The organism is Pseudomonas sp. ADAK21, from assembly GCF_012935735.1.
Lineage (GTDB): Bacteria > Pseudomonadota > Gammaproteobacteria > Pseudomonadales > Pseudomonadaceae > Aquipseudomonas > Aquipseudomonas proteolytica.
In genome coordinates this window covers 914,074-1,029,416 of the sequence record NZ_CP052857.1, presented here as the reverse complement: position 1 = coordinate 1,029,416, position 115,343 = coordinate 914,074, and the positions used below count along the sequence as shown (strand labels likewise).

General features: G+C 60.6%; 90 protein-coding genes, 3 tRNA genes, 3 rRNA genes and 1 pseudogene (2 of these 97 only partly in view). 61 read left to right on the top strand and 36 right to left on the bottom strand.

The genetic code is table 11. The annotated features are described in order from the left end of the window. The 4 genes in view from HKK57_RS04750 to HKK57_RS04735 are tightly spaced (at most 47 nt apart) and all read right to left on the bottom strand, a layout consistent with a single transcriptional unit that may run on beyond the window. Positions 1–532, bottom strand: partial view of an ABC transporter permease gene (locus HKK57_RS04750; protein WP_029300227.1) — the 5' portion only. 158 nt of this gene lie to the left of the window's left edge; 532 of the gene's 690 nt are visible here — the first part of the coding sequence; the start codon lies at positions 530–532; the stop codon falls past the left edge of the window. A gap of 12 nt (positions 533–544) precedes the next feature. Next, the gene (locus tag HKK57_RS04745; protein ID WP_029300229.1) at positions 545–1,258 is read right to left on the bottom strand and encodes an ABC transporter permease; all 714 of its coding nucleotides are present in this window, start codon (positions 1,256–1,258) and stop codon (positions 545–547) included. An 18-nt stretch (positions 1,259–1,276) separates the two neighbouring features. Next, positions 1,277–2,050 (bottom strand): transporter substrate-binding domain-containing protein, encoded by a 774-nt coding sequence (locus tag HKK57_RS04740; RefSeq protein WP_169389844.1) that lies wholly within the window; start codon positions 2,048–2,050, stop codon positions 1,277–1,279. 47 nt (positions 2,051–2,097) lie between these two features. Beyond that, positions 2,098–2,880 carry an ABC transporter ATP-binding protein gene (locus HKK57_RS04735; protein WP_029300232.1) on the bottom strand — a complete coding sequence of 261 codons (783 nt, stop codon included), beginning with the start codon at positions 2,878–2,880 and terminating at the stop codon, positions 2,098–2,100. Between the two features lie 305 nt (positions 2,881–3,185). Here HKK57_RS04735 and HKK57_RS04730 point away from each other — a divergent pair, with 305 nt between their 5' ends. From HKK57_RS04730 to HKK57_RS04720, 3 genes are all read left to right on the top strand, one after another. Continuing rightward, positions 3,186–4,070, top strand: a complete 885-nt coding sequence (locus tag HKK57_RS04730; RefSeq protein ID WP_029300234.1) for a LysR substrate-binding domain-containing protein — start codon at positions 3,186–3,188, stop codon at positions 4,068–4,070. A gap of 118 nt (positions 4,071–4,188) precedes the next feature. Next, positions 4,189–5,796, top strand: a complete 1,608-nt coding sequence (locus HKK57_RS04725) for a 5-guanidino-2-oxopentanoate decarboxylase (RefSeq protein ID WP_169389843.1) — start codon at positions 4,189–4,191, stop codon at positions 5,794–5,796. A gap of 165 nt (positions 5,797–5,961) precedes the next feature. Continuing rightward, a complete protein-coding gene (locus tag HKK57_RS04720; protein WP_169389842.1) occupies positions 5,962–7,995 on the top strand; it encodes a c-type cytochrome in 2,034 nt (677 codons plus the stop codon). A gap of 781 nt (positions 7,996–8,776) precedes the next feature. Here the strand turns inward: HKK57_RS04720 and HKK57_RS04715 are convergent. The 6 genes from HKK57_RS04715 to HKK57_RS04690 form a co-directional block, all read right to left on the bottom strand. Continuing rightward, positions 8,777–9,790, bottom strand: a complete 1,014-nt coding sequence (locus tag HKK57_RS04715; protein ID WP_029300239.1) for a diguanylate cyclase domain-containing protein — start codon at positions 9,788–9,790, stop codon at positions 8,777–8,779. A gap of 150 nt (positions 9,791–9,940) precedes the next feature. Further along, positions 9,941–11,860 (bottom strand): alkaline phosphatase D family protein, encoded by a 1,920-nt coding sequence (locus HKK57_RS04710; RefSeq protein ID WP_154907793.1) that lies wholly within the window; start codon positions 11,858–11,860, stop codon positions 9,941–9,943. A 98-nt stretch (positions 11,861–11,958) separates the two neighbouring features. Continuing rightward, positions 11,959–12,198: a hypothetical protein gene (locus tag HKK57_RS04705; protein ID WP_143007606.1), complete on the bottom strand. Its 240-nt coding sequence runs from the start codon at positions 12,196–12,198 to the stop codon at positions 11,959–11,961. Positions 12,199–12,311: 113 nt separating this feature from the next. Continuing rightward, positions 12,312–14,555 carry an ATP-binding protein gene (locus HKK57_RS04700; protein WP_169389841.1) on the bottom strand — a complete coding sequence of 748 codons (2,244 nt, stop codon included), beginning with the start codon at positions 14,553–14,555 and terminating at the stop codon, positions 12,312–12,314. Beyond that, positions 14,552–15,166 (bottom strand): biliverdin-producing heme oxygenase, encoded by a 615-nt coding sequence (locus tag HKK57_RS04695; protein WP_133715535.1) that lies wholly within the window; start codon positions 15,164–15,166, stop codon positions 14,552–14,554. The genes HKK57_RS04700 and HKK57_RS04695 overlap by 4 nt, the downstream gene beginning before the upstream one ends. 204 nt (positions 15,167–15,370) lie before the next feature. Next, complete coding sequence (locus HKK57_RS04690; RefSeq protein WP_029300246.1) at positions 15,371–15,748, bottom strand: response regulator; 378 nt, start codon at positions 15,746–15,748, stop codon at positions 15,371–15,373. A 192-nt stretch (positions 15,749–15,940) separates the two neighbouring features. Here HKK57_RS04690 and HKK57_RS04685 point away from each other — a divergent pair, with 192 nt between their 5' ends. Beyond that, positions 15,941–16,873 carry a hypothetical protein gene (locus HKK57_RS04685; RefSeq protein ID WP_169389840.1) on the top strand — a complete coding sequence of 311 codons (933 nt, stop codon included), beginning with the start codon at positions 15,941–15,943 and terminating at the stop codon, positions 16,871–16,873. 17 nt (positions 16,874–16,890) lie between these two features. On the opposite strand, the gene HKK57_RS04680 is transcribed toward HKK57_RS04685, so the two are convergent. Beyond that, positions 16,891–17,610, bottom strand: a complete 720-nt coding sequence (locus tag HKK57_RS04680; protein WP_070996880.1) for an SDR family NAD(P)-dependent oxidoreductase — start codon at positions 17,608–17,610, stop codon at positions 16,891–16,893. 177 nt (positions 17,611–17,787) lie between these two features. Here HKK57_RS04680 and HKK57_RS04675 point away from each other — a divergent pair, with 177 nt between their 5' ends. Together HKK57_RS04675 and HKK57_RS04670 are read left to right on the top strand one after the other, a co-directional pair. Beyond that, positions 17,788–18,348 carry a hypothetical protein gene (locus HKK57_RS04675; RefSeq protein ID WP_029300252.1) on the top strand — a complete coding sequence of 187 codons (561 nt, stop codon included), beginning with the start codon at positions 17,788–17,790 and terminating at the stop codon, positions 18,346–18,348. A gap of 53 nt (positions 18,349–18,401) precedes the next feature. Next, positions 18,402–18,785, top strand: coding sequence for a c-type cytochrome (locus HKK57_RS04670; RefSeq protein WP_029300254.1), 384 nt, complete (start codon positions 18,402–18,404; stop codon positions 18,783–18,785). 125 nt (positions 18,786–18,910) lie between these two features. Here the strand turns inward: HKK57_RS04670 and phnX are convergent, their stop codons facing one another. The 10 genes from phnX to HKK57_RS04620 all read right to left on the bottom strand — a co-directional run bounded on the left by phnX (position 18,911) and on the right by HKK57_RS04620 (position 28,952). Beyond that, positions 18,911–19,738: a phosphonoacetaldehyde hydrolase gene (phnX, locus tag HKK57_RS04665; RefSeq protein WP_169389839.1), complete on the bottom strand. Its 828-nt coding sequence runs from the start codon at positions 19,736–19,738 to the stop codon at positions 18,911–18,913. A gap of 82 nt (positions 19,739–19,820) precedes the next feature. Next, on the bottom strand, positions 19,821–20,693 hold the full coding sequence (locus HKK57_RS04660) for a LysR substrate-binding domain-containing protein (protein ID WP_029300257.1): 873 nt from the start codon (positions 20,691–20,693) through the stop codon (positions 19,821–19,823). A 23-nt stretch (positions 20,694–20,716) separates the two neighbouring features. Then, positions 20,717–22,012 carry an MFS transporter gene (locus tag HKK57_RS04655; protein ID WP_029300259.1) on the bottom strand — a complete coding sequence of 432 codons (1,296 nt, stop codon included), beginning with the start codon at positions 22,010–22,012 and terminating at the stop codon, positions 20,717–20,719. A 92-nt stretch (positions 22,013–22,104) separates the two neighbouring features. Beyond that, entirely contained in the window at positions 22,105–23,196 is a 1,092-nt protein-coding gene (psrA, locus tag HKK57_RS04650; protein ID WP_169389838.1) for an iron-containing alcohol dehydrogenase PsrA, read from the bottom strand. A gap of 288 nt (positions 23,197–23,484) precedes the next feature. Next, positions 23,485–25,287, bottom strand: a complete 1,803-nt coding sequence (locus tag HKK57_RS04645; RefSeq protein ID WP_154907808.1) for a B12-binding domain-containing radical SAM protein — start codon at positions 25,285–25,287, stop codon at positions 23,485–23,487. 26 nt (positions 25,288–25,313) lie between these two features. Continuing rightward, entirely contained in the window at positions 25,314–26,219 is a 906-nt protein-coding gene (yddG, locus tag HKK57_RS04640) for an aromatic amino acid exporter YddG (protein ID WP_169389837.1), read from the bottom strand. A gap of 101 nt (positions 26,220–26,320) precedes the next feature. Next, entirely contained in the window at positions 26,321–27,100 is a 780-nt protein-coding gene (locus tag HKK57_RS04635) for an AraC family transcriptional regulator (protein ID WP_070996893.1), read from the bottom strand. Positions 27,101–27,202: 102 nt separating this feature from the next. Further along, a complete protein-coding gene (locus HKK57_RS04630; RefSeq protein ID WP_029300265.1) occupies positions 27,203–27,574 on the bottom strand; it encodes a PH domain-containing protein in 372 nt (123 codons plus the stop codon). A gap of 29 nt (positions 27,575–27,603) precedes the next feature. Continuing rightward, on the bottom strand, positions 27,604–27,933 hold the full coding sequence (locus tag HKK57_RS04625; RefSeq protein WP_169389836.1) for a hypothetical protein: 330 nt from the start codon (positions 27,931–27,933) through the stop codon (positions 27,604–27,606). 149 nt (positions 27,934–28,082) lie between these two features. Beyond that, on the bottom strand, positions 28,083–28,952 hold the full coding sequence (locus HKK57_RS04620) for an AraC family transcriptional regulator (RefSeq protein ID WP_169389835.1): 870 nt from the start codon (positions 28,950–28,952) through the stop codon (positions 28,083–28,085). Between the two features lie 485 nt (positions 28,953–29,437). Between HKK57_RS04620 and HKK57_RS04615 the strand changes: the two genes are divergently transcribed. The 15 genes from HKK57_RS04615 to tcuB all read left to right on the top strand — a co-directional run bounded on the left by HKK57_RS04615 (position 29,438) and on the right by tcuB (position 47,012). Further along, positions 29,438–30,974, top strand: a 16S ribosomal RNA gene (locus HKK57_RS04615). Positions 30,975–31,056: 82 nt separating this feature from the next. Continuing rightward, positions 31,057–31,133 (top strand) — tRNA-Ile (locus HKK57_RS04610). A 30-nt stretch (positions 31,134–31,163) separates the two neighbouring features. Then, positions 31,164–31,239, top strand: a tRNA-Ala gene (locus HKK57_RS04605). 247 nt (positions 31,240–31,486) lie between these two features. Continuing rightward, positions 31,487–34,378, top strand: a 23S ribosomal RNA gene (locus tag HKK57_RS04600). A 164-nt stretch (positions 34,379–34,542) separates the two neighbouring features. After that, positions 34,543–34,658 (top strand): 5S ribosomal RNA (rrf, locus tag HKK57_RS04595). The 16S, 23S and 5S rRNA genes sit together here with 2 tRNA genes alongside, the layout of an rRNA operon. A 465-nt stretch (positions 34,659–35,123) precedes the next feature. Beyond that, positions 35,124–36,263 (top strand): transporter substrate-binding protein, encoded by a 1,140-nt coding sequence (locus HKK57_RS04590; protein ID WP_169389834.1) that lies wholly within the window; start codon positions 35,124–35,126, stop codon positions 36,261–36,263. Further along, on the top strand, positions 36,260–36,853 hold the full coding sequence (locus HKK57_RS04585) for an ANTAR domain-containing response regulator (RefSeq protein WP_029298625.1): 594 nt from the start codon (positions 36,260–36,262) through the stop codon (positions 36,851–36,853). Before HKK57_RS04590 ends, HKK57_RS04585 begins: the two co-directional genes overlap by 4 nt. Further along, positions 36,850–37,698 carry an ABC transporter permease gene (locus tag HKK57_RS04580; RefSeq protein WP_092233774.1) on the top strand — a complete coding sequence of 283 codons (849 nt, stop codon included), beginning with the start codon at positions 36,850–36,852 and terminating at the stop codon, positions 37,696–37,698. The genes HKK57_RS04585 and HKK57_RS04580 overlap by 4 nt, the downstream gene beginning before the upstream one ends. Continuing rightward, complete coding sequence (locus HKK57_RS04575; RefSeq protein WP_032867356.1) at positions 37,699–38,625, top strand: ABC transporter permease; 927 nt, start codon at positions 37,699–37,701, stop codon at positions 38,623–38,625. A 29-nt stretch (positions 38,626–38,654) separates the two neighbouring features. Continuing rightward, positions 38,655–40,274, top strand: a complete 1,620-nt coding sequence (locus HKK57_RS04570; RefSeq protein ID WP_169389833.1) for an ABC transporter substrate-binding protein — start codon at positions 38,655–38,657, stop codon at positions 40,272–40,274. 60 nt (positions 40,275–40,334) lie between these two features. Next, positions 40,335–41,282 (top strand): acetamidase/formamidase family protein, encoded by a 948-nt coding sequence (locus tag HKK57_RS04565; protein ID WP_029298617.1) that lies wholly within the window; start codon positions 40,335–40,337, stop codon positions 41,280–41,282. A gap of 55 nt (positions 41,283–41,337) precedes the next feature. Further along, entirely contained in the window at positions 41,338–43,083 is a 1,746-nt protein-coding gene (locus tag HKK57_RS04560) for an ABC transporter ATP-binding protein (protein ID WP_169389832.1), read from the top strand. 243 nt (positions 43,084–43,326) lie between these two features. Further along, a complete protein-coding gene (locus HKK57_RS04555) occupies positions 43,327–44,247 on the top strand; it encodes a LysR family transcriptional regulator (RefSeq protein ID WP_169389831.1) in 921 nt (306 codons plus the stop codon). A gap of 148 nt (positions 44,248–44,395) precedes the next feature. After that, positions 44,396–45,850, top strand: a complete 1,455-nt coding sequence (gene tcuA / locus HKK57_RS04550) for an FAD-dependent tricarballylate dehydrogenase TcuA (RefSeq protein WP_169389830.1) — start codon at positions 44,396–44,398, stop codon at positions 45,848–45,850. Then, positions 45,831–47,012, top strand: a complete 1,182-nt coding sequence (gene tcuB, locus HKK57_RS04545; protein ID WP_169389829.1) for a tricarballylate utilization 4Fe-4S protein TcuB — start codon at positions 45,831–45,833, stop codon at positions 47,010–47,012. Before tcuA ends, tcuB begins: the two co-directional genes overlap by 20 nt. 60 nt (positions 47,013–47,072) lie before the next feature. Here tcuB and HKK57_RS26875 read toward each other — a convergent pair. Further along, a pseudogene (locus HKK57_RS26875) lies at positions 47,073–47,213 on the bottom strand (LysR family transcriptional regulator); the annotation flags it as partial. 192 nt (positions 47,214–47,405) lie between these two features. Here HKK57_RS26875 and HKK57_RS04535 point away from each other — a divergent pair. Continuing rightward, on the top strand, positions 47,406–48,710 hold the full coding sequence (locus tag HKK57_RS04535) for a CitMHS family transporter (protein ID WP_169389828.1): 1,305 nt from the start codon (positions 47,406–47,408) through the stop codon (positions 48,708–48,710). Positions 48,711–48,946: 236 nt separating this feature from the next. Here the strand turns inward: HKK57_RS04535 and HKK57_RS04530 are convergent. Next, a tRNA-Leu gene (locus HKK57_RS04530) sits at positions 48,947–49,031 on the bottom strand. 108 nt (positions 49,032–49,139) lie between these two features. Here HKK57_RS04530 and queA point away from each other — a divergent pair. The 6 genes from queA (at position 49,140) to HKK57_RS04500 (ending at position 55,213) form a co-directional block, all read left to right on the top strand. Next, positions 49,140–50,189: a tRNA preQ1(34) S-adenosylmethionine ribosyltransferase-isomerase QueA gene (gene queA, locus HKK57_RS04525; protein WP_169389827.1), complete on the top strand. Its 1,050-nt coding sequence runs from the start codon at positions 49,140–49,142 to the stop codon at positions 50,187–50,189. 5 nt (positions 50,190–50,194) lie between these two features. Then, the gene (tgt, locus tag HKK57_RS04520; RefSeq protein ID WP_032858353.1) at positions 50,195–51,310 is read left to right on the top strand and encodes a tRNA guanosine(34) transglycosylase Tgt; all 1,116 of its coding nucleotides are present in this window, start codon (positions 50,195–50,197) and stop codon (positions 51,308–51,310) included. A 43-nt stretch (positions 51,311–51,353) separates the two neighbouring features. Then, on the top strand, positions 51,354–51,692 hold the full coding sequence (yajC, locus tag HKK57_RS04515) for a preprotein translocase subunit YajC (protein WP_003175975.1): 339 nt from the start codon (positions 51,354–51,356) through the stop codon (positions 51,690–51,692). 62 nt (positions 51,693–51,754) lie between these two features. Then, a complete protein-coding gene (gene secD / locus HKK57_RS04510; protein ID WP_029298580.1) occupies positions 51,755–53,623 on the top strand; it encodes a protein translocase subunit SecD in 1,869 nt (622 codons plus the stop codon). A 9-nt stretch (positions 53,624–53,632) separates the two neighbouring features. Then, complete coding sequence (secF, locus tag HKK57_RS04505) at positions 53,633–54,547, top strand: protein translocase subunit SecF (RefSeq protein WP_029298578.1); 915 nt, start codon at positions 53,633–53,635, stop codon at positions 54,545–54,547. Between the two features lie 123 nt (positions 54,548–54,670). Then, the gene (locus tag HKK57_RS04500; protein WP_029298576.1) at positions 54,671–55,213 is read left to right on the top strand and encodes a glycine zipper 2TM domain-containing protein; all 543 of its coding nucleotides are present in this window, start codon (positions 54,671–54,673) and stop codon (positions 55,211–55,213) included. A gap of 204 nt (positions 55,214–55,417) precedes the next feature. Here HKK57_RS04500 and suhB read toward each other — a convergent pair whose 3' ends face one another. Then, positions 55,418–56,233 carry a type III secretion system regulator SuhB gene (gene suhB / locus HKK57_RS04495; protein WP_003175971.1) on the bottom strand — a complete coding sequence of 272 codons (816 nt, stop codon included), beginning with the start codon at positions 56,231–56,233 and terminating at the stop codon, positions 55,418–55,420. Between the two features lie 145 nt (positions 56,234–56,378). Here suhB and trmJ point away from each other — a divergent pair, with 145 nt between their 5' ends. The 22 genes from trmJ to HKK57_RS04385 all read left to right on the top strand — a co-directional run bounded on the left by trmJ (position 56,379) and on the right by HKK57_RS04385 (position 75,414). Continuing rightward, positions 56,379–57,149, top strand: coding sequence for a tRNA (cytosine(32)/uridine(32)-2'-O)-methyltransferase TrmJ (gene trmJ / locus HKK57_RS04490; protein WP_070994736.1), 771 nt, complete (start codon positions 56,379–56,381; stop codon positions 57,147–57,149). Between the two features lie 2 nt (positions 57,150–57,151). Next, on the top strand, positions 57,152–57,934 hold the full coding sequence (cysE, locus tag HKK57_RS04485) for a serine O-acetyltransferase (protein ID WP_029298570.1): 783 nt from the start codon (positions 57,152–57,154) through the stop codon (positions 57,932–57,934). A gap of 305 nt (positions 57,935–58,239) precedes the next feature. Then, a complete protein-coding gene (gene iscR, locus HKK57_RS04480) occupies positions 58,240–58,731 on the top strand; it encodes a Fe-S cluster assembly transcriptional regulator IscR (protein ID WP_003210305.1) in 492 nt (163 codons plus the stop codon). A gap of 50 nt (positions 58,732–58,781) precedes the next feature. Beyond that, positions 58,782–59,996, top strand: a complete 1,215-nt coding sequence (locus tag HKK57_RS04475; RefSeq protein WP_169389826.1) for an IscS subfamily cysteine desulfurase — start codon at positions 58,782–58,784, stop codon at positions 59,994–59,996. Positions 59,997–60,095: 99 nt separating this feature from the next. Beyond that, on the top strand, positions 60,096–60,482 hold the full coding sequence (iscU, locus tag HKK57_RS04470) for a Fe-S cluster assembly scaffold IscU (protein ID WP_003443374.1): 387 nt from the start codon (positions 60,096–60,098) through the stop codon (positions 60,480–60,482). A 28-nt stretch (positions 60,483–60,510) separates the two neighbouring features. Further along, complete coding sequence (gene iscA / locus HKK57_RS04465; protein ID WP_010565230.1) at positions 60,511–60,834, top strand: iron-sulfur cluster assembly protein IscA; 324 nt, start codon at positions 60,511–60,513, stop codon at positions 60,832–60,834. An 8-nt stretch (positions 60,835–60,842) separates the two neighbouring features. Continuing rightward, the gene (hscB, locus tag HKK57_RS04460; protein ID WP_038446309.1) at positions 60,843–61,364 is read left to right on the top strand and encodes a co-chaperone HscB; all 522 of its coding nucleotides are present in this window, start codon (positions 60,843–60,845) and stop codon (positions 61,362–61,364) included. A 51-nt stretch (positions 61,365–61,415) separates the two neighbouring features. After that, complete coding sequence (hscA, locus tag HKK57_RS04455) at positions 61,416–63,278, top strand: Fe-S protein assembly chaperone HscA (protein WP_029298553.1); 1,863 nt, start codon at positions 61,416–61,418, stop codon at positions 63,276–63,278. A 3-nt stretch (positions 63,279–63,281) separates the two neighbouring features. Beyond that, positions 63,282–63,623: an ISC system 2Fe-2S type ferredoxin gene (gene fdx, locus HKK57_RS04450; RefSeq protein WP_029298551.1), complete on the top strand. Its 342-nt coding sequence runs from the start codon at positions 63,282–63,284 to the stop codon at positions 63,621–63,623. Positions 63,624–63,637: 14 nt separating this feature from the next. Further along, positions 63,638–63,838, top strand: coding sequence for a Fe-S cluster assembly protein IscX (iscX, locus tag HKK57_RS04445; RefSeq protein ID WP_029298549.1), 201 nt, complete (start codon positions 63,638–63,640; stop codon positions 63,836–63,838). Between the two features lie 91 nt (positions 63,839–63,929). After that, the gene (gene ndk, locus HKK57_RS04440) at positions 63,930–64,355 is read left to right on the top strand and encodes a nucleoside-diphosphate kinase (RefSeq protein ID WP_017846179.1); all 426 of its coding nucleotides are present in this window, start codon (positions 63,930–63,932) and stop codon (positions 64,353–64,355) included. 28 nt (positions 64,356–64,383) lie between these two features. Continuing rightward, positions 64,384–65,532 carry a 23S rRNA (adenine(2503)-C(2))-methyltransferase RlmN gene (gene rlmN / locus HKK57_RS04435; protein WP_029298546.1) on the top strand — a complete coding sequence of 383 codons (1,149 nt, stop codon included), beginning with the start codon at positions 64,384–64,386 and terminating at the stop codon, positions 65,530–65,532. Between the two features lie 12 nt (positions 65,533–65,544). Then, the gene (pilW, locus tag HKK57_RS04430; protein ID WP_029298544.1) at positions 65,545–66,303 is read left to right on the top strand and encodes a type IV pilus biogenesis/stability protein PilW; all 759 of its coding nucleotides are present in this window, start codon (positions 65,545–65,547) and stop codon (positions 66,301–66,303) included. Further along, positions 66,303–67,289 (top strand): RodZ domain-containing protein, encoded by a 987-nt coding sequence (locus HKK57_RS04425; protein WP_169389825.1) that lies wholly within the window; start codon positions 66,303–66,305, stop codon positions 67,287–67,289. Before pilW ends, HKK57_RS04425 begins: the two co-directional genes overlap by 1 nt. 2 nt (positions 67,290–67,291) lie before the next feature. Beyond that, entirely contained in the window at positions 67,292–68,401 is a 1,110-nt protein-coding gene (gene ispG / locus HKK57_RS04420) for a flavodoxin-dependent (E)-4-hydroxy-3-methylbut-2-enyl-diphosphate synthase (protein ID WP_029298540.1), read from the top strand. Positions 68,402–68,424: 23 nt separating this feature from the next. Beyond that, complete coding sequence (gene hisS / locus HKK57_RS04415) at positions 68,425–69,714, top strand: histidine--tRNA ligase (protein WP_029298538.1); 1,290 nt, start codon at positions 68,425–68,427, stop codon at positions 69,712–69,714. Positions 69,715–69,755: 41 nt separating this feature from the next. Then, positions 69,756–70,397: a YfgM family protein gene (locus HKK57_RS04410; RefSeq protein WP_029298536.1), complete on the top strand. Its 642-nt coding sequence runs from the start codon at positions 69,756–69,758 to the stop codon at positions 70,395–70,397. Beyond that, positions 70,390–71,541, top strand: a complete 1,152-nt coding sequence (bamB, locus tag HKK57_RS04405; RefSeq protein ID WP_029298534.1) for an outer membrane protein assembly factor BamB — start codon at positions 70,390–70,392, stop codon at positions 71,539–71,541. The genes HKK57_RS04410 and bamB overlap by 8 nt, the downstream gene beginning before the upstream one ends. A gap of 63 nt (positions 71,542–71,604) precedes the next feature. Next, positions 71,605–71,778 (top strand): hypothetical protein, encoded by a 174-nt coding sequence (locus HKK57_RS04400; RefSeq protein WP_158682871.1) that lies wholly within the window; start codon positions 71,605–71,607, stop codon positions 71,776–71,778. A gap of 21 nt (positions 71,779–71,799) precedes the next feature. Next, positions 71,800–73,269 (top strand): ribosome biogenesis GTPase Der, encoded by a 1,470-nt coding sequence (gene der, locus HKK57_RS04395; RefSeq protein ID WP_029298532.1) that lies wholly within the window; start codon positions 71,800–71,802, stop codon positions 73,267–73,269. Positions 73,270–73,486: 217 nt separating this feature from the next. Continuing rightward, positions 73,487–74,635: a pyridoxal phosphate-dependent aminotransferase gene (locus HKK57_RS04390; RefSeq protein WP_169389824.1), complete on the top strand. Its 1,149-nt coding sequence runs from the start codon at positions 73,487–73,489 to the stop codon at positions 74,633–74,635. Beyond that, entirely contained in the window at positions 74,623–75,414 is a 792-nt protein-coding gene (locus tag HKK57_RS04385) for an amidohydrolase (RefSeq protein WP_169389823.1), read from the top strand. Before HKK57_RS04390 ends, HKK57_RS04385 begins: the two co-directional genes overlap by 13 nt. A gap of 174 nt (positions 75,415–75,588) precedes the next feature. Here HKK57_RS04385 and leuA read toward each other — a convergent pair whose 3' ends face one another. From leuA to HKK57_RS04365, 4 genes are all read right to left on the bottom strand, one after another. Then, the gene (gene leuA / locus HKK57_RS04380; protein WP_029298525.1) at positions 75,589–77,268 is read right to left on the bottom strand and encodes a 2-isopropylmalate synthase; all 1,680 of its coding nucleotides are present in this window, start codon (positions 77,266–77,268) and stop codon (positions 75,589–75,591) included. 382 nt (positions 77,269–77,650) lie between these two features. Beyond that, entirely contained in the window at positions 77,651–78,472 is an 822-nt protein-coding gene (locus tag HKK57_RS04375) for a M23 family metallopeptidase (RefSeq protein WP_092233837.1), read from the bottom strand. Positions 78,473–78,475: 3 nt separating this feature from the next. Beyond that, entirely contained in the window at positions 78,476–79,855 is a 1,380-nt protein-coding gene (gene xseA, locus HKK57_RS04370; RefSeq protein WP_070994742.1) for an exodeoxyribonuclease VII large subunit, read from the bottom strand. 30 nt (positions 79,856–79,885) lie between these two features. Further along, entirely contained in the window at positions 79,886–80,776 is an 891-nt protein-coding gene (locus HKK57_RS04365; protein WP_169389822.1) for a LysR family transcriptional regulator, read from the bottom strand. A 99-nt stretch (positions 80,777–80,875) separates the two neighbouring features. Here HKK57_RS04365 and HKK57_RS04360 point away from each other — a divergent pair, with 99 nt between their 5' ends. The 4 genes from HKK57_RS04360 to guaA all read left to right on the top strand — a co-directional run bounded on the left by HKK57_RS04360 (position 80,876) and on the right by guaA (position 85,675). Beyond that, the gene (locus HKK57_RS04360) at positions 80,876–81,643 is read left to right on the top strand and encodes a sulfite exporter TauE/SafE family protein (RefSeq protein ID WP_070994744.1); all 768 of its coding nucleotides are present in this window, start codon (positions 80,876–80,878) and stop codon (positions 81,641–81,643) included. A 137-nt stretch (positions 81,644–81,780) separates the two neighbouring features. Then, a complete protein-coding gene (locus tag HKK57_RS04355) occupies positions 81,781–82,329 on the top strand; it encodes a sugar ABC transporter ATPase (RefSeq protein ID WP_104911681.1) in 549 nt (182 codons plus the stop codon). A gap of 217 nt (positions 82,330–82,546) precedes the next feature. Beyond that, the gene (gene guaB, locus HKK57_RS04350; protein WP_070994746.1) at positions 82,547–84,016 is read left to right on the top strand and encodes an IMP dehydrogenase; all 1,470 of its coding nucleotides are present in this window, start codon (positions 82,547–82,549) and stop codon (positions 84,014–84,016) included. 81 nt (positions 84,017–84,097) lie between these two features. Beyond that, complete coding sequence (guaA, locus tag HKK57_RS04345) at positions 84,098–85,675, top strand: glutamine-hydrolyzing GMP synthase (RefSeq protein ID WP_029298509.1); 1,578 nt, start codon at positions 84,098–84,100, stop codon at positions 85,673–85,675. A gap of 148 nt (positions 85,676–85,823) precedes the next feature. Here guaA and HKK57_RS04340 read toward each other — a convergent pair whose 3' ends face one another. The 3 genes from HKK57_RS04340 to treR all read right to left on the bottom strand — a co-directional run bounded on the left by HKK57_RS04340 (position 85,824) and on the right by treR (position 90,082). Next, on the bottom strand, positions 85,824–86,135 hold the full coding sequence (locus HKK57_RS04340) for a hypothetical protein (protein ID WP_169391175.1): 312 nt from the start codon (positions 86,133–86,135) through the stop codon (positions 85,824–85,826). Between the two features lie 117 nt (positions 86,136–86,252). Then, complete coding sequence (locus HKK57_RS04335; RefSeq protein ID WP_169389821.1) at positions 86,253–89,312, bottom strand: membrane-targeted effector domain-containing toxin; 3,060 nt, start codon at positions 89,310–89,312, stop codon at positions 86,253–86,255. A gap of 65 nt (positions 89,313–89,377) precedes the next feature. After that, positions 89,378–90,082, bottom strand: a complete 705-nt coding sequence (gene treR, locus HKK57_RS04330) for a trehalose operon repressor (protein ID WP_029298502.1) — start codon at positions 90,080–90,082, stop codon at positions 89,378–89,380. Between the two features lie 316 nt (positions 90,083–90,398). Between treR and treP the strand changes: the two genes are divergently transcribed. The 5 genes from treP (at position 90,399) to HKK57_RS04305 (ending at position 97,950) form a co-directional block, all read left to right on the top strand. Beyond that, positions 90,399–91,841, top strand: a complete 1,443-nt coding sequence (gene treP / locus HKK57_RS04325) for a PTS system trehalose-specific EIIBC component (protein WP_029298500.1) — start codon at positions 90,399–90,401, stop codon at positions 91,839–91,841. A 118-nt stretch (positions 91,842–91,959) separates the two neighbouring features. Further along, positions 91,960–93,606 carry an alpha,alpha-phosphotrehalase gene (gene treC, locus HKK57_RS04320; RefSeq protein ID WP_169389820.1) on the top strand — a complete coding sequence of 549 codons (1,647 nt, stop codon included), beginning with the start codon at positions 91,960–91,962 and terminating at the stop codon, positions 93,604–93,606. 150 nt (positions 93,607–93,756) lie between these two features. Further along, the gene (locus tag HKK57_RS04315; protein WP_029298493.1) at positions 93,757–94,977 is read left to right on the top strand and encodes a maltoporin; all 1,221 of its coding nucleotides are present in this window, start codon (positions 93,757–93,759) and stop codon (positions 94,975–94,977) included. A gap of 163 nt (positions 94,978–95,140) precedes the next feature. Next, entirely contained in the window at positions 95,141–97,663 is a 2,523-nt protein-coding gene (ptsP, locus tag HKK57_RS04310) for a phosphoenolpyruvate--protein phosphotransferase (RefSeq protein ID WP_169389819.1), read from the top strand. Between the two features lie 2 nt (positions 97,664–97,665). Then, positions 97,666–97,950 (top strand): PTS transporter subunit EIIB, encoded by a 285-nt coding sequence (locus HKK57_RS04305; RefSeq protein WP_133715836.1) that lies wholly within the window; start codon positions 97,666–97,668, stop codon positions 97,948–97,950. A gap of 138 nt (positions 97,951–98,088) precedes the next feature. Here HKK57_RS04305 and mltF read toward each other — a convergent pair whose 3' ends face one another. Continuing rightward, positions 98,089–99,549: a membrane-bound lytic murein transglycosylase MltF gene (gene mltF / locus HKK57_RS04300; protein ID WP_029298487.1), complete on the bottom strand. Its 1,461-nt coding sequence runs from the start codon at positions 99,547–99,549 to the stop codon at positions 98,089–98,091. Between the two features lie 287 nt (positions 99,550–99,836). Between mltF and purL the strand changes: the two genes are divergently transcribed. Both purL and HKK57_RS04290 read left to right on the top strand, forming a co-directional pair. Then, entirely contained in the window at positions 99,837–103,733 is a 3,897-nt protein-coding gene (gene purL / locus HKK57_RS04295) for a phosphoribosylformylglycinamidine synthase (RefSeq protein ID WP_070994753.1), read from the top strand. A gap of 4 nt (positions 103,734–103,737) precedes the next feature. Next, entirely contained in the window at positions 103,738–104,049 is a 312-nt protein-coding gene (locus HKK57_RS04290) for an NIF3 1 (protein ID WP_015885716.1), read from the top strand. A 339-nt stretch (positions 104,050–104,388) separates the two neighbouring features. Here HKK57_RS04290 and HKK57_RS04285 read toward each other — a convergent pair whose 3' ends face one another. The 4 genes from HKK57_RS04285 to HKK57_RS04270 all read right to left on the bottom strand — a co-directional run. Next, positions 104,389–110,064: a membrane-targeted effector domain-containing toxin gene (locus tag HKK57_RS04285; RefSeq protein ID WP_169389818.1), complete on the bottom strand. Its 5,676-nt coding sequence runs from the start codon at positions 110,062–110,064 to the stop codon at positions 104,389–104,391. 77 nt (positions 110,065–110,141) lie between these two features. Beyond that, a complete protein-coding gene (gene nagE, locus HKK57_RS04280; RefSeq protein WP_169389817.1) occupies positions 110,142–111,857 on the bottom strand; it encodes an N-acetylglucosamine-specific PTS transporter subunit IIBC in 1,716 nt (571 codons plus the stop codon). Between the two features lie 26 nt (positions 111,858–111,883). Further along, positions 111,884–114,397, bottom strand: coding sequence for a phosphoenolpyruvate--protein phosphotransferase (gene ptsP, locus HKK57_RS04275; protein WP_169389816.1), 2,514 nt, complete (start codon positions 114,395–114,397; stop codon positions 111,884–111,886). 37 nt (positions 114,398–114,434) lie between these two features. Continuing rightward, a protein-coding gene (locus HKK57_RS04270) for an SIS domain-containing protein (protein ID WP_169389815.1) crosses the window boundary here: on the bottom strand, positions 114,435–115,343 show its 3' portion. Its footprint extends 114 nt past the window's final position; 909 of the gene's 1,023 nt are visible here — the last part of the coding sequence; the start codon falls outside the window, past its right edge — the gene reads right to left on this strand; its stop codon occupies positions 114,435–114,437.

Sequence of the window (115,343 nt, the reverse complement as noted above, 5' to 3'; positions counted from 1 at the left end):
CCACGGTGGAAGCCAGCGCGGTGGCCTTGAGCAGTAGCACGGTCTCGCCCACCAATGTCGGCTTCACCAGCTCCAGCGCCCGCGGCAGCCAGACCCGGCGCAGCACCATCAGGCGCTTCATGCCAAAGGCCCGCGCCGCTTCCAGCTCGCCCCGTGGCACCGCACGCAGGGCGCCGCGCAACACTTCGCCGACATAGGCGCCGACACACAGGATCAGCGCCAGGGCCACGTACCAGAAACCTTCACGCAAGTACGGCCAGAGGAAGCTGCCGCGAATCAGCGGGTAGCTGGCAAACACGCTGCCTACGCCGTAATACAGGATGTAGATCTGCACCAGCAGCGGCGTGCCCCGGAATACCGCGGTGTAGGCGCGCAGCGGCGCACTGATCAGCGGGTTGGACGACAAGCGCCCCAACGCCACCAGCACCGCCAGCAAGAACCCGAACACCCCGGACAACGCCAGCAATTTCAGGGTGATGCCCAGGCCATGCAGCAGCTCGTTGCCAAAACTGTTGATCCATGAAAAATCCATCCACTGCGCTCCTTAGTGCTGCGGCATCCAGCGGTTGATCCGTCGCTCGAACACCCGGAAGGCGCCGTTGGAAATCAGGGTGATGATGAAATACACCGCTGCCACCGCCAGGTAGAACACCAGGTAATGTTTGGTGGAACCGGCCGCCTGCTTGCCCACCGAGAGCAGCTCGCTGTAGCCGACGATGCTGATCAGCGCGCTGTCCTTGACCAGCACCAGCCACAGGTTCGACAGGCCGGCCATGGCAAACGGCAGCATGCTGGGCAGCAACACCCGGCGTACCAGCAACCAGCGCTCGATACCAAAGGCCCGCGCTGCTTCCAATTGGCCGACGGGAATGGCCTGGATCGCGCCACGAATGATCTCCGCCGAATAGGCGCCCTGGACAATGCCCAGCACCAGCACGGCGGCGATAAAGCCATTGACCGTCACGCTGTCGCGGCCCATGGCGGCCATCGCCATGTTCAGCAGGTCGGTGCCGGCGTAATACAGCAGCAAAATCAGCAGCAACTCCGGCACCGCGCGGTACAGCGTGGTGTACAGGTTGGCCAGGCGCACCATCCAGCGTGGGCCCTTGAGCTTGATCATGGCCACCAGCAGGCCGATGCCCAGGCCCAGCACAAAGGCCCCGGCGGAAATCTGCAAGGTCACCACCGCCCCCTGGAGCAGGGCGTTGAGCCAGCCGTCGGCGACGAACAGCTGGGAGAGTTCGGACAAAGAAATCATGGCGCGTTCCGTTGGACGTTATTGCGCGGAAATATCGACGCTGAAATAGCGGCTGCGAATTTTGTCGTAGGTGCCGTCAGCCTTCAGCGCCGCCAGCGCGGTGTTGAGCTGCTCGCGCAGGTTGTCATCACCCTTGCGCACGGCGGCGCCGATGCCGGAGCCGAACAATGGATCCTTGGGCGCCAGGCCCTTGTCGGCCAGGCCGCTGCCAGCATCAGACTTGAGCATCGGCTCGATGGTCAGGGCGTCGGCCAGCATGACGTCGATCCGTCCGCTTTGCAGGTCGGCGGTCATGTCGTCCTGGGTGTTGTAGTAGCGCAGGGTCGAACTCTTGGCGTAGTAAGCCTTGAGATACGTGGCGTTGGACGTCGAGCCCTGTACGCCGATCAGCTTGCCCTTGAGGCCTTCGGGGGTGGTGACCAGCTCCAGGCTTTTGTCGGCGACCCACATGGCTGGGGTCTGGTAGTAAGGGGCGGTGAAGGCGATGACCTTTTCGCGTTCCTCGGTGATGCTCAGGGAGTTGAGGATCACGTCGATCTGGCTCGATTGCAGCGCCGGAATCAGGCCGTCCCAGGACACTTCCTTGAGCGGGCATTGGGCTTGCAGGCGTTCGCACAGGGCCTTGATCAGGTCCGGTTCGAAACCGCTCCAGGCGCCATTGCCGGCTTTTTCGGAGAACGGTGGGTACGGTTCCAGGGCGATGCCAAAGACAATTTTGTCGGCGGCAACGGCACTGTGGGAAAGCACGGCGAGCACGCAGCCGGCGGCGAGGGATTTCAGAGTGTTGTGCATGGCTTGACCCTTTCGAAGTTATTGTTTTGAAGGATGGAAGCGGCAGTTCAAACGCGATTGTCCTGGGCCATGACGAACTGGCGGCAACGCTCGCTGGTGGGGTTCTGGAAGACTTGCTGTGGCGTGCCTTCTTCTTCAACCAACCCTTGGTGCAAAAACATGACTTTGCTCGATACATCGCGGGCAAACGCCATTTCGTGGGTGACGAGGATCATGGTGCGGCCTTCTTCGGCGATGCCCTGGATCACCTTCAGTACTTCGCCGACCAACTCCGGGTCGAGGGCCGAGGTAGGTTCATCCATCAGCAATACGCGCGGGCGCATGGCCAGGGCGCGGGCGATGGCCACGCGTTGTTGCTGGCCACCGGAAAGGAAGGCGGGGAACGCATCGCGCTTGCTGGCCAGGCCGACTTTTTCCAGCAGGTGCTCGGCGTGGGCGATGGCGTCCTTGCGGTCTTCACCCAGCACATATACCGGGGCTTCGATGACATTTTCCAGCACGGTGCGGTGGGGCCACAGGTTGAAGCTCTGGAACACCATGCCCAGTTGCGTGCGCAGGCGAGCGACTTGATCCGGGTCGGCGATCAGCGGGTTGCCGGCGCGGTCCTTTTTCAGGCGCACTTCTTCGCCGTTGATGCGCAGGCTGCCGCTGCAAGGGATTTCCAGGAGGTTGATGCAACGCAGCAGGGTGCTTTTGCCCGAACCGCTGGAACCGATCAGCGACACCACATCGCCTTCGTTGGCGCGCAGGGAAATGCCTTTGAGAACATGGTGCGCAGCGTAGCTCTTGTGCAGAGCATCAATGGCGACCACTGGGGTGACTGGGTTCAAGGGTTTTCCCTCTTTATTTTTGTAAATTGATCAACCTGGACACCGCCCCCTGTGGGAGCTGGCTTGCCAGCGAAAAACGCAAGAACACCACGTTTATCCAGCCTGCCCATGTCATCGTTGACGACCAACGCCGGCAAGTTTGGGCGTGCCGTGCTGAAGGTCGAGAATAGCCACTGGCTATTTGAGGTCAATCGAGCATTTTTCCGTCGATCTTGAAATTTAATTCAACTGTCCGCTTTGCCGGTGGCTATGTCTGACGGCCGATTACGGCTATGGTGCGGGTATCTTTGAGCAGGTGAACATCCATGCGTTACCCTTCCATGACCGCCTTGCGGGCGCTGGACGCGGTGGCCCGGCTGGGCAGTGTGTCCGAGGCCGCTACTGAGCTGAACCTCACCCCCAGCGCCATCAGCCACCAGATCAAGAGCCTGGAACAAACCCTGGGCTTTGCCCTGACCGAGCGCACCGGGCGCAATATCCGCATCACCTGGCAAGGCGAGCGCTATGCCCGGGATATCCATGGGCTGCTGGCCAATATCCTCGAGGCTGGCCAGCGCTTTGATGGCCAGCAGGTCAGCGGGCGCCTGTGTATCAGCAGCCCGGCGGGCTTTGCCACCTATTGGCTGTGCACGCATATCGCCGACTTCCAGGCCCTTTATCCACAGGTCGAACTGCACCTGATTTCACCGCGCACCCCAGACGACACCAGCGACCACGGCGCCGACCTGTTTATCGCCTACGGCATGGGCGACTGGCCCAACCAGCATGTGCAGAAGATCGTTTCGCTGCGCTACTTCCCGGTGTGCAGCCCGCGCCTGGTCAACACCATGGGCGGCCTGAAGAACCCGGAGCACCTGGCCGGCGCACCTTTGCTGCATATGATCGACTACTCCGACTGGCGCGTCTGGCTGGCCGCCGCCGGGGCGCCGAATGTCGATGTGCAGCGCGGCATCGTGTTTGCCGATGCGCACTTTGTGCAGTCGGCGTGCATCGCCAGCCAGGGTATCGCCATGGGCGACAACCTGATCAGCGGTGAAGCCCTGGCCAGGGGCTTGCTGGTGCGACCGTTCGAGACCGAGATCGAGTCCAACCGTGGCTATTACCTGGTGGCCGATCACCAGAAAGTCGAACGACCGGTGGTGCAGGCGTTTGGCGAGTGGGTGAAGTCGCAGCTGGGCGGCGGGCTTTAACGCCAGGCAATCCGTGAATTTTTTTTGCCAATGGCCGGTAAATTTTTTGCTTGTCCGCCCTCGGGTCGCACCCTAAGGTCTGGCCAATCGACACAGAACAATAAGAAGGAAGTGAGCAATGACCACCTGCGCCCAGTCCCTGGTTCGCCTGCTGGAAGGTTATGGGGTAGATACCGTGTTCGGTATCCCCGGCGTGCATACCGTCGAGCTCTATCGCGGCCTGCACGGTAGCCGCCTGCGCCATGTCAGCCCGCGCCATGAACAGGGTGCCGGTTTTATGGCCGACGGCTACGCCCGCGCCAGTGGCAAGCCGGGCGTCTGTTTCATCATTACCGGCCCGGGCATGACCAATATTCTGACCGCCATGGGCCAGGCTTATGCCGACTCGGTGCCGATGCTGGTGATTTCCACCACCAACCGCCGCGAACATCTGCGCCTGGGCCACGGGCATCTGCACGAGTTGCCGGATCAGCGCGCGATGGTCGCGGGGGTGTGTGCGTTCAGCCACACGTTGCAATCGCCTGAGCAATTGCCCGAACTGCTGGCCCGCGCTTTCGCCGTGTTCAAATGTGCGCGCCCGCGCCCTGTGCACCTGGAAATCCCTCTGGATGTGCTGGACATGCCGGCCATCGACCTCAACCTGATGCCCCGCAGCCTGCCAGGCGCACCGGCCCCGGCGCCGGCCTCGTTGCGTGCGGCGTTGAATTTGCTCAACGACGCGCGCCGGCCGCTGATTCTCGCCGGCGGCGGTGCCCGTGATTGCGCCGAGGTGTTGCAGCAACTGGCCGAGCGCCTGCAAGCGCCGGTGGCCCTGACCACTAATGCCCGTGGCTTGCTGCCCATGAACCACCCCTTATTGCTGGACGGCGTGCAGTCATCCAAACATGGCCGCTCGCTGTTTGACGAAGCCGATGTGATCCTCGCCGTGGGCACGGAGCTTGGGGAAACCGACTACGACTTCTTCGGCCTTGGCCCACTGAAATTCAAGGCACCGCTGATCCGTCTGGATATCGACCCGATGCAAGTCATGGGCGTGCAACGGGCCCATGTCGGGCTGGTGGGCGATGCCCGCGAAGGGTTGCAGGCGCTGCTGGATGAGGTCCGCCCACCTGCCCCGAGCGGGCGTTGGGCACAGGACAGCGTGCAGCGGGTCAACCGTCTGGAGCGCGAGACATGGAATGCCAAGCAACAGGGGCTGCAAGGCTTGCTGGACCTGCTGCGCGACAGCCTGGTCGACCCATTGATCGTCGGCGATTCGACCCAGCCGGTGTATCAGGGCGCGGTGGGCTACCAGGCGCCGGCGGCCAACAGTTGGTTCAATGCTGGCACTGGCTACGGCACTCTCGGCTACGGGTTGCCGGCGGCTATCGGTGCCAAGCTGGCCAAGCCCGAGCGACCGGTGGTGGCGCTGGTGGGCGATGGCGGCCTGCAGTTTGCCAGCAACGAACTGATCGCAGCCCGGGAGGCAGGTATCGGCGTGATCCTGGTGGTGTGGAACAACCAGTGCTACGGCGAGATCCGCGACTATATGCAAGCCCGGGAAATCACCCCGCTGGGCGTGGATATCATGACCCCGGACTTTGCCGCGATGGCCCGCAGCTGCCATGTCGAGCACCACACGGCGGACACGCCACAGGCCTTGCACACGTTGTTGCAAGCCCTGGCCACCAGCCGCCAACCGGTGATGATCGAACTCGACGCTGCGCAATACCTGCAAAACGCTTGAACCTCCCCCGGCCCTGATCCATATCAACGGGCCACCCTCGAAAATCCGCTACAACAAACCGGGGCTTACAAAGCCCCGGTTGTCCGCCTGATGACCTCATAAAAACGAAGATAAACCTGTACCCAGGGGCCAACCCCCAGGCCAGGTTATTAAAGGAATAATGCGATGGCCCTTTCTCTGTCACGTTTGGCCTTGATGGGGGCGACGCTGTGTCTTGCGCTTCCCCTGCACGCCAACGAACCTGCCAAACCCGATACCGAGCTGATCGCCCAAGGCAAATACGTGGCCCAACTCGGTGACTGCATCGCCTGCCACACCGCCAAGCAAGGTCCACAGATGGCCGGCGGCCTGGAACTGAGCACGCCCATGGGCACCATCTATTCCAGCAACATCACCCCGGACCGCGAGACCGGCATCGGTCACTACAGCTTCGAACAGTTCGACCGCGTGATGCGTGAAGGTGTGACACCTGCTGGTATGAACCTGTACCCAGCCATGCCGTATCCGTCCTACGCGAAGATGAGCGAAGAGGACATGCGCGCCTTGTTCGCCTACCTGATGCATGAGGTCAAGCCGGTGAGCCAGGCCAACCTCGAAGCAGACATGGGGTTCCCGTTCAACCAGCGCTGGGGCCTGGCGTTGTGGAACTTCATGTTCCTCGACAAACAACCGTTCCAGCCCGCCCCGGCCCGGGATGCAGTGCTCAACCGCGGCGCCTATCTGGTCCAGGGCCTCGGCCACTGCGGCTCGTGCCATACCCCGCGGGGTATCGCCTTCCAGGAAAAAGCCATGAGCGACACCGGCAGCGGCGGCGAGCACTACCTGGGCGGGGAAACCGTCGAGCATTGGCGCGCCTTGAGTCTGCGCAACCTGTGGACGGTGGAAGACACCGTGCAACTGCTCAAGACCGGGCAGAACCGCTTTGCCACAGTGTCGGGCAACATGGTGGACGTGATCCGTCACAGTACCCAGCATTTCACGGACGCCGACCTGAAGGCCGTCGCGACGTATTTGAAATCCCTGCCACCGGGCAAGGACGACCTGCCGATGCCTGCGGTCGCCAAAGGTCCTGCCGAACTGCCCAAGGATTTGTTCACCAGCCGTGGCGGCCTGGGTTACATGCAGTTCTGCAGCGATTGCCACCGCAGCGACGGCGCCGGTGTGAAAGGGCTGTTCCCGGCATTGGCCGGCAACGCCGGCGTGGTTGCCAGCAACCCGACCTCGTTGCTGCACATTACCCTTACCGGTTGGGAAACCGCCGAGACCGCAGCCCATCCACGGGTCTACACCATGCCGGGCTTTGCGCGCCTGGGGAACAACGAAGTGGCGGAAATCCTCACCTTTGTGCGCACGCGCTGGGGTAACGAAGGCACGCCGATCAGTACCGCCCAGGTGAAGAAAATGCGTGACCAACTCAACCCGGTCAGCACCGACTCATCGGCGTTCGAAACCCCGCGCCTGGCCAATCTGCTGGCAGCTTCGAATGCCGACCAAGTGATACGCGGCATGCGCTTGCACCTGCAAACCAAGGAACTGCTGCCAGACAATGTCGGCAACTCGCTGAACTGCACCAGTTGCCATCTCAATGCCGGCACCGTGGCGGATGGTTCGCCGTTTGTGGGCGTGTCGGCCTTCTTCCCCAGCTACGCCCCGCGTGCTGGCAAGGTGGTGAGCCTGGAAGAACGCATCAACGGTTGCTTCCGCCGCTCGATGAATGGCAAACCGGTGCCGCCACAATCGGCGGACATGCAGGCGATGGTGGCGTACTTCGACTGGATGAAAAACAACACCAAGCCCGAGGACAAGGTGCCAGGCCGGGGTGTCGGCAAGATCGACCCGGCCATCAAGCCCGACCTTGCCAATGGCGAACAGGTCTACGCCAAGCAATGCGCGGTATGCCACGGCAATGACGGCGAAGGCCTGGTCCGAGCGGACGGCACTTTGGTGTACCCACCGTTGTGGGGCGATCAGTCGTTCAACATCGGTGCCGGCATGGCCCGCACTTACACCGCGGCGGCGTTCGTCAAACGCAACATGCCAATCGGCTTCCACGAAAAGTTCCCGTTGGGCCAGGGCGGCTTGTCGGACCAGGAAGCGGTGGACGTTGCCGCCTACTTCTCGCAAAAACCACGCCCGGACTTCCCGGATAAGGTCAAGGACTGGCCGAACGGCGGCAAGCCGGTGGATGCGCGTTACTAGCGCGGGGGTATTGGCAAAAAAACTGTGTCCTGTGGGGAATGGGGGCTGCTGCGCAGGAGGTCAGCTGTGGAGAGGGGGCTTGTCCCGCGTTGGGTGGCGAAGCCGCCCCGAAGCCTGTTTGCTCGGTGTGTCTGGCGTGGCTGGGGTGGGTTTGTTGGGGCTGCTGCGCAGCCCAGCGCGGGGCAAGCCCGCTTGCCACAACGGGCGCTCGGGCCGCAGTCGGCAGGCTGGCGCGGTAAATGTGGAGAGGGGGCTTGTCCCCCGTTGGGTGGCGAAGCCGCCCTAAAACCTGTTTGCTTGGTGTGTCAGGGGTAACTGGGGTGGGTTTGTTGGGGCTGCTGCGCAGCCCAGCGCGGGCAAGCCCGCTCGCCACAACAAGCCCGCTTGCCACAGCGGGTGCTCTGGCCGCAGTCGGCAGGCTGGCGCGGTAAATGTGGAGAGGGGGCTTGTCCCCCGGTGGGTGGCGAAGCCGCCCCAAAGCCTGTTTGCTCGGTGTGTCTGGCGTGGCTGGGGTGCTAATGTTGGGGCTGCTGCGCAGCCCAGCGCGGGGCAAGCCCTAATGCCGTTCAGTTAAGCGGATTCTGCTTTCTGTAGGAGCGAGCTTGCTCGCGAAGGACGTCAACGATAACGCGTGTTTGCTAGGTAAACGCGGCGCTCTCAAGTTCTTCGCGAGCAAGAACTAGGCGTCCCCCTCGCTCCTACAAAAAGGCTTAACTGAACGGCATTAGGGCAAGCCCGCTCGCCACAACAAGCCCGCTTGCCACAGGTATAGGCACAGTCCCTATTGTGAAACCCGGTCCTTGCCTGCTGCCTTGGACCGGTACAACGCCTGGTCCGCCCGAGCCATCAGGTTGGTGGGCGACTCGTGGTCGAGGCGTTGTACCACCCCCAGGCTCAAGGTCACTTTGAAATCACCCACAGGGGGGATGTCGAGGACTGCCTGGCGGATACGCTCGGCCAGTGCCATGGCGGTTTCCACGGTGCTCTTGGGCATGATCACCATAAACTCATCACCACCCCAGCGTGCCAGTAGATCGCCCTGGCGCACGCAATGCTCCAGGCGTTCGACTACCTGCAGCAGGGTGGCATCGCCCACGGCATGCCCGTGCTGGTCGTTGATCGGTTTGAAGTCATCGACATCCATGGCAATCACCGCCAACGGCAGGCGAAACCGCTGGGCGCGTTCGCATTCTTCCAGCAAGGCTTTTTCCAGGCGATAGCGGCTGGCGATACGGGTCAAGGTATCGCGCTCGGCCAGGGAGCGATTTTCGTCCAGTTGTAGCTGCAGTTGCTGGTTGACCCGCGACAGCTCACGGGTGCGTTCGGCCACCAGGGCTTCCAGGGATTGGTTGCGCCGCTCAAGTTGTTCCAGGGAGCGTTTGCGTTCGTGAATGCTGCGGTGTGCGCCGACCATACGCCACACCGAACCATCGGGATTGCGGGCGATCACGTAGCCACGGTCTTCGATCCATAGCCATGTGCCGTCTTTTTTTCGACAGCGGTACTCGACTTGATAGTGGGTGGCGCGGCTATTGATGTAGTCATCGAAGACTTTCATCACATGGGGGTAATCGTCGGGATGGATCACGCTTTCCCAGGTGAAGACGGTGTTTTCCAGGGAGTGGGGATTGTAGCCCAGCATTTCGTACCAGCCGGGGTTGCGGTAGACAAACCCGGTGTTGGCATTCCAGTCCCATATTCCATCGCTGACCAGTTCCATGATGGCATGGACCAGGTCGGCATTGACGTCGAAAAGCTCACCTTTCAACGGATCCTTATCGGATATATCGCCCATCTGCGCGCTCCCTGCGAGGGTGCTGGCTCACTATGGCCAGTCAGGTGTTAACGCCGATACTCCGTGGCTTGGCGTACTGTACAACGAGGCTTGCCTGCGTAGAAGAGGCCGCAAAACTATGGCTAAGTGCCATTGTTCGCGGCCTGCAGGCTATTGCGGCTCTACCATGCGCGTGGGCGGCGCACCGTTGGCATTGTGCTGGTAGATCGACTCAGGCTGGCCTTGTTCGTTGAAAAATACCTGGCCGATGCCGGCACTGTTCCACAGGCGCTCGCCGGCTTCGGCATGCTCCGGGATATACGGCACCACCTGCATGCGACGGCGACGGGTCAGCCAGTTCAGGGGCGAGCGCGGCGAGTACAGCCAGCGGTTGAGGCGGTCGAACCATTCCAGCAGGCGCGGCGGGAACTGGTTCTTGATGCCGCTGCTGGTGATCTGCCAGATATGCGGCCCGACATTACGATGGCGGATCAGCACCTTGTAGACGAACGAGTAGTGCACATCCCCCGACAGAATCACGTAGTTCCCCGGGGTACGCGAGTGGCGGAAGATATTCAGGATCACTTGCGCGGCGCCACGGTGGGCCATCCAGTTTTCGGCATCTACCAATAGCGGGTAGCCGCACCAACTGAAGATTTTCTGCACGGTTTCGATCAGTTTGACGCCGAAGATCGGCGCGGGCGAAACGATGATGGCCGACGGGTGGTCCAGCAGTTCCTGTTGCAATTCGCTCAAGGCTTCCCAGTCCAGCAGGCCGGACGGTTGCTTGAGGGTGAACTCACTGCGCCAGCGCCGCGTGCGGGTGTCGATGACCACCAGCGCCGGAGTGGTGGGTAGCACGTAGTGCCACTGCTGGAATTTCAGGAGTTCTTCCAGCAATTGGTCCTGGCTGGGGGCATGCAGATGATTGTCGTGGTCCTGGGCGGTGGCGGTCAGGGCCAGGGTTTTTTCCACGATTAGGGCGAAGGCATCGGGGTTGTTGCCCCAGCCCTGGCAAAGCATGTAGGCAAGCAGGGCGTTGCCGATGATGCGCTTGGAGAAGGGGTTGCCGTAGGCGGTCTGCTCCCACTGGGCGCTGAGGTTCCAGTCATCGGTAATGTCGTGATCATCGAAGATCATCAGGCATGGAACATGGGCGAACACCCGGGCCACGCCGGCCAGGCCATTGCGAAACTTATCCACAGGCACCTGTTCACGGGCGTAGCGTGCCCGTTCTTCCAGCGATAACCGCGTGGGAGGGTGCGGGGCGATCAGGCTCCAAGGGGTTGGCGACCAGGCCAGCAGGTACATCGCCATGACTTCGGCGAAAGTCACCAGGTGGTTGTCGGCGGTGCTGCTGGTGAAGATCGGTTTCTTCACGCCGCCAAAGAAGCGTTCGCGCAGGGTCTCGTTGCTCTCCAGCGCCGGTAACAGGTCGGCGCGATGGTAGTAGCTGGCGGGGTGGTCGTAGAGCCGGGTGCTGTCGTCCACCACTGCGCCATCGAGGTGTTCATCGAACAGGCCCAGGCGAGCAATCAGGCCATGAATGGCGCGCAGCATCGGCCCGGCGACATCGTCGGCATACACCTGGTCGCCGCTCATCATCAACAGGGCCGGGCGCTGGGCCAGGCTGCGATCTTCGGCCAACAGGCGGTCCGCGCAGAGCAGGCCTTCATCGGCGTAATGGTGGGGTTTGCGGCAAGAGCCGTGCAGCAACTGGCGGATACGGCTGTGCAGGATGAAATCCGGGGTCTGGGCATTGGCGTACAGCAGGTGCGGCGCCCACTCGGCGATGCCGCTTTGATCATCGGTCAGCAGGTCATAGCTGATGGGCACGTCCTGGGGCAGCGGCGTGTCCAGCGTTACATCGATCAGGTGGATAAACGCTGCGCGACCTACGGGGATCACCTGGCAGCGGCTGGCGTCGAGGTCGATATCCAGCGACTGTTGGCGCGCGTGCTGGGTGAACTGCAATCGCAGGGTCAGTGCCAGCGCACGACTGCCCACCAGCCACAACACCAGGCGCCCAGGTTCCAGACGACGCAACAGGGGGCCGGCGAGGACGGCGGGCAATGTGTCGGGTTGCAGCATGAAAAAATGGCTCTGTGCGAAGGATGACAGCGCAGGTTAGCGCAAGGGATGTCGGTGTTTTGTCAACGCGGCAGGTGCGGGGCCCCGGCCTGGATCATCTACAGCAGGTTCCCACGGCCGAGGCTGTCCAGCGTGCCGGTGCTCTTGCGGCGGTCGTTGGCCGAAAGGCGGTTGAAGTCATTGGCCGGGCCCGCGGCGAAGGGCTGGTCGTAGGAACGTTTGTTGCGCGTGAGGGCGGGTTCGTCCGAGTGTGCAGGGTACTGATGCAGGTGTACGAGGGGGGAAGTGATAGTGGCGATCATCGGTATCGTCTCGGTAAGAATGTCTGGCGCTGCCATGGCGACGCCAACGCTACCTAGCAGGCTGATAGTCGGGCTATAAACAACTCGCTTCCAAATATGAATGCGAAGATGGCGACGCTGTGGCAAACGGCTTGCCACAGCGCGCCCGATCAGAGGTGTGATTCTTTCGGCGCTTTTGGCACGGTAAAGCGGAACTCACTGCCACGTCCCAGCTCGCTTTGGGCCTCGATCCGGCCGCCGTGGGCCTTGACGATACCCTGGGTGATGTACAACCCCAGGCCGCTGCCCGTGGGATTGTTTTCGGTCAGGGTCCAATAGCGATCAAACACATGGGGCAACTGGTCAGGGGCAATGCCTTCACCGGAGTCACGCACTGAAAACACAATTTCCTCGTCATTGCTCATCGCCGAAATACCGATAATGCCCTGGCGTGGTGTGAATTTGATGGCGTTGCCGATCAGGTTCGACAGCACCTGGAACAGGCGCTCGGGGTCGGCGTTGATCTGCAGGCCGGGTTCGGCGTTGAACGACAGGTCCACGCCCTTTTCCAGGGCCAGGGGCGCCAGCAGTGAGTAGGCCTCTTCGAAGATCTGGCTGACGTCCAGCGGCACCGGCCTGACGGTGTAGCGGCCCGCTTCGATTTTTGAGGTGTCGAGCAAATCTTCCAGCAACACATTCATGCGCCCGGCGGCTTGTTGCATGGTGTCGATGGCCGAGGAAATCCGCCGCGAGGTGTGGGTGCCATCGGAACTGAAAGCCTTTTGCATCATGCCGCAGAGCATCGAGATCACGGTCATCGGGTTGCGCAGGTCATGGGATACCACGGCTACCAGCTCATCCCGGGCGCGCACGGCCTGTTGTTCGCGCAGGACCTGGCGGGCCAGGTCGTTTTCCAGGGCCGAGCGGCGCAGATCGTTGGCGGCAAAGCGGTCGCCGGGGCTCCACTTGGTGGAGATGCCGGCCATTTCCACCTTCCAGATTTCAAACGAGGTGCGTGGGCGAAGGCGCAGGCCAGTGTCGGATTTTTCCAGGGCCAGCGGTTTCTTCGGGTCGCCGCTCCACTGGATGTTCTCTTTGACTTCCGGGCGGAACCACAACACGCCGTTGTCTACCGGTTTGGGCAAGCTCATGGCCATGACGCCACTGGCTACCGCTTGATAATCCGCCGCGGGCGGGTAGACCGCTGACAGATGGTGGCTGGCAAACACCGGTTGCCCGGTGTCCTTCAACCACTTGTGCAAGGCGCGGATCTGCTCCGGCTCGGGGCAGTTGCCGTAGCGGTGCAGTTGCTGGCCTTCAATGATTGCCACGCCGCCGGCCTGCACCAGGTCCATCAGCACCTGCGGACATTGGGCCAGGCCGTCGAACACCGCGTCCGATGAGTTGCTCATTGCCTGGTTAAGTACGCCCAGGGCGTCGACCTTTTCTTCACGCTGGCGGCTGATATCCAGGGCTTCCATGGCGCTGATCTGCAGCGACAGCACCTGGCCGATGGTCTGGCAGGTGGTGCGCAGATCGTTGGGCACGTGCAGCGGCTCGCGGTTACCGCAGCTGATCAGGCCCCACAATTTGTCGCCCTTCATCAGCGAGATGCTCATGGACGACAGCACGCCCATGTTCTTCATGTATTGGCAGTGGATCGGCGACACGCTACGCAGGGTGGCGAAGCTCAGATCCAGCGGCTGTCCGGTGTCCGGGCGCAGCTTGGGCAGCAGCGGCACCGGCTCGTAGTCGGCATTGGGGATGATCCGCAACCAGTTGGTGCGATACAGCTCGCGGGCTTGTTGCGGGATGTCGGACGCGGGGAAGAACAGGCCGTTGAACAGTTCCATGGAGGGCGCGGATGCTTCGGCGATGACCTGGCCGTGGCCTTCCTCTTCGAAGCGGTAAATCAGTACCCGGTCATAGCCGGTCATGGCCTGGATTTCGCTCACGCTGATTTCGTACAAGGCTTGCAGGGTTTTCGCCGACTGCAACCGTTGCAGCATCTTGCCCAGGTTGCTGGTGCGACCATTCTGGGACTTGGGCTGGAAGTGCTCGGAGTGTGGCTCGAACTCCAGCACCAACACGCCTTGGTGGCGATGCAACAGGCCTTCGAACTGGCCACCGTTAAGGGTGACGTACAGTGGTGGGGCATCGATAAAGCTGGGTTGGCCGGCCATCTGGCGCACAACGTCGGTAGGTTGCGTGCCCAGCAGCGTGTCCAGTGGTTGGCCGAGCAAGGCCTCGGGCTGGTGATTGAACAGGCTGACCACGTTGGCGCTGACTTGCACGATCCGCAGGTCTGGTTCGCTCAGGGTCAGCAGCACGCCGTGAGGCTGGATCGCACCGGGAAAACGGATTGGCTCGTCAGCACAGTTGGCCAGCAGTTGTTCAAAATCATCGGGTTTCATAGCAGTACCTCCTGGCTGTCGAGCCATTGCTCAAAACAGCGAAATGTCGCACAGGCCGCGTCCACCGCCTGCTGACGGCCAAGGTCGTCCAGCGGGACGTGGCCCAGGTAGTCGAGAAAGTCTTTCCAGCGCCGACCGGTCTCGGCGCCATAAACATTGAGAAAGGCGCCGCCATTGCTGGCGTCCAGCCCCAGGCTGCGGGCCATCTCCCGGCGCAGCACCTGGCCGCCAAGGGTCGCGCCTTCGAGCACATACAACACGCCCAGGCAGGCGGCCGGCGTGCCGAGAGGAGGGAGGCTCGGGCAGAGGGGCAGGGCGACAATCGCTGGGTTAGCCAGGCCCAAGGCAATCAGGTCACTGTGCAGGGTTGGTGTTTTCACTCGCAGCGTCTGGTCGAATCCCACGGGAATCATCGCGCTGTCGTACAGTCGCGATTCCATCGGATGGTAGAAACCGTAGTAGGCCGCAAGCAGGCGGCCATACCAATCGGCATCCAGTCTCGGTGAAAAGAACGGCAAGCGTTTTTCCAGGGCCACATGGAGTTGGGCTGTGCCCGAGCGCAAGGCTTCAAGCAGGGAGGGCGCCGCGACGTCATGGGCCGGTGGATGCATGCAGGAAGCTCGGAGGGGTCGGCCAGGGCGGGCCATGGCTGACGCGTGAGTTAAGGGTGGGCGCACAATTCTATACGCCCGACCGTCTGTATCTGAGAGTCCATAACGAAAAACCTGACGTTTTCGTCAGAAAAATAACCGGATACTCAAAAACAGACCTCACACGCTGTCGCGAAGTTCGATTGCCGCGATATTGCGATGCTATTAGTGCAGGGATGTCCCTTGCACCAACGCGGCCTGCACACAGTCGAGCAGCCGCTCCGTGCTCCAGGGCTTGGGCAAAAACTTCACCGTGCTGCCCAGTTGTGCGGCCATCACCGTATTGCCTGAGGTCAGCACCACTGGCAAGGATGGCCAGCGATGGGCCACGACCTTGCTCAAGTCATAGCCGTTGAGCAGGCCGGGCATCTGGATATCGCTGACAATCAGGTCTACTGGATCACTGGTCCTCTCCAGAAAAATCATCCCCTCATCGGCCGAAGGGAAAGAGGTCACCACGGCGCCGAATTCCTCCAGCACGTCCACCATCAGCGAGCGAATAATCTCGTCGTCTTCCAATACCAATATCGATGGCTGAGCCATGATCCTTACTCCACCATCTGGGTTGAATAAGGTGGAGTGGCCTGTCAGGGGTTAGGTTCGATTGGATGTTTTTTATTCGATGGGTGGTCATTTGGTGGTATCTACGGCGCCTGCACAACCGCTATAGCTTGCGAGTCTTGGGTGGGTTAAGCCAGGATGTGGGCCGGAAAATTCACCGCAAGGAATGCCAGTGTGAAAGAAATGATCGGCGCGTTGATCGTCGTTGCCACCGTTTTGTTCGGTTGCACCGGGGTGTTGGTGGCAGTGGCGTTCAGCACCAAGAAAAGTCGCCTGGAAATACTCAAGAGCTTGAGCGGCATGAGCCTTGGGCGTGATCGCTTTATCGGGATAGCGCAGTTGTGGGCCAGTTGTTTCCAACGGGTGTTCGGGCGCACGTTACTGGCCAGGCGCCAGTTGATCAGCATCCCGCTGTACACCTTGCTGGTGTCACTGGTGTTTTTTGTCGTGTGGCTGCTGGATCTCTACCTGTTTAAAAACCCTGAGCACGTGTTCAATGTGCCGCCGCCGCCCAATGTGCTGCAGGCGATCAAGGACTTTTATAGCAAGGGCCTGCTCGTCGCGATCGCGATCGATTGCGTGACCATCCAATTGACGAAATGGAGCATCAATGTTGGGATGCGCCGCGGCTTTGGTTCGTGGCGGTTTTTGTGGTGCTTTTCGGCGACGATTGCCTTGGCGTACCTGCTGTTCAGCGCGGCGGTTTACTGGTTTCGCTGGTCGGATATGAGCGAGCTGTACGCCATGTTGCCCGCCGACGAAGTGCGGCCGACGATCGCGTTCAGTCCATTGCGCGATGTGCTGTATTCGATTTCGCTGTTTCAGCCCGTGACGTTTATCTACGCCACGTCCGAAGGTTTTATCTCCAGCTACTTCATGCCTGAGCCGATCCTGTTTTACTGCGCGGTCACCGGCACACTCTCACTGCTTACCATCACCGTGGCCTACCAGTTCGCCAGGGGCGCTGAATGGCTGCGACGCTTGTGCATGGGGGTTGTCAGCCACGTTGGCACGCCCCGGACCAACGCCATGAGTGTGGTGTTCATGATGTTGCTGGGGCTGGTGTTGGTGCCGTTGTGCCTGATGGCGATCTACCTGGCTGTCTGAAGATTCGGCCTATTGAGTCAGAAGCGCTCGTCGAGCAAGGCCGGCAACGTCAGCTCCTTGACGAAGCTGGCCGATGACAGGCTCATGGCCATGCGCACCACCTGCACCACGTCATGTACCGGGATCAACTGCCCGTCGCCGCGCTGCTCGGCCTCAAGCCGTGATGTGCTCAACGGGTCTTCGGTATTCAGGTAGCCCAGGTTCAGGCAGGTCACGCCCAGGCGCTGGTGCCGATAGCCTTCGCGCAGGGCATCGGCCATGCCGCGCAGGGCGAATTTCGACGCGCCAAACGTGACTTCCGGGCGCCCGCTCTGGGGCAGCCCCGAGGTCGAGCCGGTCAGGATGATGCGTGGGTTGGGGCTTTTTAACAGTACGGGCAGCAGGCGCTTGATCAGCAGCAGAGGCGCGGTGATGTTGCAACTGACGATGGCTTCCAACTGCGTGTCTTCATCCTTGAGAAAGCTGTAGGCCTCATCGAACGCCCGATCCTCCCAAATGCCCAGGTTATAGATCAGCGTGTCCAGGCCGTCCTGCGCCACTGCTTGTTCGATGAGCTGCGCGGCCTGTGCTGGTTGGCCAAGGTCGGCTTCTACCCACGACACTTCGGCGCCGGTGCTGGAGACCAAGCCAGTGGGACGGCTGCGCGAGACACCGATCAAGGTATCGCCCACTCCGCCCAGGCCTTCCATAAATGCCCTGCCCAAACCTTTGCTTGCACCGACCACCATGGTTCTCATCGATCGCTCCTGAACTGACGTGCTGAGGGAAAGTGCGCATGCAAGCAGAGGGCGGGAGTGATGGCAATTAAATGGCTGTGTCTAAATGTTATGCCAGGTACAGGGAGCGATTTGTCTCGAGTTGTTTTAGAGTGATGGCTCTTTGCCATTTATCCAGTCGACGCTAAGGAAGTAAAAATGAAACGGATCGAACGCGACTTCATCACCCTGTTCAATTGCCTGTGGTATCAGGATTTTCCGGTGGAGGTCGATGCCGTCACCAACCGTGCGGGCTGGACGATTCATGTGGGGTTGGTAATGCGCGAATGCGCGAAATTGCTGGGCGCACGTGCTTATTTCGAACAGGGCGGGCGTACCGATGCGGTCCTGAAGTATCCCGACAAGAGCATTTTGTCCAATGTCGAATGGGAGTGGGTCCAGTCCCACAACGATAAAGTGGATGAAATCAGCAAGCTGTTTAAAAACCATGAACAGGCGGCGTTCTCCACCTTCGTGTCCTACAGCACCAAAAGCCATTTGCCCGAAGCCATCGAGAAGGCTTCCAAGCTCTGGGCCAAGGCCAGCACGCCACTGATCTTTTTCGTCGTGACCTTTGAATCAGTTGGGCGCGACCGACACTTCCTTGAACTGCAAACGCACTTTTTCAGCCGTGGCAAACACAAGAAAATCCGTTCGCAGCCAGCCCTGCCTTGGCAGATCAACCGGGCACGCTTCAATAACGTGGACGAGGACAAGTAAACCGCAGGCATAATTGCCGCCTTCACTGCTGAAGCCCTGACCTGGAGCCCCTGATGAAACCCGCTGCCTTACTGACTCTTTTGCTCACTGCCGCGCTCTTTAACACTTCGGCGATGGCAGCGGGTGATGCCGAGGCGGGTGGCAGGTTGTTCACCAAGACCTGCGGCGGTTGCCACAGTGTCGGGTTGAATGCACGCGGCGGTTTCGGGCCACAGCTCAATGGGGTGATCGGGCGGCTGGCGGGTACCACGGCGGACTATCAGTATTCCGACGCGATGAAAAACTCAGGTGTGGTGTGGACGCGGGAAACACTTGCCGCCTATATCGAGAACCCGAAGAAAGTGGTGAGCGGCACCCGTATGATTTTCTGGGGGATCAGCGATCAGGAGAAGATCGAGAACCTGCTGGCGTATCTTGAGACTTTCCAGACGCAATAGCCCAAACCAGCCGCTACGAATATCTGATACACGGCATTTGGCTGGTTGGGGCTGCTTCGCAGCCCAGCGCGGGCGATGCGGCGCTCCGACAAGCCCGCTCGCCACAGACGAGCAGGCTGCCAGGATCAGGTGCCCTGGGGTGTTTCACCACGCGCTAGTCGCCCATTGATGTCATCGATCACCGCCGGCAGGTCGACGATGGTATCGATCAGGTAGTGCGGCCGCGCACCCTCAAACATCTGGGTAATACGCTCACGCTCCTGGGCCAGTTCTTCGGCCGGTAGCGCTTTGTATTGTGCGTAAGTGCGCCCCAGCGCGTTGCCGGAGCAGGTCAGCGCCACCGTCCACATGCCGGCACTGCGCCCTTCCAGGATCCCTGGCCAAGTGTCATCGACCTTGACGCATGCCGCCACATCGCTGATGCCCAAGGCGATCACGTTGGCCAGGGCCTGGGCTGGATGTGGACGTCCGTTGGGCACTTCGTCAGTGGCCACCACATGATCGGCCACGTAGCCATTTTGCCGCGCCAACTCAACCACCTTGGCCATCACCACCGCCGGATAGCCCGAGCACGAGCCGATCTTCAGGCCTTTGCCCCGCAGGGTTTCAATTGCCTGCAGTGCGCCGGGAATCACCGCCGAATGCAGGGCGATTTTCTCGATCTGCAGTGGCATGAAACGCTCATACAGGGCGGTGACGTCCTCGTCGCTCGGCAGGCGATGGAACACAGCGCGATAACGTTCGGCAATCTGCGGCTGATTGCACAGGGTGCGGATGTGATCCCACTTGCCCATGCCCATGGGGCCGCGCGCTTCCTCCAGGGAAACCGCGACGCCGAACTCGGCAAAGGCTTCGACAAAAATCTGCGTGGGGGCGAAGGAGCCGAAGTCGACGACGGTGCCGGCCCAGTCCAGGACCACCGCTTGCAGCTTGGCAGGTTGTTGGTAATGCATGAGCAATCTCCAGTTTCGGGTATGAGTGGGCCGTCCCCCGATAAACGGGGTAAGCCGGTTGCGTACAAAAAAATCAGGCGATTCAGGTAGCCGGTATGGGGCTGGCCTCAAACAGTTCGGCGATCATCGGGCGGTTGCGCCGGATCCCCAGGCAACACAGGTGGTAGTCGATGGAAAACGGGTGATCGACAAAGGTGATCGGGGTGGTGCCCGGCGTTTCGGCGTACTCCACCGCCGACACAAAGCCGATGCCGATGCCCTTGGCGATGGCATGCACGATGGCCTCGCGGCTGTTGAGTTGCATCACGCAGTTGAGGTCCACACCCAGGCGCTTGCAGCTTTCTTCCACCAACTGCCGGGTGCGTGAGCTGCGTTCGCGCATGACCCAGCGCTCCTGGCTGATCTGTGCGACGTGCACCTCTTTCTGCGCCGCCCAGGGATGGTCGTCGCGCACCACCGCGATGATCGGGTAGCGGCGGTATAGTTGCGTGTCGAAGCGTCGGTCAAATTCCGAGAGGGCCAGGATTGCCACGTCGATATCAAAGTTGAACAGGCGGTCGAGGGTTTCCTTCTCCGGGGAAAACGAGGTTTCCAGCTCGATGTCCGGGTGGCGTTGCATCAACTCGTACGTCAGGTTCATGGCAATTGGCGGCGACACCGCGCCCAGGCGCAACATCCCGGTCTTGCGCTGCTTGAAGCTGTGCAGCAATTGCATGGCCTCATCCTCCTGGCCGAACAGGCCCTGGGTGATTCCGTAGAGCGCGTGGCCGGCCGCGCTCATCTCGATAAAGCGCCCACGGCGGTGGAACAACTCCACCGAGAACTGCTTTTCCAGGGCGTTCACCTGTTCGCTGACCGTTGGCTGGCCGACGCTCAAGTACTCGGCGGCGAGGGTGAAACTACCGGTCTTCGCCACCGCATGAAACGAACGCAGCCACTTGTGGTACTGGTACATAACGGGTCCTGTTCCAGAGGGCGTCAACGGCGGATAAACAGGGCCACCACCGCGCTGCACAGGCAGGCCGAGGTGACGACGATGAAGATCAGCGACGTATTGCCGGTACTGTCGAGCATACTGCCGATCAGCGGTTCCGCCAGGCCAGCGAACAGATAAGACGAGAAGTTCATCACACCGGTTGCGGTGCCTGCGCGCTTGGCGCCTACCAAGTCCGGGCACAGAGCCCAGAAGCTGGATGCCGGGCCGTAGACAAAGAACCCGCACAGAAACAGCGCCACCAGGCCGATTGCACTATGGGGCGGCAGGCTCCACATCCACAGGCTGGTGGCGGCGCCTAGGAACATATAGAGCATGATCGCCAGGTAGCGCTTGGAACCGAACAGCTTGTCGGATACCCAGCCATTGCTCAGGGCGCCGACGGCCATGCCGACTGGCAGGGCGACGGTGATCCACTTGGGATCGATCATGCTGTCGCCGCTTTTCCAGTTGGCACCGAGAAAGTGCACCGGCACCCACACGATCAAGCCGTAGCGCGCAGCGTTCTGAAAGCCCAGGGACACGGCGGCGATGATCAGGCGCGCGTTTTTCAGCACGGCTTTGTAGCGCTGTGCCGAGGTTTCTTCGGTGTCCTGGGCCACTTCATGGCCCTTGTCCTCGGCGTTGGCCACGCCGGTATCGGCCAGGGGCTCGAAGCCAAGATCCTGCGGGCGTTCACGGGCCACCAGGTAAAACAGGATGCCCCCGGCCAGCATCAGCAGGACCGGCAGGCGGAAGATCCAGCGCCATTCCAGGTGCAGCACTTCCAGCACCACGATGGAGGTCACATAGGACAGCACCGACGCACAACCGGCGGCGAACACATAGAAGCCATAGACCCGGCCGCGCTCGCTGGCGCTCCACCAATTGGAGATCAAGCGGCTGCCCGGCGCCCAGCCCAGTGCCTGGAAGTAACCGTTGATGCCCCACGGCAGGATCAACCCGGCAAAGCCACTGGCAAAACTGGTGACCCAGTTGGCGCCACAGGACAGCACCGCGCCCAGGGTCATGATGCGCCGGCCGCCGAATTTGTCGGCCAGGTTGCCGTTGATCGCCTGGCCAATGGCATAGGCCCAGAGCATGGCGGCCGAGATCCAGCCCAGCACCTCCTTGGTCAGGCCGAACTCGGCCTGTATCCCCGGGATGGCGAAGCCGAAGGTCTGGCGCCCGGTGTAGAAAAACAGGTAACAGAACATCGCCGCCAGCAGCATGCGCCACTGGGCAACACGGAACGACGCCGAGCGAACGGCAGGGACAGGCAGGGTGTGTGCACGATTCATGATGTTTTCCTTATTGTTATTCGCCCCCGAAACCGCAGCGACGGGGTGGCACGCTTTACAGGTGCAAGAGGAAAGACTGAATTGCGTTGGGCTCAGGCGGCCCTGGAACCGATAAAGTTCTTGCCGCGTGCCCCTTGCAGGGCGAAGCGGATCATCGCGTCGGCCTCGGTGGGCGTGACGCCGTAGTCGGCGAACTCGGTTTTTACGTCCAGGCTGTGCAGGAAGTTGCGCAACTGGGTCTGGGCTTTATCCAGGTCATTGCCGAACACCCGGCGCAGCGTGTGATCGCGCGCCGCGTCATGCCCCCACGCCAACCCCAACACCAACGGCAAGGTGAAGGAACAGGCGATGCCATGGGGCAGGCCGTGGTGCAGGGTCATTTCGTAGGAAATGGAGTGGGCCAGGGCGGTCTTGGTATTGGAAAACGCCAGGCCTGCCTTGAGTGCCGCCAAGGCCATGCGTGAGCGTAACTGCGGGTTGCCGAGGTCATGCCGCAGTGATGGCAGGCATTCCAGGATGTCCTCGATGGCCGATACTGCGAAGGTGTCCGAGACCGGATTGGCGTTGATGTTCCAGATCGCCTCCAGGGCATGGGACAAGGCGTCCAACCCTGTCGACACCGTAACCCCGGCCGGCACTGTCAGCATCAACTGCGGGTCGATAATCGCCACTGTCGGCCAGGTGCAGTCCAGGTGCAGGGAGTACTTCTTGTGGCTGGCCGAATCCCAGATCGTCGCCCAGGGCGTCACCTCGCTGCCGGTACCCGCGGTGGTCGGCGCCGCGATCAACGTCTTGCAATGGGCCGGTACAAACGGTTGGCCGGTCGCCAACAACGCCAGCAACTCATCGAACTGCCCGGACTCGGTCCCGACAATCAATGCCTTGGCCGTATCAATCGCACTGCCACCACCGACGGCCAGCACCACATCACAACTTCCGGCCTGCTGCCAGAAACGCTCATAGGTGCCACGCAGTTGAGCGACATCGGGGTTGGGCTGCACATCCTCGACCACATACACCAAGCGCTCGCCCAGCAGTGCCTGGATCCTCTGCACCAAACCCAGCGCACGGGCTTCAGGAAAGGTGACGAGGGCGACAGTCTGGTGTGCGGTGATACTGGCCAGGTCTTGCAGGCAGCCCCAGCCGAAGCGGGTGTCTACCGGGTTGTGGAATCGGGCAGTCATGGCGTGTTCCTGGTTTTTGTTGTTGGAAGTGGCGCCAATAGTCGGTGAGGGTGGGGGAGAGCTCAAATCGATAGATTGGGGGGATGGATTGGTTGGGCCGATAGTGGGGGGATGCACAGCAGAGTCGCAACTTCGGGATTCGGTTGGCGGGCAATGGAGCGGTGGTTGTGGTTTCAGCGTTCGTTGGCGTCGTTTGGTATCGCAGGTATTTGCGTGGAGGGTAGGGAGCAGTCTCACATGTGATGGCACACTCCCTCGCCTCTGCGCAGATAAGTTTCAACCCCAATATCAAGCGTCTACGGGCCAGGTGCCTCGACGCACCATCTCCCTGACACGGTCTGCGCCATTGGCCCTGACCAGCAACTCCATGCGGGCTTTTTCGATAGCCTCGGCGCTCCATTGATCGGTTGCCATGGTGGCTTTTTCATGGGACCAGCCGTTGTCGTAGTGACGCACGACAAATTGCTGCTGGTACTCCCACATCGGCGTCCCGGGAATTGGGGTGACGATAAACGGGTTGGCATAGGCCATGCCGGCGCCCATCAGGTTGACGGCGTAATCGATGGTCCGGTCGATCAGTTCCAGGCTTTCTACAAAAGGTTTTTGCCCAGGCCCCGCAGGCGGGTTGACGAACCCCAGCATGAAGCCGCCAGTAACTTGAATCCCGTATTCGGTAAAGATTTCGATGAGTTCGAACGTTGATTGTTGAATGGCGTTGAGTCGGGACTTGTTGGAGTTGAGCAGGGCGTCCTCGTTAGCGCTCTCCACCGCAAGGTAGATGTTGTAGCAGCCATTTTCGGCAATCGAGCGAATGAACTCCCTTGCCGTCAGTCCTCCTTTGACCGCTTCGATCACATTGCGATATTGGGGGTTCTTGCGCTCCTTTTCGTCCATCTGGGCGATAAAACGCTCACCCAGGTGCAGCAGGATCAGGTTGAAGAGGCTCAACCCGCCTTCCTCAACCCAGGGCAAGTCATGTTTTTTCAGCAGCCGACCGACCTCCATGGCATACAGCGGGTCGTGCATCAGGTGATCGTCCTCGATCAACACCTCGGTCACGCCTTGCTTGACCAAGTCGGCCAAGTGCAGGTCAAACCAGTCGAGGCCCAGGGCGCGCCAAGGGCCATTGATTTTCGGGATGTAGCAGAAGTTACAGTTCACGTTGCAGCCAATCGTGGAGAATATCTGCGCCCAGGCACCGTACTTGCGCACCCGTGCTCCGGAGGAGTGGTAGGGCTGCAGGTAATGGTTCATGTCCAGGAAGCTGAAATCCGGCAAGGGCATCAGGCCAAGCCGCTCGTCGAGGTCCTGGCGCTTGGGGACGATGCTCAGATAGCTGGACTTGTGGCTAGGGCGAACCAGTTGCCCACGGCTGTCGCGGTAGGCCACGCCAGGCACGGCATTGATGTCGGTGCCCTCGTGGGTCAAGGCATCGAGCAGCAGTGTGAAGGCGCGGTCGGCTTCGTTGATCAGTGCAAAGTCGAAGGCCGAATCCAGCAGCGCGTTTTTCCAATCGCCACTGGAATGAGCACCGCCGGTTACCAGGACCAGATTGGGGTCGATATTCCTTACCAGTTCAGCCAGTGCACGGGCATTGCCCCATTGCACGGTGTAGTTGCATTGGATGCCGACAATATCGGGCTGCGCGGTTTCGATGATCTTGCGCATCTGCGCATCGGTCAGGCCGTAGCGGATCAGGTGGCCCTGGTCGACCTTGACCAGGCTGGACTCCTGGGACCAGCCGGCAAAGGGCGCATCGACAATCTGCACCTCATAACCCGCACGCCGGGCGACGGTGGCGATGCGCAACAGACCGATGGGGGTACCGGCACGTTTCATGACTTCAAATGTATCAATGCCGATGCGGGCGAATGCGCTGTCGTCCAGCGTGGGCTCGATCAGGCGCGTGTAAGGGGGAACAAACAACAATACGCGAGGGGCTTCGCCATTGGCACGCCGGCGGATGCCGGTGCGGCTGCTCAGTAACGATGGCTGTCCCAGGTGACTGAGCAAGGGCCGTGTGGGCGCAACCGAAAAACCTGGGCCGCAGCTCTCGATCCTCACGGTATCTTGCGAAGCGATCAAATCCATTTGTCTATCTCCTGGGGGGCTCGATATCAGCGTGAGGTTTTGCGTGAGCGTGAAGTGGCAATGACGGCCCCTGCGATGATTAACGCGGCAGGGAGCAGCAGGATCGGCTTGGCGTCGCTTTGCCCTACGGCAATCAGCAGCAGTGTGGAGAACAGCGGCGCCAGGTAAGACAAGGCGCCAAGCATCGCCAGGTTGCCGTGCTTGGTTGCGTGATCCCATGCGAAAAAGGCCAGGCCTACCGGGCCGAGCCCCATCGCGACGATTGCCGCCCATTGGCCCGCGCCAGGCTGCACTGTGGTTTCGAAGGCCAGGTGGCACAGCAATCCGGCGATTGCGACCAACCCGCAAATGCCGCCGATGATGCTGCTGGGGACATTGCTGAAGCGCCGGTTCACCACCGAGTAAATCGACCAGACCCAGGCACAGGCAAAGGCAGCGGCGTAACCGACAATCGGCATCGCCAGGCTTTCACCCTGGGCGCGCTGTTGCATGATGAAGGCCGTCCCTGCCAGACCGAGCAATGCCCCCAGTAGTTGGCGCTTGCGCAGCGACTCTCCAGTGGAAAACCCCGACAGCAGGACGATCAGCAGCGGCCACAGGTACGCAATAAGGCTGGCTTCAGCCGCCGGCGCGGCCTTCAGGGCGAAAAAATACAGAGAGTGATAGACAAAGATGCCGGCGAAGCCCGTTGCCCACACGTACCAAGGCTGGCGCCAACTGCTGAACCCCTCAGCGCCGCGCATACCCAGCATCAACAGACTTGCCACGAATGCGACGGCGAAACTCGATGCCAGCAACTGAAAAGCCGGGATTCCTGCGGTCAATGTGGTCAACAGTGCCAGGCACGCCCACAAAAACACTGCAATGACCCCAATCAGGGTGGCACCTGCGGCGCCCTTGGCAAGGGTGAAGGATGCGTTGGAAGTGCTCATGCGGCCCCGTCTTTAGATGATCCTAATGCCGGGACAATAAAAAAGTTTCGAGGGGCGCGTATTGATCGGGCCTGCCAAAAAAATGTTCAGGCCTGCTGTTTTCAATGATCGCGTGCTTGTTTACGCACAGCCGCCGGGGTGAGGTTGCGGGCTTTCTTCAGGGCATGGCTCAACGCACTCTGATCGGCATAACCGGCGCGGTGCGCAATATCAATGATCGACAGCGAGGTCTGGCGCAACAGATCGACGGCCAGGTTCAGGCGCAAGGTCGCGATGTGGGTGAACGGGGTTCGTTTCAGGTGTTGTCCGAACAGTACATACAAGCGCCGCTCGCTGGTGCCCGCGTATCGGGCAATGTCATGCACTGTCAGGGGCATACTCAGGTGCTGTTCGATGTAGGTCAGCGCCCTGGCGAGAATGAGTTGCCCGGGGTCGTTCGGCGGGGCGTCGGGTTGCAGCAATGAGCCCAACAGCAAATGGCTCCATGACTGGGCCATTTCTGGTGAGTTGACCAGCCATGTTCCGTTGTTGTTTGCGTAGTCGAGTAAATGCCGGATCTGGGGGCGGACCGCGAAAAAGCGTTTGTCATGGAGCGGATCCAGGAGCTGCGCGGTGCTTGGCTGCTGTTGTTCGGCAGGCGGCATCAACACGTCCAGTACCAGGAAACTGTTACGGGTATTGGCCAGGAACGTATGCCGGGCGCCGGCGGCAATCACCACGCCCTGGCTCGCATCGACTTTGCCACCCCATCCGTCGACCTCAATCTCCATCGACCCGGATTGGGGGAGGACTATTTGATGAAAATCGTGCTCGTGCAGCTCGATCTGCCCGGAATAAGAGCGCAGCGCCAGAGAGAACGATTGGGGGGGAGTGGCGCTCATCCGTGACGCTCCTTGGGCTGAAGCACTTATCCTACGTCAGCCATCGGGCTGGGAGCCAGAGCAATGAAACAGTTGGCAACCGCTGGGAGTATTGCCAGCCGATCATCCCAACAGATGTTTAGAGATCAGCCTGGAGATTTCGACAATCGAGGTTTTGCCGGTGAACTCGAACTTCACTTTGCCCAGCGATGAAAAGTAAATCTCCAACTCCGAATCCAGATCGAACGTGCCGGAGGTTTCCACCGAGTACGCGACGATGTTCTTGTAGGGCAGGGAGGTGAAGTCTTTCTTGCTGCCGGTGATGCCTTGTACGTTCACGGCGATGATGCGTTTGGTGGTGAACACCACGCCGTCGCGCATGGCTTTATAGGCATCGACTACTTGTTCGTCATCGAGCAACAGCGAAGCAACGCGTTCGGCATACTCGTTGTTTTGCTTGAGTTTGAAGAAGCCTTTGTTGTTGAAGTCGATCATTGGACGGTCCTTGGGGGGCTGGGAGGGTGCTACAGGATTGCCTTGAGGTAGTCCTTGAGTGCTTCGAGTGGGGGATTGAGTTCCTCTAGTGTCGAGGCTTGCTGGACGTCAGTCATAAGCTTTTGCAGCTCGCGGCCCAACACCGTGTCGGCTCCGCCCAAGGTCGCCAGGGCCTGCTTGGTGCATTCATCTAGCTTGCGTTGGATGGTTGGCAGGTCGCCACTGCGCACCAACAATCCAAACACCTCCCGCTCGTAACCGTCCATGACCAGATCGTCGCGCAGGATCGGGCTGCCATCTTCGGTCTCATGCACCAGTTTGAGGGCGAATAGAGCAACGGCTTCGAGCGTCAATTCCATGGTCCTGGGTCCTCTCCTATGGAGTGCGGCGGGGGTGGTCATTTTTCTGCAGGCGAAAAAAAGACCTTGAGTTTCAAGGTCTTTCTTTAAAGCATTAATGGCTTGATTTGTATAGATTAAATTGGATGTGGCGGTAGGTGGGTGGCGCGTTATTGCAGGGGTACATATATGTCAGTCTGCCATTGATCCTGCGGGGTCTCGGGATAAACGCTCAGATAATCGAAGAACAGGGGGTGGTCGCGCAGTTCCTCGCCGCTGGTGGGTAGCCAGTCGCGATAGATCGGGTAGATGGTCTCGCCGATGTGGTCCGTCGAGCCCACGTGGCGCACGACAACGCAACGTCCTCCTGGGATAACGCGCTCGGTTACGCCGAACTCATTTGCGGCCACGGCTTCGTTAATTTCGCCGCAGAGAGCAAACCGGAATGCTTCGGGCGGGGTTGTATCGGGGTTGCCGAAAGGAATGCCAAAGCTGCGACTTGATTGCACGGGCGACTGCCCGCTGCGCATGCGCCACTCGGAAAACCTGCGCACACTCTCGCTAACGAGCCCGGGAGCGCCACAGTGTTCGAGTGTTGCCACTCTGACGGGGTGAAACTCTACGATTCGTACGTGCATGATGATGTTCCTTGAGAAGTGAGGGATGGTGAACACCGAACTCCAGACCTGCCAACTGGGCTGCTTCCTGAACGCACTCGGTGCCATACCGAACGCTCGCCGGAATGCCCTGGAAAAAGCCTCGGGGCTTTCGAAACCTGCACCGAAGGATGCTTCCAGTACCGAGTAACCCCGGGTGGAGGCCAGGCAATGCGCCGCGCGTCGTAGCCGCATCAATTGCACGTAGCGTGAAACTGGTACGCCGACGAAGGCAGTGAATTGCCGATGGAAGTGAAACGCCGAAAAATTCGCCACTTGGCTCAACGCCTTCACGGACAGGTCACCTTCGAGATTGGCTTCTATATAGGTGAGGACTGCATTGAAGCGTTGTGTGTAGGCGGCGTTGCTCGACAAGTCAGACACTGGATGGAGGCTCCTGGAGTTCGGTAGGCCATAGCGTCAGGGATTCCCGCATGCCCGCGCCTAGCCGTGCTTGCTGAGGTAGTGCTTGGGCTGTCTAGGACGTTTCATGATGGCAACTCAGGCGCTTTGCAAAGAATTTTCAGGCGGGGGTTGACCACGTGTTTTAATCCTGTATTATTCGCCTCCCGCTGACGAGAGATCGGAAGCGCAAGTGGTTGAAGTTGTTGAGGAAAACCTCGAAAGCTTCTGAAAATAACCACTTGACAGCAAATGAGGCTGCTGTAGAATGCGCGCCTCGGTTGAGACGAAAGATCTTAACCAGCCGCTCTTTAACAACTGAATCAAGCAATTCGTGTGGGTGCTTGTGGAGTCAGACTGATAGTCAGCAAGATTATCAGCATCACAAGTTACTCCGCGAGAAATCAAAGATGTAACCAACGATTGCTGAGCCAAGTTTAGGGTTTCTTAAAAACCCAAAGATGTTTGAACTGAAGAGTTTGATCATGGCTCAGATTGAACGCTGGCGGCAGGCCTAACACATGCAAGTCGAGCGGTAGAGAGAAGCTTGCTTCTCTTGAGAGCGGCGGACGGGTGAGTAATGCCTAGGAATCTGCCTGGTAGTGGGGGATAACGTTCGGAAACGGACGCTAATACCGCATACGTCCTACGGGAGAAAGCAGGGGACCTTCGGGCCTTGCGCTATCAGATGAGCCTAGGTCGGATTAGCTAGTTGGTGGGGTAATGGCTCACCAAGGCGACGATCCGTAACTGGTCTGAGAGGATGATCAGTCACACTGGAACTGAGACACGGTCCAGACTCCTACGGGAGGCAGCAGTGGGGAATATTGGACAATGGGCGAAAGCCTGATCCAGCCATGCCGCGTGTGTGAAGAAGGTCTTCGGATTGTAAAGCACTTTAAGTTGGGAGGAAGGGCAGTAAATTAATACTTTGCTGTTTTGACGTTACCGACAGAATAAGCACCGGCTAACTCTGTGCCAGCAGCCGCGGTAATACAGAGGGTGCAAGCGTTAATCGGAATTACTGGGCGTAAAGCGCGCGTAGGTGGTTAGTTAAGTTGGATGTGAAATCCCCGGGCTCAACCTGGGAACTGCATTCAAAACTGACTGACTAGAGTATGGTAGAGGGTGGTGGAATTTCCTGTGTAGCGGTGAAATGCGTAGATATAGGAAGGAACACCAGTGGCGAAGGCGACCACCTGGACTGATACTGACACTGAGGTGCGAAAGCGTGGGGAGCAAACAGGATTAGATACCCTGGTAGTCCACGCCGTAAACGATGTCAACTAGCCGTTGGGAGCCTTGAGCTCTTAGTGGCGCAGCTAACGCATTAAGTTGACCGCCTGGGGAGTACGGCCGCAAGGTTAAAACTCAAATGAATTGACGGGGGCCCGCACAAGCGGTGGAGCATGTGGTTTAATTCGAAGCAACGCGAAGAACCTTACCAGGCCTTGACATCCAATGAACTTTCTAGAGATAGATTGGTGCCTTCGGGAACATTGAGACAGGTGCTGCATGGCTGTCGTCAGCTCGTGTCGTGAGATGTTGGGTTAAGTCCCGTAACGAGCGCAACCCTTGTCCTTAGTTACCAGCACGTTATGGTGGGCACTCTAAGGAGACTGCCGGTGACAAACCGGAGGAAGGTGGGGATGACGTCAAGTCATCATGGCCCTTACGGCCTGGGCTACACACGTGCTACAATGGTCGGTACAGAGGGTTGCCAAGCCGCGAGGTGGAGCTAATCCCACAAAACCGATCGTAGTCCGGATCGCAGTCTGCAACTCGACTGCGTGAAGTCGGAATCGCTAGTAATCGCGAATCAGAATGTCGCGGTGAATACGTTCCCGGGCCTTGTACACACCGCCCGTCACACCATGGGAGTGGGTTGCACCAGAAGTAGCTAGTCTAACCTTCGGGAGGACGGTTACCACGGTGTGATTCATGACTGGGGTGAAGTCGTAACAAGGTAGCCGTAGGGGAACCTGCGGCTGGATCACCTCCTTAATCGACGACATCAGCTGCTCCATAAGTTCCCACACGAATTGCTTGATTCATTGAAGAAGACGAAAAGAAGCAGCCCGAAATTGGGTCTGTAGCTCAGTTGGTTAGAGCGCACCCCTGATAAGGGTGAGGTCGGCAGTTCGAATCTGCCCAGACCCACCAATTTTGTGTGGGAAACGCCTGTAGAAATACGGGGCCATAGCTCAGCTGGGAGAGCGCCTGCCTTGCACGCAGGAGGTCAACGGTTCGATCCCGTTTGGCTCCACCACTACTGCTTCTGTTTGTATAAAGCTTAGAAATGAGCATTCCATCGTTGTGATGGTGAATGTTGATTTCTAGTCTTTGACTAGTTCGTTCTTTAAAAATTTGGGTATGTGATAGAAAGATAGACTGAACGTTACTTTCACTGGTAACGGATCAGGCTAAGGTAAAATTTGTGAGTTCTCTTAGTTGAGAAATTCGAATTTTCGGCGAATGTCGTCTTCACAGTATAACCAGATTGCTTGGGGTTATATGGTCAAGTGAAGAAGCGCATACGGTGGATGCCTTGGCAGTCAGAGGCGATGAAAGACGTGGTAGCCTGCGAAAAGCTTCGGGGAGTCGGCAAACAGACTTTGATCCGGAGATGTCTGAATGGGGGAACCCAGCCATCATAAGATGGTTATCTTACGCTGAATACATAGGCGTAAGAGGCGAACCAGGGGAACTGAAACATCTAAGTACCCTGAGGAAAAGAAATCAACCGAGATTCCCTTAGTAGTGGCGAGCGAACGGGGACTAGCCCTTAAGTGGCTTTGAGATTAGCGGAACGCTCTGGAAAGTGCGGCCATAGTGGGTGATAGCCCTGTACGCGAAAATCTCTTAGTCATGAAATCGAGTAGGACGGAGCACGAGAAACTTTGTCTGAATATGGGGGGACCATCCTCCAAGGCTAAATACTACTGACTGACCGATAGTGAACTAGTACCGTGAGGGAAAGGCGAAAAGAACCCCGGAGAGGGGAGTGAAATAGATCCTGAAACCGTATGCGTACAAGCAGTGGGAGCCCACTTTGTTGGGTGACTGCGTACCTTTTGTATAATGGGTCAGCGACTTATTTTCAGTGGCGAGCTTAACCGAATAGGGAGGCGTAGCGAAAGCGAGTCTTAATAGGGCGTCTAGTCGCTGGGAATAGACCCGAAACCGGGCGATCTATCCATGGGCAGGTTGAAGGTTGGGTAACACTAACTGGAGGACCGAACCGACTACCGTTGAAAAGTTAGCGGATGACCTGTGGATCGGAGTGAAAGGCTAATCAAGCTCGGAGATAGCTGGTTCTCCTCGAAAGCTATTTAGGTAGCGCCTCATGTATCACTGTAGGGGGTAGAGCACTGTTTCGGCTAGGGGTCATCCCGACTTACCAAACCGATGCAAACTCCGAATACCTACAAGTGCCGAGCATGGGAGACACACGGCGGGTGCTAACGTCCGTCGTGAAAAGGGAAACAACCCAGACCGTCAGCTAAGGTCCCAAAGTTATGGTTAAGTGGGAAACGATGTGGGAAGGCTTAGACAGCTAGGAGGTTGGCTTAGAAGCAGCCACCCTTTAAAGAAAGCGTAATAGCTCACTAGTCGAGTCGGCCTGCGCGGAAGATGTAACGGGGCTCAAACCATACACCGAAGCTACGGGTATCACCTTCGGGTGATGCGGTAGAGGAGCGTTCTGTAAGCCTGTGAAGGTGAGTTGAGAAGCTTGCTGGAGGTATCAGAAGTGCGAATGCTGACATGAGTAACGACAATGGGTGTGAAAAACACCCACGCCGAAAGACCAAGGTTTCCTGCGCAACGTTAATCGACGCAGGGTTAGTCGGTCCCTAAGGCGAGGCTGAAAAGCGTAGTCGATGGAAAACAGGTTAATATTCCTGTACTTCTGGTTATTGCGATGGAGGGACGGAGAAGGCTAGGCCAGCTTGGCGTTGGTTGTCCAAGTTTAAGGTGGTAGGCTGGAATCTTAGGTAAATCCGGGATTCTAAGGCCGAGAGCTGATGACGAGTTACTCTTTGAGTGACGAAGTGGTTGATGCCATGCTTCCAAGAAAAGCTTCTAAGCTTCAGGTAACCAGGAACCGTACCCCAAACCGACACAGGTGGTTGGGTAGAGAATACCAAGGCGCTTGAGAGAACTCGGGTGAAGGAACTAGGCAAAATGGCACCGTAACTTCGGGAGAAGGTGCGCCGGTGAGGGTGAAGGACTTGCTCCGTAAGCTCATGCCGGTCGAAGATACCAGGCCGCTGCGACTGTTTATTAAAAACACAGCACTCTGCAAACACGAAAGTGGACGTATAGGGTGTGACGCCTGCCCGGTGCCGGAAGGTTAATTGATGGGGTTAGCTAACGCGAAGCTCTTGATCGAAGCCCCGGTAAACGGCGGCCGTAACTATAACGGTCCTAAGGTAGCGAAATTCCTTGTCGGGTAAGTTCCGACCTGCACGAATGGCGTAACGATGGCGGCGCTGTCTCCACCCGAGACTCAGTGAAATTGAAATCGCTGTGAAGATGCAGTGTATCCGCGGCTAGACGGAAAGACCCCGTGAACCTTTACTATAGCTTTGCACTGGACTTTGAATTTGCTTGTGTAGGATAGGTGGGAGGCTTTGAAGCGTGGACGCCAGTCTGCGTGGAGCCAACCTTGAAATACCACCCTGGCAACTTTGAGGTTCTAACTCAGGTCCGTTATCCGGATCGAGGACAGTGTATGGTGGGTAGTTTGACTGGGGCGGTCTCCTCCTAAAGAGTAACGGAGGAGTACGAAGGTGCGCTCAGACCGGTCGGAAATCGGTCGTAGAGTATAAAGGCAAAAGCGCGCTTGACTGCGAGACAGACACGTCGAGCAGGTACGAAAGTAGGTCTTAGTGATCCGGTGGTTCTGTATGGAAGGGCCATCGCTCAACGGATAAAAGGTACTCCGGGGATAACAGGCTGATACCGCCCAAGAGTTCATATCGACGGCGGTGTTTGGCACCTCGATGTCGGCTCATCACATCCTGGGGCTGAAGCCGGTCCCAAGGGTATGGCTGTTCGCCATTTAAAGTGGTACGCGAGCTGGGTTTAGAACGTCGTGAGACAGTTCGGTCCCTATCTGCCGTGGACGTTTGAGATTTGAGAGGGGCTGCTCCTAGTACGAGAGGACCGGAGTGGACGAACCTCTGGTGTTCCGGTTGTCACGCCAGTGGCATTGCCGGGTAGCTATGTTCGGAATAGATAACCGCTGAAAGCATCTAAGCGGGAAACTAGCCTCAAGATGAGATCTCACTGGAACCTTGAGTTCCCTGAAGGGCCGTCGAAGACTACGACGTTGATAGGTTGGGTGTGTAAGCGCTGTGAGGCGTTGAGCTAACCAATACTAATTGCCCGTGAGGCTTGACCATATAACACCCAAGCAATTTGACTACTCTTGAATAAAGAGCAGAGCCAGATTGCGGTGTGTGAAGACGAAATGAACCGAAAGTTCGATCTTACAAAACACCGAATTCTATTACATACCCAATTTGCTGAAGCGAGGCCAACTGGTCACGACTCAGTACCCGAATTTCTTGACGACCATAGAGCATTGGAACCACCTGATCCCATCCCGAACTCAGTAGTGAAACGATGCATCGCCGATGGTAGTGTGGGGTTTCCCCATGTGAGAGTAGGTCATCGTCAAGATTAAATTCCGAAACCCCAATTGCGAAAGCAGTTGGGGTTTTGTTTTGGGCGGTCGAAAAGGCACTGCGGCAAGTTTCCAGCAGCAAGATTCGATACCACCAACTTGTCTCGTATTGCCGCACTCGGGCAAAGGCGCCGGCAACAGCTTGGGAATTAACGTTACATCTGTACGCAAGAGTCTCGCCCGAAGTCAGTACAAGTCTGCCCCATCTGCTGTGCACTCTAGTGAAGCTCAGAACCGCCACTGTGTTCCAACTCAGTGCCGACGCGCCCTCTGTACATTCCGAAAAGCCCCAGCTCCCACGCCACTGTAAAGATGGCACGCTTATTTCATAGCGATAACCACGAGCAAGCCTGGCCATGCCACTAAGTCTTGCCGACAGACATCGCACGCCTTGAGCGCCAGGTAATGAAGCCTGATTGACCAGTCCCCTGGTCGATCAGGTTTTTTTTTGGGGAAAATAGATGCGTCGTACCATTGAGGTTGGGCTGTTGCTCTCCACCGAGGGCACTTACAAAAGTGTTGGGCGCAATGCGTTGGCCGGGGCAACCCACGCGCTCGCGCAAATCAATAGCAACCCTGGCTATGACTTTATCCTGCAGGCCACCCACCGCGATCCACGAGGCGTTCTGCACCGGTACAGCGAAGGGGCTGTTGAGTTGATGCAGTGCGGAGTACGGCACATCTTCGGCACCACTACCTCCGCCAGTCGTAAGGAGATCATTCCGGACCTGGAGCAGAACGCCGGTCTGTTGTGGTACGCCTGCCCGTATGAGGGGTTCGAGAGCAGCGAACATGTGCTGTATCTCGGCGGTTGCCCGAACCAGACGTTGATCCCCTTGTTGCGCTACGCCCTGCAGACGTTTGGCAAGCGCGCCGTGCTGCTGGGGTCGAATTACAGCTGGGGTTGGGAAAGTAATCGGGTCGCCCGGGAAGTGCTCGAAGTGGCCGGCGCCCATGTGTTGCTGGAGCGCTACATCCATCTGGACGCAACGCCTTTCAGTGAGTTGATCCAGACGTTGCTGGTAGAACGGCCGGCGTTCATTCTCAACAACTTGATCGGGAAGTCCTCCTACGCCTTTTTGCGGCAGTTGGATGCCGCGTGCAACTCCGTCGGCTGGAGCCTGCCGGTGTTGAGCTGCAACCTGACCGAGGCCGAATTGAGTGACGTCGGCGACCTGCGCAGCCTGCGTTTGCTGTCATGCGGTCCGTTCTTTGAAGAGGTCGCCCCTGCGTTCAGCCAGCAGCAGCACATGCTGCATGGGGTGCACCCGATTTCGCACTTCTACACCGGGATGTACGTAGCCCTGCACCTGTTTGCCCGGGCGCTGGACCAGTGTGGCAGCGATGACCCCGAGGGTATTTGCCGCTACGTGTACGACCACCCGCAGGACAGCGTGTTCGGCACCCTGGCCATCGCCGAGCGCAACAACCACAGCAGCCAGCCTTGCCATATTGCTGAGCTGCGCGCGGGCCGCTTCGTCGTCCTGCACAGTGAGGCACGGCCACTGCCGGCCGACCCTTACCTGACCGCCACCGACCTGAGTGAATTTCAACGTCTGCGCGCAGTTGCACCCGCACCCCGCCTGAGGATCGTCAAATGAGCCTGTTCAAACGCCCAGACTTTGAAGCGGGTCGGTTGCTGTTGATCGACTGCGAGCCGCGCAGCCTGGCTAACCTGCACAAGAGCTTGCAGCGGCTGGGCATCACCGCGCAGGAGTTGTTTGAGGACGCGGATGATTCGCTCGATGGTTGTTTTGCTGCCATCGTCGAGTTGGAACCCTTCGCCAGCCCCACCACCCTGCAACGCCTGAGCGCTGCCGGCGTGCCCATTGTGGCGCTGACCTCCCACGAAACCCTGTCGCACATCCAGCGCGCCATTGAGTTGGGGGCGACCGCGTTGCTGAACAAGCCGATCACCCAAGGTTCGGTCTACACCACGCTGATGATGGCGATCGGTCTGCGTGAACGACTTGATAGCGACAGCCGCACCATTGAAGCGCTGCAACAGCGACTCCTGGCACGGCCGCTGCTGGCCCAGGCGTTGGCGCGGTTGATGGTTGAGCAGCAGATCGATGAGCGCGCGGCCTATGAGCGCCTGCGCAGCCTGTCCATGCACTTGAACCGTAGCCTGGATGACTTGTGTGCTGAGATGGCGGCAGATCGCCTGCAACCGAGCAGGGGCCAGCTATGAAGGTGTTGCGTGCCTTGGTTCGCCGTCCGGCGGTGGCGTTGTCGCTGTTGTACATCGTGATTGTCGTGTTACTGGCGTTGTTTGCACCGTGGATGAGCCCATACGATCCATCCGAGCAATTTGTCGAAGGCCTGTCGTTGGAAGGCGCGCCTCTGCCCCCCGATACGCCATACCTGCTGGGCACCGATCTACTCGGCCGTGATCTGCTGTCGCGGCTGATCTATGGCGCACGGACGTCGTTGTTCATCGGCTTGCTCGCCAATGGCCTGGCGGTGCTGATCGGCACGCTGGTGGGGCTGAGCGCGGGCTTCCTGCGTGGCTGGGTGGGCAGCACGCTGATGCGCTTCACTGACTTGATGATGGCGTTCCCGGCCTTGCTGCTGGCGATTGCGCTGTCGGCGATTTTCCAGCCCAGCGTGTGGATCGTTGCGTTGGTGATCGCCATGGTCAACTGGGTACAGATCGCCCGGGTGATCTACTCCGAAACCATCGCCCTGAGCGCCCGTGACTTTGTGGCCGTAGAGCGAACCCTGGGAGCCAGCTCGCTGCGCATTCTGTTCTCTCACCTGCTGCCTCATCTGCTACCGACCATCCTCGTCTGGGCCACCCTGGGCATCTCCACCACAGTGCTGCTGGAAGCCACCTTGTCGTACCTGGGCGTGGGAGTCCAACCGCCAACGCCGAGCTGGGGCAACATCATTTTCGAGAGCCAGACCTATTTCACCTCGGCGCCGTGGCTGGTGTTTTTCCCCGGCATTGCGATTGTCCTGCTGTCGCTGGCATTCAACCTGGTGGGCGATGCCCTGCGCGACGAACTCGATCCTACCCTGCAAGGGAGAAGCTGAATGTTGGCCTTTATCAGTCGTCGCATCGGCTACTCGCTGTTGATCCTGCTTGGCGTGACCTTCATCACGTACCTGCTGCTGTTCATGCTGCCTGCTGACCCGGCACGTCAGATTGCCGGGCGTAGCGCCACGCCCGAAGTGGTGGCCGGGATCCGCATGCAGCTAGGGCTCGACCTGCCGTTCTATCAGCAGTACGCCAATTACCTGGGCAACCTGGTGCAGGGCGACCTCGGGCGCTCCTACATCCAGCGCAGCCCGGTGACGGAACTGATCGGCGCGCGCTTGCGTCCGTCCCTGGAATTGATGGCCGCGGGCATCGGTTTCGAGTTGCTGATTGGTATCAGCCTCGGCGTGATCGCTGCATTGCGCCGCGACAGTTGGGCCGACAAAGCCTTGATGGCCCTCTCGTTCATTGGCGTATCGGCCCCGCAGTTCATCGCGGCGATGCTGTTCCTGTACTTCTTCGCCGTGCAGTTGGACTGGTTCCCCATGGGCGGTTATGGCGGCTTCGAACACCTGCTGTTGCCGGCCCTGACCCTGGGCATTCTCGGCAGCGGCTGGTACTCGCGCATGGTGCGCTCCTCAATGATCGAGGTGCTGCACCAAGACTTCATCCGCACCGCCCGGGCCAAGGGCTTGAGCCGCGTACGCGTGGTTTTACGGCATGTGCTGCCTAACGCCATCGTGCCGGTGATTCCGATGATCGGCATCGATATTGGGATCTTCATGGGCGGGCTGGTGGTGGTCGAGTCGGTCTTCGGCTGGCCGGGAATTGGCCAGTTGACATGGCAGGCGATCCAGCAAGTCGACATCCCGGTGATTGTCGGGGTGACCACGGTTTCAGCGGTGGCAATCGTTTTGGGCAACCTGGTCGCCGACCTGGTGATCCCTTGGGTCGACCCGCGTATCGACATCAAAAAACACTAGGAACATCACCATAGGTAAGGGGCTGGAGCATGAATCGCAAAGCATTATCCTTGGCCATCGCGGCTGCGTTGTTTGCCGGCAATCTGTTGGCCGATGACTTTGATCCAAACGCCAAAGACGGTGGCGCCGCGGTGATTACCTATCAAAACGACGTGGCCACCCTCGACCCGGCCATCGGTTATGACTGGCAGAACTGGTCGATGATCAAAAGCCTGTTCGACGGGCTGATGGACTACAAGCCAGGTACCACTGAACTGACCAAGAACCTGGCTTCGGACTACAGCATCTCCGAGGATGGCACCGTCTATACCTTCACCTTGAAGAAAGGCGTGAAGTTCCACAACGGTCGCGAACTCAAGGCCAGCGACGTGAAGTACTCCCTGGAGCGTACCGTCAACCCGAAAACCCAGAGCCCGGGTGCGGGTTTCTTCAGTTCGATCGTGGGCTATGAAGACATGGCGGCCAGCAAGGCCGAGCAGTTGGCGGGCATTGAGGTCGTCGACGATTACACCGTCAAGATCACGCTCAAGTCGGCAAATGCGACGTTCCTGCAGGTGATGGCGATCAACTTTTCCTTTGTCGTACCCAAGGAGGAGGTCGAGAAGTGGGGCGCCGACTTCGGCAAACACCCGGTGGGCACCGGTGCCTACAGCCTGGCGGAGTGGAAGCTGGGGCAGCAGATTCTGTTCAAGAAGAACCCGGACTATTTCAAGGAGGGCCTGCCGCACCTCGACTCGATCGCCTTTGAGGTCGGCCAGGATCCGATGGTCGCGCTCTTGCGCTTGCAGAAGGGCGAGGTCGACATCGCGGGCGACGGTGTACCGCCGGCCAAGTTCCTCGAGTTCAAGAACGACCCCAAGTTCAAGAGCCTGGTGGTCACCGGTGATCAATTGCAAACCGGCTACCTGACCCTGAAAACCACACTGCCGCCGTTCGACAACCTCAAGGTGCGCCAGGCGGTGAACATGGCGATCAGCAAGGATCGCATCGTGCGCATCATCAACGGCCGTGCGGTCCCGGCCAACCAGCCGCTGCCGCCCGCGATGCCGGGCTACGACAAGGACTACAAAGGCTACGCCTACGATATCGAAGGCGCGAAGAAGCTTTTGGCCGAAGCCGGTTTCGACAAGGGTTTCGACACCGAGATGTACGTGATGAACACCGACCCGCAGCCGCGTATCGCCCAGGCTATCCAGCAAGACCTGGCGAAGGTCGGGGTGCGTGTGAAGATCAAGTCCCTGGCGCAGGCCAACGTGATTGCGGCAGGCGGTTCCAAGGATCAGGCGCCGATGGTGTGGTCCGGCGGCATGGCCTGGATTGCCGACTTCCCGGACCCCTCGAACTTCTACGGGCCGATCCTGGGCTGTGACAGTGCGGTGGACGGTGGCTGGAACTGGGCGCTGTATTGCAACAAGAACCTGGACGCGCTGGCCGCCAAGGCCGACAGCATGGCCAAGCCGGAGCAACAGGCCGAGCGGACTGCGCTGTGGAAGAAGATCTTCATCGATGTGATGGCCGATGCGCCGTGGGTCCCGATCTTCAACGAACAGCGCTTCACCGTGCGCTCCTCGCGCATGGGCGGCAGTGACGCACTGTATGTCGATCCGGTGCACATCCCGGTCAACTACAACTACATCTACCTGAAATAAAGCGCAGCCGGCCTGCCACCACGCCTTCCGGGCGTGGTCTTTACGCGGAGTTTTCTCCCTATGTGCCAGAACTGCCTGGTCAAGACCATTCACAGCGTCAACAGCCATTTCGGCTGGGACAACAGCATCGAACCGACCGCCCGGGTGGCGCCAGGTGCCATGCTGGAGTTCTGCTGCCGCGATTCGTCCAACGGCTTCTTCACGCCGCAATCGACGGTAGACGATGTCGGCAAGGTGCCGTTCGATACGATCAACCCTGTCACCGGGCCGATTTTTGTAGAGGGTGCCGAGCCTGGCGACGTGCTGAAAATCACCCTCGACAGCTTCAAGCCGAGCGGCTTCGGCTGGACAGCCAACATCCCGGGGTTTGGCCTGCTTGCGGACCAGTTCACGGACCCCGCCCTGGTGCTGTGGCACTACGACAAAGTGGCCCTGAGCCCGGCGGCCTTCAGTGATTTCGCCAAAGTGCCGCTCAAGCCCTTTGCCGGCACCATCGGCCTTGCGCCGGCGTTGGCGGGCTTGCACTCGGTGGTGCCACCGCGCCGGGTCGGCGGCAACCTGGACATCCGCGACCTGTCGGCCGGCACTACGCTGTACCTGCCGGTGGAGGTCAGCGGCGCTTTATTGTCGATTGGCGATACCCACGCGGCGCAAGGCGATGGTGAGGTGTGCGGCACCGCGATCGAAAGCGCAATGGATGTGGTGGTGAAGCTGGACCTGATCAAGAACACCCCCCTGGCAACACCGCGCTTCAGCACCCCAGGCCCCGTGACCCGTCACCTGGACGGTGCGGGCTACGAAGCCTTCACCGGCATCGGCCCGGACTTGATGCAAGCCGCACGTCAGGCCGTCAGCAACACCATCGACTGGCTGTGCCGTGAGCACCACATGCCCGCCGAGCAGGCGTACATGTTGTGTTCGGTGTGTGGCGATTTGCGCATCAGCGAGATCGTCGACCTGCCCAATTGGGTCGTGTCGTTCTACTTCCCGAAAATCGTATTTGCCTGATGGCTGTTCATCGCCAACGACTTGGCGTTTATCGCTTCACGCGTGAGGAGCTTTGATGAGTAACGGGACCTCCCAGCCGATTTTGTCGGTGCAGCAGTTGTCCATCGATGTCGGCATGGGGGCCAGCTCCCGGCGCGTGGTCGATCACCTGAGCTTCGACCTGTTCGCCGGCCAGACACTGTGTATCGCCGGGGAGTCCGGCAGTGGTAAATCGCTGTCGTCGCTGGCGATCATGGGGCTGTTGCCCAAGGCGGTCCGGGTGGCCGAAGGCGCGATCAGCTTTGAAGGGCGCGACTTGATCGGCGCGCCCGAGCGCGAGTTGCAACGCCTGCGCGGCAAACAGATCGGCATGATTTTCCAGGAACCGATGACGTCGCTCAACCCGCTGATGACCGTAGGCCAACAGCTGCAGGAAACGCTGCGCCGGCACGCACCGCTGGGGCGTCAGGCCCTGCGCCAGCGCGCCCGGGAGATGCTTGAATCGGTGCGCATGCCGCAGGTGGAAAAACGCCTGCAGCAGTATCCCCATGAGCTGTCCGGTGGCATGCGCCAGCGTGTGATGATCGCGATGGCCATGCTCTGTCGGCCCAAAGTGCTGATCGCCGATGAGCCGACCACCGCGCTGGACGTGACCATCCAGGCGCAGATCCTGGAACTGATGCGCGAACTGCAACAGGTCTACGGCACCAGCTTGCTGATGATCACGCACGACATGGGGGTGGTCGCTGAAATGGCCGACCAGGTGGTGGTGATGAACCATGGCCGCACCGAAGAACAAGCGCCCGTGCGCCAGCTATTCACCCAGCCTCAGGCCGACTACACCCGTAAATTGCTCGCGGCGGTGCCCGTGCTGGGCACGGCGGGCCAGCCGGGCGACGTCAGCCAGCAACCGGTGGTCTTGCAGGTGCGCGACTTATCCGTGCGCTTTCCTGTACGCATGGGCTGGTTCGAAGAAGACAAACAGGTGCACGCGGTAGAAGGGCTCAACTTTGAACTGCGCCAAGGCGAAACCCTGGGGTTGGTAGGGGAGAGCGGCTGCGGTAAATCCACCACCGGCAAGGCCCTGATGAATATGCTGGCCTATCAAGGCAGCGTGCAGTTGTTTGGCAAAGAGTTGAACGGCTTGCACGGCGCCGAACTGCAGGCCGTGCGCCGCGATATCCAAATGGTCTTCCAAGACCCCTACGCGGCCCTGAACCCACGCAAAAACATCCTGGAGCTGGTAGGCGAACCGCTGTTGATCCATGACCAATTGCCACTGGCGCAACGACAGGAACGTGTCGCCGAACTGTTACGCCAGGTCGATATGCCGGCTGACGCCATGTACCGCTACCCGCACCAGTTCTCGGGCGGGCAACGCCAGCGTATCTGCATTGCCCGCGCATTGGCGCTCAACCCCAAAGTCATCATCGCCGATGAATCCGTCTCCGCCCTCGACGTATCAGTGCAGGCCCAAGTGCTTGAGCTGTTGGAACACCTGCGCGAACAGCATCGACTCAGCTACCTGTTCATTTCCCACGACATGGCCGTGGTCGAGCGCATCTGCCATCGCGTCGCGGTGATGTATGGCGGCCAGATAGTCGAGATCGGCCGCCGTGATCACGTGCTGCACAACCCCCAGCATCCCTACACCAAACGCCTGCTTAGCGCGGTGCCAATGCCAGATGTCGATCAGAAGCGCGACTTCAAGGCGTTGCTGCAAGAGTTCGAGCAACCCAGCCCGATCAAGGGCAAGGGGTTTGAAGCCGCGAGGCAGAAATTTCACGATGTGGGCGGGGGGCATTGGGTGGCGGTGGGGTAGTCGTTGGCGAACCATCTTCAGCGATGCCGAGCCGGTATTTCTTGGTGGTGGGGAGGGGGCAGACAAAGATATCCAGGCACGTCTGGAAGACGTAGCTCACCTCGGTGTTATTCTCCCACTCCTGTCCAGTATCGGTGGAGTCAAATCACCGTAGCGTCACATCGATGAAGCGCAGCCGACCATATGGTCTAAGTACTTTTAGAATGATTGCAGACTAACCCCCTATTGCTGAAAGAGACTTGTATGGAGTTACGCCAACTTCGTTATTTTCTGAGTGTATTGGAATACGGCAGCCTTGGCCGGGCTGCGCTCGAGCTTGGTGTCGGCGCCTCTGCCTTGAGTCAGCAATTGTCGAAGTTGGAGAGCGAGGTCAGTACTCGATTGTTGACGCGTTCGAGCACCGGCGTCTCACCGACGGCGGCGGGCCTGGCGTTCGAATATCATGCGCGCCTGGCGCTTCGCCAGGCGGAGCATGCTGTCCTTGCGGCGCAAAGCGGGCGTATGAGCGGCTATGCTAGCGTTGGACTGGCACCGACCACCGCATCTATTCTTGGCTTGGCGTTGATCGACAGGATGCGCGAGCGCTATCCCGATATCCGTCTGCATCTGGTGGAAATGCTATCGGGCTACCTGATGAACCAACTCAATGCCAGGCACCTTGACCTGGCGGTGCTGTTCCAAGCGGAGGCGGGACCTCGGCTGGATGTCCGGCCGCTGCTCAAGGAGCGGCTGTTCGTTCTGGTTCCTCCCTCCCTGGTCAAGGCCGATTGGGGCGAGGCCCTTACGTTGCAACAGATCGCTACGCTGCAGTTGGTGATGCCCAGCCCACAACATGGACTGCGTACGACATTGCGCTCGATCTTAGAGCGGGCCGGGCTTGAGGCCAACATCCTCATGGAGGTCGATGGTCTGTCACTGTTGATGGACTGTGTCTGCGCAGGTCATGCTGCCACCATCCAGCCGGGCGCAACCGTGGCCCGGGCGCATCAGGCGGGCTTGCACGTGTTTGCCATCGATGAAGCACAGGCGCAGCGTCGCAATGTGATCGTCAGCCTGACCGATGACGAGCTTTCGCCGGCCGCATTGGCGACACGCATCGTCCTACAAGAGGTCGCTCGGGATCTGGTTGAACAAGGCCAATGGCCTGGGGCCTCCTTGCTGTGACCCCGTCGGCGGGTCCAGTCGCCCATACCCTTTAGAAAAACTGAACGCCCCCCCTCGGTAATCGCGTTTCGCGTCCTCCGTGCATTCAATAGAGTCCATGGTCACGAGGAGCATCCGAACATTCGGCTCCTAGTGACCTGGAGGCGAAATGATCGATGTGCTTGTAATCGGAGGGGGCAATGCTGCCCTCTGTGCCGCGCTGATGGCGCGAGAGGCCGGGGCCAGCGTGATGCTGCTCGAGGCGGCGCCCCGCGCCTGGCGGGGTGGCAACTCTCAACACACGCGTAACTTGCGGTGCATGCATGATGCTCCGCAGGATGTGCTGGTCGAGGCGTACGGGGAAGAAGAATTCTGGCAGGACTTGCTGAAGGTCACCGGAGGCGAAACTGACGAAAAGCTCGCGCGTCTGGTGATTCGCGCTTCCTCTAGTTGCCGCGACTGGATGCGCCGTCACGGTGTGCACTTTCAGCCATCGTTGTCTGGCGCGCTACACACCGCACGCACCAATGCCTTCTTCATGGGTGGAGGCAAGGCGCTCATCAACGCCTATTTTCGCAGTGCCGAGAACCTCGGGGTACAGATTCGCTATGACACGCCTGTAGCCGACATCGAACTGCAGGACGGACGCTTCGTTGCGGTCCACGTGCCGTCGCGCGAGGTTCAGGGGCGGCAGCTTTCATCCGAGCGCATCGAGGCACGCAGTTGCGTGCTTGCCGCCGGTGGTTTCGAGTCCAACCGAGAATGGTTGCGCGAGGCTTGGGGGCAGAACGAGCGAGGGGAGTGGCCTTCGGATAATTTCCTGATTCGCGGTACGCGCTTTAATGATGGGGTCCTGTTGCGCCGCATGATCGAAAAGGGCGCCGACACGATTGGCGACCCGACACAGGCGCACATGGTGGCGATTGATGCCCGCGCACCGCTGTACGACGGTGGTATCTGCACACGTATCGATTGTGTGTCGCTGGGCGTGGTGGTCAATCGCGACGGTCAGCGCTTCTACGACGAAGGCGAGGATTTCTGGCCCAAGCGCTATGCCATCTGGGGGCGTCTGGTGGCCCATCAACCTGGACAGGTGGGGTTCTCGGTCATCGACCAGAAAGCCCTCGGCCGCTTCATGCCGCCAGTGTTTCCTGGCACCACCGCCGATAGCCTGGAGGCGCTGGCCGGCTTGCTCGGTTTGCCTGTGCAAGCTTTCGTCGAAACCGTGCGCGCCTACAACCGAGCCTGCCAGGTGGGCACCTTCGATCACACCCAGTTGGACGACTGTCACACCATAGGTTTGCAGCCGGTGAAAAGCCACTGGGCGCGTCCGATCGATACGCCTCCTTACTACGGTTACCCGCTGCGTCCTGGCGTGACCTTCACTTATCTGGGGCTGCGCACCGATGAAACTGCTGCCGTCCATTTCGACGGGCGACCCAGCCCGAACCTGTTCGTTGCCGGCGAAATGATGGCGGGCAACGTGCTGGGCAAGGGCTACACGGCTGGCGTAGGCATGTCCATCGGCACCGCCTTCGGCCGCATCGCCGGGACCAGCGCCGCGGCTGCGGTAGGTCACGAATATCCAAAAGAAGAGAATCGCCATGACCGCGCAACTGCCTAACCCACGCATGCATGATCCTGCCAAGCCGACCCTCGAATTGATCCAGGTGTTGAACTTGGAGGAGGAGGAAGTAGACCGGCAGATGCGGATCTGTAACTCCTGCCGTTATTGCGAGGGCTTTTGCGCGGTATTCCCCGCGATGACCCGCAGGCTGGAGTTCGGCAAGGCCGACATCCATTACCTGGCCAACCTATGTCACAACTGCGGTGCTTGCCTGCATGCCTGCCAGTATGCGCAGCCCCACGAGTTCGCCGTCAATGTGCCACAGGCGATGGCCAAGGTCCGCGGGCAGACCTACGCCGAGTACGCCTGGCCGTCGCTCTTCGGACGGCTGTATCGTCACAATGGCACCTATGTCGTCAGTGCATTGGCTGTGGCGCTGTCGCTGTTCCTGCTATTGACCTTGTTCATGAACGGCACGCTGCTGCCCGGTCGCTTGGCAGGGAATTTCTATGCGATCTTCCCGCACAACACCCTAGCGCTGATGTTCGGCAGTGTCTTCGCTGCCGCGAGTCTGGCGTTGATCATTGCATTGCGCCGCTTCTGGCGCTCGGTCTCGCCTGCCGATGCGCTGGGGCAACCGGCTAAGGGAGCGGTGCTTGAGGCATCAAGCGCGGTACTGACCCTGAAGTACCTGGACGGTGGGCACGGCCAGGGCTGCAACAACACCGATGATCGCTACACGCTCTGGCGTCGGCGCTTCCATCACTTCACCTTCTACGGATTTATGCTGTGCTTTGCCGCCACGGCGGTGGCCACCGGGTATCACTACCTGCTGGGCTTGCAGGCTCCGTATGCGCTGTTGAGTGCCCCGGTGCTGCTCGGAACCTTGGGCGGCATTGGCTTGATTGTCGGGCCGGCCGGGCTGTTGGTGATGAACTTTCGCCGTTCGCCGGAGCAGGGTGATGTTGCCCAGCGCCCAATGGACCGGGCCTTCATCCTGCTGCTGCTGTTGGTCAGCGCCACTGGCCTTGCGCTGCTGGGCTTGCGAGATACCGCGGCGATGGCGATCCTGCTGGCGATCCACCTGGGCACGGTCATGGCACTGTTCATCACACTGCCCTACGGGAAGTTCGCACATGGCCTGTTCCGCAGCGCAGCACTGCTGAAGTTCACCATCGAAAAGCGCCGGCCCAACAACCTTGGCCTTGGCGGTGAATGAACCATGGAAACGCTCGGTTTCTCCTCTGTGTTGCGCCGAGCGAAAGGTAAAGTTCGTCGCTTACCGGTAGGGCCATTTATCCGGCAGGATCGACACGAACGTCTCTGCCGCTGGCGACAGCGATGCCTCGCGGCGATAGACCGGCCCCGGAGGGGGGTGGGTCACCTGGGGGGCGATCAGCGGCACGCTGACCAGGATCGGGGGGCGGCGCTGAGCATGGCCTACACACCCAGCCCGGCCTCGACCATTTGCAGTGAGGCGAGACGGCTGAAAACCGCTTCCATTTCCCATTGTTGACTTAAGAACCCCACCACATCCCAGCGGTGTCGAGTGGCCTAGGGGGTCGTCTGTCTGTAGGCGACCGCACATACAATAAAAACAAGAGAAAAGACCATGCTCGCACTTCTGGGCCTGATCATGGTGGTGACCTTCACCTACCTAATCATGAGTAAACGCCTGTCTCCAATCGTTGCGCTTACTCTGGTACCTATTGTTTTCGCGCTGATCGGTGGCTTCGCCCCCGAGCTGGGCAAGATGATGCTCGATGGCCTGAAGATGGTAGCGCCTTCGGCGGCGCTGCTACTGTTCGCCATTTTATTCTTCGGCCTGATGATCGATGCCGGGTTGTTCGATCCGCTGATTCGCAAGATCCTCAAGCGCGTCAATGGTGACCCGATCAAGATTGCCATCGGCACCGCGCTGTTGTCGCTGCTGGTAGCGCTCGATGGCGACGGCACCACGACCTACATGATTACCTGCGCTGCCATGCTACCGCTGTATAAGCGCATTGGCATGAACCCGATGATCCTTGCCACGTTGGCCATGCTGTCACTGAGCATCATGAGCGGTATGAGTCCCTGGGGAGGCCCAGCAACACGCGCCATCGCCGCGCTGGGGCTGGATGCGACCGAGTACTTCATTCCAATGCTGCCAACTGTGATCGGGGGCGCCGCCTGGGTGGTATTCACCGCCTACCTGCTGGGCCGCGTCGAGCGCCGACGCATCGGCAACATTGCCCTGGAGTCTGGTGGCGGCAATTGCTACATCAAGGAAATCCTCGGCGACAATCCGCACAAGCGCCCAAGGCTGGCCTACATCAACCTGATGCTGGTGATCGCCGTCATGACGGCTTTGGTGCTGGGCGTCATGCACTCCGCCTTGTTGTTCATGATCGGTTTCGTCGCGGCACTGATGATTAACTATCCGCAGCTGGAGTTGCAGAAGGAGCGCATCCTCGCCCATGCGGGCAACGCCATGACCGTGGTACTGCTGGTATTTGCCGCTGGGATCTTTGCTGGGATCTTCTCCGGCACCAAGATGGTCGACGCTTTGGCGCAGACCTTGGTCGACTGGATCCCCGAAGCGTGGGGCCACTGGTTCCCGCTGGTGGTCGCGTTGACCAGCATGCCATTGACCTTCGTGCTGTCCAACGATGCCTATTACTTTGGGGTATTGCCGATCCTCGCCAACGCGGCTGCCGCCTATGGCATCGACCCGATTGAAATCGCCCGCGCCTCGGTGCTGGGGCAACCGGTGCACCTGATGAGTCCGTTGGTGGCCTCGACCCTGCTTCTGGTGGGCATGGTCGATCGCGATATCGGCGACTTCCAGAAGGCCGCCCTCAAATGCGCAGTGCTGACATCGCTAGTCATCACTGCGCTGGCCTTGGTCACCGGCGCCTTATCCTTCTTCGTCTGATCCGGATCGGGCGCGCCGAGCGCCCATCCGCATTGTCGCAAGCGAGTATTACCACGAGTTGATTGCAACCGATTCCTCGATTGTGATCTCCCATCCTTCGAGCCAAGTGAGCGTCTCCAGCTTGATACGCTGGATAAGGGGATACAGAGGTAGATAGCCAGACACAAAAAAACCGGCTCAAGTGGCCGGTTTCTCTGTTGCTGAGAGTCTGGTAGAGACTTTCAGATACTGCTATATGGTGCCCCGAGGGAGACTCGAACTCCCACTCCTTTCGAAAACGGATTTTGAATCCGCCGCGTCTACCAATTCCGCCATCAGGGCTCAATGGCGGCGAAGTATAGAGAGGTGATTACCGTTGGTCAATCACGTTTCATGGTCTATTTTCACTATTTCCGCTAGACTTCCCGGCCCTGCTAGACGAACCCCATCATGCGCGTTGCTGACTTTACTTTTGAACTCCCGGATTCGCTGATTGCTCGCCACCCTTTGGCCGAGCGTCGCGCCAGTCGACTGTTGACCCTGGACGGGGTCAGCGGTGCCCTTGCACACCGTCAATTCACTGATTTGCTTGAGCATTTGCGCCCAGGCGACTTGATGGTCTTCAACAATACCCGGGTGATTCCGGCGCGGCTGTTTGGCCAGAAAGCTTCCGGCGGCAAGCTGGAAATTCTGGTGGAGCGGGTACTGGACAGCCATCGTGTGCTGGCCCATGTGCGCTCCAGCAAGTCGCCCAAACCAGGGTCGAGCATCCTGATTGATGGCGGTGGCGAAGCCCAGATGGTGGCGCGCCATGACGCGTTGTTCGAACTCAAGTTTGCCGAGGAAGTGTTGCCGCTGCTGGAGCGTGTCGGCCATATGCCGTTGCCTCCTTATATAGACCGCCCCGACGAAGATTCGGACCGCGAGCGCTATCAGACGGTGTACTCCCAGCGCCTGGGCGCGGTCGCTGCGCCGACTGCCGGGTTGCATTTCGACCAGCCGCTGCTGGATGCGATTGCCGCCAAGGGCGTCGAGACTGCCTATGTGACCCTGCACGTGGGGGCCGGGACGTTTCAGCCGGTGCGTGTGGATAACATCGAAGATCACCATATGCACAGCGAATGGCTGGAAGTCAGCCAGGACGTCGTGGACGCGGTCGACGCGTGCAAGGCGCGCGGTGGGCGAGTGGTCGCAGTGGGCACCACCAGCGTGCGTTCCCTGGAGAGTGCGGCGCGCGATGGCGTGCTCAAGCCGTTCAGTGGCGACACCGATATCTTTATCTACCCCGGCCGGCCATTCCATGCGGTCGATTGCCTGGTCACCAACTTCCATTTGCCCGAATCCACGCTATTGATGCTGGTCTCGGCATTTGCCGGTTACCCCGAGACCATGGCCGCCTACCAGGCCGCCATCGATAACGGGTACCGTTTTTTCAGCTACGGTGATGCGATGTTTATCACCCGTAATCCGGCGCCGCGCGGCCCAGAGGAACAACTATGAGTCGTATGTCGTTTGAATTGTTGGCCACCGACGGCAAGGCCCGTCGCGGTCGCCTGACCTTCCCCCGTGGCACCGTGGAGACCCCGGCGTTCATGCCGGTCGGCACCTACGGCACCGTCAAGGGCATGCTGCCGCGTGACATCGTTGCCACCGGCGCCGAGATCATCCTCGGCAACACCTTCCACCTGTGGCTGCGCCCGGGCACGGAAGTGATCAAGAAGCATGGCGACCTGCACGATTTCATGAAGTGGCAAGGCCCGATCCTCACCGACTCCGGTGGCTTCCAGGTGTTCAGCCTGGGCGCCATGCGCAAGATCAAGGAGGAGGGCGTGACCTTCGCCTCGCCGGTGGATGGTTCCAAGGTGTTCATGGGCCCGGAAGAGTCGATGCAGGTCCAGCGCGACCTGGGCTCCGACATCGTGATGATTTTTGACGAGTGCACGCCGTACCCGGCCGATGAAGACGTGGCGCGCATCTCCATGGAGCTGTCGTTGCGTTGGGCCCAGCGTTCGAAGAATGCCCACGGCGACAACACTGCTGCGCTGTTCGGCATCGTCCAGGGCGGCATGCACGAAAGCCTGCGCAAGCGCTCGCTCGAAGGCCTGGACAAAATCGGTTTCGATGGCCTGGCCATTGGTGGCCTGTCGGTGGGCGAGCCCAAGCACGAGATGATCAAGGTGCTGGACTACCTCCCAGGCCTGATGCCTTCTGACAAACCTCGTTACCTTATGGGCGTTGGCAAACCAGAAGATCTCGTAGAGGGTGTGCGCCGCGGTGTGGACATGTTCGATTGCGTGATGCCAACCCGTAATGCCCGCAATGGGCATCTGTTCATTGATACAGGCGTGCTGAAGATCCGTAACGCGTTCCATCGCCATGATGATTCGCCGCTGGATCCCACCTGTGATTGCTACACCTGCCAGAACTTCTCCCGTGCTTATCTGCACCATCTGGACAAATGCGGGGAAATGCTGGGTAGCATGTTGAATACCATCCACAATTTGCGTCACTACCAAGTCCTGATGGCTGGTTTGCGCGAGGCTATTCAACAGGGTACATTGGCCGCCTTTGTCGATGCCTTCTATGCCAAGCGCGGGCTTCCCGTGCCGCCCTTGGACTGAGTTTCCCGACCCTAAGATTCACTATTTGCAACTGGAGTGCTAAATGAGCTTTTTTATCTCTAACGCTATGGCTGACGCCGCTGCACCGGCCGCTGCCGGTCCTATGGGCGGTGGTTTCGAGTGGATTTTCCTGGTCGGCTTCCTGGTCATCTTCTACCTGATGATCTGGCGTCCACAGGCCAAGCGCGCCAAAGAGCAGAAAAACCTGCTGGGCAGCTTGCAAAAAGGTGACGAAGTTGTGACCACCGGCGGTATCGCTGGCAAGATCACCAAGGTTTCCGACGCTTTCGTAGTCCTGGAAGTCTCCGACACCGTTGAAATGAAGTTCCAGAAAGGCGCCATCGCCGCCACGCTGCCTAAAGGCACGCTCAAAGCGATCTGAGTAACAACTTTTACCAATCGACGGGGCGCGCAAGGCGCCCCGCGTCATAAGCGGGCGGCGTGATGCTGAACAAATACCCTCTGTGGAAATACGTACTGATCCTGGCGGTGCTGGCGATCGGTTTTATTTATTCCGCTCCCAATCTCTATCCTGATGACCCTGCGATCCAGATCACTGGCGCCAGCACTTCGCTGCAGGTCAATCAGGCTGATCTGGACCGCGCGAGCAAAGCGCTCACTGACGCGGGAATCCAGGTCAAGGCGGCAACGTTGGCAGCTGATGCGAAGGGCGGCTTGTTGCGCCTGACCAAGCAGGAAGACCAATTGCCGGCCAAGGATGTCGTGCGCAAGGTGATGGGTGATGACTACGTAGTCGCGCTTAACCTGGCACAGACCACGCCAAAATGGCTGCGGAGCATCGGCGCACACCCGATGAAACTGGGCCTGGACTTGTCCGGTGGTGTGCACTTCCTGTTGGAAGTGGACATGGACAAAGCCCTCGACGCACGCATGAAAGTCTACGAAGGCGATGTGAAGAGCCTGCTGCGCAAAGAGCGCCTGCGTTATCGCAGCCTGCCGCAGCTCAACGGTGCCATCCAGCTGGGCTTTGCTGACGAGGCGATCCGTGAACAGGCGCGCGCCCTGATTCGCAAGAGCTTCAACGATTTCGACATTGTGCCCGCCGACCTCAATGGTCAGCCGGTGCTGCGTCTGGCGATGACCCCGGCCAAGCTGGCGGAAATCCGTGAATACTCCATCAAGCAGAACTTGACCACGGTCCGTAACCGCGTCAACGAGCTGGGTGTGGCCGAGCCGCTGGTTCAGCGCCAGGGTGCCAACCGCATCGTGGTCGAGCTGCCGGGTGTGCAGGACACTGCTGAAGCCAAGCGGATCCTGGGCAAGACTGCCAACCTTGAATTCCGCCTGGCCGCCGAGCCGGGTGCTTCCAAGGCCACCTCCGAGACTTTCGAGTTCCGTGAAGGCAACCGTCCTCCAGCGCAGATCGAGCGTAGCCTGATCATCACGGGCGACCAGGTGACAGACGCCAAGGCCGGTTTCGGTGAGCATGGCACGCCTGAAGTGAACATCCGCCTGGATGGTCATGGTGGCGAACTGATGAGCCGCGCAACCCGCAGCAACGTCGGTCGCAGCATGGCGGTGATCTTCATCGAGCAGCGTCCGGTAACCACTTACGTCAAGCAAATGGTCAATGGCGTCGAAAAAGACGTCGCGGTGCAGACCTTCAAGGAAGAGAAGAAGATCATCAGCCTGGCGACCATCCAGTCGCCACTGGGTGCTCAATTCCGCATCACTGGCCTGAACGGCCAAGGCGAATCTTCCGAGTTGGCCCTGCTGCTGCGTGCTGGTGGCCTGGCTGCGCCGATGTACTTCGCTGAAGAGCGCACCATTGGTCCAAGCCTGGGTGCCGACAACATCACCAAGGGTGTCGATGCGTCGCTGTGGGGCATGTTGTTCGTGTCCCTGTTCATCATCGCCATCTATCGCTTCTTTGGCGTCATCGCCACCGTCGCGCTGGCGGGCAACATGGTCATGCTGCTGGCCTTGATGTCGCTGCTGGGGGCTACACTGACCCTGCCGGGTATCGCCGGTATCGTACTCACCATGGGTATGGCGGTGGACGCCAACGTGCTGATCTTCTCGCGGATTCGTGAAGAGATCGCGGCGGGCATGAGCGTGCAACGGGCAATCAACGAAGGTTTCGGCCGGGCATTCACGGCAATTCTCGACTCCAACCTGACCACGTTGCTGGTTGGCGGGATTCTCTTTGCCATGGGCACCGGTCCGGTCAAGGGCTTTGCGGTGACCATGTCCCTCGGTATCTTTACCTCGATGTTCACGGCCATCATGGTGACCCGCGCAATGGTCAACCTGATCTTTGGCGGGCGTGACTTCAAGAAGTTGTGGATTTAAGGGGCTGCCATGTTACGTACAATCAACTTCATGGGCGTTCGCAACGTTGCGTTCGGCGTCACTGTGCTCCTTACCGTCCTGGCGTTGTTCAGCTGGTTCCATAAGGGCCTGAACTACGGTCTGGACTTCACCGGCGGTACGCTCATCGAGCTGACCTACGAGAAGCCGGCCGACGTAACCAAGGTGCGTACCCAACTGAACGAGGCCGGTTATCACGAGGCCATCGTGCAGAGCTTTGGCGCGACCACCGACCTGCTGGTGCGTATGCCTGGCGAAGACCCGCAACTGGGGCACCAGGTGGCCGAGGCCTTGCTCAAGGTCGGCGGCGACAACCCGGCGTCGGTCAAGCGCGTCGAGTTCGTCGGCCCGCAGGTGGGTGAAGAACTGCGCGACCAAGGCGGCCTCGGCATGCTGATGGCGCTGGCCGGCATCATGATCTACCTGGCCTTTCGCTTTCAGTGGAAGTTCGGGGTTGGTGCCATTGTCTCGCTGATCCACGACGTGATCGTGACCGTGGGTATCCTGGCGTACTTCCAGATCACCTTCGACCTGACAGTATTGGCGGCGGTGCTGGCGATCATTGGTTACTCCCTCAACGACACCATCGTGGTATTCGACCGGGTTCGCGAGAACTTCCGGGTACTGCGCAAGGCGACGTTGATCGAGAACATCAACATCTCCACCACCCAGACCCTGTTGCGCACCATGGCGACGTCGATCTCCACCTTGCTGGCGATTGCCGCATTGATGATCTTCGGTGGCGACAACCTGTGGGGCTTCTCCCTGGCGCTGTTTATCGGCGTACTGGCGGGCACCTACTCGTCGATCTACATCGCCAACGTGGTGCTGATCTGGCTGAACCTCAACAGCGAGGACTTGATTCCTCCTGTTGCGACAGACAAGGAGGTCGACGACCGCCCTTGATGGGTGTTTGTTGATCTGCTGTTACAAAGAAGGCGTGAGTATTGAACTCGCGCCTTTTTTTTTGCTCCAAGGCTGGGTATAGCGCGGACGTTTCAGTCCGCTTGTGATGGTCAGGAGGTTCACGTGAACAAGTCGTTACTGGTTGGTGCGGTATTGGGTGCTGTCGGTGTGACTGCCGGGGGTGCTGTTGCCACCTACAGCCTGGTAAAAAGCGGCCCTGAGTATGCGCAAGTGCTGGCGGTGCAGCCGGTCAAGACCCAGATCAAAACCCCTCGTGAAGTCTGCAAGGACGTCACCGTGACCCGGCAACGTCCGGTGCAGGATCAGCATCAAATCGCCGGTACCGTGGTTGGCGCCCTGGCCGGCGGCCTGCTGGGTAACCAGATCGGCGGCGGTACTGGCAAGAAGATTGCCACCGTAGCCGGCGCAGTGGGTGGTGGTTATGCCGGTAACAAGGTTCAGGAAGGCATGCAGAACCGTGATACCTACACCACTACCCAGACGCGCTGTAACACCGTCAACGACATCAGTGACAAGGTTGTCGGGTATGACGTGCGTTACAACCTGGATGGCAAGGAAGGATCGGTGCGTATGGAGCGTGATCCAGGTAGCCAGATCCCTGTGGATAAAGAGGGTCGCCTGATCCTCGGCCAGAATCAGCAGTAATACCAAGTCTGGCGAAGTTCAAAATGTGGGAGCGGGCTTGCTCGCGAAAGCGGTGGGTCTGTACCGGTAAGCTAGCTGGCAGAGCGCTATCGCAGGCAAGCCAGCTCCCACATTGGGCATTGCCCAAATTGGTAGGAGCTGGTTCCGGCCAAATCCCAGGCATAAAAAAAGCACCCCTCGGGGTGCTTTTTTGTGCTCGCTCGCTTAACGCTTCAGCGAAGCCGGCAGGTGCGGCTGGATCGCCGTCAGTACTGCCTTGAAGCATTTGGTGTTGCCTGCAACCACGTGACCCTTCTCCAGGAAATCGTGGCCGCCGGTGAAGTCGCTCACCAGGCCGCCGGCTTCTTGAATCAGCAGGGCGCCTGCAGCCATGTCCCACTCGGACAGGCCCGACTCCCAGAACGCATCAAAACGACCAGCGGCCACATAGGCCAGGTCCAGGCTGGCTGCACCGGCGCGGCGGATGCCGGCGGTCTGGCCAACCAGGGCGCGGAACATGCCCAGGTAGTTTTCCAGGTTGTCCATCTGGTCATCACGGAACGGGAAGCCGGTGCCCAGCAGGGCGCCGTCCAGGCTGGTGCGACCGCTGACGCGCAGGCGGCGGCCGTTCAGCTGGGCGCCACGGCCACGGCTGGCGGTGAATTCTTCCTGGCGAACCGGGTCGAGTACGACGGCGTGTTCCAGACGGCCACGGTATTTGCAGGCAATGCTCACGGCAAAGTGCGGGATGCCGCGCAGGAAGTTGGTGGTGCCATCCAGTGGGTCGATGATCCACAGGTAGTCTTCGCCTTCGCCGCTGCCTTTGTGCAGGCCGGTTTCTTCGCCGAGGATGCCGTGGGTAGGGTAGGCCTTGCGCAGGGCGTCGATGATTTTCTGTTCGGCGGCGCGATCCACCTCGGATACATAATCCTTGGCGTCTTTTTCGTCGACCTTGATGGTATCCAGGCGCTCGATGGAGCGGAAGATCAATTCACTGGCGCTGCGGGCGGCGCGCAGCGCGATATTCAGCATGGGCTGCATGGATGTGTCACCTAAGGTTGTTAAAGAAAGCCGAGCATTCTAGCAGAAACTTTCTTCAGGTGAAGGACGACGTTCGCTTTCATGGCATAACCTTAGGCTGTTCTGTAAGATTTGCTCCCCTTTCCCGTGTCCGAGAGCGCCTCCCTTGCTGCAAAACATTCGTGTCGTCCTCGTCAATACCAGTCACCCCGGCAATATCGGCGGGGTGGCGCGGGCTATGAAGAACATGGGGCTGACGCGCCTGGTGCTGGTGGAGCCACGTGTGTTCCCACACCATGAGGCCGACGCTCGCGCCTCCGGCGCCAATGACATCCTGGAAAAAGCCCAGGTCGTCGCCAGCCTGGAAGATGCTCTGGTCGGTTGTAATCTGGTGCTCGGCACCAGCGCCCGCGACCGCCGCATTCCCTGGCCGCTGCTCGATCCTCGCGAATGCGGGGCCAAAGTGGTCGAAGAGGCGGCCGGCGGCGCCGAAATCGCCTTGGTATTTGGTCGTGAAGACTCCGGCCTGACCAATGACGAGCTGCAGCGATGTCATTTTCACGTGCACATCCCATCGGACCCTGAATTCAGCTCGCTGAACCTCGGGGCCGCCGTGCAAGTGTTGAGTTATGAAGTGCGAATGGCCTGGTTGGCGGCACAAGGCCAGCCGAGCAAGATGGAGAAGGACGAGGTTGCATCCACCAAAAGTGGCGAGTTGGCCACCATGGATGAGCTGGAGCGGTTCTATGAGCACCTGGAGCAAACCCTGGTGGCCATCGAATTCCTCGATCCGGAAAAACCACGGCACTTGATGGCGCGCCTGCGCAGGCTTTACGGACGCAGCTCGGTCAGCCGGGCAGAAATGAATATATTGCGTGGCATCCTCACGGAAACCCAGAAAGCGGCCCGTGGCGAGCTTCTTAAGCGGAAGGATTAAAAATGTTCGAGCGTTTGCGAGAAGATATCCAGAGTGTTTTCCACCGTGACCCGGCGGCGCGCAACGCCTTTGAAGTGCTGACCTGCTATCCCGGGATGCATGCGATCTGGATTCACCGTTTGTCCGGTGCCTTGTGGGGTATGGGCTGGAAGTGGCTGGCGCGGCTGGTGTCGAACTTCGGTCGCTGGCTGACCGGGATCGAGATTCATCCGGGGGCCAAGGTGGGTCGTCGCTTCTTTATCGACCATGGCATGGGCATCGTTATTGGTGAAACCGCCGAGATTGGTGACGATGTGACCCTGTACCAGGGCGTGACTCTGGGCGGCACCACCTGGAACAAGGGCAAGCGTCACCCGACCCTTGAAAATGGCGTGGTGGTCGGGGCGGGGGCCAAGGTCCTGGGGCCGTTTACCGTCGGTGCTGGGGCCAAGGTCGGCTCCAATGCCGTAGTCACCAAGGCGGTGCCGCCAGGCGCCACCGTGGTAGGGATTCCCGGGCGGATTATCGTCAAACCGGAAGTCGGCGATGAGCAGGAGGCCAAACGCAAGGCCATGGCCGAGAAAATCGGCTTCGATGCCTACGGCGTCAGCGAAGACATGCCGGACCCGGTGGCGCGCGCCATTGGCCAGTTGCTCGACCATCTGCAGGCGGTAGACGGCAAGTTGGACGGCATGTGCGGCGCGCTGAAGGATCTGGGCAGTCCCTACTGTGCGAAGGATCTGCCTGAGTTGCGCGAAGAAGACTTCGCCGAAATAAAGGACGAAGCCGCCACCAAGGCCGGCTGAGTCCTCGCGATCATCGCAAGCCCTCCCCCTTGTGGAAGCTGGCTTGCCCGCGAAAGCGGTGTCTCAGTCGCCTAAAAGAATGGCTGCCCCACCGCTTGCGCGAACAAGCCAGCTCCCACAATTGATCTGCCGCGTGCCTGGCAATGCAGGTTGTCCGCTGCCGCTGTTCGATCCCACCCCGTCCTGCTACAATCCGCGCGCCCTTTTTACGGGTATTCCTGACTAAAGTACTAGGTCTTATAGTTGACTTAAATACTCGGGAATCGCATACTTGCTCCCATTCTGAAACACCTTGGTACTTGTCCATGAGACTGACTACAAAAGGCCGTTACGCGGTGACCGCCATGCTTGACCTGGCCCTGCACGCGCAAAACGGGCCGGTGTCCCTGGCCGATATCTCCGAGCGCCAAGGCATTTCCCTGTCTTACCTTGAGCAACTGTTCGCCAAGTTGCGCCGCAGTAACCTGGTTTCCAGTGTGCGCGGCCCGGGCGGCGGTTATCAGTTGTCCCGCGACATGCAGGGCATCCAGGTTGCCCAGGTGATCGACGCGGTGAATGAATCCGTCGATGCCACCAAGTGCCAGGGCCTGGGTGATTGCCATGCCGGCGACACCTGCCTGACGCACCACTTGTGGTGTGACCTGAGCCTGCAGATCCATGAGTTTTTGAGTGGTATCAGCTTGGCTGATCTTGTGACTCGCCGTGAGGTGCAGGAAGTAGCCCAGCGTCAGGACCAGCGCCGATGCAACACCAAGGCGCCGCGCCTGGACAAGATTGAAGCGTCCGCCGTCGAGTGACAGCCGCAGAGCTAACGGCACGCCAGCCAGCCTGATTTAGGAGAAAGTCCATGAAATTGCCGATTTACCTTGATTACTCAGCGACCACCCCGGTTGATCCGCGTGTCGCGCAAAAGATGAGCGAGTGCCTGCTGGTTGACGGAAACTTCGGCAACCCGGCCTCTCGCTCCCACGTTTTTGGCTGGAAGGCCGAGGAAGCGGTGGAGAACGCTCGTCGCCAGGTCGCAGACCTGGTCAATGCCGACCCGCGTGAAATCGTCTGGACTTCCGGTGCCACCGAGTCCGACAACCTGGCAATCAAGGGCGCCGCGCATTTCTATGCGACCAAGGGCAAGCACCTGATCACCACCAAGATCGAGCACAAGGCCGTCCTCGACACCATGCGCCAACTGGAGCGTGAAGGTTTCGAGGTTACCTACCTTGAGCCGACCACTGACGGTATCGTCACCCCGGCGATGATCGAAGCCGCGATGCGTGATGACACCATTCTGGTTTCCGTGATCCACGTAAACAACGAAATCGGCACCATCAACGACATCGCCGCCATTGGCGAGCTGACCCGCTCCAAGGGCGTGTTGCTGCATGTCGATGCTGCCCAGTCCACCGGCAAGGTCGACATCGACCTGTCCAAGCTGAAAGTCGACCTGATGTCGTTCTCGGCCCACAAGACCTACGGCCCCAAAGGCATTGGCGCGCTGTACGTGAGCCGCAAGCCACGTGTGCGCATCGAAGCCACCATGCACGGCGGCGGTCACGAGCGCGGCATGCGTTCGGGCACCCTGGCGACCCACCAGATCGTGGGCATGGGCGAAGCCTTCCGCGTAGCCAAGGAAGACATGGCTGCCGAAAACGTGCGCATCAAGGCCCTCAGCGATCGCTTCTACAAGCAGGTCGAGAACCTTGAAGAGCTGTACATCAACGGCAGCATGACCGCCCGCGTACCGCACAACCTGAATTTGAGCTTCAACTACGTTGAAGGCGAGTCGCTGATCATGGCGCTCAAGGACCTGGCGGTTTCGTCTGGTTCGGCCTGCACCTCGGCCTCCCTTGAGCCGTCCTATGTCCTGCGCGCCCTGGGCCGCAACGACGAGTTGGCGCACAGTTCCATCCGCTTTACGTTCGGCCGTTTCACCACCGAAGAAGAAGTTGACTACGCGGCGCAGAAAGTCTGCGAAGCGGTCACCAAGCTGCGCACTCTGTCGCCGCTGTGGGACATGTTCAAAGACGGTGTCGATATTTCCAAGATCGAGTGGGCGGCACACTAAATATAGAAGCCGCCACCCAAGCTCTGTAGGAACGTGGCGGAAAACGCAGGCGTTTCTACAGGGTTCCAGAGCGGCCCTGATGAGTGAGGATTGAGTACCATGGCTTACAGCGAAAAGGTCATCGACCACTACGAAAACCCGCGCAACGTCGGCAAGATGGACGCGGAAGATCCTGATGTCGGCACCGGCATGGTCGGCGCTCCGGCGTGCGGCGACGTCATGCGCCTGCAGATCAAGGTCAACGAGCAGGGCATCATCGAAGATGCCAAGTTCAAGACCTATGGCTGCGGTTCGGCCATCGCCTCCAGCTCCCTGGCGACTGAGTGGATGAAAGGCAAGACTCTGGATGAAGCAGAGACCATCAAGAACACTCAGCTGGCCGAAGAACTGGCCCTGCCGCCAGTGAAAATTCACTGCTCGGTACTCGCCGAAGACGCCATCAAGGCGGCCGTTCGCGACTACAAGCAGAAGAAAGGCTTGATCTAAGCATTTGGCGACGAGTAAGGAGTCAACGATGGCTATCAGCATGACAGAAGCGGCTGCGCGGCACGTGCGACGCTCCCTGGATGGGCGCGGTAAAGGTGAGGGGATTCGTCTGGGTGTGCGCACCACGGGCTGTTCCGGCCTTGCCTATGTGCTGGAGTTCGTCGACGAGGTGGTTGCGGAAGACCAGGTGTTCGAAAGTCACGGCGAGAAAGTGATCATCGACCCTAAAAGCCTGACCTACCTGGACGGCACCGAGCTCGATTTCGTCAAGGAAGGGTTGAACGAAGGCTTCAAGTTCAACAACCCCAACGTGCGCGGTGAATGTGGCTGCGGCGAAAGCTTCAACATCTGAGGCTATTTGTGGGTACTCCTTGTCATTTCGCTTTATTCGAGTTGCAGCCGAGTTTTCGCCTGGACCTCGAACAGCTTGCCACGCGCTACCGTGAATTGGCGCGTGGGGTGCATCCGGACCGCTTTGCCGACGCTTCCGAGCGTGAGCAACGCCTGGCGCTGGAGCAGTCAGCCAGCCTCAACGAAGCCTATCAGACGCTCAAAAGCCCTCCCAAGCGCGCGCGTTACCTGCTCGCCATGGGCGGTCGCGAGTTGCCGCTGGAAGTTACGGTCCATGACCCTGATTTCCTGATGCAGCAGATGCAATGGCGCGAGGAGCTCGAAGACTTGCAGGACGAGGCCGATCTGGCTGGCGTCGCGGTCTTCAAGCGCCGTCTGAAAGTGGCCCAGGATGAGCTCAACGAAAGCTTCGCAGCTTGTTGGGATGATGCAGCGCAGCGTGAACAGGCCGAACGCCTGATGCGGCGTATGCAGTTCCTCGACAAGCTCACTTACGAAGTGCGCCAGTTAGAAGAGCGCCTCGACGATTAACCCAGTGCTGCACAGATTGCACGCCTGATAGACAGATAAGACCTGATTACCATGGCTCTACTGCAGATCGCCGAACCCGGCCAAAGTCCTCAACCGCACCAGCGTCGCCTGGCGGTTGGCATCGACTTGGGTACTACCAATTCACTGGTCGCCGCACTGCGCAGCGGTCTCTCCGAGCCGCTGCCCGATGCTGATGGCCAGGTGATCCTGCCGTCCGCCGTGCGCTATCACGCTGACCGCACCGAAGTGGGCGAGTCGGCCAGGCTCGCGGCCTCTACCGATCCGTTGAACACGGTGTTGTCGGTCAAGCGCTTGATGGGTCGTGGGTTGTCCGACGTCAAGCAATTGGGCGATCAACTGCCGTACCGCTTTGTCGGCGGTGAATCCCATATGCCGTTTATCGACACCATCCAAGGCCCGAAAAGCCCGGTGGAAGTGTCGGCCGATATCCTCAAGGTCCTGCGCCAGCGCGCAGAAACCACCTTGGGCGGCGAGCTGGTAGGGGCGGTGATCACCGTTCCGGCATATTTCGATGATGCCCAGCGCCAAGCCACCAAGGATGCGGCGAAACTGGCCGGCCTCAATGTCTTGCGCCTGCTCAACGAGCCAACCGCTGCTGCCGTGGCCTATGGCCTGGACCAGCATGCCGAAGGCCTGGTCGCGATTTACGACCTGGGTGGCGGTACTTTTGATATTTCCATCCTGCGCCTGACTGGCGGTGTTTTCGAAGTCCTGGCTACCGGTGGCGACAGTGCTCTGGGGGGTGACGACTTCGACCACGCCATCGCCGGTTGGATCATCACCAGCGCGGGCCTGTCCGCCGACCTCGATCCAGGCGCCCAGCGCAATCTGCTGCAAACGGCCTGCGCGGCCAAAGAAGCCCTGACTGACGCTGCATCTGTTGAGGTTTCCTACGGCTCATGGTCGGCTCAACTGACCCGTGAAGCCTTCGATGCGCTGATCGAGCCGATGGTTGCCCGTAGTCTGAAAGCCTGCCGTCGCGCCGTGCGTGACTCCGGTATCGAGCTGGAAGAAGTTGGCGCAGTGGTCATGGTTGGCGGTTCGACCCGTGTGCCACGGGTTCGCGAAGCCGTGGCCGAAGCCTTTGGTCGTCAGCCGCTGACCGAAATCGATCCGGATCAAGTGGTGGCCATTGGTGCTGCGATCCAGGCCGATACCCTGGCTGGCAACAAGCGAGAGGGTGGCGAACTGCTTCTGCTCGACGTAATTCCGTTGTCCCTGGGCCTGGAAACCATGGGTGGCTTGATGGAGAAGGTGATTCCACGCAACACCACCATTCCCGTCGCCCGCGCCCAGGACTTCACCACGTATAAAGATGGCCAGACGGCCATGATGATTCATGTGCTGCAAGGCGAGCGTGAGCTGATCAGCGACTGCCGCTCCCTGGCGCGCTTTGAATTGCGCGGCATCCCGGCGATGGTCGCGGGTGCAGCGAAGATTCGCGTGACCTTCCAGGTCGACGCCGATGGCCTGCTCAGTGTGGCCGCGCGTGAGTTGGGCTCGGGCGTTGAAGCCAGTATCCAGGTCAAGCCGTCCTACGGCCTGACCGACGGCGAAATCGCCAAGATGCTCAAGGATTCGTTCCAGTATGCCGGTGATGACAAGGTCGCCCGTGTACTGCGTGAACAGCAAGTCGATGCCCAGCGCCTTCTCGAGGCTGTGCAGGGCGCCCTTGAGGCCGACGGCGAGCGCCTTCTGGATGCTGAAGAACGCCTGGTCATCGATCTGCAGATGCAGGAACTGGCCGAATTGATGAAAGGCACCGATGGTTATGCCATCGAACAACAGACCAAGCGCCTTTCACAAGTAACCGATGCCTTTGCCGCCCGTCGTATGAACCAGACGGTGAAAGCCGCCCTGGCGGGACGCAACCTGAATGAAATTGAGGAATAACTGATGCCGCAGGTCATTTTTCTGCCACACGCCGAGCATTGCCCGGACGGTATGGTCGTGGAGGCTGAGACCGGCAAGTCCCTTCTCGAAGTCGCCCATGACAACCACATCGAGATTGAGAGTGCCTGTGGTGGCGTCAATGCCTGCACCACCTGTCACTGCATTATCCGCGAAGGTTTCAATAGCCTCGAAGAGGCCGATGAGCTGGAAGAGGACTATCTTGATAGGGCATGGGGCCTGGAACCGACTTCGCGCCTGAGCTGTCAGGCAAAGGTGGGGACTGAAGACCTCACCGTCGAAATTCCGAAGTATTCGCTCAACCATGCGGCCGAAGCGCCGCACTGATTCAAGGAAGTGTCATGAGTCTTAAATGGGTTGATGTGCAAGAGATCGCTATTCTGCTGGCCGATGGCCATCCGGATATGGATCCCTATTCGGTGAACTTTGTAGCTTTGCGTGACATGGTCATGGCCTTGCCAGGGTTCGACGACGAGCGGGATCGCGGCGGTGAAAAGGTTCTTGAAGCTATCCAGACTGCCTGGAAAGAAGAACAGGACTGAAGCCTCCCTCACGCAGTTAGGCAATACCCAAGAACCCGCGTATAATTCGCGGGTTTAATTTTTCGCAAATTACCGTTTCTGGAGTTACACCATGGCTGTTCAACGTACTTTCTCCATCATCAAGCCTGACGCTGTTGCAAAAAACGTCATCGGCGAGATCACCACTCGTTTCGAAAAAGCCGGCCTGAAGGTTGTAGCTTCGAAACTCAAGCAACTGTCCAAGGCTGAAGCTGAAGGCTTCTACGCTGAGCACAGCGCTCGTGGTTTCTTCGGCGACCTGGTTGCCTTCATGATCTCCGGTCCTGTTGTTGTACAGGTTCTGGAAGGCGAAAACGCTATCGCTCTGAACCGTGAGCTGATGGGCGCTACCAACCCTAAAGAAGCTGCTGCCGGCACCATCCGTGCTGACTTCGCTGACTCCATCGACGCCAACGCTGTACACGGTTCGGACTCCGAAGCCGCTGCTGCTCGCGAAATTTCGTACTTCTTCGCAGCTACTGAAGTAACCACTCGCTAAGCATTGGCTTAAGAGTGAAGGTGAATCCATGACTACATCGACTGTAAAAACCAACCTGCTGGGGCTGACTCAACAGGAAATGGAAAAATTCTTCGACTCAATCGGGGAGAAGCGTTTCCGTGCCGGTCAGGTAATGAAGTGGATTCACCACTTTGGCGTCGACGATTTCGACGCCATGACGAACGTCAGCAAGGCCCTGCGCGACAAGCTCAAGGCTATTGCCGAGGTTCGTGGTCCCGAGGTTGTCAGCGAGGACATCTCCAGCGACGGCACCCGTAAGTGGGTGGTGCGCGTGGCGTCCGGCAGTTGCGTCGAGACCGTCTACATTCCCCAGGGCAAGCGCGGCACTTTGTGCGTTTCGTCCCAGGCAGGCTGTGCCCTGGACTGCAGTTTCTGCTCCACCGGCAAGCAAGGCTTCAATAGCAACCTCACTGCCGCCGAAGTCATCGGCCAGGTGTGGATTGCCAACAAATCCTTTGGCAGCGTCCCGGCAACCGTCGACCGTGCCATCACCAACGTGGTGATGATGGGCATGGGTGAGCCGCTGCTGAACTTCGACAACGTGATTGCGGCCATGCATTTGATGATGGACGACCTGGGCTACGGCATCTCCAAGCGCCGTGTGACCCTGTCGACCTCCGGCGTGGTCCCGATGATCGATGAGCTGGCCAAGCACATCGACGTCTCCCTGGCGTTGTCGCTGCACGCACCCAATGACGCATTGCGTAACCAATTGGTGCCGATCAACAAGAAGTATCCGCTTAAGATGCTGCTCGAGTCTTGCCAGCGTTATATGGCGACCTTGGGTGAGAAGCGCGTGCTGACCATTGAGTACACCATGCTCAAGGACATCAACGACAAGGTCGAACACGCGGTCGAGATGATCGAGTTGCTCAAGAACACCCCGTGCAAGATCAACCTGATCCCGTTCAACCCGTTTCCCCATTCTGGCTACGAGCGGCCGAGCAACAACGCCATCCGCCGTTTCCAGGATCAACTGCACCAGGCAGGCTACAACGTGACTGTGCGCACCACCCGTGGTGAAGACATCGACGCCGCCTGTGGCCAATTGGTCGGACAGGTGCTGGACCGCACCCGTCGCAGCGAGCGTTATATCGCCGTGCGTGAACTGAACGCCGCCGACGATTTGCCGCAAATTGCTGTGAATCGAATCTGAGAGAGGATCTCTATGCCCTTGCGCCTTGCGCTGCTTTTGCTTGTTGCCAGCCTCTCGGTTGGCTGTGTTTCATCGGGCTCTGACAGCCCGTTGCAAACCGGCAAGGGCCGTGACGAAGCGCGTGCTGCCTATGTGCAGTTGGGGCTGGGTTACCTGCGCCAGGGGTTGAGCGAGCAGGCCAAGGTGCCGCTGCAAAAGGCCCTGGCCCTCGACAACCAGGATGCCGACGCCAATGCGGCGCTGGCCCTGGTATTCCAGGCCCAGGCCGAGCCCGAGCTGGCCGACCAGTATTACCAGAAGGCTCTGGCGGTTCGCCCCCATGATCCGCGCCTGCTCAATAACTACGGCAGCTTCCTGTTCCAGCAGGAACGTTATGAACAAGCATCCGGTTATTTCCAGCAGGCCGCCACTGATACCCTATATCCTGAACGTTCGCGGGTTTTCGAGAACCTTGGGGTGACGTCTGTGCGCCTTGGCCAGCGGGAAAACGCCCGCCAGCAACTGGAAAAAGCCCTGCACCTGAACCAACGCCAGCCACGGGCCTTGCTTGAAATGGCCCAGTTGTCGTTTGAAGACAGGCATTATGTGCCGGCACGTGACTATTACGAGCGTTTTAGCCTGCTCAGTGGGCAAAATGCACGTAGTCTATTGCTCGGTGTGCGCCTGGCCACGGTTCATGAAGAACGCGACAAGGCCGCACGTTTTGGCCAGCAACTAGAACGACTCTATCCCGGTACGCCGGAATATCAGCAATACCTGTCGGAGCAATGATGAAAGCCGCGCACCCGGAAGTTGTAGCCGCTAATCGCGTTAACCCAGGCGAGACCTTGCGTCAGGCCCGCGAAATCAATGGTTGGTCACTGGAAGAAGTGGCCCTCAAGCTCAATTTGACCACCACTTCCCTGGGCAACCTGGAAAACGGCGCGTTCGACAAACTGCCCGGGCATACCTTCGCCCGCGGTTATATCCGTGCCTACGCCAAGCTGCTGGGCACCGACCAGGCCATCCTGGTCCAGCAATTCGACCAGTTCACCGGTACCGACTCCCAGGGCAGCAACGTGCACGGTCTCGGTCGTATTGAAGAGCCGGTGCGCGTTTCCCACACTATTTTGCGAATTGTCAGCCTGTTGCTGCTGATTGCAGTGATCGGTGGTGGCTTTATCTGGTGGCAGGATCAGACCTCGCTGCGCAGCAAGGACCTGGTCAGCAACGCCCTGGAGCATGTCGAAGTCGAAAGCGCCGACGGCACCACCCAGATCCACCCCCTGGACGAGCCGGAAGACCAGGCTGTGGCCCAGGGCGAGGCCGCAGCTGGAACCAACCTTGACCTGCAAGCGGCTCAACCGCCCGTCGATGCCGGCACTGAATCGGCTCCGGCCGCCGTTGCACCGGCTCCAGCCGTGCCGGCAACCCCGGCTCCGGTCACTGCGGTCCAGGCGCCCGCCGCTCCGGCCCCGACCCCGGTCGCGCCAACGGTAGCCGCCCCTGTCGCCCAGGCGCCTGCCAGTGTGGCCGGCGATGGCCGTCTCCAGATTACCTACGTCGCTGACTGCTGGACACAAGTCACCGATGGCAATGGCAAGGTCCTGTTCAGTGCTTTGAAGCGTAAGGGAGATACGCTTGATCAGGTCGGCAAGCCTCCTTTGACGCTGCGTCTGGGCTTTGCCCGTGGCGCGCAAGTGGCCTATAACGGCCAGCCTGTGGACGTGGCGCCGTTCACCAGTGGCGAGACCGCTCGCCTGAAGTTGGGACAATAGTCATGCACGGCGAATCTCCAATCAAACGTCGCGTATCGCGCAAGATCTGGGTTGGCTCCGTGCCGGTGGGTGGCGATGCCCCCATCGCCGTACAGAGCATGACCAACAGCGACACCAATGATGTGGCGGCCACCGTGGCCCAGATCAACCGCCTGGAGGCTGCGGGCGTCGATATCGTGCGGGTTTCCGTGCCGGATATGGACGCCGCCGAAGCCTTCGGCCGCATCAAGCAACTGGTCAAGGTGCCGTTGGTCGCCGATATTCACTTCGACTACAAGATCGCTCTGCGCGTAGCCGAACTGGGCGTCGACTGTCTGCGGATCAACCCGGGCAACATCGGCCGCGAAGACCGAGTGCGTGCCGTGGTCGACGCTGCCCGCGATCGCGGGATCCCGATCCGTATCGGCGTCAACGCCGGTTCCCTGGAAAAAGACCTGCAAAAGAAATATGGCGAGCCTACTCCGGCAGCGCTGGTCGAGTCCGCACTGCGCCATGTCGAGCACCTTGAACGCCTGAATTTCCAGGACTTCAAGGTCAGCGTAAAGGCTTCCGACGTGTTCATGGCCGTAGAAGCCTACCGCCTGTTGGCCAAGGAAATCGTGCAGCCGTTGCACCTGGGCATCACTGAAGCCGGCGGTTTGCGTTCAGGCACAGTGAAATCTGCAGTAGGTCTCGGTATGCTGCTGGCCGACGGGATTGGCGATACCATTCGCATCTCCCTGGCGGCGGACCCGGTAGAGGAAGTGAAAGTCGGCTACGACATTCTCAAATCCCTGCATCTACGCTCCCGTGGCATCAATTTTATTGCCTGCCCGAGCTGCTCGCGGCAGAACTTCGACGTGGTGAAAACCATGAACGAGTTGGAAGTACGCCTGGAAGATCTGCTGGTGCCGCTGGATGTCGCGGTCATCGGTTGTGTGGTCAACGGGCCAGGTGAGGCCAAAGAGGCACATGTGGGCCTGACCGGCGGTACCCCGAACCTGATTTACATCGACGGCAAGCCGTCGCAGAAATTGACGAATGACAATCTGGTGGATCAGCTCGAAAAGCTGATCCGCGACAAAGCGGCCGAGAAGGTCGCCGCAGACGCAGCGCTGATCGCTCGCGGCTGATTGAACGAATTTAAGGATTTGATGTGAGCAAGTCTCTGCAAGCCATCCGTGGCATGAACGACATCCTGCCCGAACAGACGCCCCTGTGGCGCTATTTCGAGAGCACGGTCGCGCGCCTGCTGGATAACTACGGTTACAAGCAGATCCGCATGCCAATCGTCGAGTTCACCGAGCTGTTCAAGCGCTCCATCGGTGAAGTGACCGACATCGTCGAAAAAGAGATGTACACCTTCGAGGACCGCAACGGCGACTCCCTGACCCTGCGTCCGGAAGGTACCGCTGCGTGCGTGCGCGCCGTGCTCGAACATGGCATCACCGGTGGTGGGCAGACTCAGAAGCTGTGGTACATCGGCCCGATGTTCCGGCACGAACGCCCGCAAAAAGGCCGTTATCGCCAGTTTCACCAGATCGGTTGCGAAGTCTTCAACCTCGATGGCCCGGATATCGATGCCGAGTTGATCGTACTGACCTGGCGCCTGTGGGGCCAGTTGGGCATTCGCGACGCGGTCAAGCTTGAACTCAACAGCCTGGGCACCAGCGAATCCCGTGGCCGCTACCGCGAAGCCCTGGTCGAGTACCTGTCGGCCCACCTGGACAAGCTCGATGAAGACAGCCAGCGTCGCCTGAAGACCAACCCGTTGCGCGTCCTCGATACCAAGAACGCCGACACCCAGGCCGTGCTGGTCGACGCGCCGAAAATGGCCGACTACCTGGACGATGAATCCCGCACGCATTTCGAGGGCCTCAAGGCTCGCCTGGATGCGGCCGGTATTCCCTACGTGATCAACCCCAAGTTGGTGCGCGGCCTCGATTACTACAGCAAGACCGTGTTCGAGTGGGTCACCGACAAGCTCGGCGCCCAGGGCACCGTGTGTGCCGGTGGTCGCTACGACGGCCTGGTCGAGCAGATGGGCGGCAAGCCGACCACGGGCGTGGGCTTTGCCATGGGCATCGAGCGGCTGATCCTGCTGCTGGAAACCCTGGAGCAGATCCCCGAAGAAATTTCCCGTCAGGTGGACGTGTACCTGTGCGCCTTTGGCGAGGCGGCCGAACTGGCTGGCCTGGCCTTGAGCGAACAGTTGCGCGACCAACTGCCGAGCCTGCGCCTGCAGGTCAATGCCGGCGCTGGCAGCTTCAAGAGCCAATTCAAGAAAGCCGACAAGAGTGGCGCGTTGTACGCGCTGATCCTGGGCGACGATGAACTGGCCCAGCAAGTAGTAAGTGTCAAACCCCTGCGTGGCCAGGGCGAACAACAAAGCATTGCCTTTGATGCGCTTGCCGCGCACTTGGCCACCTGCATCGTGCAGGGTTGAAGCTGTCAAACAGCCGAATTTAGCGATTAAGGAGTATTGGGGTGTCGAGTACTGAAGATGATCAGCTGGCCGAGTTCAAAGACTGGTGGCAGCGTAACGGCAAACCCCTGGTAACTGGCGGCCTGTTGGCGCTGGTAGTGGTGTTCGGTTGGCAGGCGTTCCAGAAGTATCAGAGCAATCAGTCGCAAGGCGCCTCGATGCTCTATCAGCAACTGCTGGAAACCACGCTGACCCCTACTGGCAAGCCTGATCCTGCCCAAGTGGCGGACCTGGCCGGCAAGCTGAAAAACGAATTTGGCGGTAGCACCTACGCCCAATACGGCAGCCTGTTCGTCGCGAAAGTCGCGGTTGATACCGGCAAGCTGGATGACGCAGCCTCCGAACTCAAAGCCATCGCCGACAAGCCGAGCAACCCGACCCTGGGTGAAATCGCACGTCAGCGCCTGGCCCAGGTCCTGGCTGCACAGAACAAGGCCGACGAAGCACTGAAACTGCTCGACGGCGATGCTGACAAGGCATTTGTAGCCACTCGCGAAGAGCTCAAGGGGGACCTGCTGGTCCAATTGGGTCGTACCGACGAAGCCAATGCTGCGTACCAAAAAGCCAAGGCTGCGCTGTCTGATGAAGCAGCGGTCGGTGGCTTACAAATCAAGCTGGACGACTTGGCCAAAGGGGATGCGTGACGTGATCCGTTGGAAACATGCAGCATTGCTGGCTCTGGCCGTTTTGGCCGCGGGTTGCAGCAGCAACAGCAAAAAAGAACTGCCTCCGGCCGAGCTGACCAGCTTCAAGGAAGAAGTGGTCCTGCAAAAGCAGTGGAGCCGCTCCATCGGTGACGGCCAGGGTGATACCTACAACATGTTGGTACCGGCAATCGACGGTGACAACATTGTGGCCGCTGACGTGAATGGTGTCGTGATCTCCATGGACCGCATGAACGGCGACGTCAAGTGGAAGAAAGATCTCGAACTGCCGGTTTCCGGCGCCGTTGGCGTGGGTTACGGCATGGTGATGATCGGCACGCTGAAAGGCGAAGTCGTTGCCCTGGATTCGAGCACCGGTGAAGAGAAATGGCGCGCTCGCGTGACCAGTGAAGTGCTCGCACCGCCTGCCACCAATGGCGATATCGTCGTGGTGCAAACCCAGGATGACCGTGTCATCGGCCTTGACGCCAACACCGGTGAGCAGCGCTGGCTGTACGACAGCACCCCTGCGGTGCTGACATTGCGCGGTACCAGTGGTCCGGTTGTGACCAATAACCTGGCGCTGGCAGGTCTTTCGACCGGTAAAGTGGTCGCCCTGGATACCCAGAACGGCGTGCCGGCCTGGGAATCGCGGGTCGCCATTCCGCAAGGTCGCTCCGAGTTGGACCGTGTCGTGGACATCGACGGTGGCTTGCTGCTGTCGGGTGAAACCCTGTACGTCGCCACTTACCAGGGCCGCGTTGCGGCGCTGGACCTGCAAAGCGGCCGTGTTCTCTGGCAGCGTGATGCCTCCAGCTACGCCGGTGTCGCCCAAGGGTTTGGCAGCGTCTACGTGAGCCTGGCATCCGGTACCGTTGAAAGCGTCGACGAGCGTTCCACCACAGCCCTGTGGAGCAACGACTCGCTGGCTCGCCGTCAACTGTCGGCGCCGGAAGTGTTCTCCAGCTATGTAGCGGTAGGCGACCTGGAAGGTTACCTGCACCTGCTGAGCCAGGTGGACGGGCGCTTTGTCGGCCGTGAACGTATCGACAGCGACGGCCTGCGTGCGCGTCCGCTGGTGGTAGGCAACATGCTTTATGTGTTTGGTAACAGCGGCAAGCTGGAAGCCCTGACCATCAAGTAAGAACTATGCTTGGGGTAACCCCCAGGCGGCCCTACTTCAATACCTGTTGCTGTAGGAGCGAGCTTGCTCGCGAAGGACGTCAACGATAACGCGGGTTTTCTGGATAAACGCGTCGTCCTCGGGTTTTTCGCGAGCAAGCTCGCTCCTACAGTAGCGGGGGCAGAGCAGGGCATGTGGCATTTCAAATGCCGCCCCGAGCACCAGCCGCTGCCTTGCAGCGGCTTTTGTATTTTCTGAAATAACGCAGTGGAGAGCCGCATGGTTCCCGTAATCGCCCTGGTGGGCCGACCTAACGTCGGCAAGTCCACCTTGTTCAACCGCCTGACCAGGACTCGCGACGCCATCGTCGGCGACTTGTCCGGTCTGACCCGTGATCGCCAATACGGTGAGGCAAAGTGGCAAGGGCGCTCCTACATTATTGTCGACACCGGTGGTATCTCCGGTGACGAGCATGGCATGGACGAAAAGATGGCCGAGCAGTCGCTGCTGGCCATTGAAGAAGCCGATGTCGTGTTGTTCCTGGTGGATGCCCGTGCGGGCTACACCGCTGCCGACCAGATGATCGGCGAGCACCTGCGCAAGCGCAACAAGCGTTCCTATCTGATCGCCAACAAGATCGACAACATCGATCCTGAGGCGGCCCGCGCCGAATTCAGCCCGATGGGCCTGGGTGACGCGATCCCGGTCGCCGGTGCCCATGGTCGCGGCATCACCCAGATGCTGGAAATCGCCCTGCGCGACTTCCCCAAGGATGACGCCGACGAAGTTGAAGGCGAAGAAGAACTCGTTGCCGAAGGTGAGGAAGCCAAGCGCATTCCTGGCCCAAGCGAAAAAGACGGCATCAAGATCGCCATCATTGGCCGTCCGAACGTCGGCAAGTCGACCCTGGTCAACCGCATGCTCGGTGAAGACCGGGTAATCGTCTATGACCAGCCCGGCACCACCCGTGACAGCATCTACATCCCGTTCGAGCGCAACGACGAGAAGTACACGCTGATCGACACCGCCGGTGTGCGCAAGCGCGGCAAGATCCACGAGGAAGTCGAAAAGTTCTCGGTGGTGAAAACCCTGCAGGCGATCAAAGACGCCAACGTGGTGATCTTCGTCATGGACGCCCGCGAAGGCGTGGTCGACCACGACCTCAACCTGCTGGGCTTTGCCCTGGAGGCCGGTCGGGCATTGGTGATCGCGATCAACAAATGGGACGGCATGACCCCGAGCGAGCGTGACTTCGTCAAGGTCGAGCTGCAACGCCGGTTGTTCTTCGTCGACTTCGCCGACATCCACTTTATCTCGGCGCTGCACGGCACCGGCGTGGGCAACCTCTACGCCTCGGTACAGAACTCGTTCAAGTCCGCGGTCACCCGCTGGCCGACCAACCGCCTGACCCAGATCCTTGAGGATGCAGTTGGCGAGCACGCGCCGCCGATGGTCAACAACCGCCGGATCAAGCTGCGTTACGCCCACTTGGGTGGTGCCAACCCGCCGATTATCGTGATCCACGGTAACCAGATCGAGAAGGTGCCTAAGTCCTACGTGCGCTACCTGGAAAACACCTACCGTCGTGTCTTGAAGCTGGTCGGTACGCCGATCCGCATCGAGTTCAAAGGTGGCGAGAACCCGTACGAAGGCAACAAGAACAGCCTGACTGACCGCCAAGTGAACAAGAAACGTCGCTTGATGAGCCACAACAAGAAGGCTGACAAAAAGCGTAAAGACCGCCGCTGACCGTGGGGCTGGCGTGTGTGGGAGCGGGCTTGCCCGCGATAGCGATAGATCAGACACCAACTTGCTGACTGACCCACCGCTACCCAGGCAAGCCAGTACCTATACCAGTTAGGCGTTACCCAAAAAGGGCTCTGAACGAGCCCTTTTTTGTGCCTCACGATTGACCCCTCGGCGCTTGCAGCTTACAACTTGTAACTCACCGTCAGGGGCCCACCGAATGATCACCAGCAAGCTGCCAAACGTCGGCACCACCATCTTCACCACCATGTCGCAACTCGCTGCGCAAACCGGCGCGCTGAACCTGTCCCAGGGCTTCCCCGATTTCAACGGCCCCCAGGCCTTGCTCGACGCGGTGGGCAAACATGTTGCCAACGGTCATAACCAATACGCGCCAATGACCGGTCTACCGGCCCTGCGCCAGCAAGTGGCGGCCAAGGTCGCCCGCAGCTACGGCGTGCAGGTTGATCCCGACAGCGAGGTGACCATCACCCCCGGCGCCACCCAGGCGATCTTCTGTGCGATCCAGGCGGTGATCCGCAGCGGTGATGAAGTCATCGTCTTCGACCCGTGCTACGACAGCTACGAGCCCTCTGTGGAGTTGGCCGGCGGTCGTTGTGTGCATGTGCCATTGGGGCTGGCGGACTTCAGCCTGGATTTCGAGCAGATCAAGGCCGCGCTATCACCGCGCACGCGCATGATCATCCTCAACACCCCGCACAACCCCAGCGGTGCCCTGATCAGCTGTGCCGAGCTGGACCAGTTGGCCGAGCTGATCCGTGACCGCGATATCTATCTGGTCAGCGATGAGGTCTACGAACACCTGGTATTCGATGGCGTGCCCCACGTCAGCGTCCTGGCCCACGAGGAGCTGTATCAGCGCGCGTTCGTGGTCAGCTCTTTTGGCAAGACCTACCACGTCACCGGCTGGAAAACCGGTTACGTGGTTGCGCCTGCGGCCTTGAGCGCCGAACTGCGCAAGGTGCATCAATACGTCAGCTTCTGCGGCGTGACGCCGTTGCAGTTTGCCCTGGCCGACTTTATGGCCGAGCACCCTAAACACGTCGAGGAGCTACCGGCTTTTTACCAGGCCAAGCGTGACCTGTTCTGCGATCTGCTGGCCCCCTCGCGTTTCAGTTTCACGCGGGTGGCCGGTACTTACTTTCAACTGGTGGATTACTCACAGATTCGCCCGGATCTGGATGACGTGGCCATGTCGCTGTGGATGACCCGCGAACATGGCGTGGCGACGATTCCGGTCTCGGTGTTCTACCAGAACCCACCCCAAGGCCAGCGCCTGGTGCGCCTGTGCTTTGCCAAACGCGAGGAGACGCTGCGCCAAGCAGCCGAGAAACTATGCGTGATCTGAGTGCGTTACCCGATCTGAACATCGCCCTGGTTCAGACCACCCTGGCCTGGCATGACCGCCAAGCCAACCTGGAGCATTTCGAGTTGCTGCTGGAGCAAGCCAGGGGCGCCGACTTGATCGTGCTGCCGGAAATGTTCACTACCGGTTTTTCCATGGAGTCCGAAGCCCTGGCCGAAGCCGAAAACGGCCCGACCCATGAGTGGCTCAAGGTCCAGGCGCAGCAGTACAACGCGGTAGTCACCGGTAGCGTGATTATCCAGGCCGCCGATGGCAGTCACCGCAACCGCCTGTTGTGGGCGCGACCCGATGGCGAGGTGTTGCACTACGACAAGCGGCACCTGTTTCGCATGGCGGGCGAGCACAATCACTACACCCCCGGCGAGCGGCAGGTGCAGTTCGAGCTCAAGGGCTGGCGGATTCGCCCGTTGATCTGCTACGACCTGCGCTTCCCGGTGTGGAGTCGTGATGCCCAGGATACGGACCTGTTGTTGTACACCGCCAATTGGCCGGGGGCACGGCGCCAGCACTGGAACCGCCTGTTGCCGGCGCGGGCCATCGAGAACTTGTGCTATGTGGCGGCGGTAAACCGGGTAGGAACGGACGGCAAGGGGTTTGCTTACACGGGGGACAGCCAAGTCCTCGACTTCCAGGGCGAAAGCCTGTTGAGCGCAGGGGAGGCGGACGGGGTGTTCCAGGTCTGCCTGGAGGCGGCGCAGTTGGCGGAGTATCGCCAGAGGTTTCCGGCGAACCTGGATGCCGATAGCTTTCAGTTTGTCTGATAAATCTTTGGTGTATGGGAGATAGCTATCGCGGGCAAGCCCGCTCCCACAGGGAAATGCATTCCAAATGTGGGAGCGGGCTTGCCCGCGATAGGGCCATCAGCACCACGCCAGCCCCAAAGTAAAAAGGCCCCTGGATTCGCATCCAGGGGCCTTTGGCTTTTCAGCGGTCAGTTACGCCGCTTTCGCTTCCAGCTGGCTCAACGAGCGGTTCAGCGCGCTGAACACCGCCTTGAAGCTGGCCGTGGTGATGTTTTCATCAATCCCCACGCCATGCACCGGACGCTCGCCGTTCACGCGCAGTTCGATGTAAGCCGCAGCCTTGGCGTTAGTACCTGCGCCGATCGCGTGCTCGTTGTAGTCCATGATCTCGACACCAATCGGCAGGCCGGCCACCAGCGCTTCCAGCGCGCCGTTGCCTTTGCCGTGCCAGCGCAGGTTGGTTTCGCCCTGGCCCTTGCCGGAGACTTCAACTTCTACCGAGCTGTTGCCGTTTTCTTCTTGCAAGCGGTGGCTGACCAGCGCGTACGGGGTGTTGGCTTGCAGGTATTCACGCTGCAGCAACGCGTGGATCTGCGAGGCGGTCATCTCCAGGCCCACGCGGTCGGTTTCGGCCTGGACTACCTGGCTGAACTCGATCTGCATGCGGCGTGGCAAGCTGATGCCGTATTCCTGTTCCAGCAGGTAAGCGATACCGCCCTTGCCCGACTGGCTGTTGACGCGGATCACCGCTTCGTAGCTGCGGCCAATATCGGCCGGGTCGATTGGCAAGTACGGCACTTCCCACAAGGCATCCGGTTTCTGCTGGGCGAAGCCTTTGCGGATTGCATCCTGGTGCGAGCCGGAGAACGCGGTGTGGACCAGATCGCCCACATACGGGTGACGTGGGTGCACCGGGATCTGGTTGCACTCCTCGACCACTTTGCGCACGCCGTCGATATCGGAGAAGTCCAACTCAGGGTTTACGCCCTGGGTGTAGAGGTTCAAGGCGACGGTGACGAGGTCGACGTTACCAGTACGCTCGCCGTTGCCGAACAGGCAGCCTTCGACACGGTCGGCACCCGCCATCAGGCCCAGCTCGGTGGCGGCGACGCCAGTGCCACGGTCGTTGTGGGTGTGCAGGCTGATGATCACGCTGTCACGACGGTTGATATGGCGACCGAACCATTCGATCTGGTCGGCATAGATGTTCGGCGTGGCGCATTCCACGGTGGCCGGCAGGTTGAGGATCATCTTGTGCTCGGGCGTCGGGTTCCACACCTCGATCACTGCGTCACATACTTCCTTGGCGAATTCCAGCTCAGTGGCGCTGAAGGTCTCTGGCGAGTACTCGAAAGTCCACTGGGTTTCAGGCTGCTGGGCGGCGTACTTGACGAACAGCTTGGCGGCGTCGACCGCGATGGCCTTGATCCCGTCCTTGTCCTGATTGAACACGATACGGCGGAAGGATGGCGAGGTGGCGTTGTACAAGTGCACGATGGCTTTCTTGGCGCCGCGCAAGGATTCGAAAGTACGCGCGATCAAGTCTTCACGGCCCTGGGTCAGCACCTGGATGGTGGTGTCCTCGGGGATATGGTTGTCTTCGATCAGGGTGCGTACGAAGTCGAAGTCAGTCTGCGAAGCGGCCGGGAACGAGGCTTCAATCTCTTTCACGCCCACCGAGACCAGGGTTTTCCAGAAACGCAGTTTCTTCACGGCGTCCATCGGTTCGATCAACGACTGGTTGCCGTCGCGCAAGTCGGAACTGCACCAGATCGGCGCGGTGGTGATGGTCTTCGACGGCCAGGTACGGTCCGGGATATCAATGGTCGGGAACGCGCGGTATTTCGAAGACGGGTCTTTGAGCATGCTCATCAGAAGAATCCTTGTTGTAGGGCCGAGAAGAGGCGGCCTGCCAGAAAGCGTTTATTAGGGATGCAAACCGGGGACGAGGCAGATCGATTCAGCCTGGCAGTCGTGCGCTGACGAGGCACAGGCTGCGGTGCTGGCGGAGCTGAATGAGGGTGTGAGAGGTTTTCATAAGCTCAACCCTAACCGGCGAGGTGAAAGATGGCAAGCAGTCGGAAAAAATTGAGAGAAGTTCTGCTATTGATCTGGTAAACGAGATTTTATAGTGAGTAAAGTCTGGAAGCTTTGTTTTATTTGCGTGAGGGTTTGCAGACGCGCAATCAGTGCAGACTGATCTGGCGCCATCGCGTGCAAGCCTGCGATGACGCCAGTCTGCCCCGCGATCAGATCAAGGCTGGAACGCCCCTATAAAGATCGCCGGGTCCACTCGCGCATCATTCAAGCTGATATTCCAATGCATATGCGGCCCGGTCGCTCGGCCCGTCGAACCGACCTTGCCAACCACCGCCCCGCGCACCAGTTGCTGGCCCACCTTCACATCAATCTTCGACATATGGCAGAACATGCTGATAAAGCCCTGGCCGTGGTCGACAAACACCGTGTTGCCGTTAAAGAAGTAGTTCCCCACCAGAATCACCTTGCCATTGGCCGGGGTCTTGATCGGCGTGCCAGCGGGCACCGCGAAGTCCAGGCCCGAGTGCGGGTTGCGTTCTTCACCGTTGAAGAAGCGGCGCACGCCGAACTTGCTGGACAGCGGGCCGTTCACTGGCTTGTCCAGCACCAGGTTGCTTGGCAAGTTCGGGCTGAAGCTGCGGTAAGCCTTGAGCTGCACGGCCAACTCGCCCTCGATGCGCTTGAGTTGCGCAGGCTCGGGGTTGACCTGGCTTTTGTTCTTCAGGGTGATGCGCTGCTCTGGATACTTCTTGAAACCGACGATAAACGGTAGGTTGCGCCCACCGCTGCTAATGCGCTCGTTACCGGGCTTGACCGTCAGCGGGATGCCGACAATCGCCAGCCAGTTGTCCTGTTCCTTGACCACTAGCACCGGTTTGCCCTGATAAGTGGCTTTCGGCGCGGCGGCCCCAGGGCCCAGGTCGACCACGGCCACGCCACCGGGCACCGGCTTGTTCAGGGTGCGGGTGATGTAGCTGTCGGCGTGGGCGTTAAAAGCGAGGCACAGCAGCAGCAACAGGCTAAATAGACGAGGCATCAATCAATCCAGTAATGAAAGGGTGACGGGTGTCAGGTGGTTATCTTCCACCCGCACTTGCAGTTGGCCCTCACCGAGACGCGCGGTCAGGCGCTGGCCGGTATGGGTTTGCGCGGCATTGCGAATGGCCTGGCCGCGCTCGTCCAGCAGGATGCTGTAGCCACGGCCCAGGGTCGCCAGCGGGCTGACCACCTGCAACGTCTGCACCTGGCTTTGCAGTTGCAGGCGGCGCGCCTTGAGACCTTCGCGCATGGCCCGGGGCAGGCGCTCGGCGAGGCTGTCCAGGCGCTGGCGCAGCAGGGCCAGTTGGCGCCCCGGGTGCTGGCCGGCCAGGCGGGTTTCGAGGCGGATCAGGCGTTCGCGACGGGTATTGAGGCTGCGCTCGAACGCCCTACGCAGGCGCATATCCAGGTCATCCAGACGCTGGGCCTGCTGGCGCAGACGCTCACCGGGGTGACGCAGGCGCCGGGCCATGCCTTCCAGGCGCAGGCGGTCGTGGGTCAGTCGATTGCGCATCAACATCACCAGGCGCCGGTGCAGGCTTTCGACCTGGCGTACCAGGTTGCTGGCATCCGGCGCCAGCAACTCAGCGGCAGCCGAGGGCGTGGGGGCGCGCACATCGGCCACGAAGTCACTGATGGATACATCGGTTTCATGGCCAACCGCACTGACGATAGGCGTGACACACGCATCGATGGCACGGGCCACGGCTTCTTCGTTGAAACACCAGAGGTCTTCCAGCGAGCCGCCGCCACGGGCCAGGATCAGCGCATCAAAGCCCCGGGCATCCGCCAGCTTGAGGGCGCGGACAATCTGCGCCACTGCTTCACGGCCCTGCACGGCGGTGGGGATCAGGGTCAGTTGCACGTTTGGTGCACGGCGGGCGAATACACTGATGATGTCGCGAATCACCGCGCCGGTGGGTGAACTGATAATGCCGATGCGGCGCGGATGGGCCGGCAGCGGCACCTTGCGCTCGGCACTGAACAGCCCTTCGGCGCTGAGCTTTTCCTTCAAGGCATCGAAGGCCAGGCGCAGCGCACCATCGCCGGCTGGCTCTACAGTGTCGAGGATCAACTGGTAGTCGCCACGCCCCTCGAACAGCGAGACTTTGCCCCGCACCTTGACCGCCAGGCCATCCTTCAATGCCTGGCGCACGCGCGCGGCGTTGTTGCGAAACAGCGCACACCGTACCTGCGCGCCGCTGTCCTTGAGGGTGAAATACACATGCCCAGAGGCCGGGCGGGCGAGGTTGGAGATCTCGCCTTCGACCCAGATATTGGTGAACACGTCCTCGAGCAACACCCGAGCGCGGCCGTTGAGTTGGCTGACAGTCAGGACTTCGCGGTCCAGGCCCAGGCGGGCAAACGGGTCTTTCATCATGGCAAGAGATCTTTAGTCATGGGCGGCAGTTTATAGGCATTCGGCCAGTGTTTGACAGAACTGCGCAACCAACGCGCTCGGCGCCTGCGCACAGGCCAGGGCCACTGTGCTGTGACAATCAGGGTCGGCCAGGGGCAGGAAGTGAATGTTGGCCGGGGCGATATCACGCATCGACTCGGGCAGCAGCGCAATGCCAAATCCAGCCTGGATCAACTGCAGTTGGGTGGTCTTGCGCGACATCACCCGCGCGGCCTTGGGGAAAAATCCGGCACGCATGCACAACTCGGCCGACAGGTAACTCAGGCCGCCGCGTTGTGGGTGGGGGATCGAAATAAAGGCTTGGTCTTTCAATTGCGCCAGTTCAATGGCCGAGGAATGCCGGGCCAAAGGATGGGTAGGAGGTACAGCCAGCAGCAGTGGCTCTTTATACAGAGGCACGATACGTACCCCTTCGCGCTGGCGCAGCACCGGCAGGCGCAGCAGGCCGACCTCCAGCCGACCGTCGGCAATGTCCTCCAACTGCGCTTCTGAGGACAGTTTGACGATATCCATCGACACCCCGGGACACTGCTCCAGCCAGGCGCCGATCCCGCGCAGGACACGCCCGCTCATCGGCACCGTGCTGGAGTGGCTCAGGCGGAGCGTGCCGAGTTGGCCGTGGCCGACCTGGGTCGCCAATTCACTGGCCTTGTGCAACTCGCCCAGCAGGTTGCGCGCCCGTGGATAAAACGCCTCGCCGGCGGCCGTCAGGCGCGGGAGGCGGGCGGTGCGCTCGAACAGCGGGGTTTGCAGGAGGGTTTCCAGCTCCTTGATCTGCCGGCTGAGGGCCGATTGCGCGACAAACAGGCGCTCGGCGGCAGCGCTGAAGCTGCCACTCTCGGCAATTTCGACGAAGTAACGCAGTTGTCGGGTAGAAATCACCAGTCATGCCTTTTTGAGATAGATGGATGGCTTTGAAGATATTAGTCGCAACACATCAGCTTGGCTAAAGTGAGGGCCATCGCTAACAAGGAATATTTCATGAGCCTGGTTGAATTGATGGCGCAGTGGTCGTTTGGTCCGGTGGACTGGCTGGTGATCGGCCTGGGGATCACCCTGGCCTATATCGTGTTTGGCATCGCCGGCTTCGGCACGGCACTGGTGGCCGGGCCGATCCTGATTATGTTCATGCCGCTGTCGAAGATCATTCCGTTGCTGGTGCTGCTGGATTTCGTCGCGGCCTTTGGCAACCTGCTGCAATCGCGGCGGGATGTGGTCAAGCCGGAACTATTGCGGTTACTGCCGTGCATGGCCATTGGCTGCACCCTTGGTGTGATCTTCTTGCTTAACCTGCATTCGGACCTGCTCCTGCTGTTGATGGGCCTGTTTATCAGCGCCTATGCCATCTACAGCCTGGCGGTAAAGGCCAAGCCCACAGCTTTGGCTGCCGGATGGTCGGTGCCCATGGGCGTAGTGGGCGGATTGTTTGGGGCCTTGTTTGGCAGTGGCGGCTTTTTGTATGCGATTTATCTGAACAGCCGCCTGCCCAAGGACGGCGCGCGAGCCACTCAAAGTGCGTTGATCAGCGCGAGCACGGTGGTACGCCTGAGTTTGTTTTTGATCGCCGGGGTGTATGCCCAATTGCCCTTGCTGCTGCTGGCGGTGTGCCTGCTGCCGGCGATGGCCCTGGGGCTGTGGGCGGGGCGCAGGTTGACCCTGCGCATGTCCCGCGAGGCGTTTGTGCGGTTGGTGACGTGGCTGGTGCTGGCCAGTGGCATAGCGTTGATTGGGCGGTATTTGAGTACTTGACCTGTGGGTGGCAGGGATTAAGCTGCCGGGCTCTAGGGCCTTATCGCGGGCAAGCCCGGCTCCCACATTGGTATGCGATCAACTGTGGGAGCCGGGCTTGCCCGCGATGAGGCCAGCAGCCACACCGCAGGACTCCCATGAATTCCCAAAGCATCCTTGTCCCGAAAATCTCCACCTTGCCCGTCCACGAACCCCGCGCCCGGGCCATCGTGCGCTGGCTGGTGCGCAAGAACATCATCAAGGAAGAGCTGACCACCTGTGGCCGCACCGGCAACCGCATGGGCTATGCCCTGGCCGACGGCGCCCGCGCCGTGGTGTTGCACCCCGAGGCGTTGCCCTTCAACGAGCCGGTCAATGGCCTGGAAATCATCTACAAGCGTTGCATCTATACCCCGGCCAAGGGGTTTCTCGAAGAAGCCGGGTGCCCGCAATGCCTTAAAGAAGTCGGCGAGGCGCTGTTCGAGAGCCTGGAGGATTGGATGCCCGGTCATACCGACAACTTCACCTGCCCGCTGTGTGGGCATGAAGATGACATCAACGGGTTTCTATTCTTGCAGGAGTGCGGCTTTTCCAACCTGGGCTTCATCTTCAACAACTGGGCCGAAGCGGGCTTCAAGCAGAGCTTTATCGACGAATTTGCCGACTGGCTCGACCAGAAGATGAGTTGGGTCAAAGTTGAATTGTAGGCGCGAGCTTGCTCGCGAAAATCGTCAACGATAACGCTGGCTGTCTGGTTTTGCGCGGTGCATTCACGCTCTTCGCGAGCGAGCTCGCTCCTACCGAAAGGCGGCGTGTTTTACCCATCTATCAGTATTACCAAGTTTGTCAGAGTTTTACATTGAGCCCGGCAGGGCGCATGTATATAATGGCGCGCTTCCATTTTCCCGCTCGGGAGCCCCCGCGATGCTGCGTATCAGCCAAGAAGCTCTGACATTCGACGACATTCTCCTAGTGCCCGGTTACTCCGAGGTGCTTCCTAACGAAGTCAGTCTCAAGACCCGCCTAACCCGTGGCATCGAGCTGAATATTCCCCTGGTTTCCGCTGCCATGGACACCGTCACCGAAGCCCGTTTGGCAATCGCCATGGCTCAGGAAGGCGGCATCGGCATCATCCACAAGAACATGACCATCGACCAGCAAGCTGCCGAAGTGCGCAAGGTCAAGCGTTATGAAGCCGGTGTGGTGAAAGATCCGATCACCATCGAAGCCGACGCCACCGTACGCGACCTGTTCGACCTGACCCGCCTGCACAACATCTCCGGTGTTCCTGTGCTGCACGATGGCGACCTGGTCGGCATCGTCACCTCCCGTGACGTGCGCTTCGAAAACCGTCTTGAAGTCACCGTCCGTGAAGTGATGACGCCTAAAGAGCGCCTGGTCACTGTCAAGGAAGGCGCCGACAAGAACGATGTGCGTGAACTGCTGCACAAGCACCGCATCGAGCGCGTGCTGATCGTCGACGACAAATTCGCCCTCAAGGGCATGATGACCGTCAACGATATCGAAAAAGCCAAGGCTTACCCGCTGGCCAGCAAGGATGACCAAGGTCGTCTGCGCGTTGGCGCCGCCGTTGGTACCGGTAAAGACACCGGCGACCGCGTTTCGGCCCTGGTCGCTGCCGGTGTTGACGTGGTGGTGGTCGACACTGCCCACGGTCACTCCAAAGGCGTGATCGACCGCGTACGCTGGGTCAAGCAGAACTTCCCTGACGTGCAGGTGATCGGCGGCAACATCGCCACCGGCGCTGCCGCCAAGGCCCTGGCCGAAGCCGGCGCTGACGCAGTCAAGGTCGGTATCGGCCCAGGCTCGATCTGCACCACGCGTATCGTCGCCGGTGTGGGCGTGCCGCAAATCAGCGCCATCGCCAATGTTGCCGCTGCCCTTGAAGGCACTGGCGTACCATTGATCGCCGACGGCGGCATCCGTTTCTCCGGTGACCTGTCCAAGGCCATCGTAGCCGGTGCTTCCTGCGTGATGATGGGCTCGATGTTCGCAGGTACCGAAGAAGCGCCAGGCGAGATCGAACTGTTCCAGGGCCGTTCCTACAAGGCTTACCGCGGCATGGGTTCGCTGGGCGCCATGTCCCAGGCGCAAGGTTCTTCCGATCGCTACTTCCAGGACTCCTCGGCAGGCGCCGAGAAGCTCGTCCCGGAAGGCATCGAAGGCCGTGTGCCGTACAAGGGCACCCTGAGCGCCATCATCCATCAACTGATGGGCGGCCTGCGTTCCTCGATGGGCTACACCGGCAGCGCCGACATCGAAGAAATGCGCACCAAGCCAGAGTTCGTACGGATCACCGGAGCCGGTATGGCTGAATCCCATGTCCACGACGTGCAGATCACCAAGGAAGCGCCAAACTACCGCGTAGGTTGAGGCTTCCAGCAAAACGTTAAGTAACCGGGGCTGTTCTTTCAGCCCCGAGTTGTTTCTGATTCATTAGACGAGACTGACTTCATGGCCCTCGACATTCACGCCCACCGTATCCTGATCCTCGACTTCGGTTCCCAGTACACCCAACTGATCGCCCGCCGCGTGCGTGAAATCGGCGTGTACTGCGAACTGCATCCGTTCGATATGGATGACGAAGCGATCCGCGAATTCGCCCCTAAAGGCGTCATCCTCGCCGGTGGCCCCGAGTCCGTGCACGAAGCCAACAGCCCGCGCTGCCCGCAAGCGGTGTTTGACCTGGGCGTGCCGGTCTTCGGTATCTGCTACGGCATGCAGACCATGGCCGAGCAACTGGGCGGCAAGGTCGAAGGCTCCGAGCTGCGTGAATTCGGTTATGCCCGTGTGGACGTGGTCGGCAAGAGCCGCCTGCTGGACGGCATCGAAGACCACGTCGACGCCGACGGCCTGTTCGGCCTCGACGTCTGGATGAGCCACGGTGACAAGGTCACCAGGATGCCGGAAGACTTCCACATCCTGGCCAGCACCCCGAGCTGCCCGATTGCCGGCATGTTCAGCGACGAGCGTCGTTACTACGGCGTGCAGTTCCACCCGGAAGTGACCCACACCAAGCAAGGCGGGCGCATCCTGTCGCGCTTCATCCTCGACATCTGCGAGTGTGAAGCCCTGTGGACCCCGTCGAAAATCGCTGAAGACGCCATCGCCAACGTGCGCGCCCAGGTCGGTACCGACAACGTGCTGCTGGGCCTGTCCGGCGGCGTTGACTCCTCCGTGGTTGCCGCGCTGCTGCACAAGGCGATTGGCGACCAACTGACCTGCGTCTTCGTCGACAACGGCCTGCTGCGCCTGCACGAAGGTGAGCAAGTGATGGCCATGTTCGCCGAGAACATGGGCGTCAAGGTGATCCGCGCCAACGCCGAGGACCAGTTCCTCAACAACCTGGCCGGCGAGTCGGACCCGGAGAAGAAGCGCAAGATCATCGGTCGCACCTTCATCGACGTCTTCGATGCCCAGTCCAATAAACTGGACAACATCAAGTACCTCGCCCAGGGCACCATCTACCCTGACGTGATCGAGTCGGCTGGCGCCAAGAGCGGCAAGGCCCACGTGATCAAGTCCCACCACAACGTGGGTGGCCTGCCTGAGGAAATGAACCTCAAGCTGGTAGAACCGCTGCGCGAACTGTTCAAGGACGAAGTCCGCCGTCTGGGCCTGGAACTGGGCCTGCCGTACGACATGGTCTACCGCCACCCATTCCCGGGCCCGGGCCTGGGCGTGCGGATCCTCGGTGAAGTGAAGAAGGAATACGCCGACCTGCTGCGTCGTGCCGACCACATCTTCATCGAAGAACTGCGCAAGGCCGACTGGTACCACAAAGTCAGCCAGGCCTTCGTGGTATTCCAACCGGTGAAATCGGTTGGCGTTGTAGGCGATGGCCGCCGCTACGCCTGGGTCGTGGCCCTGCGTGCGGTAGAAACCATCGACTTCATGACCGCCCGCTGGGCACACCTGCCGTACGAACTGCTGGAGACTGTCAGCGGCCGTATCATCAATGAGATCGAAGGTATTTCGCGCGTGACGTATGACGTGTCGAGCAAGCCGCCGGCGACGATTGAGTGGGAATGATTGGACGTCCGGGACTGACCGGCACCCAATAGCAAAAAGTACCCCGAAGCCCGCGTAATTGCGGGCTTTTGGCTTTTTTGGGCTCCCCAGGCTCGCCGATGATGGCGGTCGAGGAGGCGCAACTGCCCTGCTGCGATGCCGTACTGGATTACCGGCGGCCTTCGCACACCGGCGATTCACCGATGCGACCTTCCTTGCACAGGTCAATGTTATCGGTGCGCTTGAAACCTGCGTCTTTCATGCAATAAAACCGCGTGAGCACCTGGTCAATCGGCGTCGCGTCTCCCGTCCCTACCAGGTTGGTATAGCCGCATGCGGTCATAGCGTTTTTGACGCCCTTTTCAGCCACCCCGACCTTTTTCCAATTGGTAAATTCTGGCGGCGGCGGTTGAAAGCCTCTGCCCGTGCAGCCAACCAAGGTCACGGCGCAAACACTCAGTAACAGGCTCCTCGTGAGCATGGTGTTCTCCCTCATGGTTTGACGTGGATAAAGTGTGAGACACCGTTCGACAACAAGCAGCCGGTTGCGCAGCAAAAAAACCTGGCCTCGGCCAGGTTTTTCACTCCGTTGAACGACTCAGCGTGGCAGCCTGCTTTGCAAGCTCAACCCGGTGTTGGTGATCGCGGTGGACAGTTGGTCTAGCGTGGGGAAATGCACCTGGTGCACCAGCGGCCAGGTAGGGCGCTCGATTACGAAGCCGCCGTCGGCCAGTCGGGTGATGGGCGTGATGACGACGCTTAGATCCCGACTGCGGTGAAACAGCCTGTACGAACCTTGCGTCTCATCGATCAGGTACATGCCCTTGCGAAACAGCAATTGCCGGTTTTGCAGCTCCGTGCGCTGCACGGGTGGTGCCTCGACCTGTACCCGCAGGTCGGCGTGCAGGGTATTGAAGGGGACGCTCATGTGTTCGTCCGGCTCCATCGTGTCGTGATCCACCGGCGCGCCTGGATCTACCCGTATATCGTGGCCTTCCCCTGGGTACACCTCCTCAATACGCACTCCGATCCCGCCCTCCAGTTCGCTGATGCCGGCCAGCTCCCTGAACGTGTTGGTGCTGGTCGGCGCGGTCATGACCAGCCATTTGCCACCACCGTTCAAGGCTTTGTCGGCGTTGATAATCCGGTGGGCCAGGTAGTTGCGCGCCATTTGCGCCGAGCGGTCGACCAGCGGGTCTGTGTATTTGTAGTGCGCGGCGCAGTCGATGGCCTGCACGCGAATGCCGTTGCTCCTGGCTGTCTTGATCAGTTGCAGTTCGTTGAATTGTTCTGCGGGGTCGGTGCTCATCGCCTCCAGGCTGTCCTGCAGCTCTTCTGACATTGACCCGCTCTGGAAGTAGCGATTGAGGTCGTCCTGGGCAAAGTCGTTGAGCAGACGCCGCATGTACAGGGTTCTGACGCCCTTGCGCGCGAGCAGGGGGATGTTCTCGATGATCAGGCGCGTACTGGTGATGCGGTCCAGGGTTTCGCCGATAACCAGCCCCGGCAGGTCGTGCGGTAGTTGTTCTATCAGTTCGCTGAACGAGGTTTGCGGGGGCACGATGGGAACGCTCGGGCGCGGCGGCAAGCGACTCCAGGAGAGTTCGCGGTAGAAGGCTTTGGCCGAGTCCAGCAGCCTGGCGTGGGTGGAGCCGAAGTAGAAATTGTAGCGATCGAGGTTCAGGAAGCGGCTGTCGATATGGATTTCAATGATCCCCAGCGCCCATTCCTTCAATTGGTGGCGGATCGATGGGCGGGCGTCGAACTCGGTGGTTACCCTGCCAATCGCACTCGATGTTCCAGGCTCGGCGGCGCCGGCATCGGCCACCGGTTTGACCTTGACCTTGGCCGCCTTGCTGGAGTTGCCGCCTCCGCCCTTCAAGCCGCGGCTGCCAGATACGGGCTCCCACTCATCCAGTGCGTTCAAGCGCACCGGTACCGTTGCGGTGAATCCCTGCGGGTTGGCCGGGTCGACAATGACCCAGTAGCCCGGGCCATTCAGGTCACTTTCGTAGCGTACGTAGTAGGCCATGTCGTTCATCAGGATGGCGTGTTGAGGCATGCCATTTGAGGTTTTCAGGGTGTAGACCTGAAAGAACTTGCCCGGCGTGGTGTCAGGGGGCGCGCCTTCGAGAATCAGGTTGGCCTCGTAATGGGCCGGCACCATCAGCTTGGGTTCCACTACCTCCAGGACCGTAGCGGGCGGTGGGGCGAGTGGCTCCACCGGTGCTGGGGCAAAACGCTCCGGGGTCTCGACGATTTCCGGCAGTACCCCGTCGGCCTTCAACAGGCTCAGGTTGAACAGGGTGTCGATGGCACTGAAAACCGCTCCTTGTTCGCCTGCGCGGCGCTCGGCCAGGGTTTTGCCATTGATCGCCTGGTCGATATTAAGCCCCAGGTTGGCCGTGCTGGCGCCGAGTACCACCAGGGCCACCGGCCCGCCGACCACAGCCATCGGGCCGAAGACTTTACTGAAGGCGTTCAGGTAGCCGATCCACAGTTTCTTGCGCAGGTCGCCGTTGCTGTGCAGGCAGAAGTCGGCGTCATTTTGCATGCGCGCCTTGCTGGCCTGGGCGAGCCAAGTGAACGCATCGCCGTCGATGGTCGTGTCCGCCTGGTTGATCAGGTGGTGATTCCACTGGCCCCAGGTCACGAACAGCTGATTGATGTTCGCATTGAGCCCCTTGTCCACCCAGTCGGCTGGCAGTGTGCCGGTCAGGGCCTGGGCGGTGCGATAGATCAGGACCGGCGTCAGCAGCATCTGTTTCCAGGTCACCGCATCGGTGTCGTCTTGTTGGATCTGCGCCGAGAGCGGGAAGTGGGTCATGAACTGTGCGCGGTTATCCGGATGATTGGTTTGGCACAACAACCAGAAATGCAGGTCAGCCGGTGTGCTGAAGCAATGAAAGGCTTGGGCTTGGCCGGGCACATAGAGGATCTGCCGGCCGTCGCGGTCGATGATGCGCAGGATATCGCTGGCAACATGCCCGCCAATGTCCAGCGCCGCCAACCTCAGGCCTGGCATGGCAGGGGCGCTGGCCTGCAGGTTGGATAAGGTCGGGGGCCAGTCCAGGCCGTTGGCGGCGGCCTTGATCACGTTCTGGAACTGCACCTCGGTCAACTGGTCGGCCTGCCGGGCTTGCAGGGCGCTGGCGAGGAAATTGACCTTGCACAGGGTTCGGAAGTCGTCTTGGTGTGTGTGCCAGAAGCTGTCCATGCGGGTGCTGTAGCGGTCGCTGAAGTTGATGTCCCAGAAGTCGTTGAGCACCGCTCTGGCAGACAGGCGCACCTCGTTGCGGTGATCAAAAACCCGTGCTTCGGGGCCCACGCTGTAGAAGCCGCCGTCACCGTCGAGCAGGTCCGCGTTGTCCTGATCGTGAAGGCTGAAACGGTGAATCACCAGTTGCGGCAGGGTCATGGACTCCAACGGTTTCTCGTTGTGGATCCAGCCGGTAAATGCCTGGCCGTCACCAATGCCGCCCTTGAATCGATGCCAGTACACGTGGTCGGGGTCCAGGCCCGCGAGGTCGTGCCTGGCGAGAATCTCGCGGGCTGTGTCGGTCGCCATCGCCTGCATGTTCGGGCACGCGTCGAGCACTATAGGTGCCAGGGCCTTGAGCTGGCGCTGGGCGGCGGGGGATGTATCGATCATCGGCATGTCGTTCTCCTGTGGCTAGAGAGAAAAAGCATGCCGGGGTTGTTGTGGGGGGCAGGGGTAGATAGTTAGCGCCGCGCAATATCTGAAAAGTAAAACTTATCCAACGTATGCCGCGATTCGGTGTACTCGAACTGCCGCCCATCCTGCAAAAACGTCTGGTTACTCACCACAATCACATGGCTCTGGCCGTCGAGGTCCAAGTGCGCCTGGTCGTCCTTGCTGCGGGGCAGGGCTTCGATGGTGCGCTGGGCGTAGCTGATCTGCAGTTGCAGCGTCTGCTCGATAAACGCGTAGATCGACTGTTCGGCAATCGTCTGGTCCAGGCCCGGGATCAGGTCGGCGACGAAGTGGTTGATGTCGAGGATCACCCGTTTGCCGCCGATGCGCCGCACTCGCTTGATGCGCGTGATCAGGGTGCCGGGCTCGGCCTCGATATGCTGCTGCAGGGAGCCTTCCAGGGGCAGTTGAGTGAATTCGACCACTTCGGTGCGTACGTCATCGCCCAGGTCTGCGTGGGTTTCGTGGAAGCTGACGATGCCCCCCAGTTGGAACTCAATCGGGTTGGGCGACAGCACGAACGTGCCCTTGCCATGGATTTTTTGCGCGAACCCACGCTCCTGCAATTGCTCGATGGCCCGACGCACGGTGCCACGGCTGGCCTGGTAGGCGTCCATCAATTCGGTTTCAGAGGGAAGGCGCGTGCCGCGTTGCAGGCGTTCGGTGGTGATGCTGGCAAGCAGATCCGTATAGATCTGGTTGTATTTGCTCATGGGGATGGCTCTGTGCCCGACTTGATCATTCAAGGCAGGAACCTTAGTGGCACAGGTGGAGTTTGTCCATTGGACCCTCGGATATCGCCAATCCCTGTAGGAGCGAGCTTGCTCGCGAAAAACGTCAACGATAACGCGAAAAACCAGACACCCCGCGCTGCCCTCAGGTTCTTCGCGAGCAAGCTCGCTCCTACAAAAGAGGTCATCGGATATTTTTGTAACTCGTACAGACGAGTTGTTGCTTTAACTCGTCTGTACGAGTACTTTTGCCCTCGGCGTGCTGCCAATAACAAAAATCTAAAGTGGAAGAACAAGCATGAGCCACGACTATTCCAACATTGCCCGCGAGATCCTCGAACATCTCGGGGGCAGCGACAACCTTGAGCAAGCGGCCCACTGCGTGACGCGCCTGCGCCTGGCGCTCAAGGACCCAAGCCTGGTCAACGCCAGTGCATTGAACCAGGTCGATCTGGTCAAAGGCTCGTTCTTCACCGGCGGCCTGTTCCAGGTCGTCATCGGCCCTGGCGAAGTAGAAAAGGTCTACGCCGCCCTGCGCGAACAGACCGGCCTTGCCGCCGCCACCATCGCCGATGTGAAGAAGAAGGGCGCCGACAAGACCAACGCCCTGCAGCGCCTGGTTCGCGTGTTCTCCGACGTGTTCATGCCGATCCTGCCGGCGCTGATCATTGCCGGCCTGCTGATGGGCATCAACAACCTGATGGGCGCCAAAGGCATGTTCATCGAGGGCCAGACTTTGCTGGAGGCCTATCCGAACCTGGATGGCCTGTGGAGCCTGATCAACCTGATGGCCAACACCTCGTTCGTGTTCCTGCCGGCGCTGGTGGGCTGGTCGGCGGCCAAGCGCTTTGGCGGCAGTGAAATCCTCGGCATCGTACTCGGCCTGATGCTGGTGCACCCGGACCTGCTCAACGCCTGGAACTACGGCAAGGCAGTGGCCGGGCTCGACGGCCAGAGCCTGCCGTACTTCGATATTTTTGGCTGGTTCCAGATCGAGAAAGTGGGTTATCAGGGCCAGATCCTGCCGATCCTGATGGCCGCCTATGTCATGAGCGTGATTGAGAAGTGGCTGCGGGCGCGCGTGCCCAATGCCATCCAATTGCTCGTGGTGCCGATCACCACCATCGTCGTCACCGGCGTGCTGGCCCTGGCGATTATCGGCCCGGTCACCCGTCACCTCGGCATCCTGATCACCGAAGGCGTCGTCACGTTATTCGACCTGGCGCCGATGGTCGGCGGGGCGATTTTCGGCCTGCTGTATGCGCCGCTGGTGATCACCGGCATGCACCACATGTTCCTCGCCGTGGACCTGCAACTGATCTCGACCCAGGGCGGCACATTTATCTGGCCGATGATCGTCATGTCCAACCTGGCCCAGGGCAGTGCCGCGCTCGGAGTGTTCTACATGAGCCGCAATGCACGGGACAAAAGCATGGCCTCGACCTCGGCGATTTCTGCCTACTTCGGCATCACTGAACCGGCGATGTTTGGGGTGAACCTGCGCTTCAAGTTCCCGTTCTATGCCGCGTTGCTCGGCTCGGCGCTGGGCAGCATTTTCCTCTCACTGAACAAGGTCCAGGCCTCGGCCATCGGCGTCGGTGGTTTGCCTGGGTTTATCTCGATCATCCCGCAGTACATCCCAAGCTTCGTCATCGGCATGGTTATCGCGATTGTGGTGCCGTTTGTTTTGACCTGTGGGTTGAGCATGAAGATCGTGCGGCCGGGTTATCGCGTCGCCTGATCGATCGCTTTCGCAGGCAAGCCAGCTCCCACAGGGGGATGCATTTCAAATGTGGGAGCGGGCTTGCCCGCGATGAGGCCCGCAAGGCCAGCACATAACTCTACTGAAGGAACCCACCATGCAAGACTGGCAACACTCGGTGATCTACCAGATCTACCCAAAAAGCTTCCACAGCCATGCGGGTAACGCCACCGGTGACCTGCTGGGCATCGTGGACAAACTCGATTACCTCCAATGGCTAGGTGTCGATTGCCTGTGGATCACCCCGTTCCTGCGCTCGCCCCAGCGCGACAACGGCTACGACATCAGCGACTACTACGCCATCGATCCCAGCTACGGGACCATGGCCGACTGCGACCTGCTGATCGGCGAAGCCGCCAAGCGCGGGATCAAGCTGATGCTCGACATCGTGGTCAACCACACCTCCATCGAGCACGAATGGTTCCAGCAGGCGCGCAGCAGCCTCGACAACCCGTACCGCGACTTCTACATCTGGCGCGACCAGCCGAACAACTGGGAGTCCAAGTTCGGCGGCTCGGCCTGGGAATACGAGGCGCAGACCGGCCAGTACTTCCTGCACCTGTTCGACCACACCCAGGCCGACCTCAATTGGGACAACCCCAAGGTGCGCGCCGAAGTCTACAAACTCATGTGCTTCTGGCGTGACAAAGGCGTGGGCGGTTTCCGCCTGGACGTGATCAACCTGATTTCCAAGCCGGCGGACTTTCCCGAAGACAACAGCGATGGCCGGCGCTTCTACACCGATGGTCCGCACGTGCACGAGTACTTGCAGGAAATGCACCGCGAAGTGTTCGAAGGCCACGACCTGATCAACGTTGGCGAGATGTCATCCACCAGCCTCGAGCACTGCATTCGCTACTCGCGCCCGGAGTCGAAAGAGCTGTCGATGACCTTCAACTTTCATCATCTGAAAGTGGATTACCCCAACCTGCAAAAATGGGTGCGCGCCGACTTCGACTTCCTGCAACTCAAGCAGATTCTCTCTGACTGGCAACTGGGCATGCAGGCCGGTGGCGGGTGGAATGCGCTGTTCTGGTGTAACCATGACCAGCCGCGGGTGGTCTCGCGATTTGGTGATGACGGCGAGTACCGCGTGGTCTCGGCCAAGATGCTCGCCACCGCCTTGCACTTTCTGCAGGGCACGCCGTTTGTGTACCAGGGCGAAGAGCTGGGCATGACCAATCCGGGGTTCGACCAGATCGGGCAGTACCGCGATGTCGAGACCCTGAACATCTACCGCCTCAAGCGCGATGCGGGCGAGTCGCAAGCGTCAAGCATGGCCGCCATCATGCAAAAGTCCCGGGATAACGGGCGCACGCCGATGCAATGGAACGGCCAGGCAAATGCCGGCTTCAGCAGCGGTGAACCGTGGATTGGCATCCCGGCCAATGCGGCGCAGATCAATGTGCAGAGCCAGTTGGATGACCCGGATTCGGTGCTGCATCACTACCGGGCGCTGATCGCCTTGCGTCGCCTTGAGCCGCTGATCCAGCAGGGCGTGTACTGCCAACTGTTGTGCGATCACGCCAAAGTCTGGGCGTATCTGCGTGAAGGCCATGGCGAGCGCCTGCTGGTGCTGAACAACTTCTACGGCCAGCCCTGCGAGATCCAACTGCCTGGCCAAGTGATCAGCGCGGCGAGCGCGCAACGGCTGCTGATCAGCAACTACCCCGACTGCCCGGTGCGCACCGACAGCATCACCTTGCGCCCATACGAGTCTTTTGTGCTGCACCTGACCGACTGACATTCCCCTTTTTGTAGGCGCGAGCTTGCTCGCGAAAAACTTCAAAGCGCCGCGTGCATCCGCAATGCCCACGTCACCGTTGACGATTTTCGCGAGCAAGCTCGCTCCTACAGAATCGCGTTACACACAATAAGAAAAAAGGAGCGCTTCATGAAAACAACAATAAAGCTGGGCCTCGCTGCATCCTGTCTGACGTTGCCCCTGGCGGCCCACGCCCTGGAATTCGCCGGCTATCTGCGCAGTGGTGCCGGCACCTCGACCGGCAGCGGCCCGCAGCAGTGTTTCCAACTGCCGGGCGCCCAATCCAAATATCGCCTGGGCAACGAATGCGAACAATACGCCGAGTTGGAGTTACGCCAGGACCTGTTCACCCTCGACGACGGCTCGGTGCTGAGCGTCGATGCCATGGCCTCGCTGTACAACAAGTACGACCGCGAACTGAAGTTCCAGGGCGAAAACAATGGTTCGGCCCGCATGCCGCAGATGTATGCGCAGTGGTCGAACATGCCCAGCCTCAACGGCGGTTCACTGTGGGCCGGCCGGCGCTACTACAAACGAAATGACATCCATATTTCCGACTTCTACTACTGGAACCAGAGCGCCACCGGCGGCGGTATCGAGGACGTGCTGATTGGCGATCTGAAATACAGCTACGCCCTGTCGCGCAAGGACAACCTGTACCAGAAGGAATACGCCACCCGTCACGACTTCAACGTCGCAGGCTTCAAGACCAACCCTGGCGGGGAGCTGGAGTTGGGCCTGAGTTACATCGAACAGGCTGGCGGGCGCGATACCCACAGCGGCTGGGCCCTGACTGCCCAGCATGTGCAGGCGGCCTTCCTCGGCGGCAAGAACAAGTTTGCCCTGCAGTACGGTGAAGGGCCGGGCACGGGCCTTGGCTACACCGGGAATACGGCATTGGAACGCAGCAGCAAAAGCTACCGCGCGGTGGAGTTTTTTGACTGGCAAGTGACCCCGCGTTTCGGTGGCCAGGTCGAGGCGGTGTACCAGAAAGATGTGCGCCCAGGCAGCCAGGACCAGACCTGGATGTCCATTGGTGTGCGCCCGGCGTATGCCATCAGCGAACAGTTCAAGCTGGTCACCGAGCTGGGCCATGACCAAGTGGATGCCAGCGGCGGCACGCGCAAGCTCAGCAAGTTCACGTTCGCCCCGACCTGGTCGCCCAAAGGTCCGGATTTCTGGGCGCGGCCGGAAGTGCGCTTGTACTACACCTATGCCACCTGGAACCAGGCGGCCAAGCGTGCGGCCAATGAACTGGCGGCGGGTTCGGCGTTGTCCGACAGCGGCTCCTACGGCAGTGCGCGGCACGGTTCCAACTTCGGTGTGCAGGTCGAATACTGGTGGAAATAAATACGGCCGATGTAGTGACCCCTTATGTGGGAGCTGGCTTGCCAGCCATGGCGGCCCCTCGGTCTTTGGCAGAGACCGAGTCGTCAGCGTCGCCGGCAAGCCGGCCCCTACGGGGATTTGCATTCACCCATGATTTTTACAGAACCAAACAGCAGGTGATGTCATGACCACAACTCAACCCCTGGAACTGCTGGCGCCCCTGGCCGGGGTGCTGTTGCCCCTGGACCAGGTGCCGGATCCGGTGTTCTCCAGCCGCCTGATTGGCGACGGCGTGTGTATCGATCCCACCTCGCAGACCCTCTGCGCGCCGCTGGCCGGGGTGATCAGCAATATCCAGGACAGTGGTCATGCGGTCAGCGTCACTGACGACCACGGCGTGCAGGTGTTGATGCATATCGGCCTGGATACCGTGAACCTGGCGGGCAAGGGGTTCACTCGGCTGGTCGAGGAAGGCCAGCGGGTGGTGGCCGGGCAACCGCTGATCGAGTTTGATGCCGACTACATCGCCCTCAATGCCCGCAGTTTGCTGACCCTGATGCTGGTGGTCAGCGGCGAGCCATTTGCGCTGCTGGCGGCGGCTACGGGGCTGGTTGAAGCCGGGCAACCGTTGCTGCGCGTGACGCCTGCAATAGGTGCTGCCAATGACGCGGAAGAAGAGGGCGACGCCCTGTTTTCCAAGCCCCTGACGCTGCCCAATGCCAACGGCCTGCATGCCCGTCCGGCGGCCGTGCTGGCCCAGGCCGCAAAGGGGTTCAAGGCGAGCATCTGCCTGCACAAGCAAACCCAGAGCGCCAACGCCAAGTCATTGGTGGCGATCATGGGCCTGCAAACAGTGCGCGGCGATACCCTGCAAGTGAGTGCGGCGGGGGCGGATGCGGCGGCGGCGATCGAGGCGTTGGTCGCGTTGTTGGCCCAAGGGTGCGGCGAAGCGGTGGCCGTGGTGGCCGAGGCCATCGCACCGCTGTCATCGGCAACGGTGTTGCGGGGCGTGTGCGCATCGCCAGGCTCGGCGTTTGGCCACGTGGTTCAGGTCACCGAGCCTGAGCTGAACGTGACTGAAAAGGGCACTGGCGAGCCCCCGGAACGTGCCGCGCTGACGCGCGCTCTACAGGCTGCAGCCCAAGCACTGCAAGCGCTACAGGACAAGGCATCGGGGAGCGCCCAGGCGCAGATTTTTGGTGCCCATCGGGAATTGCTCGAAGACCCGACCCTGCTGGAACACGCCCACGGTCTGCTGGCCCAAGGCAAGAGCGCGGCCTTCGCCTGGAACAGCGCCACCCTCGCCACCGCTGCACTGTTCGAGCAATCCGGCAGCCTACTGCTGGCCGAGCGTGCCGCCGATATGGCGGATGTTGGCCAGCGGGTGCTCAAGCTGATCCTCGGGGTCCAGGACGGCGCCTGGGATTTGCCGGAGCAGGCCATCCTGATTGCCGAGCAATTGACCCCCTCGCAAACCGCCAGCCTCGACCCGGCCAAGGTGTTGGGGTTTATCACCGTGGCCGGAGGGGCCACCAGCCACGTCGCCATACTTGCTCGCGCTCTTGGCTTGCCGGCGATTTGCGGTGTGCCGGTCCAGGTCCTGGCGATACCCGATGGCTCGCCAGTGTTGCTGGACGCCGACAAAGGCGAACTGCACCTCGAGCCGGACCCGGGGGTGATCGAGACGCTGCGGGCCGCGCGCGAGCAGCAGGTTGTGCGCCATCAACGCGATGTACAGCAGGCTGCCTTGGCCGCCACCACTCGCGACGGTCATCATATTGAAGTGACGGCCAACGTCGCTTCGCTGCAAGAGGTACAGCAAGCCCTGGCGCTGGGAGCCGAGGGGGTGGGGCTGTTGCGCTCGGAGTTTCTCTATCTGGACCGCAACCGCGCGCCGAGCCCGCAGGAACAGGCCCAGACCTACAGCGCCATTGCCGGTGTGCTGGGCCCCGAGCGCAATCTGGTGGTGCGCACCCTTGATGTGGGCGGTGACAAACCCTTGGCCTATGTGCCGATGGACAGCGAGACCAATCCATTTCTAGGCCTGCGCGGGATTCGCTTGTGCCTGGAACGTCCCGAGTTGTTGCGCGAGCAGTTCCGGGCAATCCTGGCCAGCGCGGGCTTGGCGCGGTTGCACATCATGTTGCCGATGGTCAGCCTGCTGTCGGAGCTGCGCCAGGCCCGCGAGATCCTGGAAGAACAAGCGCTGGCCCTGGGGCTTAGCGAATTGCCGAAACTGGGGATCATGATCGAGGTGCCGTCGGCCGCGTTGATGGCGGATGTGTTTGCGCCCCATGTGGATTTTTTCTCCATTGGTACCAATGACCTGACCCAATACACCCTGGCCATGGACCGCGACCATCCACGCCTGGCCAGCCAGGCCGACAGTTTTCACCCGGCGGTGCTGCGCCTGATCGACACCACGGTCAAGGCCGCCCACGCCCATGGCAAGTGGGTGGGCGTATGTGGCGCGCTGGCGTCCGAGGCGCTGGCGGTGCCGATGCTGATCGGGCTGGGGGTGGACGAACTGTCCGTCAGCGTGCCGCTGATCCCCAGTATCAAGGCCACCGTGCGCGAGCTGGACCTGGCGGATTGCCAGATCATCGCCCGCCAGGTCCTGGGCCTTGAAGAAGCCGGCCAAGTGCGCGAGGCCTTGCGCCTTTACCACACGGCGACTGTAGAAACTTTACCTGTCGTGGAGCATTGAGCATGTTCGAGAAATTACAGCGGGCGTTCTGGAAGGCCCTGACACCGGACCTGGTGGCCGAAACGCCGAGCACCGAGCCTGCGGCTGACGCGATGTTGGCGCCGGCGGTGTTGAGTGCGCTGGGTGGGGCGATAAATCTGAAGTCGCAACAGCGAGTGGCTTTGACGCGGATCCGGGTTCAGCTACAGGACTCGACACGAATGGACGAGGTGGCGCTAAAGACGGCGGGTATCACGGCGGTGATGGTGCTGGCAGGCGGGGTGGTGCATCTGATCACTGGCCTGTAGAACACCACAAAATAAATGTGGGAGCGGGCTTGCTCGCGAAAGCGGTGTGTCAGTCAATTATTCATCAACTGACCCTCCGCTTTCGCGAGCAAGCCCGCTCCCACATTGGGGTTCTGTGTGTCTGATCGTTCCCAGGGGTCAGAGTTGGGGGCTGTCTTGCGCGGGCTTGGTTTTGTCCACGCCCGGGACGTGCAGGTTGCCTTCCACCATCTGGTTGCCTTCCAGCTGCGGCTGGGTCACCCAGGTCAGGATGTCGTAGTAACGACGGATGTTGGCCACGAAATGTACTGGCTCGCCGCCACGGGCGTAGCCGTAGCGGGTCTTGCTGTACCACTGCTTCTGCGACAGGCGCGGCAGCATTTTCTTCACGTCCAGCCATTTGTTCGGGTTCAGGCCTTCTTTTTGCGCCAGTTTGCGTGCGTCATCGAGGTGGCCGCCGCCTACGTTGTAGGCCGCCAGCGCAAACCAGGTGCGATCAGGTTCAAGGATCTTGTCGTCCAGTTCGCTCTTGATCATCGCCAGGTACTTGGCCCCGCCCTTGATGCTTTGCCGGGCGTCGAGGCGGTTGGACACGCCCATCGCCTGGGCGGTGTTCTGGGTCAGCATCATCAGGCCGCGCACGCCGGTCTTGGAGGTGACCGCCGGTTGCCACAGCGATTCCTGATAGCCAATAGCTGCCAATAGCCGCCAGTCGACCTTTTCTTCCTTGGCCGACGTCTTGAAGAACTTTTCGTACTTGGGCAGGCGCTGCTGCAAATGCTGGGCAAAGGTGTAGGCGCCCACATAGCCCAGCACATCGACATGCCCGTAGTAACGATCCTTGAGGCGCTGCAAGGTGCCGTTCTTCTCGACCTTGTCGAGGTAGCTGTTGACCTCGTTGAGCAGGCTGTTGTCTTCACCTGCAGCCACCGCCCAGCTCTGGTTGCTGGCATCGCCCAGGTCAAAGGCCACCCGTACGTTGGGGAAGTACACCTGGTTCATCGCCACTTCATTGGAGTCGACCAGGGTCAGGTCGATCTGCCCTTCGTCGACCATGCGCAGCAGGTCGACCACTTCAACGGCGTCGGACTCTTCGTATTCAATCGCAGGATTCTGCTTTTTCAGCTCGGCCAGTTGCTCGGCGTGGGTGCTGCCCTTGAGCACCATGATCTTCTTGCCCACCAGGTCGGCCGCGTTGGTGGGGCGGGACTGGCCGTTGCGGTAGATGATCTGCGGGGTCACTTCCAGGTATGCATGGGAAAAGCGCACCTGTTGCTTGCGCTGTTCGCTGCTGACCAGACCGGCGGCGGCCAAGACCGGGCCGTTGGGCTTGCCCAACTGGCCGAACAGGTCGTCGAGATTGTCGGCCGTCTCGATTTCAAGCTTCACCCCCAGGTCGTCGGCAAAGCGCTTGACCAGTTCGTATTCGAAACCGGTTTCGCCGTTGCGGTCCTGGAAATAGGTGGCCGGGCTGTTTCGGGTAACCACCCGCAATACGCCATCCTCCTTGATTCGCTCGAGCGTGCTGGGCTTATCAACACAGGCGCTGAGCATCAGGAAGAGTCCGGTGGCGAGGAGCCATTTGGCACATCGCGGGCGCAAAGCAGTTGGGGAGAACATCTGCGCAGTATACGCAAACGGCCCACGGCGCCATATCTCGACAGCATGGGCGTTGTCTGCTAGCACCCGCAAAACTGTGCTGCAGCCCGCAGAAACGTGGCCTGGCGCATGATTGTGACGGTGAAAATAACTGCACCGGCAGCCCCGGAAAACCCCTCGATACCGTGCAATCGCGGTTAACTGACGTTCGGCAACGGCCAGCAGTGCCGTTTCGGGTGCCGTTGGCGCAGGTTTACGCTAGAATGCACGGCCTCAAAGCACACCCCCTTCCCGAGGCTGTCCCGAAGATGTTGATCCTGCGCGGCGCTCCTGCCCTTTCTGCCTTTCGCCACAGCAAACTCCTTGAGCAACTGAGCCAGAAGGTTCCAGCTGTCACTGGCTTGTATGCTGAATTTGCTCACTTCGCCGACGTTAACGGCGTTTTGACCGCCGACGAACAGCAAGTGCTGGCACGCCTTCTGAAGTACGGCCCCAGCGTTCCCGTTCAAGAGCCGACCGGCCGCTTGTTCCTGGTTCTGCCGCGGTTCGGCACCATCTCGCCCTGGTCGAGCAAGGCCAGCGATATCGCCCGCAACTGCGGCCTGGAAAAAATCCAGCGCCTGGAACGCGGGATCGCCTTCTACGTGGCTGGCCAGTTCAGCGATGCCGAAGCCGAGTTGATCGCCAGCAGCCTGCACGACCGCATGACCCAGATCATCGTCAGCCAGCTGGAACAGGCCGCCGGCCTGTTCAGCCACGCCGAGCCCAAGCCGCTTACTGCGATTGACGTGCTCGGCGGTGGCCGCGCCGCCCTCGAGAAGGCCAACACCGAGCTGGGCCTGGCCCTGGCTGAAGACGAAATTGACTACCTGGTCAACGCCTTCAACGGTTTGCAACGCAACCCCCACGACATCGAACTGATGATGTTCGCCCAGGCCAACTCCGAGCACTGCCGGCACAAGATCTTCAACGCCAGTTGGGACATCGACGGCCAGAGCCAGGAAAAAAGCCTGTTCGGCATGATCAAGAACACCTACGTGATGCACAGCGAAGGCGTTCTGTCGGCTTATAAAGACAACGCCTCGGTGATCGTCGGTAGCGTTGCCGGCCGTTTCTTCCCGGACCCTGAAACCCGCCAGTACGGCGCGGTGCAGGAGCCGGTGCATATCCTGATGAAGGTCGAGACCCACAACCACCCGACCGCAATTGCCCCGTTCCCGGGCGCAGCCACCGGCTCGGGCGGCGAGATCCGCGACGAAGGTGCAACCGGCCGTGGCGCCAAGCCCAAGGCCGGCCTGACCGGTTTCACCGTGTCCAACCTGCAGATCCCAGGCTTCGAACAGCCATGGGAAGTGCCGTACGGCAAGCCTGAGCGCATCGTTACTGCGCTGGACATCATGATCGAAGGCCCGCTGGGCGGCGCCGCGTTCAACAACGAATTCGGGCGCCCGGCGCTGACCGGTTACTTCCGTACCTTCGAGCAGTCCATCACCACCCCCCGTGGCGATGAAGTGCGCGGTTACCACAAGCCAATCATGTTGGCCGGCGGCATGGGCAACATCCGTGAAGACCACGTGCAGAAGGGCGAGATCCTGGTCGGCTCCAAGCTGATCGTGCTTGGCGGCCCGGCGATGCTGATCGGCCTGGGCGGCGGTGCCGCTTCCTCGATGGCCACCGGCACCAGCTCGGCAGACCTGGATTTTGCTTCCGTACAGCGCGAAAACCCCGAGATGGAGCGTCGCTGCCAGGAAGTCATCGACCGTTGCTGGCAGTTGGGTGACAAGAACCCCATCAGCTTTATCCACGACGTCGGCGCCGGTGGTTTGTCCAACGCCTTCCCTGAGCTGGTCAACGATGGCGACCGTGGTGGCCGTTTCGAACTGCGCAACATTCCAAATGACGAGCCGGGCATGGCCCCGCACGAAATCTGGAGCAACGAATCCCAGGAACGTTACGTACTGGCCGTTGGCCCGGCGGACTTCGAACGCTTCCAGGCCATCTGCGAGCGCGAGCGCTGCCCGTTTGCGGTGGTCGGCGAAGCCACTGCCGAGCCGCAACTGACTGTCACCGACAGCCACTTCGGCAACAGCCCGGTAGACATGCCCCTTGAAGTGCTGCTGGGCAAAGCCCCACGCATGCACCGCTCGGCGGTACGTGAAGCCGAGTTGGGCGATGATTTCGACCCAAGCACACTGGAACTGGCCGACAGCATCGAACGCGTGCTGCACCACCCGGCCGTGGCGAGCAAAAGCTTCCTGATCACCATCGGCGACCGCACCATCACCGGCCTGGTTGCCCGTGACCAAATGGTCGGCCCATGGCAGGTTCCAGTGGCTGACGTTGCCGTCACTGCCACCAGCTTCGACGTGTATACCGGTGAAGCCATGGCCATGGGCGAGCGCACGCCGCTGGCCCTGCTGGACGCCCCGGCGTCGGGCCGCATGGCCATTGGTGAAACCCTCACCAACATCGCGGCTTCCCGTATTGGCAAGCTGTCCGACATCAAACTGTCGGCCAACTGGATGTCGGCCGCCGGTCATCCGGGCGAAGATGCGCGCCTGTACGACACTGTAAAAGCGGTCGGCATGGAGCTGTGCCCCGAGTTGGGCATCACCATCCCGGTGGGCAAGGACTCCATGTCCATGGCCACCCGCTGGAACGAAGATGGCAGCGACAAGAGCGTCACTTCGCCGCTGTCGTTGATCGTTACCGGCTTCGCCCCGGTCACCGATATCCGCCAGACCCTGACCCCGCAACTGCGCATGGACAAGGGCACCACCGATCTGATCCTGATCGACCTGGGCCGTGGCCAGAACCGCATGGGCGCCTCGATCCTGGCGCAGACCCACGGCAAACTCGGCAAACACGCGCCGGACGTGGATGATGCGGAAGACCTCAAAGCCTTCTTCGCCGTGATCCAGGGCCTGAATGCCGACGGCCACCTGCTGGCTTACCACGACCGTTCCGACGGTGGTTTGCTGACCAGCGTTGTAGAGATGGCGTTCGCCGGTCACTGCGGCCTGAACATCGTGCTCGACAGCGTTGCCGAGGATGCTGCCGAGATCAACGGCATCCTGTTCAACGAAGAGTTGGGCGCGGTGATCCAGGTGCGCCAGGACGCCACCCCGGATGTACTCGCACAATTCAGCGCCGCTGGCCTGGATGATTGCGTGGCGGTGATTGGCCAGCCGATCAACAACGGCGAAATCAATATCTCGTTCAACGGCGATACCGTGTTTGCCGGCCAGCGCCGCTTGCTGCAACGCCAGTGGGCCGAGACCAGCTACCAGATCCAGCGCCTGCGCGACAACGTCGACTGCGCCGAGCAAGAGTTCGAGGTGATCCTGGAAGAAGACAACCCGGGCCTGAGCGCCAAGCTCAGCTTCGACGTCAACCAGGACATCGCCGCGCCTTACATCAAGAAAGGCATCCGTCCTCAAGTTGCCGTACTGCGTGAGCAGGGCGTCAACGGCCAGGTGGAGATGGCGGCGGCGTTCGACCGTGCGGGCTTCAACGCGATCGATGTGCACATGAGCGACATTCTCGCCGGCCGTGTTGACCTCGACGAGTTCAAAGGCCTGGTGGCCTGCGGTGGTTTCTCCTACGGCGACGTGCTGGGTGCCGGTGAAGGCTGGGCCAAATCAGCCCTGTTCAACAGCCGTGCCCGCGATGCGTTCCAGGGGTTCTTCGAGCGTAACGACAGCTTCACCCTGGGTGTGTGCAACGGTTGCCAGATGATGTCCAACCTCAGCGAACTGATCCCGGGCAGCGAGTTCTGGCCGCACTTTGTGCGCAACCGTTCCGAGCAGTTCGAAGCCCGTGTGGCCATGGTGCAGGTGCAGGAATCCAACTCGATCTTCCTGCAAGGCATGGCCGGTTCGCGCATGCCAATCGCCATCGCCCACGGTGAAGGCCATGCCGAGTTCGAGAGCGAAGAAGCCCTGTTGGAAGCCGATCTGTCCGGCACCGTGGCCCTGCGCTTTGTCGACAACCACGGCAAGGTCACCGAAAGCTACCCGGCCAACCCGAACGGCTCGCCGCGCGGGATCACCGGCCTTACCAGCCGCGACGGTCGCGTGACCATCATGATGCCGCACCCGGAGCGTGTATTCCGCGCCGTGCAGAACTCCTGGCGCCCTGAAGAGTGGAACGAAGACGGCGCGTGGATGCGCATGTTCCGTAACGCTCGCGTGTGGGTGAACTAAGGCTGTGTACAAGCTCAGCTTCTTTGTGCCCGACAGCCATGTGGAGACGGTGAAAACTGCCGTCTTCGCAGCCGGCGGCGGGCGCATCGGCAACTACGACAGCTGCGCCTGGCAAGTGCTGGGCCAGGGCCAATTCCGCGCGTTGGATGGCAGCCAGCCGTTTATCGGGCAGGTCGGCCAGGTTGAAGTGGTTGAGGAGTGGAAGGTTGAGCTGGTGGTGGCTGATGAGCTGATCGTGGCGGTTGTGGCTGCGTTGAAGCTCAGCCACCCCTACGAGACACCGGCGTATGAGGTGTGGCAGTTGGCGGATTTCTGATTCGTAGGCTGCATAAACAAGAAACCCGCTGGGCCAGTTTGGTCAGCGGGTTTTTTGTTGCCTGTGATAGCCCTCGATACCTACACAATAAGCAGATAGGGCCGTTGTGGCGAGCGGGCTTGCCCCGCGTTGGGCTGCGAAGCAGCCCCAAAATCAGCCGCTACGGAGTATCTGATATACCGCATTCGGCTTACTGGGGCTGCTTCGCAGCCCAGCGCGGGCAAGCCCGCTCGCCACGGGGAAGTTTGTTAGTTATTGGACGTTGTGTGGATAGCTATGCTGCGATAGCCCGTCCAAACAACCTGCCCTCTCTACCGGGAAGGCGGATTTTTGCCCGGCTTATGGCGCGGGCGTGAGTTTTACCTCGGCACGAATGGCGTCGATCAAGGTGGTCTGGTAGACAAAGCGCTGCTCGGTCATGCCCCAGCGATCGATGAAGAACATGCCCTGATCGTCCACCTGGATCGGGGTCGAGACGATTTCCCCTGTTCTGGATTTATGCAGCAGGTTGGTTTCTGCCGTGGACGGGCGTTCGACCAGAAAGTGCCCGGACACTTTCAGTCGCGTGCGGTCCAGCGGTACGAAGGCGGTCGGTTCGCGGATGTCGGCGATGCCGACCTGCAAGGTGAAGTCGCTGCGCAGGGCGGCCCAGCGGGTTTCCAGGTTCGTCTCCCAGCGGCCGGGCTGGATAGGGAGTGAGCGGCTGGGCGCTGCGTCGCGGATGTGCAGGCTGGCGGCGCCTTGCAGCTCGGCCAGGCCAGGCACTTGCAGGTGGGTGTTGGTGTGGGCGCTGCCGATGAACGCCACCCATTTGTGCGCGCCGTGTGCCGCCTGGTCGGCGTCGATCACCCGGGAGGCGAAGTAGCTGAACATCTGGTTGCGCGCTTCAGGGTTGGCGCCCTTGACGTAATAACTGGCGGTGCAATCGAGCGCTCGCACGCGCAGCCCGTGTTTGTTGGCTTGCTGGATCACTTCAAAATAGCTGTTGGCGCCGCTGTAGAGCGGCATATGCCCGGCATCCTGGCGTTTGAGGTAGTCCTTGAGCGCGGGCGACAGGCGTTTTGACTGGTGCAAGGCATCCAACTCCGCCTGGTGCAAGTCGGTGAGTAAATGTTCGACGTACAGCGTGTCGAACTTCAGCGCCTTGAGTTGCTTCATGTGTTTGATCAGGAACGCTTTGCTCGCCTGCGCGCTGTGCGCCTCGCCGATGACCAGCCCCGCCAGTTGGCTTTCACTCACCGCACGCAAAAACGGCTCCGGCAGCGTTTGGCCGTTGAGCCGCGACAGTTCCGGGCGGGCCGGCAGGGTGTGCTGGCTGAAATACTGCTGGGCATCCAGGGTCAGACGGTCTCGTGTGCTTTTGAAGGCCGAAAACGCCTTGCGATGCGCGGGCGCCGGCAGGTAACGGGTGTCCAGCCCGCGATACTGGTTGGACTGGGCCAGGATGCTTTCGCGCAGGTCGGCAGCTAGATCGTAGTCGCTGAAATGCGTGACCGTTGCCTCCGCCATCGACGGGCCTGGCGATATTACGGGGCGTTCAGGCGCGCGCACGGCCAGGGTGTAATCGGCTGTGGTGTCGCCCGCATCAATGCGCAAACCCACGGCCTGATCAGCGCCGACATCCTCCACGCGTACGGCAATTGCTTTGTGCAGGTGGGCCAGGCCCGGCGCCTGATCGGTTGTGGTCATGCGTGCCGGGTCCATCAGGGCGATCCAGCGTTCATCGGGCACGGCTTCGCTGTCGGCCAGCAGGACTTTGTGCGAGTAGAAGTTGCGCAAGGCAGTGCCGCGCGTGGTGGTGGGCGGGGTGTCGCCGAGGTGGAGGGCGTCATCCAGGTCGTAGCAGGTCGAGGCGTCCAGCGCTTTGATCTTGATGCCTTTGGCTGAAGCCTTGCGCACCAGCGCCAGGTAGGAAAATTCGGCGTCGTCGGCAAACCCGAGGGCCTTGTCCACATGCATCAGATGCCGCTCGATGTGCTTCCAGGATTTGCCGCTGTTGAGCTTGTCCAGTTTCGGGCGGAATACATCACTGGGCAGGTATTCGATGTACAGACGCTTGAAGCCTTTGTCGAACAGCTCGAGGTTGTCGATCAGCACCTGTTGGCCGACGCCGCTATCGGGGATGGCGCCGATGATCAGGTTCGGTGCGTGGGTAAACGCAGCGTTGTCGGTGAGTGCGGCCAGCGAGTTCTCCAACGCGACGGCCGGCACCTCGGCACGGGGCGCCACGGGCGGCTGCTGGCGGAAGAAGTCCTCGGCATCGCGGGTCAGTTGGTTGACCTGTTGCTGGTACACCTCACGCAGCGGTCGCAGGTGCCGGGCCGCTGCGGCCAAGGTGATGTGGGGGTTTTCGTACACCCAGTCGCCCTGTTGGTGCAGTTGCGCCTTGAGGTCGGGGTTGAGCACATGCTCCAGCTTGTCCGCGTACTTGGCCGGCACCTCATAACGCTTCAGTGCGTCGGGTGTCTGTGGCAGTTTTTCATACTTCGGCGCGCCGCCGATCACGCCAGTGCGTCGCCAAATGCCCAGGTCATCCGGGGCAGCGAGGCGGGTGGTGGACACCAACTTGCCGGTGATCGGGTCGAGGCGATAGAGCAGATAGCGCCCGATCGGGTCCGGTGTTTTGTGCGCCCAGAGAAATTCGCCCTGGAACAACACCGATTGCATCCCCGCAGGCTTGAGCGGCGGCGGTTCCAGTGGGCTGATCAGTCTTAGCGCAGGGCTCTGCACAATACGCCTGGGGGCCTGGCGCACGGCAAACTGTTGCAGGGTGCCGAGGGCCGGGCGCAGATCGGTGAACAAGCCGCCGGCGCTGTTGAGCAGGTAACCGATCAAGTGTTCCAGGGCCTGGGCGTTGTCGCCTTGATGGTAGGCGTGCAGAGCGAGCATGCCGTCCTTGAACGCCAGCGCCAGGCCGACGCTCAGGCTCAGCACCGGGAAGGGTGCGGTGGCGATGGCGGCGACCCATTCCACGCACGTCCAGGCGATGCCGCTGATCATCTGGGTGCGGTTGACGGTGGTGGCTTTCACGTCATCCATCGTGCGTTGCAGCTTGAGGTCATACACCTCGCGTCGCAGGTCCTGGATCTGGGTCTGTGCGCGGATCGGGTCATGGCGCGGCGGGCTGACACTGGTTTTATCCAGCCCCTGCGGCAACTGCCGCCGGGCGTCCTCAAGGAAAGTGCGCACCCGCCCCTGGGACTGCACCGCGACGCGCTGCACCAGGTAACCGAGCATGCCGGGGAGTTTTTTCAACAGGTAGTTGAACTGCCGGGCTTCACGCACGCTGATGCCGTCCGGGGCGTTGGGGGTGTAGAGCAGCGTCGGGGCGTCGGCATGGGTGAAGAGGTAGCAGCCGATCACCCATTCGCCGTCGATGCTCAAGCGGTGGATCGCGTGATCGCGGCGGATCGCCGGCGAGGTCTGGTCCATGCTGGCAATGCTGCGCTCCAGCCAAGCGCCGTCGAGCGCGGCGATATGCCCTTGCAGGCGGCATTCAAGGGCGGCAGTGCGCAGTTGCCCTTGGGTCAGGGCCAGGGTGGCGTTGCGCCGCAGCGCGTAGTCCGGGCTGTCGACGTTGAGCAGGCGGGTCTTGATCTCATTGATATACCGCTCGCCGATCCAGACCCCGGTGACCGAGCGCGCGACTTTCTCGGCAGTCAACGCGCTCAGGTCCACGCCGTCGGGGCCTTTGAAGCGGGCCGAGCGGGAGAATTTCTCGTCGAGAAAACCGATGCCGTCGGCGTAGCCGTCGCGGTACAGCTGGGTGTAGCTGATTGGCGCAGCCTTGGCGAGTGTGGGTGCGTAGGCCCAGACGCTGTCGGGGTCGACGTCGGAGCGCGGGCGCCCAAGCAGCGTGCCCAGGCGCTGGCGCGCCTGCTCATGCAGGTACGCGCTGAAGCTCGGCACCTGCGCCTCGGACAAGGGGTAATCGTTGTAGGCACGCAGACCGCCTTCGGTGTCGTCCGCCAGTTTCATCAGGGTGCGCCGCGTGGTCAGCGGCGCCGCGCGGAACCAGGCGGGGGTGCTGAACTCATCGTCATCCAGGCGCGTGGCCAACACATGGGTGGCCATCGCCTTGAGGCAATCGGCATGGCTGACGGTGGGGCCGAAGCTGATTTCGCGGTGCTCCTGGGCGTGAAACTTGTAGCTCAGGCCGCTGAGCACCTGTTTCATCTTGGCGCGAAAGCGCAGGGCGACGCGGGTGACCAGGTAATCGGTGAGGGTGCCGGGCGGTGACTTGACGCCATTGTCCAGGGTCCAGCCGAGGATGTGATTCTGGCAGGCAACTTCACTGTCGAACGCCTGGAATTGCTGCGCGCGCGGTGCTTGCGGCGTACACAGCAACACGCGGTCGACGGCGCCGCTGGCGTTGCGCCGGCGCAGCACCCACAGGTCTTGCAACTGAGCCTCGTGCAACGCCAGGGTTGAGGCGCTCAGCGACGGGTCGCTGCCTTGGCGCACGCGCTGGATCAGCTCGACATCGTCAGCGCTGAGATGCCCCTGCAGCAGCGCGGTGCAGGCCAGGGTAATGATTCTGTGATCAAGCATGGCCTCGATGGCCTGGCACAGTTCGGTCTTCGCGTGGAGTTGCTTTTGCAAGGTACTGAAGTCGATACGCGGTTGTAGCGTACCCAGTTGCTCCGCGAGCCAGCCTGGTGTCAGCTCGGCGTAGGCGGCGGGCAGTGGCGCGCCGTCGTAGCTGAGGCTGGTTTTTTTCAGGAAGTCGGAGCCGGTGTTGTCATCGTCGGGATGTGGGCCGCGCAAGGCCAGCTCGACCAGGTCGCGCTCGTGGTTGTATTCGCCGATCGGGTTGAGCAAGCGCCGCGTGGTTACCAGCAGGCGTTGCGGTTCGAGGTCATGGATATCCAGCTCATCGCTCAGGCGCTCCAGCCATTGGTGACGCGCCAGCGCGTAAGGCGTGGCGAGGGCGCCGAACAGTTGCTCCAGGTGTTGCCGGGCCTGGTTGTAATGGTGCAGATGTTCGGCGAGTTGAGCGCGTTGGGGGCCGGTGGCGCTGCGGTACCAGTCCGGCGCGCTGTACCGCAGCCAGCGGTCGAGCAGCAGTTGGGCACGCCATTGCAGGCGCGCGCTGACGTCGGGAACGGCAGCTGCGATGGCCTGCTCCAGCGCGTTGATCAGGGCTTGCGCGTCACTGTGCGGGTTGTCCACCAGGCTGAGGGCGCGGGTGATGTCATCGCTGCGCTTGGCGATCAGTTGGTTGTCGAGGTGTTCGAACAGCGGCCGCTCACTGATCGGGTTCAACCCCAGCGGCCAGATGGCGTGTGGCGTCAACGCGTGGTAGTCGGTGGGCAGCAGGCCCATGAAGTGCGTGCGCTCGGCGGCGGCGTCCAGGCGCTGGAACAGCGCGGTGTCGAGGTCGATGAGGGTGGCAAAAAACTCGATCCCGCGTGAGGGGGTAAACAGCGCCACACGGCCGACCGGTGTGCTCGATTGAAGCTCGCTCACCTGCGGGCTTGAATGTTCGGTCAGCACAAAAGCTGCGGCCAGTTCGACGGTTTGCCCTTGGTATTCAAAGGTCAGTGCATACAGGCCTGGGCGTTGTGTGACGCCAAGCGGTATGCGGTCCAGGATCGCCAACTCCTGCGGGTGCAGCAGGCGGTCGGCGCCCGCGAGTGCGGCTTCGTGAGTCAGGGCTGTGTAGCCGGCCTCAAAGGTCATGAAGGATTTACGTGCCTTGCCGTCGATCTGCTCGCGGCGGTCCATGTCCCGCAGTTGTGTGTTCAGCGTGGTTCTGAGGGTGGCCAGCAGGGTCTGGCCTTCAGCGCTTTGCAGATCACGTTCGGCCAACTCCTGGTACAGCGCACGGCTCTTGTCGAGGAACTGTTGCCGGTACTGTTTGAGAAGGGTGTTCAAGCGTTCCAGATAAGCCAGGTCTGCCGACTGGGTTTGCGCAGGCAGCAACGGCCCATCGACATCGAGCAGGTGGTGGCCGATCAGGTTGAGTGAGCCTTTGATCTCGTCAAAGCTCAAGGGGGGATTGGAAGTGCTCACAGGCACGGGCTCCATGCTGAGGGTTAGAGCCGTCAGCATGGGCAGGGCCGCCCCGGGCGGGGCGGTAGATAGGTAGGTCAGGCGCCCGCGCGCACCGGGTTGCGTTGTGCCAGGGCCTTGAGGGCGTCGCTCAAGCCCTGGGCCTGGTCGCCGACCAGCAAATGCCACACGCCGTCTTCAAGCCGGCTGACACCCTGGCAGCCGAGGCTGTTGAGTTGCGCCTGCGACAGGCCTTTTTCATCGGCCAGTTGCAGGCGGATACGGGTCATGGCGATGCAGTCCAGTTGCACCACATTGTCCTGCCCGCCCAATGCATCCAGCCATTGCTGTGCCTGGGCCGTGGCGACTGTAGCGGCGCTGGCCGCTGGCGCTGGCATGGCGGCGCCGGCCACCGGCACGTGATTGGATGAGGGCATCGCCAGGCGGATTTCATCGGCAATGCTATCGGCCAGCGGCCCGACGACGACCTGCAGGCTGCCGCCGTTGCCGGGACGGACCACGGCCATGGCGCCAAGGGCTTTCAACTCGGCATCCAGCGCCTTGTTGCGGTCCACCATGTCTAGGCGCAAGCGCGTGGTGCAGGCGCCGACGCTCAACAGGTTCGCGGCACCGCCCAATGCGCGCAGGTACGCATGGGCCCGCTGGTTATCCGTCATGACCTCGGCCTGGGCCACCTGGATGTCTTCGCGCCCTGGCGTTTTCAGGTTGAAGCGGCGGATGCAGTAGCTGAACACGCTGTAGTAGATCAGCGCATACGCCAGGCCCACGGGCACCACCAGCCAGCCATTGGTGGATTTGCCCCAGCCCAGGACCATGTCGATGAAACCGCCGGAAAAGGTGAAGCCCAGGTGAATGTGCAGCAGGTTGGTGACGGCCATCGACAGGCCTGTCAGCAGCGCATGCAGCAGATACAGGAACGGCGCGAGGAACATGAACGCGAACTCGATCGGCTCGGTCACCCCGGTGAGGAACGAGGTCAGGGCCATCGACAGGAATATCCCACCCATGATCTTGCGCCGCTCCGGCAGGGCATTGCGGTACATCGCCAGGCACGCCGCCGGCAGGCCGAACAGCATCACCGGGAACATGCCGGTCATGAACTGGCCGCCGTTGGGGTCGCCGGCAAAGTAGCGGGTCAGGTCGCCCGTCACCACCGCGCCGGTGGCCGGGTCGGTGAAGCTGCCGAACACGAACCAGGCCATATTGTTGAGGATATGGTGCAGGCCGGTGACGATCAGCAGGCGGTTGAATACGCCAAACACAAACGCCCCCAGGCTGCCGCTTTCCATCAGCAAGACGCCGAAGCCGTTGATGGCGTGCTGCACCGGCGGCCAGATCAGGCCGAACACCACGCCCAGGCCCACTGCCGAGAACCCGGTGACAATCGGCACGAAGCGTCGCCCGCCGAAAAAGGCCAGGTACTCCGGCAGCTTGATGTCCTTGAAGCGGTTGTACAGGGCGCCGGCCATCAAGCCGCTGACGATCCCGGCCAACATGCCCATGTTGATGGTCGAGTCCAGCACCTTGAGGGTCGAGATCATCACCAGGTAACCGATGGCGCCCGCCAGCCCGGCCGTGCCGTTGTTGTCCCGGGCAAAGCCGACGGCGATACCGATGGCGAAAATCAGGGCCAGGTTGGCAAAGATCGCTTGCCCGGCGTCGTGCATCACCGCGATGTTCAGCAGGTCGGTATCACCCAGGCGCAGCAGCAGGCCGGCAATCGGCAGGATGGCGATGGGTAGCATCAATGCGCGGCCCAGGCGTTGCAGGCCTTCGATGAACAATTGGTACATGGCGAGTCTCCTTTTTCTTGTTGTTGTCAGCTCAACGGCCAGTGCTGGTGACAGGCTTGGCGTACGGCCCCGGCGCTGCTCAGGTTGAGCAGGCCCTGGCTCAGTTGCCGGCATTGCGCGGCGTCGAGGTGGCGCACACGGTCTTTGATTTCAGCAATCTGCGGCGGGCTCACGGACAGCTCGCGCACCCCCAGGCCCACCAGCACCGGTGTGGCCAGCGGGTCGGAGGCCAGGGCGCCACACACGCCGACCCAACGGCCATGTTTCGCGGCGCCGGCGCAGGTCTGGGCGATCAGGCGCAACAGCGCCGGGTGCAATGCATCGACCCGGGCAGCCAGGCCGGCATGGTCGCGGTCCATGGCCAGGGTGTACTGGGACAGGTCATTGGTGCCGATCGACAAAAAGTCCGCATGCTCGGCCAGTTGCTCGGCCATCAGCGCGGCGGCCGGCACTTCGATCATCACCCCCAGGTCCGGGCGCTGGGTCAACCCCAGTTCGGCGCACAGGTCGTCGAGGCGCTGGCGAATGTGCAGCAACTCGTCCACTTCACTGACCATCGGCAACAGGATCCGACAGCGCTGCAACGGGCTGACCTGCAGCAGGGCGCGCAGTTGCTGGTCGAGCAGTTCCGGGCGTACCTGGGCCATGCGAATGCCGCGCAGGCCCAGCACCGGATTGGCTTCGGCGGGCAGTGGCAGATAGTCGAGCTGTTTGTCGCCGCCCACATCGATGGTGCGAATGATCACTGGTTTGTCGCCCATTGCGTCCAGCACCGCCTGGTAGGCCTGGCGCTGCTCTTGTTCATCGGGCGCGGTGCGGCGCTCGACAAACAGAAATTCGGTGCGCAACAGGCCAACGCCATCGGCGCCGTTTTCGTAGGCTATCTGTGCCTCGCTGCTGGAGGCCACATTGGCCGCCACCTCAACGCTTACGCCATCAAGGGTGCTGGCCGCTGTCTGGGCCTGGGCCTGTTGCTGCTGGCGCTGCAGTTTTTGCGCATCGCGGATCTGGTGCACCTCGGCGTGGCGTGCATCATCGGGCATCAGTTCCAGGCGGCCGTTGGCGGCGTCCAGCACCACACGCTGGCCTTGGGGCACATCGAGCACTTCACTGCCCAGGGCGACCACACAGGGCAGGCCTTTGCCCCGGGCCAGGATCGCCACATGGGAGGTGGCGCCCCCTTCGGCCATGCACAGGCCCGCAGCGTTCTGCTGGCTCAACTGCAGCAGGTCCGAGGGGGTCAATTCATGGGCGGCGACAATGGCGCCGGCCGGCAACTCGAACTGCCAGGCTTCACCCAGCAGCGCCCGCAGGACCCGCTGCTGCAAGTCCCGCAGGTCGTTGGCGCGCTCGGCGAACAACGGCTTGCCCAAGCCCAGCAGTACGGCGCATTGGGCCTGGATCGCATCGCGCCAGGCATGGGTGGCGGCGCTGCCCTGGTCAATGGCCTGGCTGGCGCTGTGCAGCAGGGCAGGGTCTTCCAGCAGGGCCAGGTGGGCGGCGAAGATCTCCTCTTCGTCCACGTCCTTGCGCCGGCGGGCGTGCTCCAGGGTGCGGCGGATTTCCCCGCCCACCTGCTCCAGGGCGGCGTCCAGTTGCTGCAACTGCTCATCGGCGACGTGGGTTCGCGGGTCTGCTGGCAACTCGATGCTGCTCATGCGCCACAATGGCCCGCAGACCAGGCCTGGCGCGGCGCAGACACCTTGCAACACACCGGCTTCGGCGGGGGCGCGATGTGCAGGGGCGGCGGCCGGGGCCGGGGCGGTGTGGGGAACCTCCAGCGACAGCGCCGCGAGCAGCGCTTGCAAGGCGGCTTCGCTGTCTGCGCCCTGGCAACTGACGCGCACTTCGTCCTGCTCGCCAATCCCCAGGCCCAGCAGGCCGATCAGGCTGTCGCATGGCGCAGACTTGCCGGCGAAATGCAGGTGCGACTGGCTGCTGAAACCTTGCGCGGTCTTGCGGACCAGCGCAGCGGGGCGTGCATGCAGGCCCCCCTTGTGGGTGATGCGAATGCTGGCGCTGGCGGCGTTGCCGGTGTGCGCGCCAGGCGCTGTGCGGGTGGCCGAGGTGTGGCGCGGGCAGACCTGCATCAGCGGTTGGCCCACGGTCGCCATTTGCATGCTGAACGGTCGCAGCTCGAACTGATCGCTGTTGGTGAGGATGATCAGGCTGATCAGGCTTTTGCACTGGCGCGCGATGCGGTCCAGGTCCAGGCGCACCAGGGCCTGGCCGCTGCTCACCCGGGCGCCTTCCTTGACCAGCAGGGCAAAGCCCTCGCCCTTGAGCTCGACGGTGTCGATGCCCACGTGCAACAGGATCTCTGCACCGTTGTCGGCGCGCAGGGTCAGCGCATGCCCGGTGCGGGCAAGGTGAATCACCACGCCATCGCATGGCGCATACAGGCAATCGTTGAGCGGGTCGATGGCCAGGCCATCGCCCATGGCGCCGCTGGCGAACACTTCGTCTGGCACGTTGCCCAGGGTCCGCACCGGCCCGGTCAGGGGCGCGTTGAGGGTCAGGTCATTGTTATTGTTGGTCATGGGCACGGTACTCATCAGGAAAACGCTGCACATCACTTCAGTGGGTGCGGGTGACTTTGCTCAGGTGGCGCGGCTGGTCGGGGTCCATGCCCCGGGCCTGGGCCAGGCCGGCGGCCATTACGTAAAAGCTCTGGATCGCCAGGATCGGGTCCAGGGCCGGGTGTTCGGCGCGGCTGAGGGTCAGGTCACGCTCGGCGATATCGTCGGGTGCGGCCAGCAGCACGCGGGCGCCGCGTTGGCGCATTTCCGTGGCCAGGGTCAGCAAGCCCGGCTGTTCGGCGCCGCGTGGGGCGAACACCAGCAACGGGTAGTTGGCGTCGATCAAGGCCATCGGCCCGTGGCGCACTTCGGCGCTGCTGAAGGCTTCGGCCTGGATCGCCGAGGTTTCCTTGAGTTTGAGCGCGGCTTCCTGGGCGATGGCAAACCCGGCGCCACGGCCGATGACCATCAGGCGCTGGCAATCGCGCAGGGCGTCGATGGCCAGGCTCCAGTCCTGGGTCGCCGCTTCGCGCAGGCCGGCAGGCAAGGCGTGGCAGGCTTCGAGCAGGCCGTCTTCCTGGTTCCAGTGGCCGACCAACTGGGCGCAGGCGCTCAAGGTGGCGATAAAGCTCTTGGTCGCGGCCACACTGCGTTCGGGGCCGGCGCACAGGGGCACATGGAATTCGCACGCGGCCTCCAGGGGCGAGTCTTCGGCGTTGACCATCGATACGCTCAACGCCCCGCGCTTGCGCAGCAGGCGCAGGCTGTTGACCAAGTCCGGGCTTTGCCCCGACTGGGAAAACCCGAAGGCGGCCTGACCGCTGACTTTCAGCGGCGCCTGCGCCAGTGTCACCACCGACATCGGCAGCGACGCCACCGGCACGCCCACGTGTTGCATGGTCAGGTAGGCGAAGTAGCTGGCGGCGTGGTCCGAACTGCCACGGGCGACGGTCATCGCCACTTGCGG

Coding starts and splice junctions, on each gene's coding strand:
- HKK57_RS04745 (WP_029300229.1), bottom strand. CDS start 1,258: ATGATTTCTTTGTCCGAACTCTCCCAGCTGTTCGTCGCCGACGGCTGG.
- HKK57_RS04740 (WP_169389844.1), bottom strand. CDS start 2,050: ATGCACAACACTCTGAAATCCCTCGCCGCCGGCTGCGTGCTCGCCGTG.
- HKK57_RS04730 (WP_029300234.1), top strand. CDS start 3,186: ATGCGTTACCCTTCCATGACCGCCTTGCGGGCGCTGGACGCGGTGGCC.
- HKK57_RS04725 (WP_169389843.1), top strand. CDS start 4,189: ATGACCACCTGCGCCCAGTCCCTGGTTCGCCTGCTGGAAGGTTATGGG.
- HKK57_RS04720 (WP_169389842.1), top strand. CDS start 5,962: ATGGCCCTTTCTCTGTCACGTTTGGCCTTGATGGGGGCGACGCTGTGT.
- HKK57_RS04715 (WP_029300239.1), bottom strand. CDS start 9,790: ATGGGCGATATATCCGATAAGGATCCGTTGAAAGGTGAGCTTTTCGAC.
- HKK57_RS04710 (WP_154907793.1), bottom strand. CDS start 11,860: ATGCTGCAACCCGACACATTGCCCGCCGTCCTCGCCGGCCCCCTGTTG.
- HKK57_RS04705 (WP_143007606.1), bottom strand. CDS start 12,198: ATGGCAGCGCCAGACATTCTTACCGAGACGATACCGATGATCGCCACT.
- HKK57_RS04700 (WP_169389841.1), bottom strand. CDS start 14,555: ATGAAACCCGATGATTTTGAACAACTGCTGGCCAACTGTGCTGACGAG.
- HKK57_RS04695 (WP_133715535.1), bottom strand. CDS start 15,166: ATGCATCCACCGGCCCATGACGTCGCGGCGCCCTCCCTGCTTGAAGCC.
- HKK57_RS04690 (WP_029300246.1), bottom strand. CDS start 15,748: ATGGCTCAGCCATCGATATTGGTATTGGAAGACGACGAGATTATTCGC.
- HKK57_RS04680 (WP_070996880.1), bottom strand. CDS start 17,610: ATGAGAACCATGGTGGTCGGTGCAAGCAAAGGTTTGGGCAGGGCATTT.
- HKK57_RS04675 (WP_029300252.1), top strand. CDS start 17,788: ATGAAACGGATCGAACGCGACTTCATCACCCTGTTCAATTGCCTGTGG.
- HKK57_RS04670 (WP_029300254.1), top strand. CDS start 18,402: ATGAAACCCGCTGCCTTACTGACTCTTTTGCTCACTGCCGCGCTCTTT.
- phnX (WP_169389839.1), bottom strand. CDS start 19,738: ATGCATTACCAACAACCTGCCAAGCTGCAAGCGGTGGTCCTGGACTGG.
- HKK57_RS04660 (WP_029300257.1), bottom strand. CDS start 20,693: ATGTACCAGTACCACAAGTGGCTGCGTTCGTTTCATGCGGTGGCGAAG.
- HKK57_RS04655 (WP_029300259.1), bottom strand. CDS start 22,012: ATGAATCGTGCACACACCCTGCCTGTCCCTGCCGTTCGCTCGGCGTCG.
- psrA (WP_169389838.1), bottom strand. CDS start 23,196: ATGACTGCCCGATTCCACAACCCGGTAGACACCCGCTTCGGCTGGGGC.
- HKK57_RS04645 (WP_154907808.1), bottom strand. CDS start 25,287: ATGGATTTGATCGCTTCGCAAGATACCGTGAGGATCGAGAGCTGCGGC.
- yddG (WP_169389837.1), bottom strand. CDS start 26,219: ATGAGCACTTCCAACGCATCCTTCACCCTTGCCAAGGGCGCCGCAGGT.
- HKK57_RS04635 (WP_070996893.1), bottom strand. CDS start 27,100: ATGAGCGCCACTCCCCCCCAATCGTTCTCTCTGGCGCTGCGCTCTTAT.
- HKK57_RS04630 (WP_029300265.1), bottom strand. CDS start 27,574: ATGATCGACTTCAACAACAAAGGCTTCTTCAAACTCAAGCAAAACAAC.
- HKK57_RS04625 (WP_169389836.1), bottom strand. CDS start 27,933: ATGGAATTGACGCTCGAAGCCGTTGCTCTATTCGCCCTCAAACTGGTG.
- HKK57_RS04590 (WP_169389834.1), top strand. CDS start 35,124: ATGCGTCGTACCATTGAGGTTGGGCTGTTGCTCTCCACCGAGGGCACT.
- HKK57_RS04585 (WP_029298625.1), top strand. CDS start 36,260: ATGAGCCTGTTCAAACGCCCAGACTTTGAAGCGGGTCGGTTGCTGTTG.
- HKK57_RS04580 (WP_092233774.1), top strand. CDS start 36,850: ATGAAGGTGTTGCGTGCCTTGGTTCGCCGTCCGGCGGTGGCGTTGTCG.
- HKK57_RS04575 (WP_032867356.1), top strand. CDS start 37,699: ATGTTGGCCTTTATCAGTCGTCGCATCGGCTACTCGCTGTTGATCCTG.
- HKK57_RS04570 (WP_169389833.1), top strand. CDS start 38,655: ATGAATCGCAAAGCATTATCCTTGGCCATCGCGGCTGCGTTGTTTGCC.
- HKK57_RS04565 (WP_029298617.1), top strand. CDS start 40,335: ATGTGCCAGAACTGCCTGGTCAAGACCATTCACAGCGTCAACAGCCAT.
- HKK57_RS04560 (WP_169389832.1), top strand. CDS start 41,338: ATGAGTAACGGGACCTCCCAGCCGATTTTGTCGGTGCAGCAGTTGTCC.
- HKK57_RS04555 (WP_169389831.1), top strand. CDS start 43,327: ATGGAGTTACGCCAACTTCGTTATTTTCTGAGTGTATTGGAATACGGC.
- tcuA (WP_169389830.1), top strand. CDS start 44,396: ATGATCGATGTGCTTGTAATCGGAGGGGGCAATGCTGCCCTCTGTGCC.
- tcuB (WP_169389829.1), top strand. CDS start 45,831: ATGACCGCGCAACTGCCTAACCCACGCATGCATGATCCTGCCAAGCCG.
- HKK57_RS04535 (WP_169389828.1), top strand. CDS start 47,406: ATGCTCGCACTTCTGGGCCTGATCATGGTGGTGACCTTCACCTACCTA.
- queA (WP_169389827.1), top strand. CDS start 49,140: ATGCGCGTTGCTGACTTTACTTTTGAACTCCCGGATTCGCTGATTGCT.
- tgt (WP_032858353.1), top strand. CDS start 50,195: ATGTCGTTTGAATTGTTGGCCACCGACGGCAAGGCCCGTCGCGGTCGC.
- yajC (WP_003175975.1), top strand. CDS start 51,354: ATGAGCTTTTTTATCTCTAACGCTATGGCTGACGCCGCTGCACCGGCC.
- secD (WP_029298580.1), top strand. CDS start 51,755: ATGCTGAACAAATACCCTCTGTGGAAATACGTACTGATCCTGGCGGTG.
- secF (WP_029298578.1), top strand. CDS start 53,633: ATGTTACGTACAATCAACTTCATGGGCGTTCGCAACGTTGCGTTCGGC.
- suhB (WP_003175971.1), bottom strand. CDS start 56,233: ATGCAGCCCATGCTGAATATCGCGCTGCGCGCCGCCCGCAGCGCCAGT.
- cysE (WP_029298570.1), top strand. CDS start 57,152: ATGTTCGAGCGTTTGCGAGAAGATATCCAGAGTGTTTTCCACCGTGAC.
- iscR (WP_003210305.1), top strand. CDS start 58,240: ATGAGACTGACTACAAAAGGCCGTTACGCGGTGACCGCCATGCTTGAC.
- HKK57_RS04475 (WP_169389826.1), top strand. CDS start 58,782: ATGAAATTGCCGATTTACCTTGATTACTCAGCGACCACCCCGGTTGAT.
- iscU (WP_003443374.1), top strand. CDS start 60,096: ATGGCTTACAGCGAAAAGGTCATCGACCACTACGAAAACCCGCGCAAC.
- iscA (WP_010565230.1), top strand. CDS start 60,511: ATGGCTATCAGCATGACAGAAGCGGCTGCGCGGCACGTGCGACGCTCC.
- hscA (WP_029298553.1), top strand. CDS start 61,416: ATGGCTCTACTGCAGATCGCCGAACCCGGCCAAAGTCCTCAACCGCAC.
- fdx (WP_029298551.1), top strand. CDS start 63,282: ATGCCGCAGGTCATTTTTCTGCCACACGCCGAGCATTGCCCGGACGGT.
- iscX (WP_029298549.1), top strand. CDS start 63,638: ATGAGTCTTAAATGGGTTGATGTGCAAGAGATCGCTATTCTGCTGGCC.
- ndk (WP_017846179.1), top strand. CDS start 63,930: ATGGCTGTTCAACGTACTTTCTCCATCATCAAGCCTGACGCTGTTGCA.
- rlmN (WP_029298546.1), top strand. CDS start 64,384: ATGACTACATCGACTGTAAAAACCAACCTGCTGGGGCTGACTCAACAG.
- pilW (WP_029298544.1), top strand. CDS start 65,545: ATGCCCTTGCGCCTTGCGCTGCTTTTGCTTGTTGCCAGCCTCTCGGTT.
- HKK57_RS04425 (WP_169389825.1), top strand. CDS start 66,303: ATGAAAGCCGCGCACCCGGAAGTTGTAGCCGCTAATCGCGTTAACCCA.
- ispG (WP_029298540.1), top strand. CDS start 67,292: ATGCACGGCGAATCTCCAATCAAACGTCGCGTATCGCGCAAGATCTGG.
- bamB (WP_029298534.1), top strand. CDS start 70,390: ATGCGTGACGTGATCCGTTGGAAACATGCAGCATTGCTGGCTCTGGCC.
- der (WP_029298532.1), top strand. CDS start 71,800: ATGGTTCCCGTAATCGCCCTGGTGGGCCGACCTAACGTCGGCAAGTCC.
- HKK57_RS04390 (WP_169389824.1), top strand. CDS start 73,487: ATGATCACCAGCAAGCTGCCAAACGTCGGCACCACCATCTTCACCACC.
- HKK57_RS04385 (WP_169389823.1), top strand. CDS start 74,623: ATGCGTGATCTGAGTGCGTTACCCGATCTGAACATCGCCCTGGTTCAG.
- leuA (WP_029298525.1), bottom strand. CDS start 77,268: ATGAGCATGCTCAAAGACCCGTCTTCGAAATACCGCGCGTTCCCGACC.
- HKK57_RS04375 (WP_092233837.1), bottom strand. CDS start 78,472: ATGCCTCGTCTATTTAGCCTGTTGCTGCTGCTGTGCCTCGCTTTTAAC.
- xseA (WP_070994742.1), bottom strand. CDS start 79,855: ATGATGAAAGACCCGTTTGCCCGCCTGGGCCTGGACCGCGAAGTCCTG.
- HKK57_RS04360 (WP_070994744.1), top strand. CDS start 80,876: ATGAGCCTGGTTGAATTGATGGCGCAGTGGTCGTTTGGTCCGGTGGAC.
- HKK57_RS04355 (WP_104911681.1), top strand. CDS start 81,781: ATGAATTCCCAAAGCATCCTTGTCCCGAAAATCTCCACCTTGCCCGTC.
- guaB (WP_070994746.1), top strand. CDS start 82,547: ATGCTGCGTATCAGCCAAGAAGCTCTGACATTCGACGACATTCTCCTA.
- guaA (WP_029298509.1), top strand. CDS start 84,098: ATGGCCCTCGACATTCACGCCCACCGTATCCTGATCCTCGACTTCGGT.
- HKK57_RS04340 (WP_169391175.1), bottom strand. CDS start 86,135: ATGCTCACGAGGAGCCTGTTACTGAGTGTTTGCGCCGTGACCTTGGTT.
- HKK57_RS04335 (WP_169389821.1), bottom strand. CDS start 89,312: ATGCCGATGATCGATACATCCCCCGCCGCCCAGCGCCAGCTCAAGGCC.
- treR (WP_029298502.1), bottom strand. CDS start 90,082: ATGAGCAAATACAACCAGATCTATACGGATCTGCTTGCCAGCATCACC.
- treP (WP_029298500.1), top strand. CDS start 90,399: ATGAGCCACGACTATTCCAACATTGCCCGCGAGATCCTCGAACATCTC.
- treC (WP_169389820.1), top strand. CDS start 91,960: ATGCAAGACTGGCAACACTCGGTGATCTACCAGATCTACCCAAAAAGC.
- HKK57_RS04315 (WP_029298493.1), top strand. CDS start 93,757: ATGAAAACAACAATAAAGCTGGGCCTCGCTGCATCCTGTCTGACGTTG.
- ptsP (WP_169389819.1), top strand. CDS start 95,141: ATGACCACAACTCAACCCCTGGAACTGCTGGCGCCCCTGGCCGGGGTG.
- HKK57_RS04305 (WP_133715836.1), top strand. CDS start 97,666: ATGTTCGAGAAATTACAGCGGGCGTTCTGGAAGGCCCTGACACCGGAC.
- mltF (WP_029298487.1), bottom strand. CDS start 99,549: ATGTTCTCCCCAACTGCTTTGCGCCCGCGATGTGCCAAATGGCTCCTC.
- purL (WP_070994753.1), top strand. CDS start 99,837: ATGTTGATCCTGCGCGGCGCTCCTGCCCTTTCTGCCTTTCGCCACAGC.
- nagE (WP_169389817.1), bottom strand. CDS start 111,857: ATGTACCAATTGTTCATCGAAGGCCTGCAACGCCTGGGCCGCGCATTG.
- ptsP (WP_169389816.1), bottom strand. CDS start 114,397: ATGACCAACAATAACAATGACCTGACCCTCAACGCGCCCCTGACCGGG.